Source organism: Sinosporangium album (genome assembly GCF_900100605.1).
In the GTDB taxonomy this organism is placed as follows: domain Bacteria; phylum Actinomycetota; class Actinomycetes; order Streptosporangiales; family Streptosporangiaceae; genus Sinosporangium; species Sinosporangium album.
Genome location: NZ_FNCN01000011.1, coordinates 55,963 through 171,305, shown reverse-complemented (window position 1 = coordinate 171,305; position 115,343 = coordinate 55,963). Strand labels below are relative to the sequence as shown.

The following is a 115,343-nucleotide window of genomic DNA, read 5'->3' as shown; positions in this document are numbered from 1 at the left end:
CCGCCGAGCGCGAAGAAGTCGCCGTCCCTGCCGACGTCGGTCAGCCCGAGGACGTCCTGGAACGCGGCGGCGACCGCCTCCTCGGCGGGGCCGCGGGGCCGTTCCGCGGGATTCTGCTCGGGCGTCGGCGCCTCGGGCAGCGCGCGGTGGTCGAGCTTGCCGTTGACCGTGAGCGGCAGCGCCGGCACCGCGACGACCGCCGCCGGCACCATGTAGCCGGGGAGCACCCGGCCGGCCGCCGCCCGCACCTCCTCGGCGGTGGTCTCGGACGCGCCGGCGTCCGGCACGACGTACGCGACGAGCTGTACGGCTCCCGCCGCGTCCTCGCGTGCCACCACCGCGGCCTGCGCCACGCCGGCGAGCCCCGCCAGCGCGTCCTCGATCTCGCCGGGTTCGATGCGGTAGCCGCGGATCTTGACCTGTCCGTCGGAGCGGCCGAGGAAGTCGATGAGCCCGTCGGAGCGCCACCGTGCGAGGTCTCCCGTGCGGTACATGCGCCCGCCCGGGCCACCGTACGGATCGGCCACGAACCGCTCCGCGGTCAGGCCGGTCCTGCCGTGGTAGCCGCGGGCCAGACCCGCTCCCGCGAGGTACAGCTCGCCGACCGTGCCGACGGGAACGGGCCGCAGGCCAGGGCCGAGGATGTGGGCGCGGGTGTTCCAGATGGGACGGCCGACGGTCGAGGTGCTGCTATCGGCCAGGTCCGCCCCGAGCGCGTTGATGGTGTATTCGGTGGGGCCGTACAGGTTGTACGAGTCCACTCCGGGCGTGTCGCGCAGCCGTGTCCAGAGGGCGGCGGGCACGGCCTCGCCGCCGAGGGAGACGAACACCAGGCCCGGCGCGTCGGGCGAGGTGTCGCCGTGGCAGCGCGGGCGGTCGAGCAGTCCGGCCTCGGCGAGGAACGTGCCGTAGGAGGGGGTGACGTCGAATCCGTCGATGCGCTGCTCGTCGAAGTAGCGCAGCAGCAGCCGGGGGTCGCGCCGGGTGTCCTCGTCGATCACGTGCACCTCGTGTCCGGCGAGCAGCCAGAAGAGCTGCTCCCAGGAGGCGTCGAAGGAGAACGAGGTCGTGTGCGCGATGCGGAGCCGGCGTCCGCCCTGCCGCGCGGTCACCTTCTCGAAGATGTTCTCCAGGTGGTTGAAGTACATGTTGGTGAGGCCGCGGTACGGCACGGTGACGGCCTTGGGCCGGCCCGTCGACCCCGAGGTGAAGATCATGTAGGCGGGGTGGTCGAGGCCGCCCGGCATGGCGCGTTCGGCGGCGGTGACGGGCGTCGGTGAGGCGGCGGCGAGCTCGTTGGCGAGGCCGGGGTCGTCGAGGACGAGCAGGCGCGGATCCTCCGGGAGCAGGGGGCGCAGGGCCTCGGTGGTGATGACGGCGACCGGCTCCGCCTCGTTGATCATGTAGGCGATGCGGTCGGGTGGATACTCCACATCGATCGGCACGTAGGCCGCGCCCGCGGCGAACACCGCGAACAGCGAGACCACCATGAGCTCCGACCGGGGCAGCACCAGCGCCACCGCGCTCTCGGCCCCCGCCCCGCGCCGCATCAGCACCCGCGCCAGCCGGGACGCCCGGGCCTCCAACTCGGCGAACGTCAGCGCCGCCCCCGTGCCGACCAGCGCCCGCTCCCCCGGGCAGGCCGTGGCCCGTTCATGGAACAGGTCGGCGATCGACACCTCGGGGACCTCGCGAGGCTCCGGGTTCCACCCCGCGACCTGGGCGCGCTCGGCCTCCGAGACCGCCTCGATCCGGCCCAGCGGCACGTCGGGGCCGCCGGTGAACGCGGTCAGGATGCGGACGTAGCGCGCCATGATCTCGTCGGCCGCTCGCGTGTCGAAGACGTCGGTGCGGAAGAGCATGCGGAGCCGTACGCCGCCGCCGTCGGGCGGGCTCACCACCATTGTGAGCGGATAGTGGGTGGCGTCCTTCAGATCGCGGCCTTCGACGCGCAGGTCGCCGCGCGGTCCGAAGCGCCGGCCGGGTGTGATCTTCGGCTGGTTCTGGAAGACGAACAGTGTGTCGAACAGGTTCGTGCGCCCCGCCAGCTCGTGAAGGCGGGCGAGACCGACATACGGATACCGCAGGGCGGTCAGGCGCTCGGTCCGCACCCGCGCCGCCACTTCGCGCAGCGTGGCGGACGGGTGCGTCCGCACCCGCATCGGCACGGTGTTGAACAGCAGCCCGACCGTCGTCTCGATGTCGTCGAGCTCCGGCGGCCTGCCGTACGTCAGCAGCCCGAACACCGCCTCGGAGGCGCCCGTGTGCTGGTGCAGCAGTACGGCCCAGGCGATCTCGAACACCGCGCCGGGGGTCAGGCCGAGTTCGCGGGCCAGACGCGCGACGGCGCCGCCCAGCTCGGCGGGGAGTTCCCGCTCCAGCTCGTCCATCGCCTGGAGGTCGGCGTCCATGTCCTGCGCGTGCGGTGCGATGAGCCCGGCTGCGGACACCCCGTCGAGGGCGGCGCGCCACGCCTCCTCCGCTGCCGACATGTCCTGCTCGGAAAGCCAGGCGAGGTACGTGCGGAAGTCGCAGACCGGACGCGCGGCCTCGGCGCCCGGATCGGTGTAGAAGGAGAGCACCGAGAGCAGGAACAGCGACATCGACCAGCCGTCCATGAGGATGTGCTCCGACCACACCGTGAACCGGTGCTCGTCCGGGGCGAGGCGCACGAGGCCGAACCTCATCAGCGGCGGACGGGTGATGTCGAACGGCCGGCCGGCCCGGGCCTCGCGGAACAGCTCATAACCCCTCTCCCGCTCCTCCCGTGTGGCCGCCGCCGTCAGGTCGGTCTCCGCCCAGTCGAACGCGGCCTCGGCCGGGATCGCCTGAACGGCGGTGTCGCCGACGGTGAAGAACCCCGCCTGGACGTTGGGGAACTTGTCCATGGCCCGGCGCACCGCCTCCGCGAGCCGCGGCGGGTCCAGCGGGCCCCGCAGGCGCAGGGTGTTCTCGGTCAGGTAGACGTCCGCGGTGTCCCTGGCGAGCAGCAGGTGGAACAGGAGGCCTTCCTGGAGCGGCGACAGGGGAAGCACGTCACGCAGCGGCCCGACTCTGCTCTCCAGCCGTTGCCGCTGGAAGGAGGTCAGGGCGACCAGGCTCGCCGGCGCGGCGGCGGTCTCCGGAACGGCCTCGGGGCGGGCGAGCAGGTCGGACAGGCGGATCCCGGGGTGCGCCGCCGCCTGGGCGAGCACGCCGCGCAGGCCGGTGAGCAGGTGTTCGGCGGTGCTCCTGTCGAACAGGGCGGTGGCGTAGACGAGGGAGACGTCGAGCGGCCGGCCGTGGCCCGGGTCGTACAGGTGGAAGACCAGGTCGAACTTGGTGGTCCGCGTGTCGAGGTGCCACGGGGAGGCGGTGAGCCCGTCGAACTCCAGCGGGACGGAGGGGGCGGCGCCGTACGACACCAGGACCTGGAACAGCGGGTTGACGCCTGACGCGCGGGGCGGGTTGATGTGCTCGACGACCTGTTCGAACGGCACATGCGCGTGTTCCATGGCGTCGAGGTTGTCGGCCCGCACCCGGTCCACCAGGTCCGCGAATGCGGGATCGCCAGCGAGGTCCGCGGTGAAGACCATGGTGTTGACGAAGAAGCCGATGAGGCGGCCGAGGCCCTCGTCGGCGCGTCCGTCGACGGGCGACCCCAGCGGCACCGATGTGCCCGCCCCCGCGGCGTGGAGCTGCGCCGCCACAGCCGCCTGGAACACCGTGAGCAGCCCGACGCGCCGCCGCAGCGCCAGGTCCCGCAGCGCCGCGGAGAGGTCGCCGGACAGGGTGTGCTGGAGCGTCTCGCCGCCGTCGCCCGCCTTCTGCGACCTCGGCCGGTCGAGCGGCAGCGGCAGCTCCCTCGGCGTGCCGGCGAGCCTCCGGGCCCAGAAGTCCAGCTCGCGCGCCGACTGCGACGCGGGGTCGTCGCGGTCGCCGAGCGTGCGGCGCTGCCACCGCGCGTAGTCGGCGTACTGCGATGCGAGCGGGGCGGGGTCCGGTTCGCGTCCTTCGCCGCGCGCGCGGTAGGCGGCGGTGAGCTCCTCGATCAGCAGCACCGCCGAGGAGCCGTCGAAGGCGATGTGGTGGGTGCCGATGTGCATCAGGTGTTCGCCGTCTGCGAGGCGGAAGAACGCCAGGCGCAGGGGCGGCTCCTCGGTGAGCGGGAAGGGCCGGGTGAGGTGGGCGCGGATGTGCTCGTGCCGTACGTCCTCCGGCACTCCGCGCAGGTCCACGACCTCCGTCTGGAGTAGGGCCTGGGCCGCGTCGACGGCGAGGACCCGCTGCACCGGCCCGTCACCGGTGTCGGGATAGAAGGTGCGGAGCACCTCGTGCCGGGCGGCCACGTCGAGCAGGCCGCGGCGGAACCGCTCGGGGTCGGGCGCGCCTCCGGTGAGGCGGATCATGACGCCGGAGTTGTAGGCGCTCGACTCCGGGTCGAGCCGGTGCAGGAACCAGAGGCGCTGCTGGGCGTGTGACAGGGGCGCCGCGGCCGTGCCGTCCTCGCGGGCCGGTACGGCGGACGCCACCTCGGCCCGCCGCGTCTCGGCCTGCCGCCCGGACCGTGCCTCACCCCGCCGCCCGGGCCCTGCCTCGGCCCGCCGCCCGGGCCGCGCGTCGACCTCCTCGCCGATGACGGCGGCCAGCTCGGCCACGGTCGGGGCGTCGAAGACGTGCCGCACCTCAAGGTCCGCCTCGAAGACGGAGGCGAGCCGGGTGACGAGCCGCATCGCGAGCAGGGAGTGGCCGCCGAGTTCGAAGAAGTTGTCGTCCCGGCCGATGGAGGGCCGGTCGAGGGCATGCGCGAAGGCGTCGGCGACGAGGCGTTCACGCTCGTCCATCCGGTCGGCGGCTCCCGGTTCCGCGGTGTGGAGCGGGGCCGGGAGGGCGGCACGGTCGATCTTCCCGTGCGGGGTTCGGGGCAGGGCGTCGAGAACGACGTAGGCGGCGGGGACCATGAAGTCGGGCAGCTCGCTGCGGGCCAGTGCGCGCAGGCCGCCCATGACCCGCTCTCCGGCGTCGCCGGGCGGGTCCGGGTCCTCGGGGCTCTCGTGGTTCGCGTGGTTCTCGGGGTTCTCGGGGTTCTCGGGGTTCTCGTCGTGGTCCTCGTGGTGAAACTGGTCGAGCACGACATAGGCGACGATCCGCTGCTCCCCCGGCCGATCCTCCCGTACGGCCACGGCGGTCTGGGCCACGCCGGGATGCCGGCTCAGCACTGACTCGATCTCGCCGGGTTCGACCCGGAATCCGCGGATCTTGACCTGGTCGTCCGCACGTCCCGCGTAGACGAGGACGCCGTCCCGCCTCCGGCGTACGAGGTCACCGGTCCGGTAGAGGCGCCGTCCCGCGGCGAACGGATGGGCCACGAAACGCGACGCGGTCAGCCCGGGCCTGCCGAGATAGCCCATGGCCAGGCCGCTGCCCGCGACGTACAGCTCGCCCAGGGCGCCGGGCGGGGCCGGCCGCAGCGCTCCGTCGAGCACGAACACCTCGGTGTCCAGCACCGGCAGGCCGATCGGCAGCATGCCCTCGGTGTCGTCGGGCGAACACCGCCACAAGGTGGCGTCGACCGTCGTCTCGGTCGGGCCGTAGGAGTTGAAGACGGGATGCCGGCGGGCCCACCGCGCGGCCAGCGCCGGCGGGCACGCCTCCCCTGCGACGACGACGGTCATCCCCTCGGGCACGTCCTCCTCCGCGATCTCCGCGAGCGCCGAGGGCGGCAGCGTGCAGTGGGTGATGCCCGCCTCGCCGAGGAAGGCTCCCAGCGGTGCCCCGAGCCGGCGCTCGGGCGGCACGAACACCAGCGCCGCGCCCGTCAGCAGGGCCATGCAGATCTCCCACACCGAGGTGTCGAAGCTGGTGGTGGCGAACTGCAGCACCCGCGAGCCGGGGCCCAGGTCGAAGGCGCGGCGCATGGTCTCGGCGAGCGCCGCGATGCCCGCGTGGGTGACGGCGACACCTTTGGGGCGGCCCGTCGATCCCGAAGTGAAGATCACATAGGCGGCGTCTCCGAGCCGCGCGGGGCGGGGCGTCTCCGCCACCCCGAGAGGGCCGCCGCCGAGGCCGCCGAGTTCGGCGGCGAACACGGGGTCGTCCAGAAGCAGCAGGGGCGCCGTGCCGCCCCCGGCCGTGCCCTCGGACGTGCCCCCGGCCGTGCCCCCGGCCGTGCCCTCGGCCGTGCCCTCGGCCGTGTCCCCGGACGTGTCCCCGGACGTGTCCCCGGACGTGTCCCCGGACGTGTCCCCGGCGGCCCCGCCGGGGTCGGCGAGGTCCCGCCAGATCGTCACGGTACTCACAACGGCGGCAGGGCGGGCGTCGCCCATCATGAAGCCGATCCGTTCGGCGGGGTAGCCGGGATCGATCGGAACGTGCGCCGCCCCGGCCTTCTGCGCCGCGAGCATCCCGACCAGGATCTCCACCGACCTGGGCAGGACCAGCGCCACCAGGTCGCCCGCCCCGACGCCGCGGGCGATCAGCGCCCTGGCCAGGCGGTCCGCCCGTTCGGCGAGCTCGCGGTAGGTGAGGCGGGCGGTGCCGTACTCCACGGCCAGGGCGTCGGGGGCGCGGGCCGCCTGCCGGTCGAACAGCTCGGGCCACGTGCCGGGGTCGGTCCCGCCGTCGGTGGCGTTCCACTCCAGCAGTGTCCTGTGCCGCGTCCGCGCGTCGAGCAGGTCGAATCGCGCCAGCGGACGCTCGGGGTCGTCCACCAGCTCGCCGAGGAGCTTTACCAGGGCCGGGCCGATCGAGGCGGCGCGTTCGGCGTCGACGAGGTCGGCGCGGTGGCGCAGGACGAGACGCAACCGATCGCCGGGCAGGGCGGTGACGCCGAGGGGGTAGTGCGTGGCGTCGAACCCGTCCACCGCGTCGACCCGCAGGCCGGCCGCCTCGGCGACGCCGTTCAGATGCCGCTGGTCGAAGGGGAAGTTGTCGAACACCGCGAACGTGTCGCCCGGCTCACCCAGCCCGGACACGCGCCCGATGTCGGCGAGCCCGAGGTGCCCGTGGGCGATGACGGCGGCCTGTGCCGCCTGTAGGTCGCGCAGAGCGGCGAGGGCGCTCCTCCCCGGGTCGAGCCGCACCCGGACGGGCACCGTGTCGACCATCATGCCCACCATGCGCGCCGATCCGGGCACCTCGGGCGAGCGGCCCGAGGTCATGCCCAGGAAGACGACATCGTCCTTGCCTGTCCAGTGGCCGAGCAGCATGCCCCACGCCCACTGCACGACGGTGTTCAGCGTCAGACCGCTGCGCCGGGCGAACCTCCCCAGCTCGGACGTCAGGGCGGCGGGCAGGTCGATGCCGGTCTTCTCCGGCAGCGCCGCCACACCGCCCGAGCCCGCCTGCGGCGGCCCCAGGACGGTGCCCTCGGACAATCCGGCGAAGTAGTCGCGCCAGGCGGCCCGCGCGGCCTCCCTGTCCTGGGCGGCGAGCCACGCCAGGTGGTCGCGGTACGGCGGAGCCGCCGCCACCGCCTCCTCCCCGCCGGCGGTGTACAGGCCGAGGAGCTCCTCCACCAGCAGCGACACCGACCAGCCGTCCAGGGCCGCGTGGTGGGTGGTGACGACCAGCCGCCACCGGTCGACGCCCGCGGCGACCAGCACGAACCGCAGCGGCGACGGCTCGCGCAGGTCGAACCGCGCGAGCCGCTCGGCCCGCGTCACGGCCTCCGCGGGGGCGTCCACGAGCCGCCAGCGGAGAGGGGCGTCGCGAACCACGACCTGGACGGTGCCGCCGGACGGCACTCGTGCGAAGGCGCTGCGCAGGGCGGGGTGGCGGCGCAGCAGGCGTTCCGCGGCGGCGCTCAGCCGGGCCGGCGCGAGAGGGCCGCTGAGGTCGACGGTCCACTGGACGACGTACGGGTCGAGCCCGCCGCGGGCGGTCTCGGCGTGGTAGAGGACTCCTTCCTGGAGGGAGGTGATCGGCCACACCTCCTCGACCTGGCCGTACCGCGCGGTGATGTGGTCCAGGTCGGCCGGATCGGCGGCGGGAAGGGAGGCCGCGGGGGCGGGCAGGGAGGCCCGCGCGGCCAGCGCGGCGAGTCCCGCGACGGTGGGGCGGGCGAAGACGTCGGCGGGGGTGAGGCCGAGGCCCTCGGCGCGGGCCGAGGCGACGAGCCGTACGGCCAGCACGCTGTCGCCGCCGAGTTCGAAGAATCCGTCGTCGATTCCCGTGATGGGCGTTCCCAGCACCTGGCCGAACAGCCGGAGGAGGTGCTCTTCCACGGGGGTGCTCGCGGGCCTGGCCTCCGCCGAGGCCACGCGGGGCCGGGGAAGGGCCTTCCTGTCGATCTTGCGGTTGGGGGTGAGGGGCAGCGCGGCCAGCGGCACGCACTGGGCCGGCACCATCGACGCGGGGAGCCGCTCGGCGAGGAATCTCCGCAGTGCGGCGGGCTCCGGGCCGTCCCCGGGCGGACGCCCGCCGCCCGCGGGCCCGTACGGCACGCCGGGCACGCCGGGCACGTAGTACGCGAGGAGCCGCGGGTGGCCGTCCTCTCCCGTGTCGACGATCGCGACCGCCTCGGCGACCCCCGGGTGGGCCGTCGCCGCGGCGGCGACCTCGCCGAGTTCGATGCGGAACCCCCTGAGTTTCACCTGGTCGTCGCTGCGACCGAGGAACACGAGCTCCCCCGAGGAGTTCCACTTCACGCGGTCGCCCGTGCGGTAGAGGCGGGCGCCGGCGGCCGACGCGCCGACGGCGAACGGGTCGGCGACGAACCGCGACGCGGTGAGACCGGGCCGTCCGAGGTAGCCGCGGGCGACCCCGTCACCCCCCAGGTACAGTTCGCCGGCCACCCCGACCGGCACCGGGCGCAGGTGCTCGTCGAGCACGTGGGCGACGGTGTTCTGGAGCGGGGTCCCGATCGGAGGCTCCGCCTCGCCGGCGCGGCCCCGCCGGTCCTCGGCGCCGACCGGCGCGGCGGGGGTGACGCGGCTGAACGTGGACCACACGGTCGTCTCGGTGGGGCCGTACAGATTGACCACGCCGGCGGTGTGCTCGCGCATGCGGTCGGCCAGCGCCCGGTCGAGCGCCTCCCCGCCGACCAGGGCCTTCACCGGGCGCAGCGCGCCCAGGCCGCCGCCTCTGGCCTCGGCCGTCAGCATCCGCCACAGCGTGGGGGTCGCCTGGAGTACGGTGGCCCGCGACTCGGCCACGGTGGCGAGGAGGCGGTCGGGGTCGCGGACGGCGTCCTCGGCGGCGATCACGACCCGGCCGCCCGTGACCAGCGGCACGAAGAGTTCGAGCACGGAGATGTCGAAGCCGACGGTGGTCACGGCGACCAGCCGGTCCCGCTCGCCGAGGTCCAGGGTGCCGGCCACCGCCTCCGTGAAGTTCACCACGGCGCTCATGGGCACGACCACACCCTTGGGCCGTCCCGTCGACCCCGAGGTGTAGATCACGTAGGCCGCCCGTTCCGGGGAGAGCCGCTCGGACTCGACAGGGTCAGAACTGTCCCGATCAGGACTGTGCGGGTCAGGCCGGTCGACACGCACCCGAGGGACCGGTGGGTCGGCCGGGAGCAGGTCCCACGTGTCGGCGGAGACGAGGACCGCGGCGGGGGCCGCATCGCCGAGCATGAACGCCAGCCGGTCTGCGGGGAACGCCGGGTCCAGCGGCAGGTAGGCGCCGCCGGCCCGCCACACCGCGAGGAGGGCCACCACCAGGTCGGCCGACCTGGGCAGGGCGACCGCGACCACCTTCTCCGGCCCTACGCCCAGGCGGCGCAGCGTCCGCGCGAGCCGCTCGACCCCGGCGTCCAGTCCGCCGTAGGTCAGGCTCTCCTCTCCGCAGGTCACCGCGGTCGCCTCCGGCCGCAGCGCGCACCGGCGTCCGACCAGCTCGTCGAGGGAGGCTGGCGGGACCGCGCGTACTTCGCCCCGCCCCAGGCCGCGCAGCGTCTCATGCTCGCCGTCGAGAAGAAGGTCGAGGTCGGCGACCGGCCGGTCGGGCTCCCGTGTGACCGCGTCGAGCAGCGCGACGAGACGCCGGGCGAGGCGGGCCGCGGTATCCGCGTCGAACATGTCCGAGGCGTACTCGATCTCGCCGCGCAGTGCCGTACCCCGTCCGCGTTCGCTCATCCGGAACGTGAGGTCGAACTTGGAGGTGCCGGTGTCGAGCAGCCGCACCCCCGCGACCGCGAGCGGCCCGGCGACCGCCTGGCCGCCGGGCAGGCTGTGATAGCTGACCAACACCTGGAACAGGGGGTGCCTGCTGGGGGAGCGCGCCGGGTTGAGGGCTTCGACGACCCGCTCGAACGGCACGTCCTGGTGGGCGTAGGCCGCGAGGTCGGCGTCGCGCACTCTGCCGAGCAGCTCGGCGAAGCCGGGCCGCCCGGACAGGTCGGTGCGCAGCACGAGCATGTTGACGAAGAAGCCGGCGAGCCGGTCGAGCGCGGGGTCGGTGCGGGCGGCGATGGGGGTGCCGAGGCAGAGGTCCTCTCCCCCGCCGAGCCTGCCGAGCAGGGCGGCCACGGCGGCGTGGAAGAGCATGAACGGCGTCGCGCCGCACCGGTCGGCGAGCCGCGCCATGCGTTCGCGCAGGGCGGGTTCCACGTCGAAGGCCACGGTCGCGCCGCGCTGGGTGCGGCGCGCGGGCCGCGGGCGGTCGGCGGGCAGGTCGAGCTCCTCGGGCGCCCCGGCGAGGGCGGCCTTCCAATGGCCGAGGGCGGGGTCCTGTCCGGCGTCCTCCTGCCGCCAGAGGGTCTCGTGCTGCCACAGGGCGTAGTCGGTGTACCGCAGCGGCAGCGGGGACCAGGTGGGCGGGTGGCCCGCGGCTCGCGCGCCGTAGGCGTGGGCGAGGTCCGACAGCAGCACCGTCGTCGACCACTCGTCCGCGGCGACGTGGTGGACGACAAGGAGGAGGACGTGCCGCCGCGGGGAGACGGTGCAGAGGCGGACCCGCAGCGGGGGTTCGACGGCCAGATCGAACGGGTAGCGGGCTGCGGACGCCAGCGCGGCGTCGAGCTCGTCCTCGGCGACCTCCACGACGGACAGGTGGGGCCGTCCGGCGTCCCCGTCGAGAACCCGCTGCCACGGGATGCCGTGCGTCTCCGGCAGCACGGTGCGGAGCGTCTCGTGCCGGGCCGCGAGGTCGGCGAGCGCGGCGCGCAGCGCGTCGGGCTCGACCGGCCCGTCGAGCTCCACCGCGAGCGGGATGTTGTAGGTCGGCCGGGGGCCGTCGGTCTTGTACAGCACCCAGAGCCGCTGCTGCGCCGGCGAGAGCGGGATCCGCGCGGGACGTTCCGCGCGCGGGGCGAGCAGCCGCGCCGCCCCGGCGCTCTCCAAGTGGCCGCACAGCCGCTCCACGGTCGGATGGTCGAAGATCGCCCGCATCGACACCTCGGCGCCGAGCTCGGCCTTGATGCGCCCGGCGGCCCGGACGGCGCTGAGCGAGTCGCCGCCCAGCCGGAAGAAGTCGTCGTCGAGGCCGACGGCGGCGCCGCCGAGCACCTCCGAGAAGATCTTGCACAGGCTCTCCTGCACGGCCGTCTGCGGCAGCCGTACGGCTCCCGCCTCCTCCGCCGGGTCCGGAAGGGCCGCCCGGTCGAGTTTGCCGTTGGCGTTGAGCGGCAGCGCCGGCAGGAGTGCGATGTGCGACGGCACCATGGAGGAGGGCAGGGTGCGCCGCATCCCGTCGAGCAGGGTCTCCCGGTCGAGCAGGGTCTCCCGGCCGGGCCGTGCGGACGGTTCGGCCACCGCCCAGGCGACGAGCCGCCGCGACCCGGCGGCGTCGGTGCGCACGTCGGCCGCGGCCTGCGCCACGCCGGGGAGAGCGCGCAGGGCGTGCTCGATCTCCCCGAGTTCGATGCGGAAACCGCGCACCTTCACCTGGGAGTCGGCCCGGCCGAGGTAGTCGATCCGGCCGGCCGCGTTCCACCGTACGAGGTCGCCCGTGCGGTACATGCGGGCCCCAGGCGCGGCGAACGGGCCGGGGAACAGGTCGGCGAACGGGTCGGCGACGAAGCGTTCGGCGGTGAGGCGCGGGCGGTTCAGGTAGCCGCGTGCCACGGACGGGCCTGCGACGTACAGCTCCCCGGCGGCGCCCGGCGGCACGGGCCGGAGCGCGCCGTCCAGCACGTAGACCCGCGTTCCGGGGACGGCCCTGCCGATGTCGGGCGCGGTGCCGCCGTACGGCGCCACGCCGGACGTCGCGATCACGGTGGTCTCGGTGGGGCCGTACATGTTCAGTACGGCACAGCCGGGTATACGCTGGCCGATCCTCGTGACCAGGTCCGCGGGGAGCGGCTCCCCCGCCGCCACCACGCATTCCGTCCGCACGTCGAGCGACGGGTCGGCCAGCACGGTGGCGAGCACCGACGGCACCCCGCTGACCAGGCTTCCGCTCCACCCGCGGTACTCCGGGTCGAGCAGCGCCAGCGCGTCCTCCACGACCTCGACGCACCCGCCGTTGAGCAGCGGCGCGAACATCTCCAGCACCGACACGTCGAAGGTGAGGGAGGTCGCGAACAGGACATGGCGCAGCAGACGCTCGCCGAGCAGCTCCATGGCCCACCGGGCGAGCCCGACCACGGAGCCGTGGCCGACGGTGACGCCCTTCGGGACGCCCGTCGAGCCCGAGGTGTAGATGACGTAGGCGGCGTTGCCGCCGCCGTGGCCGGCGTGGCCGGCCGGCCGCGGCGGCGCCGTGCGGCCGGCGTCCTCCAGCAGCAGCTCCGGCACGCCGAACCGGTCGCCGCGCAGCGGCGAGTCCCGCGAGCGCAGCAGCAGCACCGGTCCGGAGTCGCCGAACATCGCCGCGACGCGCTCCGCGGGGTGGCGGGCGTCGACGGGGAGGTAGGCCGCGCCGCTTTTCAGCACGGCGAGTACGGCGATGACGAGGTCGGGGGTGCGCGGGAGCGACAGGGCGACGAGCCGCTCCGGGCCCGCGCCGCGTGCCCGAAGCTCGGCGGCGAGGTCGGTGGAGCGCCGGTCGAGCTCGGCGTAGGTGAGGACGCGGGGGACGCCGGGGACGCCGGGAACCCCGGGAACGCTGCCGCGGTGGACGACGGCGGGCGCGTCCGGCATCCGGGCCGCCACTGCGGCGAAGCGCGCGTCGATCGTCTCAGGCTCTCCGCCCGCCGCCGGAGCGAGGGCCGCGCCGTTCCACTCCTCCAGCACGGTCGCGCGCTGCTCGGCCGTGGCGGTGTCGAGCCTGCCGAGCGGAAGGTCGACGTAGGTGGAGAAGTCATCGAGGAAGGCGAGGAACCTCTCGCGGTGGGCGGCGAGCTCCCCCCGGCTGTGCAGGGAGGGGTTGGCGTCGAATTCGAAGTACAGCTCGTCGCTGTCGTGCCGCGGGTAGACGGAGATCGTCAGCTCCTCCACGGGCCCCGCGGCCAGGTAGGTGGACCTTCCCGTGACTCCGCCGAACCGCAGCGGCACGTCGAACGGCTTCACGTTCACCCAGATCCGCGACGGCGCCACGTCCCCGCCGCGCAGCCTCATGTCGCGGCGGATGTCCTCGAACCTGTAGTCGCGGTGCGCCCGCACCTCGTCCAGCGCCGCCCGCAGCTGTTTGAGCAGGTCACGCGGCGGTGTGCCGGGCTCGACGCGCACCTCGGCGGGCAGCACGTTGACCCACGTGCCCGGGACGCGCGTGGAGACCGACCCCGGCCTGCCCATGAGGGGGACGCCGAGCACCACCTCACGCGCCCCCGTCATCCGGTGCGCGTAGGCGGCCACGGCCGCCATCACCGTCTCCACCCAGGTGGAGCCGAGGTTCGCGGCCCGCCGCGACAGCGTCCGGAAACGCTCTCCGCCCAGCGTGCCGTACTCCCTCAGGAACGACGTCGCGGTCTCGCCCTTCCGCTCGCTCAGCCCGGTCGCCGCCCGTCCGCGGGCGGCCCACTGTCCCCAGAAGCGCCGGTCCTCCTCGAAACGCCGGGACGCCCGGTAGGCGTCCTCCTCCTCCAATGCCTCCCGCAGCGGCGAGAAGGGCGCCGGCCCCGGCTCGCGCCCCTCGCTCAGCGCCGTGTAGATCGCGGCGGCCCTGCGCTGCACCTGCGCGTAGCCGTGGCCGTCGAGCAGGATGTGGTGGACGCGCTGGTACCAGTAGTGCAGCCCCGCCGCGAGCCGGAACACCACCTGCGCCGCCAAGGCGCCGCCCTCCATGTCCACCGGTGTGGCGAGGTCGCGCCGCATCCACGCCAGCGCCGCCTCGCTCGGATCCACCTCCGCGGTGAGATCGACGAGCCGCGGCGGGCCGGGCGGCGCGGGCAGCACCCTCTGGTGGACCTCGTCCTGCTCCGCCTCGAACCGCACCCTCAGCACATCGGTCTCGGCCACCGCACGCCCCACGGCCTCGACCAGGCGGGCCGTGTCGATCTCTCCTCGCAGTTCGACGTATTCCGCTGTGTTGAAGACGGCGTTGCGGGGGTCGAGCCGCTGGGCGAACCAGAGCCCGTGCTGCGCGCCCGACAGGGGAAGGCGGGTTCCTTCAGTGATCGTCACCGTGTGTGTCTCCCGACATGCTGGATGGGCGTGGCCGCCGAATGGCGTGAAGGTGGTCGAGCGGCTGATCAGACGGGTGGGTGCGCGGCCGGTCCGGCGTTCGCGGACACAGCGGCCAGGGCGCGCGGGGTGAGGCGTTCGAAGACGTCGGCGACCGAGAAGACGACCCCCTGCCGGCGGGCCCGGTTGACCAGGCGCATGGCGAGGATGCTGTCGCCGCCTCGGGCGAAGAAGTCGTCGTCGGCCCCGACCGGCCCGGTGCCGAGCACCGCCGAGTACAGCTCGCAGAGCCGCGCCTCCACCGGCCCTTCAGGCGGGCGGTAGGCGGTGGCGGCGCCCTGACCGGGGGCGGGGAGCGCCCGGCGGTCGACCTTGCCGCTGGACGTAAGCGGGAGGGCGTCGAGCGGCACATAGGCGGCCGGAAGCATCGCGGCGGGCAGCAGCCGCGCCAGGTGCTCGCGCACGTCGGCGAGATCGGCGAGGTCACCGCGGTCGGCCGCGCCGGCGCGGCCGACGACGTAGGCCACGAGCATGGGATCGCCGCCGCGCTGCGGAAGCGCCAGCACCGCGCTGCCGGCGACGGCGGGATGCCTGTTGAGCGCCGCCTCGACCTCGCCGGGCTCCACCCGCACGCCGCGGATCTTGACCTGCTGGTCGGCGCGCCCGAGGTATTCGACCACGCCGTCCTGCCGCCATCTGGCCAGGTCTCCGGTGCGGTAGAGCCTGCCGCCCGGCCTGAACGGGTCGGCGATGAAACGCTCCGCGGTCATTCCGGGGGCGCCGTGGTAGGCGCGGGCGACCTGTGCCCCGCCGAGGTACAGCTCCCCGGTCGCTCCCACGGGTGCGGGACGCAGCCACGTGTCCAGGACGTGGACGGTGGTGTTCCAGGCGGGGCGGCCTATGGGCACGTTGACGCCCCCGTTGGCACCCTCGCCGCCCTCGCCGCCGCCCTCGCCGCCGCCCTCGCCGCCGCCCTCGCCGCCGCCCTCGCCGCCGCCCTCGCCACCGCCACCGCCGTGGCCGTCTCCCTCGCCGCCGCCCCGGGAGGACATGAGCGTGACCTCGATGGTGGCCTCGGTCGGGCCGTACAGGTTCTCGACGGCGACCTCGCCGAGAAGCCGCCGCGCCTCGCGGGCGAGGTCGGCGGGCAGGGCTTCGCCGCTGCAGGCAACAAGCGTGAGGCAGTGGTCGTACGGCCGGCCGAGGGCGTCGAGGCAGCCGAGGAACTCGCGCAAGACGGAAGGCACGAAATGCACCCGGGTGATGCCGCGCCGCGAGATGAGTTCGGCGAGGTAGCGGGGGTCGCGGTGCCCTCCGGGCCGGGCGAGGACCAGCTCGGCCCCCTGCGTCAGCGGCCAGTAGAGCTCCCACCCCGACACGTCGAACGCGACCGATGTCTTCTGCAGCACTTTGTCGCCGGCCGTGAGGCGGTATTCCCCCTGCATCCACGCCATGCGGTTCGCGAGCGCCTCCCGCGTGACCTCCACGCCCTTCGGCGCCCCCGTGGAGCCCGACGTGTGCATCACGTAGGCGAGGTTGCCGGGGTGTACGGCGGAGCCGTGCTCGGGCGCGGCTCCGCCGTACACCGGCACCCGGTCCAGGCGTATCACCGGCACGCCCGCCGCGGCGCCCGTCTCGGGCGCCTGGAAGGTGGCGTCGGCGAGCACGCACGCCAGGTCGAGCGACGCCATGATGCCGTGGATGCGCTCCGCGGGGTGGTCGGTGTCGAACGGCACATAGGCCGCGCCCGCCTTCAGCACGCCGAGCAGCGCGGCCACCAGGTCGAAGGAGCGCGCGCAGGCGACGCCGATCAGCGACTCCGCGTCCGCTCCCCGCCGCCGGAGCATGCGGGCGATCCCGTCGGCCCGTGCGTCGAGCTCGGCGTAGGTCAGCGCGTCGCCGTCGAGCGACACCGCCACCCGGTCGGGCGTGCTCGCGGCCCTCCGCTCGAACTGCTCGGCCACGCCGAGCGGCGGCACCGGCCGTACGGTGTCGTTCCACACCGCTCCGGTGAGCCTGCGCTCCTCGGGCAGCGTGGCGGGCAGGCGGGAGACGGGCCGCCCGGGATCGGCGGCCATCGCGGCCAGCAGGCCGGCGAGCCGTTCGGGAAGTCCCGCGGCCACGCTTTCCGGGACGAGCCCCGGCCTGTGGTCGACGTTGAGGGCGAGGCGTTCGCTGGGCACCGCGATCAGCGTGAGCGGATAGCTGGTCGCATCGCGTCCCCGCACCGCGCCCAGACGCAGCCCGCCGAAGTCGCGCCCCAGGCCGAGCGCGCGGTCGACGGGATGGCTCTCGACCACGACGAGCGTGTCGAACAGCTCGCGCGCTCCACCGGCCCGCTGCACGTCGGCCAGGCCGACGTGCTGGAATCCGAACGTGCGGGCGTGGTCGCGCTGGATCCGCGTCAGCAGGTCGAGCACGGATCCGGCGGGGTCGAGCGCGACCCGCGCCACGACGGTGTTGATGAACAGGCCGATCATCGTGTCGATCCCCGGCACGTCGGCGTCGCGGCCCGACACGGTGAGGCCGAAGGCCACGTCGGTGCTTCCGGTCAGCGCGCGCAGCGCCAGCGCCCACGCCGCCTGCACGACCGTGCCCACGGTCACCTGCGCCCGGCGGCACAGCGCTCCCAGCGCCGCGGTCTCGGCGGGGGACAGTACGGCGCGAGCCCGCGTCACAGCCTCCCCCGGCGAACGCCGCCGTTCCGGCGAGACGAGCGTGGGCTCGTCCAGACCGGCGAGCGCCGTACGCCAGAAGGAGAGGGCGGCGTCGCGGTCCGCCGCACGCAGCCAGGCCAGGAAGTCGCGGTAGGGGCGCACCGCCCGCAGTGGGGCCGTGTCCCCGTCTGTTTCGTAGAGCCTCAGCAGTTCGGCGACCATCAGCGAACTCGACCAGCCGTCGAGCAGGATGTGGTGGTAGGTGATGGCGAGCCGATGCCGCCGGGGGGCCGTCGTGATCGCCGTGAGCCGTATGGAGGGCGCGTCCGCCAGGTCGAAGGGCTCCGCGCGGTCCGCCGCGAGGATCGCCTCCAGGTCGGACTCCCGCGTGCCGCCCGGCCCGGCCGGCAGGTCGTGCGCGCGCAGCGGCATCGCCGCCGACGCCGGGATCATCTGCACCGGCCGTCCGGACGCCCCCGTGCGGAACGCGGCACGCAGGTTGGCGTGCCTGAGCAGCAGCGCGTCGCCCGCGCGGCGCAGCCGCGCGAGGTCCAGGGCGCCGTCGAGCTCCAGGTCCACCTGCACTGTGTACGGGTCGCCCTGCCCCTGCTGGGCGTGGAAGAGGATCCCTTCCTGCAGCGGCGACAGCGGAAGGATCTCTTCGAGGGCCGCCCGGGGGGTCACGACGTCCTCCACTCGTGCTCGATCATGGCCAGTTCGTCGGCGTCGAGGTCGTCGAACAGGCTCGAATCCGGCACCGCCGGAGCCGCGCCCGTCCGAGCCGCGCCCGTCCGAGCCGGGTCCATCCGAGCCGCGTCCGTCCGAATCGGGTCCGTCCGAATCGGGTCGCCGGGCGCGGCGGTGTGCCGGGCGATGGCCTCCATGGCCCGCACCCACGTCCCGGCCAGGTCACGCACCTCCCGTTCCTCGAGGAGACCGGGGACCCACGTCCACTGGGCGTGGACCCGCCCGGCCCTGACCACGACGTTGACCTCCAGGGCGTGCGGCGCGGGAAGCGCCGGGTCCGCGCCGCCCAGCACCACGTCACCGGTCGGCACGACGCTCCACGGGCCGCCCCGCTCGTCGGGGCCCCTGCCCCAGTAGTTGAACCCGATCTGCGCACGCGGCAGCGCGGCGAGCACAGGCGCGGTGCGCGGGTTCAGATAGCGCAGCAGTCCGTAGCCGAGCCCGTGGTCAGGGATCGCGCGCAGGCGCCCGCCGATGCGGCTCACCGCCTCCGCCACGCCGGTGTCCGGGCGGCCGAGCGCCAGGCTCACCGGGTATTGGCTGGTGAACCACCCGGCGGTCTGCGACAGGTCGCTTCCGGGCACCGCCTGCTCCTCCCGCCCGTGCCCCTCCACCTCGACCAGCAGGGGCGGCCCGCCGGACGCCCCCCTCCGGCCGTGCCAGTCGGGGAGGGCGACGGCGAGCCCGGCGAGCAGCAGCTCGTGCGTCACTCCGCCCAGCAGCACCTGGGAGCAGTCCGGCGCCAGCGACACGACCAGCGAGCGGGCGGCGCCCACGGTGTCCCGCCGGGGATCGGCCGCACGGCCACCGATCGGCGCACCCGCGTCGCCGCACATCTCCCGCCAGAAGGCCAGCTCGGCCTCCCGCCTCGGCTCCACCGCCTCGACCGCCAGGCCCCGCGCCCACCCGCGCGGCGAGCTCGGCCCCCGGTCGAGGAGGCGTACGGCACCGCCGGCCGAGGCACGCCGCCAGGCGGCGGCGAGGTCGCCGATCAGGATCGGCCATGACACCGCATCGACCGCCACGTGGTGGACGGCGATCAGCAGCCGCCCGTCGCACCCGTCTCCGGCGTCGAACCACACCAGCCTGGCGATCGCCCCCAGCGCCGGATCCAGGTCGCGGACCGCGGAGGCCAGGCCGTCCAGAGCGCGCCGCGTCAGAGGGTCCAGCGGGCCGGAGGCCTCCAGGTTCCCCGGGTGGCCGCGCCGGCCCCCCGAAAGCACGTCCGGCCCCGGCACATCCACCCGTGTCAGCACCTCGTCCACATCGACGGCGCCCGGCGGGGCGATCTCGTGCCGCCACCTGTCGCCGTCGCGCCACACCCGTGAGCGCAGCGCGCCGTGCGTGTCCAGCAGAGCGCGGACGGCCGCCCGCAGGTCCGCGAGCGCCGTCCCGCCGGGCACGGCCACGACCCGGGCCTGGGCGAACCCGCGCAGCGGGCCGCCCCTGCCGCACAGTTCGGCCAGGATCGGCGTCAGCGGGAGCTCCCCCGACTCGCCGTCCCCAGCGCCCGTGAACACGGCGGACAGGCCGACGGAGGCCGCCTGCAGCAGGCCGTACACGCTCTTGCGTTCGAAGACGTCCCGTGCGGTGAACACGATCCCCCGGCCCCGAGCCAGCCCGACCAGCTTGATCGCGAGGATGCTGTCGCCGCCCAGCGCGAAGAACCCGTCGTGCACGCCCACCCTGTCCCGTCCCAGCACCTCGGCGAACAGCGCGCACAGCCGCTCCTCGTCGGGGGTGCGCGGCGCGGTGTACGGCGGGGTGCCCGGGGCCGCCGGATCGGGCAGCGCGGCCCGGTCGACCTTGCCCGCGGCGGTGAGCGGCAGGTCGTCGAGGACGACGATCGGGGCGGGCACCATGGACGGGGGCAGGACGCGCGAGGCGTGCCGCGTGATCCCGTCGACGTCCACCCCGGCTCCGCTCGGCACCACGTATCCGACGAGCCGGTCACCGCCGGGGGCGACCCGCCGTACGGCCACCGCCGCCCGTGCGACATCCGGATGCGAGGCCAGCACCGCCTCCACCTCGACCGGCTCGATCCGGTGCCCCAGCACCTTGACCTGGTCGTCCGACCGGCCGAGATACTCGATCGCCCCGTCCGGCCGCCGCCTGGCCACGTCCCCCGTCCGGTACACCCGCTCCCCCGGCGCGAACGGGCTCGCCACGAACCTCGACGCGGTGAGCGCCGCCCTGGCCGCGTAACCGCGGGCGACCTGGACCCCGCCCAGGTAGAGCTCCCCCGCGCCGCCGTCGTGCACGGGCCTCAGCGCGGAGTCCAGCACGTGGGCCTCGCAGCCGGTCGCGGGCACCCCGACCGGCACCCCGACCGGCACCCCGACCGGCACCGCGCCCTCGGCGCCCTCGGCGCCCTCGGCGCCCTCGGCCTCGTCCCCGGCGGCGACGCCGTGCTTCACGCAGCCGACGGTCGCCTCGGTCGGACCGTACTCGTTCACGACGGTCCCGCCTCCGCCGCACCCGCGCCAGGTGCGCAGGTGCCCCGCCGTCAGCGCCTCGCCGCCCAGCACCAGAGTGCGGACGCCGCCGATACGGCCCTGCGCCCCCTCGGCCAGCAGCCCGAGGTGGCTCGGAGTGCATTTGAGGAAGGTCACCGGCTCCCCCGGCTCCATCAGGCCCGAGAAGTCGTCCACCAGGATCCGTCCGCCCGCCATCAGCGGTCCGAGCGCGGACGTGACGGTGAGGTCGAAAGTGAGGGGCGAGTGCAGCAGCGTGATCCCGTCGAGCCCCGGGTAGGCGTCCACCGCCCAGTCGAGATATCCCGCCAGTGCGGCATGGCCGACCACGACGCCTTTGGGCAGTCCCGTCGACCCCGACGTGTACATCACGTAGGCGGGGTGGTCGGGCCGCAGCGCCGTGAGCCGGTCCGCGTCGGAGAGGTCGTGGCCGGGATATCCGGCGAGGTCCGCGTCCGCGGTCGCAGGGTCCAGGACCACCGGCCGCACCCCGACCGGCCCCGCGCCCGGGTCCGCGCCAGAACCCGGGTCCGCGCCAGAACCCGTGCCGGAATCTGTGCCGGAATCTGTGCTGAGCCCCGCGCCGGTGTCCGCACCCGAACCCGCACCGGGGCCCGTGACCGCCAGGAGCGGCCGGGCGTCCCTCAGCACGGTGGCGATCCGTTCGGCCGGGTGATCCGGGTCGATCGGCAGGAAGGCGGCGCCGGCCTTCAATGTCGCGAGCACCGCGACCAGCAGCGGAAGTCCCCGGGGCAGCAGCAGCGCCACCGCCGTCTCCGGTCCCGCGCCCTGCGCCACCAGGTGGCGCGCCAGCCTGTTCGCCCGGCGGTTCAACTCCCCGTAGGTCAGCTCCCGCGCGGCCGGCCACGCCCGGGCCCGCCCGCCTGCGGCCCCGGTGGGCCGCTCCGACACCGCGACCCGTCCGGGCCCCGCCGCCGCCACCCGCTCGAAGCGCGCCACGACGCACTCCGGCCGTGCCGTACGGCGTGGGCCCCGCGCCCGGCCGAGCGCCGCCGCGCGCTCGGCGGGGTCGAGCAGGTCGATGTGTCCGACGGGGGTGCCGGGAGCCGCGACCGCGCCCTCCAGGAACCGGACGAACCGGCGTGCGATCCCTTCGGCCGTGGCCCGGTCGAACAGGTCGGCGTCGTAGTTGACCACACCGCCGATCTCGTCCTCCCCCGCGTATTCGGTGAAGCCGAAGGTGAGGTCGAACTTGGCGGTGGAGGCGGGCACCGGCAGCACCTCGCCGCGGAGGTCGCCGACGCTCACCCCGCCTCGCGCCACCCGCTGGAAGACGGTCATCACCTGGAAGAGCGGATTATGGCCGGGCGACCGTACGGGGTTGAGGCGTTCCACGAGCCGGTCGAACGGCAGCCGGTGGTGGGCGTAGGCGGCGAGGCCGCACTCACGCACGCGGGCGGTCAGCTCACGCAGCCCCGGCGTGCCCGACAGGTCCACACGCAGCACGACGGGGTTGACGAACAGGCCGACGACGCGGTCCCACCTCGCCTCGCCGCGTCCGGAGACCGGCACGCCGAGCGGCACGTCGTCGCCTGCGCCGAGGCGGTGCAGCAGCGCCGCGACCGCCGCCTGCAGCACCATGAACACGCTGCCCTTGGTGTCCCGCGCCAGTGCGCGGATCCGGCGGGACAGCGCGGCGGGCAGAGTGAACGGCACGTCGCCGCCCCGGTGGCCGCTCACCGCCGGGCGCGGGCGGTCGGCGGGAAGCGCGATCCGTCCCGGCAGCCCGGCGAGGGCTCGGCTCCAGTGCTCGACCTCCCGGGCCGCGGCGCTGGTGGGATCGTGTTCGGCCGCGGCGAACCGCTGCTGTTCGGCGGCGAAGTCCGTGTACTCGGCCCGCCTCGGCTCCCACGCGGGTGCGCGTCCGGCCAGCCGGGCCCGGTAGGCGAGGTCCAGGTCGCCGATGAGCACGGCGAAGGACCACTCGTCGGCGATGGTGTGGTGCAGCACGAACAGCAGGACGCCACCGCCGTCCTCGGTGAAATACCACGCGTGCCAGGGCGGCTCGCGCTCGATGTCGAAGGTCTGCTCCAGTGCGGCCCTCAGGGCGTGGGCGCCGCCGGGGGCGGCGGTGAATCTGGGAGGGACCCGCGAGGTGTCCCATATCCGCTGTCCGGGCAGGTCTCCGGCCGCCGCCCGGCCGCCGAACACCGTGCGGAGCGCCTGATGGCGCTCGATGAGGTCCCCGATGGAGGCCCGGAGCGCGGCGAGGTCGACGGACCCGGTGAAGCGCAGCGCGTAGGGCATGTTGTAGGTGGCGGTCGGCCCGTTCCAGCGGTGCAGGAACCACAGGGATCGCTGTGCGTACGACATCGGTGGCGGATGGTGACCGCCGTCGGCCGTCTCATGTGCCATGTGCGCGTAAGCCCGCCTCTCTGAGCCGCGGAGAACGAGATCCGGACACCGCGCGGAGGAGGGGGCCGACACATAGATGTGCGGCCTGACGTGGCGGCGGTGCCGTCTCGAAGTCCGTCTTGCGTCGTGCGCGTTCGCCTGCTCGCAACCGGCGGGTCTCCCCGCCCCAACGCACTCGCCCCAGGCCATGAGCATTCCCGGGCAAGCCATCGTTTAGGTTAGGCTAACCTAATCAGCCTGACAACCCCTGTAAATCCCACCGACCATCACAAAAATGGCGAGGCGGGGACGCGATGATAAGCCGCGCATCGGGGGCAATGCAATGGACGACCGCTCTTGTTTCTTAGGTATGCCTAGCCTAACTTCACTGGTGATCGTAGGAGCGGAAAACCTGACGGGAGCGACCTATGTCGCACAACTCGCACGATCCCCACGAAGCACCACGCGACAGGTCCCCGCTGAGCAGACGGGCGCTCCTCGCCGGAGCCGTCACCGTCGGCGCGGCCGGCGGCTACCTCACCCACGCCTCCATCGCCGCCGCGGCGGCGCGCCCCCTCGGCGGCCATGCCACCGGCCATGCCACCGGCCATGCCGCCCGCCCCGCCGCAGGCGCCCCCGGAGGCCCTGCGGGAGGCGCGCTCCCGGTCGAGTTCGTCGCCCACGACGCCGAGGCCGCCGCCCAGATGATGCGGGCGTCCACCGCCGCCGCCGGCGTCCTCCAGCTGCGCCCCTACCGGGACCGCCTCCGCGTCCCCCCGCGCGCCCGCGTCACCCGGTCGCGCGACGTGTCCCGCGTCACCATCACCATGAGACCGGCGCTCATCCGCCTGCACGCCGACATGCCGCCCACCCCGCTGTGGACCTACGACGGCCACTTCCCCGGCCCGACCATCGAGGTACGGCGCGGCGAACGCCTCCGCGTGACCTGGCGCAACAGCCTTTCCGGCGCCTATCCCGTCACCGCCGTCCAGCTCCGCAACAGTCCCGGCCCCGTGGCCGCCTGGGACCTGCCGGGACGCGGAGGGGCGACCCCGAAACCGGAGGTCGCGGCCCTGCCCCCGTGGACGGTGGTCCACCTCCACGGCGCCCAGACCACCGGCTCCAACGACGGCTGGGCCGAGAACGCCGTCGGCCCCGGCCACGTCCAACTGGTCGAGTACGTCAACGACCAGCGCTCGGCCGCGCTCTGGTACCACGACCACGCGATGCACATCAGCCGGTTCAACACCATGACCGGGTTGACTGCGGGCATGTACCTCATCCGCGACGACGAGGAGGAGGCGCTGGACCTGCCGGGCGGCGAGTTCGAGATCCCGCTCGTGCTCTGCGACCGCAACTTCGACACCGGACCCGACGGCAAGGTCGACGGGCGGCTCCTGCACAAGGTGATCGAATACCCTCAGCAGGCCGAGAGCGTCATCCGGTCCTTCACCGGCCCCTACACGCTGGTCAACGGCACGGTCTGGCCGTACGCCGAGGTGCGGCCCCGGTGGTACAGGTTCCGCCTGCTCAACGCCTCCAGCATCCGCCCCTACCTGCTGCGGCTGGTGGACGAGCAGGGCGAGTCGGTGGCGGGGCGCGTCTTCCAGATCGGCTCGGACGCGGGGCTTCTCCCTGCACCCGTCCCCATCCAGGACTGGGTGCTGCTGGTGCCCGCCGAACGCGCCGACGTGCTGGTGGACTTCACCGGCCTCGAAGGGAGGTCGCTGCGCTGGGTGGACTCCTCGTCCGTCGCCTCTCCGGTGCCCGACGTCATCGACTTCCGGGTGCGCGGGCGTGCGCCCGGGCGCACGTTCGCGCCGCCCGCCACGGTGAGCAGAAGCTACGCGCGGGTCGAGCCGGACAAGCTCCCCGAGCCGACCGAGCGGATGGTGCTCATCACCCCCGCCTTCCCCATCAACGCGGAGATGTGGGAGATGGTCAAGGTGGAGGCGCCGTCCGGCGCGCTGCCCCTCGACGGCATCGTGCAGTTCCAGCAGCCCGACGGCACCGTCACCACCTACCAGCGGATCGCCCGCGACTACCAGGACCCGGTCGGGTTCCACATCGCCGAGGACTCCTGGGAGAGGTGGCAGTTCGTCAGCCTGGAGGGCAGCGGCGTGCCGCACCCCATGCACGTGCACGGCTTCACCTTCCAGGCCACGGCCCGCATGCGGCTCGACGGCAGCGGATTCCGCTACTTCACCACCGCGTCGGGCAGGCTCGGAGGCGGCACCGCCACACCGATCAAGATCACCGGAGCGATGCCGGTGCGCCCTGAGGAGCACGGCTGGAAAGACGTCATCGCCCTCGGTTTCCGACAGCTGGTCACCGTCGTCGGACGCTTCACCGGAACCACCGGCCGGCTGATGCACCACTGCCACGTCTACGAGCACGAAGACCACAAGATGATGCGGCCCATCGTCGTCCTGCCGGGGCCGATCATGGCTCTGGACCCCCACCGGGGAGGCCACTGAGCCGCTTGCGCCCGGGCGGCGGAACGCCCGCGGGTCACCCGCGTCCGGACCACCACTCGGCCATCAGCAGGTAGACGAGGTAGACCCCGCCGACGATCCCGGTCAAGATGCCCACCGGGAACTGCACGCCCGCGATCACCCGCTGCGCCACGACATCGCTGACCAGCAGCAGCAGCGCGCCCATCAGCGCCGACGCCGCGATGCCCTCCGACCCGGCCCGGCTGAGCCGCTTGGCGAGCTGCGGAGCGGCCAGCGCCACGAACGCGATCGGGCCCGCCACCGACGTCGACACGGCCACCATGCCCACCGCCACCAGCAGCAGCGCGACGCGCGACCGCTCCACCCGCAGGCCGAGCGCGTGAGCGGTGTCATCGCCGAGTTCCAGCAGACGCAGCGCCCTGCCCAGCAGCATCGCCGTCGGCAGCAGCACCGCGAGTACCACCGCCAGAGTCTGCACATCCGACCAGGAGCGGCCGTTCAGCGAACCGATCAGCCACCGCTGAGCGTGTGCCGCCACCTCGAAGTCCGCCCGTGTCAGCAGATAGGTGTTGACCGAAAGCAGCACCGAACTCATGCCGATGCCGATGAGGACCAGCCGGTACCCCTGCACACCCCTGCGGAAGGAGATGACGTAGACCAGCAGCGACACCACCCCTCCGCCCACCAGCGCCCCGGCCGCGACCGCCGCCGATCCGCCGGCCAGCACGATGATCGCGACGATCCCACCGGTGGCCGCACCCGTGGTGAAGCCGATGACGTCGGGGCTCGCCAGCGGATTGCGCGTGAAACTCTGGAACACCGCCCCCGACGCGCCGAGCGCCGCCCCCACCAGCAGCGCCGAGACGACCCTGGGCAGGCGCAGCCGGTTGACGACGAACCGGTCGCCGCCGTTCCCCTCCCCGGCCAGCGCCGCCACCACGTCGGCGAAGGGAATCGCGTAATCCCCCAGCGACAGCGCCACGACCGACACCGCGGCCGAGCACACCGCCAGCACGGCGCACACCACGACCGGCCGCACCGACACACGCACGGACAGGCCGCCCCCGAACAGGCGCAGCGGCCTGCCGTACCGGTCAAGGGTTCTGGCGCCGCCCTTCACGCCCCTCACAGCTTCACGATCCTGTGTTTGCGTACCAGCCACATGAAGACCGGCGCGCCGACACACGCCATCACAATGCCGACCTCCAGCTCGCTGGGGCGCGCGATCCCCCGCCCCGCCACGTCGGCGGCCAGCAGCAGAATCGGCGCCACGACCATGCTGTACGGCATGAGCCACCGCTGGTCGGGTCCCGTGAAGAACCGGACCATGTGCGGCACGGTCAGCCCGATGAACCCGATGGGTCCGGCCGCCGCCGTCGCGCCGCCGCACAGCAGCGTGATCGCCACCGCGCTGAGCAGGCGCGTACGGCCCACCCGGATCCCGAGCGAGCGCGCCGTGTCGTCTCCGAGGGCCATGGCGTTCAGCGACGGCGTCAGCAGCAGCGCGACGAGCAGCCCGATCCCGATGAACGGCAGCACCTCGCGCACCACCGACAGGTCCCGGCCCGCCAGCGCGCCCACCGCCCAGAAGCGGTAGCGCTCGAACGCGATCGGCTCCAGCATCAGCACCGCCTGGATGATCGACGTCAGCACCACGCCGATGGCCGTGCCCGCGAGCGCCAGCCGTACCGGGGTCGCGCCGCCCCTGCCCACGGAGCTGACGGCGTAGACCAGGACGGAGACCGCAAGGGCGCCGGCGAACGAGAACCACACGTAGGCGGTGAGGCTGGTCAGGTCGAGGAACGCCACCGCGAACACCACCGCGGTCGCCGCCCCGGCGTTCACCCCGAGCAGACCCGGGTCGGCCAGCGGGTTCCGGGTCAGAGTCTGCATCAAGGCCCCCGACGCCCCGAGCGCCGCCCCGACCAGAATGCCGATCAGGGTCCGCGGCACCCGCATGGACGTCACGATCAGGCTCTCGTACGACCCGTCCGAGCCGAGGAACGCCGAGATCACCGTGCCCGGGGACATCTCCATCGACCCGTACGCCACGCTGAACGCCGACAGGAGCAGCAAAACCCCCAGGGCGACGAGCAACCCCGCGGCGCGTCCTGCCGTCCGTACCACGGCCCGCCGCGGCGGCGTCTTCCCCTCAGGGTCCTCGGTACGGACGACCGTCATCGAATCGGTCACCAGGCGCCCCTAGGAGCCGGCCTTTTCCAGCGCGGGGCGCATGGCATCGAGGAGATAGGAGATGTTCCGCACGGTCGGTGTGCGCATGGCGCCGATCTTCTCGGCGTCCAGCACGTGATACGTCCCGTTCTTCACCGTCGGGATCTTCTTGAACAGCTCGGACTTCTCAAAGCCCGCCATTTCCGAGTCGCTGAAACCGCCGATGAACATCAGATCACCGTCGAGCGCGTTCAACTGCTCATAGCTCAGGAACCCGGTCTCGCCGCCCTTGGACTCCAGCTTCACCAGCCCCGGCGCCGCCCCGAGCCCCATGCTCTGGAAGAACCGGACCAGGTGGTCGTTCGGCCTGGCCCCCGCCTGCACCGTGCCGGGCTGCCGCAGCACCACGTAGGACACGGTCTTCCCCTTGAGGCCGGGATAGGTCGTCGCCACGCCCGCGAGCCGGCGCTCCCCCTCCTCGACCGCCTTCTGGGCCTCGGCGCTCTTCCCGAGGACCTTGCCCACCGTCGCCAGGATCTCCTGCCACGTGCCGTCCTGGTTGTCCGTCCCGATGATCCCGATCGTCGGCGCGATCTCACTCAGCGCGGTATACAGACCCTTGTTGCTCGTCACCTGGTACGACCCGAAGATGACATCCGGCCTCAGCCCGGCGATCTGCTCCACCGAGATGTCGGCCACCGTGTTGATCGCCGTCGTCGCCGGCTCCTTCAGCTCGGGGTTCCACGGCGCGAACACCGCTCCCGACGCGCTCCACTTGTTGCCCGCCACCGGCACCACACCCAGCGCCAGAGTCGCGTCGACCCAGCCGGTGCTCAACGCCACCACGCGCTTCGGGGCCCGCTCGATGACCGTCTCCCCCGCCGCATGCTTGATCGTGACCGGGAAGGCCGCGGAACCCGCCGACGGAGGGGCCTTCCCCTCCGCACCACCGCCCGTGTCCCCGCCGCACGCGGCGCCCCCCACCAGCAGCGCCGCAGCCGCCACCAACGCCGGCAGCCATCGCGCCCCGCCCACCTTCACACGCATGTCCTGGCGTAACAAATACCGCTCCTTCCGATGGCATGTCCGTCCGTCCTCGCCGCACAGGCGGCCACGAGGCGGGCCAAAGTAAGGTTAGGCTAGCCTAAATCTCCTCAAGATTCACTGATCCACCCAAAGAGTGCGACCGACTTCTCCCCTTTTTCCGGCCAGGCTTTTCCGGCCAGGCGCCGGCGGCTCGCTCGCGAGGTGGAATGCCAGCGCATTCAATGACATAGGAGACATTCATCCCCCGCCCTACCGGGCGAGGCCGCGCCGGGTCGCGACGGCTGATTGGTACGGAATTCACGCCTGATGTTGGTACTACAAGGTGGCCCATGACTGCGCGAGGATCGGAGACCCGTCCACCGCGCGCCAAGGAGAACTCTCTGCCATGCGTTTCCAGCACTCACCCGAAATCTGGGCCGCCCACCCCACGCTGGCAGCAGGAGTCATCCATGCCGACGGCATCACAGCCACTGCGAACGTCGAGGAGTTCCTGCCTCGCCACGTCGCGAACGCGCGGCGGCGACTGGCCCAGCGGCCCCTCAGCGAGTTCCCCGAGATCAAGGCGTGGCGGCAGGCGTTCGCCGCCATGGGGGTGAAGCCCACCCAGTACCGGTGCGCGTCCGAGTCGCTCCTGCGCCGCCTCGACAAGGGCCTCGAACTACCCCGCGTCCACCCTCTCGTCGACCTCTGCAACCACCTGTCCGCGAGCTATGCGATCCCCGTCGCCGCCCTCGACCTGGCCCGCATCACGGGCGACCTCGACGTGCGGCCCGCGAACGGCACCGAGCGGTATACGGCGTTCTCCGGTGATGTCGAACACCCCAAGCCCGGAGAGGTCATCTTCGCCGACGAGGCGGCCCACGCCCACGCCCGCCGCTGGACCAACCGGCAGAGCGCCACCTCGGCCATCCGCGACTCCAGCCGCGAGGTCCTCATCGTGATCGAAGCCCTCCACGACACGGCCCGCGACGACGTCGGCTCTCTCGTCGTGACACTGGCCGACGAGCTGCGGCGTATCTGGGACATCGAACCCAAGACCGCCATGCTGTCCGCCCAGCACCCCGACTTCTCATCCCCGACCGCCTAGCGTTCACCGGCGCCGGCGCCGGCGCCTTTACAAAGTATTGTGCAGGCGTAAAGCGCATCCTGGCGCCCCAGGGATACCGTCCCGAGTTCGGCGGTATCCCTGGGGCGCCATGCGCATGCCGTACCGGCGGCGGGTCCGCGGCGGTCATGGACCGCCCGGAGTCAGACCCCTGCCGGGACCGGGCCGAACAGCCAGTTGCCCTGGGCCTGCTCGTCGGCGCTGCGGAAGAACTGCTCGTTCGCCAGGTGCAGTTCCTCCCGGCTCAGCGAGCCGTTGGCGTCCAGGTCGAGGTGCTCGAACGCGATGAGACCGTTCGCCTCCGACATGCGGAAAGCGCTGCCGGTCATCCGGAGGTACTCCGTACGGGTGATCCGCCCGTCTCCGTCGGTGTCCATCAGGTCGTAGAAGGCGTTGGCGACCGGCGCGATATGCGCGTGGTAGCCGTCCTCAGGCTGGGTGACGAACCGGTCGAAGCCGGTCGTGAACTCCTCCAGATCGACCCGTCCGTCCCCGTTGATGTCCATCGGGAACGTCACCTCGTCCCACAGCCTCGCGTAGCGCTCGCGGACCCGCTGCGACTCGGCCGAGCCCGGCGCGAACCCGAAGGCGTTCACGAGCCGGTCGGCAGAGGCGGTGTAGTCCATCTTGTCGACGGTCCCATCGTCGTCTACGTCCAAGAGAGCGAAGAGATGGGCCATCTTGCGCTGCTGCAGGTCATTGAGCATGGAGCCTCCAGGGATGTGATTACTATAGGCGTTCGAGACTTTACTAGGTGTTACTGAGTTTTGGGGAGTCCTTTGTGCATGTTCAGGTCATCGATGGGGCGAACGGCTTCGTGGGCTCCCACCTGGCCGCCGCCCTGCTCGCCCGGGGCGATGACGTCATCGCCCTGGCGCGCGCGTCCACGGAGGTAGTGCGTCGCCGGGTCACCGACGCGCTGCTCTGCCTGGGCTTCGAGGAGTCCCTGGTGGACCGGCTCCGGGTGCGCGGGCTGGCATTGAACAAGCCGGACCTCGGCCTGCCCGCGGCCGAGGTCTTCGCCGAACGCTGCACCTATTGGCACACCGCCGCCCTCGTCACCTTCTTCCCACGCCGCGAGGAGGAGCTCCAGGACGTGAACGTGACAGGTTCGGCGAACGCGCTGGCCACCTTCGAGCGGCACGCCCGTCCGGAGTCGCGCTACATCCACATCGGGACGGCCTACCAGTGCGGGCTTGACAGCGACGGCCCCGTCCCCGAGGACTGGCCCGCGCAGGCGCCGCCGGACCGGTTCAGGAACTCCTACGAACACTCCAAACGCGAAGCCGAGATCGCGCTGAGCCGGTCGCGCTCCGTCCGCGAAGGGAACGTCCTGGTGCCGCGGCTGGGCGTGATGGTCGGCCACTCCCAGACCGGCCGGGCGCTGACCGACTACGGCCTCTACGACTTCCTCAGGGTGATGGCCTTCTTCGCCCGCCGTACACCGGGTGAACGGGTCCGCCTCCCCTGCCATCCCGACGCCAACCTCCACCTGACGCCCATCGACACCACGGTCTCCCGGTTGCTCTCACTCACCGCCGAGAACCGCGAGCAGCCGGTCTTCCATGTGGTGAACGGTGGAACGGTCCCGGTCCGCGACCTGTTCGCCGTGATCAACGCGTGGCTGCCGATCGAACTGGTCCCCGCCACGCCCGAAGAGATCCAAGAGAAGCCGTTCAACCGGTTCGAGGCCGTGGTCAACATGCGGGCCAAGTACACCGCGATCTACTTCCAGCACCACTACGACTTCGCGTGGCGCGACATGGCGGCCCCGCCCGCCGTCACTCTCCCTGTCCTCGACCGACTGGTCTCCTGGTACGTCCGCGAAGGGTTGCCGGAATGAGCGACTTCGTTAGCCACATGCGGAACCACCTCAGCGACGACCGGGAACTGGTCTTCGTGCGGGACAACGGCGAGACCACCCGGCTCACCTTCGCCGAACTGGACCGGCGGGCCCGCGCCGGAGCCGTATGGCTCACCGAGCGCGGCATGACCGACCACCCGGCGCTGCTGCTCTATCCGGCCGGGCTCGACTTCACCGTCGCGTTCCTCGCCTGCCTCTACGCCCGGGTGCCGGCGATCCCCGCGCCCCTACCCGAGACCGGCACATCTCACTCGGGCCGCGTACGGACACTCCTGGACGACGCCGGCGCCCGTATGGTCCTGACCGACTCCGCGCACGTGACCGCCCTGTCGGACCTCTCGGCATGCGTCATCGACACCGGTTCCGATCCGGACACCTGGACTCCGCCGGTCCTTTCCGCCGACACCATCGCCTACCTGCAGTACACCTCCGGCTCGACGAGCGAACCCCGCGGAGTCGAGATCTCGCACGGCAATCTGCTGCACAACCTGGAGCTGTTCCGCGCCCTGTCAGGAGCGGAACCCCCGCGGCGGCTCGCCGGATGGCTGCCTCACTACCACGACATGGGACTGGTCGGCCTCCAATTGCAGGCGCTCTACCTGGGCGCCGACCTGGTGTTCATGTCGCCCATCGCGTTCGTCGCACGGCCGGTGCGCTGGCTGCAACTGATCACCCGGTACGGCGCGGACTGGACCGTGTCCCCGGACTTCGGATACGCCTGGTGCACCCGCAGGATCACCGATGAGCAGCTCGCCGAGCTGGACCTGTCCACCTTGACCATGGCCCTCAGCGGAGCCGAACCGATCAAAGCCGCCACCTTCACCGACTTCGAGCGGAGATTCGCCCCCGCCGGCTTCCGCCCGACCACATGGAACCCCGGGTACGGCCTGGCCGAATGCACCCTGATGGTCACCTGCACACCACGGGGGCAGGGGGTCACCGTACGAAGCTTCGACCCCTCCGCGCTGGAACGCCACCAGGCCATCCCCGACCCCGACGGGGTCCCCCTGGTGGCCTGCGGCCCGGCCTTGGGCCTCGACCTGCGCATCGTCTCCCCGGAGAACTCCACCCCCGTCCCCGACGGCGGCATCGGGGAGATCTGGGTGTCGGGCCCGAGCGTCGCCCTCGGCTACCGGGGCCGGCCGGAGGAGACCCGCGCCACCTTCCGCGCGGGCGACGGCCACTGGCTGCGCACCGGCGACCTGGGCTTCCTCCTGGACGGCCGGCTGTACGTCACCGGGCGCATCAAAGACGTCATCATCGTCAACGGCCGCAACCTCTACCCGCAGGACCTGGAAGAAGCGGCTGCGCGGGCGAACCTCACCGCCGGGCGAAGCGCCGCCTTCGGCGTCCGCCGCCCGGACGGCGGCGAACACGTCGTCCTCATCCAAGAGGTACGCCGGGGGCATTCCGGCGCCCTCGGCGAAACCGCCGACCAGGTCATGGACGCCGTGGCGAGGGAGTTCGGCATCCCGCTGAGCCTCATGCTGGTCCCCCGCGGCGCCGTACGGCAGACCACCAGCGGCAAGCTCCGCCGCCGGCATATGAGAGAACTGTTCCTTGGCGGCGGCCTCACCCCCCTGCACACCGAACTCGAACCCGCCGTGAACACCCTGCTGGCGACCGTCCCGTGACCACCCCCCTCCCTCCCCTAGGAGCAGCCGTGCCCCCCCATGACCTGCGCCGATGGCTCACCGAAAAGGTGGCCGACCACCTCCGGATGCCGCCCGCCGACATCGACCCCGCCGTCAAACTCCGCACCTACGGCATGGAGTCGATCCACGCGATCACCCTGTGCGTCGACATCGAAGAGACCCTCGGCCTCCTCGTCGACCCCACCCTGGCCTACGACCACCCCACGATCGACGCCCTCACCGCCCACCTCTCAGAACTCCTCCCACCGCCCCAGACGAACACCCCCCGACCACTCCCGACGGGCACCCCCTAACCGAGACCGCGTGACCGTCCGGCGTCCTCGGTGAGCGCCGTGGACAAGGCCGAACTCATCGGCTGAGAGTCCCTCTCGCCTGGCCGCGCGCGGTGACCGTACGGCGGCCGCGACGATAGCAGAGGTCCCCCTGTGGTCGTTCTCGACCGCCGGGGGACCTCTGCCGTATCCATGATCGTCGAAATCAGACGGAGTTCATAAGCTGCCCTTATCATGCCTGCGGCAGACCTTCTTGGACGCGTCACAGCGGCATATGTAATGGTCGTTCCGACCGGCCCGAAATCCGGAAAAGAACCCGCAAAAGGCTGACGACCCATTGCCCTGACGCCGCCGTCTTCGGCCCGCGTGAACAGTGCAGACCAGTCGTTTCTTGATCCATCGAGAGGAGATGGGTTGTTTGTCCAAAACCCTTGATCACGGCGAGGGCGCGGCGCGCGGATCCGGCGGCGTCCATCGCCCCGCACTTCACCCGCTCGAACCGCTGACCCCGGACGAGATCAGCCGCGCGGCGGCCGTCCTCGTGCGCGACCGCGGCCTCGGAGACGACCACCGGTTCGTGTTCACCGAGTTGCACGAACCGCCCAAGGACATCGTCAACGCGTTCCGCGCGGGTGATACGTGGTCGAGGCAGGCGTTCATCGTGTTGCGCGACAGCGCCCACCACAGGACCCTTGAGGCCGTCGTCGACCTGTCCGCCGACCGCGTGGCCGGCTTCGAGGAGATCCCCGACGCCCAAGCCCCGATGACCAAGTACGAGCTGGCGAACTGCAAGGCCGTGATCGCCGCCGATCCCCGCTGGCAGGAGGCGATGCGCAAACGCGGCGTCACGGATCTGTCGCTGGTCACGATCGACAAGTGGGCCAGCGGATACACCGGCCCGCAGGACGCGCCCGACCGGCGCCGCATCGCCCGGCCGCTCACCTACGTCAAGGAGTCGCCGCTCGGCAACGCCTATGCCAGACCGGTGGAGAACCTCGTGGTCACGGTCGACCTGGACGCGATGGAGGTGCTCGACGTCACCGATACCGGCGTGGTCGCGCTCCCGCCCACCCGCGGCGACTACCGGCCGGACCAGATCGTCGATCCGCGGAACACCCCATCCTTCGAGTCGGTGCGCGAGCCGATGAAGCCGATCGTCATCGAGCAGCCCCAGGGGCGGTCGTTCACGATCGATGATCATGCGCTGAGCTGGGCGAACTGGCGGCTGCGGATCGGCTACACGCCCCGCGAGGGCCTCGTGCTGCACCAGATCTCCTACGTCGACCGCGGGCGCGAACGGCCGGTGATCTACCGGGCGTCGCTGTCGGAAATGTACGTGCCGTACGGCGACCCGGGCGACACGCACTGGAACAAGAACGTCTTCGACGAGGGCGAGTACGGGCTCGGCGGCATGGCCAACAGCCTCGTGCTGGGGTGCGACTGCCTGGGCGACATCGCCTACCTCGACGCCTACGTGAACGACCACCATGGGCAGCCGGTGCGGATCCCGAACGCCATCTGCATCCACGAGGAGGACGCCGGCATCGGCTGGAAGCACACCGACACCGACGGTACCGGCCTGGTGCGCCGCAACCGCCGCCTCGTGATCTCGGTGTTCACGACGGTCGGCAACTACGACTACGGGTTCTACTGGTATCTGTACCTCGACGGGACGATCGAGTTCGAATCCAAGCTCACCGGCGTCCTGTCGACCGGAGCCGTGGAGGCCGGCGTCACGCCCGAGTACGGCGCCCTGGTGGCGCCGGGTCTGTACGGCCCGAACCACCAGCACTTCTTCGGCCTGCGCCTCGACATGGCCGTCGACGGCGAGCGCAACGACTTCTACTCCGTGCACAGCGAGGCCGCCCCCGACGAGGCTAACCCCTGGGGCAACGCGTGGCGGCAGGTCGTGACCCACCTCGACAGCGAGCACGCGGCCCGCCAGCTCGCGGACCCGGCCGCGGGCAAGGCGTGGCTCGTCGCGAACGCCGACAGGCGCAACGCGCTGGGATCCCTGATCGCCTACAAGGTCGAACTGGGAGGCTCGCTCACGATGCCCTTCGCCCGGCCCGGTTCCCAGCAGGCCAACCGCGGAGGGTTCACGACCCGGCACATCTGGGCCACCGCCTACGACCCGCGCGAACGGTACGCCGCGGGCGAGTACGTGGCGCAGAACCCCGGCGGCGACGGGCTTCCCGCCTACACCGGCGGCGACCGCCCGCTGGCCGGCGCCGACCTGGTCATCTGGCCGGTGCTCTGCGCGCACCACGTCGTACGCCCCGAGGACTGGCCCGTCATGCCGGTCGCCACCGTGGGACTGCACCTCAAGCCGGTCGGCTTCTTCGACGGGAACCCGATGCTCGACCTGCCCGCCGAGGGCGGCCACACCGGCCACGGCGAGGGGGCCGCCTGCCACGGCGACTGCGGCTGCTGTTCCACCGGCTGAGCGGCGTGGGTTCCATGATTCGACGGCCGCATCGGCCCACGGGGCCGGCCCTGGCCGCGGCGGCCTTCGCCGTACCCCAGGCAGGGCTGCACCTGCTGCTCATCGGCTCGCTCGCGGGGCCGGCGGGCGCCGCGATGGCGGTGCTCGCGCTCGCGTGCGCGCTGTGCGCGATCGACCTGTGGCGGCGACCCCGCCTGCGCGCGTGGGCGATGATGCTCGTGCTCAGCGTCGCGATGATCGCCGTGCACCTTTTCCCAGGGTTCCTCGGGCATGGCGCCGAGACGGCGCACGGGCCCCACGAGGCGGGCGTGGGCCACCATGCGGGCCACTCCGTCGCAGAGGGCTCCTTGTCACTGTCGGGCTTTGCGATGAACGCGGCGCTGTGGTTCTCCTTCGCCGAGACGATCCTGGCCGCCGCGGTGCTGCTCGGCGCCGCCCGGCACCGGATCCCCTGGTTCGCTCCGCGAAGGAGTGGGACCTGTCCGTGACAGGACGACGATGAACCGCCGGGCGGCGTTCGCGGCGTCCGCGCGGAGAACGCCACCCGCCGGATGGGTGAAGACCGTCCCCCACGCGGAGGAGCAGTTGAGTGAAGACTGGCTGGATTTATCGTGATGAGTACGACTGGTATGACATGGGAAGAAGTCCGGGGCTGATCCCTCCCGGGCGGTTCGTCGAGCCGGGCGAGCACCTGGATCAGCCCTCCACGCGCCGACGCGCCGCGTCGCTGGTCCGCGCCAGCGGACTGGCCGAGCATCTCACACCGCTGCCGGTGACCGCGGCGGGCGACACCGAGCTCCTGCGCGTCCACACCCGCGACTACCTGGACTTCCTGATCTCCCAGGACGCCCTCCCCAAGGGCGGCCACGCGGACCGGGGAACATGGCGCACGCCGTTCGGCCCGGGCGGTCTGGAGATCGCGCGGTTGAGCGCCGGCGGAGTCACCGCCGCCGCCAGAGCCGTGGTGGAGGGGGCGGTGTCGAACGCCTACGCGCTGGTGCGCCCGCCCGGGCACCACGCCCTCCCCGACCGGGGCATGGCCCTGTGCGTGTTCGCGAACGTCGCCGTCGCGATCAAGGCGGTGCGCCACGAGTACGGCGTGGGCCGCGTCGCGGTGATCGATTGGGATGTCCACCACGGCAACGGGACCCAGGAGATCTTCTGGGACGACCCCGACGTGCTGACCGTGTCGATCCACCAAGACCGGCTCCTGCAGCTCAGCACGGGCGACGTCGAAGAGATGGGGGGGCCGGACGCGCTCGGCGCGTGCCTGAACGTCCCCCTGCCGCCGGGGTCGGGATCACAGGCCTACCGGGAGGCGCTCGGGAGGATCGTGCTGCCGAGGGTGCGGGACTTCGCCCCCGAGCTGATCGTCGTGGCCAGTGGCTATGACGCGTCGTTCTTCGACCCGAACGGCCACATGCTGCTCGGGGTGGAGGATTACCGGTGGATGACCCAGCAGGTCGTGGACCTGGCCGGGGACATCTGCCAGGGACGCCTCGTCGTGGCTCACGAAGGCGGCTACTCGCCCTGGTATGTGCCCTACTGCATGCTCGCCGTCGTCGAGACCCTCGCCGGTGAGCGGACGGAGGTCGCCGACCCCGTGGCCTTCATCGTCGAGGGCAACCCCTTCCAGGCCCTCTCGGCGGACCAGGCACGCGCCCTCGACAGGGTCGAGGCGGCGCTGAACGCCGCGCCACCCCGGCGGACGTTATGAGGGCCCCGTGGCGGCGCGGACTCGTCGGGGTCGGCGTCTTCGTGGCGCTCCTCGAAGTGGTTCCGCGCACGGGCCTCGTCGATCCGGGGTATCTCCCGACCGCCGGCACCATCGCCGGCGCTCTCGGCGAGCAGCTCTCCCGCGAGGCCTTCTGGTCCGCACTCCTCGACACGCTGCGCGGCTGGTCGATCGGCCTGGGCATCGCGGTCGTCGCCGGTGTCGCCGCCGGCATCGTGATCGGCGTCGTCCCCGCGCTCCGGGCGTTCACGGCCTCGACCGTCGAGTTCCTGCGCCCCATCCCCTCGGTGGCGCTGATCCCCCTCGCCGTCTTGATGTTCGGCACCAGCATGCAGTCGACGCTGGTGCTGATCGTCTACGCGAGTTTCTGGCAAGTGCTCGTGCAGGTGCTCGACGGTGTGCGCGACGTCGACCCGGTCACCCAGGAAACCGCGCGCAGCTACGGCTTCGCCGTACCGACCCGGATCCGGGTCGTCGTGTGGCCCGCGGCGCTGCCCAACGTGATCACCGGAATACGCCTGGCGGCGACGGTCGCGCTCGTGCTCGCCATCACCGGCGAGCTGGTCATCGGATCCCCCGGCCTCGGCCGCCAGATCGCTCTGGCGCAGTCCGCGGGGGCGGTCGAGGCGATGTACGGACTCGTCGTCGTGGCCGGGCTGCTGGGGGTCGCGGTGAACCTGTCGATCCGAGCCGCCGAACGCCGCCTCCTGCGCTGGCACGTCTCCGTGCGCCGGGAGAACGCCGTGTGACGCTCGTCCACACGACGAGAACACCCGGCGAGAACACGCGACACGAGAACACCCCGGCGAGAACACCTGACGAGACACCCGGTGAGAGCACCGCGATCGCCGTCCTCATGCCGAGAGAACGACTATGAGATTCATCCGTTCCATCGCCACCGCCACCGTCCTGCCCGTACTCCTCGTCGCCGCGTGGTGGTTCACCTCCCTGGGCAGCGACGACTTCTTCTGGCCGCCCCTGCGCGACATCCTGACCGAGGTGCCCTCGACATGGTTCGAGGGACGCCTGGGGGCCGATGTCGCGCCCTCCCTCCTGCGACTGTCGGCGGGATACTCCCTCGCGCTGGCCATCGGAATCTCGGCGGGCCTGGCCATCGGCCTGTCGGCGCCGCTGCGCCAGTACTGCGAACCGGTCTTCGAGTTCCTGCGCTCGATCCCGCCGCCGGTGCTGGTCCCGATCATCATGCTGTTCGCCGGCATCGGCGACAGCATGAAGATCGTCGTCATCGCCTTCGGCTGCGTATGGCCGATCCTGCTCAACTCCGTCGAAGGGGCCCGTTCCATCGACGAGGTGCTCCACGACACGGCCCGCGTGTACGGCCTCGGCCCGGCGGCGCGCTTCCGCCATCTGCTGCTGCGCGGCGCGAGCCCGCACATCGTCACCGGAGCGCGCCAGGCCCTGTCGATCGCCATCATCCTCGTGGTCATCAGCGAGATGTTCGCCGCGAGCAACGGGCTGGGCTTCACGATCGTGCAGTTCCAGCGGTCGTTCGCGATCCCGCAGATGTGGTCCGGGATCCTGCTGCTCGGGGCCATCGGGGTGATCCTCGCGTTGGTCTTCAAGCTCGTCGAGAACCGCGTCCTGGCCTGGTATTTCGGCCTTCGCCGCAAGCAATAGGCCGCAAGGCGGCGGTAGGCCGCAAGCAAGAGAAGGGACACCCCATGACCCTCCCACCCGTGCTCACCGTGGACCACGTCAAGAAGGTCTACGTGACCGGCGACCGCAGCGTGGAGGCGGTCCGCGACCTGCACTTCGAAGTGGCGACGGGCGAGCTCGTCTGCGTCGTCGGCCCTTCGGGCGCGGGGAAGACGACATTGCTGCGCTGCATCGCGGGGCTGATGGACGTCACGTCCGGCGAGGTGCGGCTGGAGGGCTCCGCCATCTCCGGACCGCCTCGCGGCATGGCCGTCGTCTTCCAGGAATACGGGCGCAGCCTGTTCCCGTGGATGACGGTCCGCCGCAACGTCGAACTGCCGCTCAAGGAGAAGAAGGTCCCCCGTGAGCGCCGCGCCGCGCTTGTCGACGAGGCGCTCGCCACCGTAGGGCTCGACCACGTCCACGACGCCTACCCCTGGCAGCTCTCCGGCGGCATGCAGCAGCGGGTCGCCATCGCGCGGGCCGTCGCCTACGAGCCGCAGATCCTCTTGATGGACGAGCCGTTCGCCGCCGTCGACGCTCAGACCCGCGCCGATCTGGAAGACCTGATCCGCCGGCTGTGGTCGCGGCTGGGGGTCACGGTCCTTTTCGTCACCCACGACATCGACGAGGCCGTGTACCTCGGCGAACGCGTGCTCGTGCTGTCGAACTCGCCCACGGTCGTCCTTGAGGACGTGCCGATCGATCTGCCCGCCGACCGCGACCAGCTCGCCACGCGGGCGCTGCCGCGGTTCGCCGAGCTGCGCGCCCACGTCTACGGGCTCGTCCAGCAGGCCAAGCGGGGTGTGCGCGCGGTTCCGGCCGACTCAGGCGCCGCCGCCTCCCACTCCACCGCCCACACCACCCCCCACTCCGCGCACCGCGAAAGGAAGTCGTTATGAACCGCGTGGGAAGAACGCTCTCGGTCCTTGTGGCACTCACCCTTGTGGCGGGCTGCGGCGGAGGGGGTGAGAGCGCCGACGGGTTACGCGAGGTGACCATCGGCCTCGTGCCCGCGGCCGTCACCGCCGCCATCCACGTGGGGATCGACCAGAAGTTCTTCGAACAGGAGGGCTTGAAACCGTCTATCGAGACGGGACAGGGCGGCGCCGCCCTCCTGCCGGCCGTCGCCTCGGGCCAGATGGAGTTCGCCTCCAGCACGCCGGTCTCGCTGCTGATGGCCAGGGACCGGGGTCTGAAGGTCCGCGCCATCACCCCGTGGACGGGTGACGGCACCTCGGCCGACGGCACGGTGAAGTCGTCGAACGTCGTGCTCGCCAAAGATCCGTCCATCCGGTCCGCCCGCGATCTGGAAGGCCGGACCGTCGCCATCAACGCCCTCCGCAGCGTCGGGGACCTGACCATCCGCGAAGCCGTACGCCACGCCGGAGGCAACCCGGACAAGGTCACCTTCGTCGAGATGGGATTCGCCGACATGCCGGGCGCCCTCGCCCAAGGGCACGTCGACGGCATCTGGACGGCTGAGCCGTTCATCACCACCCTGGTGGCCAAGGGGCACCACGCCGTCAAGCAGACCGACAACTCCGACGCGGTGCCCGACATGGCGACTCAGCTCATCTTCACGTCCCAGAAGCTGATCGACGATGATCCCGACCTTGTGGCGGCCATGACGCGCGCGCTGGGGAAGACCCTGGCCTATGTGAAGGACAATCCCGACAAGGTGCGGGCCCGTATCCCCACCGTCTTCGCCGAACTCGACCCCGCCATCGTCAAGCGGCTCGACCTCGACGTGTACGAGACCCAGCTGCGCCGCGAACCGCTGGAGCGCATCGGCCGGCTTCTGGAACTCGAGAAGTGGATCAAGCCTCCCGCCGACATCGCCGGGCTTCTTCCGTGACCCTGCCGGCAGGGGCCCGCCGGCAGGGCTCCTGCCGGCGGGAGCCCGGCCCACGGCCCGCGCCGTGCCCTGGGCGCCGCCCCTAGCGGGTGCCGCCGGCGGGAGCCGTACGGCCTGGCCCGTGTCCCGGCCCGTGTCCCGGCCCGTACCGCTCGCCCCGGGACGCGACGGCGGTGGCGAACGTGGACCGGATCAGACCGACCAGGGGGCGCGCGAAGGGATGCGGCGCGTCGCGGTGCTCGGCGACCACGATGTCCAGCACCTCATCCTCGATCGGGACGAAAGCCAAGTCGTCCCATCCGGGGGGCTGGTTGGGCACCACGGTGACACCGAGACCCGCGCGGACGAGGCCGAGCATCGTCTCGGCGTTCGCCGCCGAGACGACGACGTTCGGGGTGAAGCCGTGCTTGGCGCACAGGGCGACGAAGTTCTCCGCGTAGAGGCCGGTGGCTGCGACCCACGCCTCGTCGGCGAGCTCGGTGAGCGTCACCGACTCCCTGCCGCTGAGCCGGTGGCCGGCGAGCACGGCGACGAACCGCTGCGTGCTCCCGACGCGCATAAGGTGAAGCGCGGACGTGTCGAGGTCGAGCACGTCCGGCAGATGGAAGATCGCGAGATCGATGGCCTGGTTCCTGATCGCCTGGAGCAGGTCGTCGAACACATAGGACTCGAGCACGACCTTCAGGTCGGGTGAATCGCGCTCGACCATGGCCATCAGGCTGGGGATCTCCGTGCGAGCCCAGGTGGTGATGTAGCCGATCCTGATCCGGTGCTCGCTCGGGCGGAGAGCCATCTGGATCGGTCTCAGGGTGTCGCGCAGGTCGCCCAGCGCACGCTCGGCGGCGCGGAGCAGCGCCGCGCCCTCCGGGGTCAGGCGGACGCCGGAGGAGGACCGATCCAGCAAGGTGAATCCGAGTTGCCTCTCCAGCTTCTTGATCTGCTGGCTCACCGCGGGCTGCGAGACGTACAGGATCTCGGCTGCGCGCCGGTAGCTCAGCTCGCGCCCGACCACGACGAATGTTTCGAGAATGCGCAGGTCAAAGCCCAGCCTCGTTGCCGAGAAGGTCATAACCGGAGCTTATCGGCGCATCTCCACTGCGTCTTGGACGGATTGGCTACAACTTTCAATCATTTTCACGAGCAGCTTTTTCGTGAGCAGGTCTTCATAAGCAGGTTTCCATAAGCAGGTCATCATGAGCAGGCGCTGAAAGGAGTCCCATGACGCAGAGCAGGCGCTCGATCGCCGTCAGGTCCGTACGGGACATCCCGGAGGACAGCGAGTTCGACGTCGTGGTGCTCGGCGCCGGCGCGGCGGGGCTCGCCGCCGCGGTGTTCGCCGGGCTGCGGGGCGCGCGGGCTCTGATCGTCGAGAGCAGCGAGTACATCGGCGGGACGAGCGCGCTCACCGCGGGCACGCTCTGGCTGCCGGGCGCCCATCCCACAGACGGCAGATCGGCCGACGAGGATCGGCGGCTCGCGAGCCGATACCTCGAATCCGCTCTCGGCCGCGACCGGCCGGGCAGCGGCCCCCTCGGCGCCGCCCGGCCGGACGGCGGCCCGCCCGGCGGCGGCAGGCTCGACGCCACCAAGTCGCCGGACGGCGGCGATCCCCTGGCGCCGCTGCGGGAGCGCTTCCTGGGCGAGGCGGCCGAGGCCATCGCCCTTCTCGCCAGGCACACGGCGGTCTCCTTCGCCCGGCGTGACCGCCACCCCGACTATCTGGGCTCCGTCGAGGGCGCGGCCGTCTCCGGGCGGGCGATCGAGGCCGTCGACTTCGACGGCAGGCTCCTCGGCCCCGACCTCAGGCTCGTGCGCCCGCCGCTCCGCGACTTCACCATCTTCGGCGGCCTGGCACCCAACCGGGACGAGGCGCAGCGCTACTCGGTGATCGCGGCGCGGCCGGCGAGCCCGGAGGCGCTGGTGAACGCCGTCGCCGCGATCCCCCGCGTCTCACGGCACCTGCTCGACCGGCTGATCCACCGGCGCTCCTCCCACCTGACCCTGGGGAACGCGCTGATCGGCCGCCTCCTCGCCTCACTCAGGCGACTCGGCACGGCCCGCGTCGTCCTCAACGCGGAACCGGTGGCGCTGACGCGCGGCCCCGCGGGAGTCGAGGCCGTCAAGATCACCGACGGGCACGCGACCCGCACCGTCCGCGTCGCGCGGGCCGTCATCAGCGCCACCGGCGGCTTCTCGCGAGGGGCGCGCAGGGCCGAGGTCCTGGCGGGTCTTCCCCTGACGTGGAGCGCCGTGGTGGACAGCGCGAAGGCCTCCGCGCACTCCCTGCTCGAAGGCGCCGGGGCCGTCTTCGAGCGGCAGGGCACCGACGCGTTCTGGGCACCGATCTCGCTGGTGCCGGGCCGTCGCGGCGGCCGGCCGGAACCCTATCCGCATTTCGCCCTCGACCGCGGCAAACCCGGTTTCATCCTCGTCGACCGGCTCGGCAGGCGATACCTGAACGAGTCATCTCCCTATCACGTGCTGGGCGAACACATGCTCGCGCACGGCGAGCGGGACGGAGAACCCAGCTTCCTGATCGCCGATCACCGCGCCGTCAAACGGTACGGCATAGGCGCGGTCAGGCCGGGAGGGTGGGGCACGAGACGCCGCCTGCGCGACGGCTATCTCACGACCGGACGCGACCTGGACGAACTCGGCCGGCGGCTGGACATGCCTCCGGGCCGGCTGCGCGGTACCGTCCACCGGTTCAACACCTTCGCCGGGCGCGGGGACGATCCGGACTTCGGGCGAGGGGGCGACCCCTACCAGCGCGGCCTCGGCGACGCCCGCCACCGGCCGAACCCCTCCCTGGGCGCCGTCGAGCGACCGCCGTTCTACGCCGTGCGCGTCTACCCGGGCGACATCGGCTCCGCCTCGGGATTCGTCACCGACGAGAACGCCCAGGCCCTCGACGCCGAGGGCCGGCCCATCGGCGGGCTCTACGTGCTCGGCAGCGACATGCGCTCGATCATGGGGGGACGCTACCCCGGCCCCGGCATCACCCTCGGTCCCGCGATCGTGTTCGCCTCCCTGGCGGTCGGACACGCGCTGGAGCGGCGCGGGTGACGCGACGACCCGCCGATAACCACCGCTTATGGAGCCTGTCGCGGTCGATATTGGACGCGCGGAGGCCGACTGGAGAGGGTTCAGACATGCCAAATCTCGATGCGGAGACGCCGGGCACCGCGGTCGTCACCGGAGGGGCGCGCGGCATCGGCGCCTCCTGCGCCGCGCGGCTCGCCGCGCAGGGGCGGCCCGTGGTCGTCTGGGACCGCGAGGCCCCCGAGGACCCGGTCAACGGTGTCGACTATGTGCGTGTCGACGTCGGCAGGGCCGACGACGTCGCCCGCGCGGCGTCGGCGTCGGCGCTCGGCCGGGTCGGCCTCCTGGTGAACGCGGCGGGTGTCACCGGTTTCGGCCGCGCCGAGGAGATCGCCCCGGACCTGTGGCGGGAGGTGCTGGAGAGCAATCTGTACGGACCGTTTCACACGGCCCACGCTCTTTTCCCGGCGCTCCGCCGGGCGAAGGGGCAGATCATCAATATCGCCTCCATCACCGCGGGTGTTCCGGGAGCGGGAAGAGTCGCCTATTGCACGTCGAAGAGCGGCGTGGTGACGATGACGAAGGTTCTCGCGCTGGAATGGGCCGCCCATGGAATCCGGGTGAACTGCGTCAGCCCCGGCTACACCAGAACTCGGATGGTGCAGGACGCCATGGACGCCGGGCACCTTGACGAGCAGGCGGTTCTCGGCCGCATCCCTCAAGGGCGCACCGCCGAGCCCGGCGAGATCGCCGACGTCATCCTCCTGCTCACCGACGAGCGGTTCGCCCACGTCACCGGCGACAACCTCGTGGTCGACGGCGGTTGGTCCGTCAACGGCGCGTACTGACGAGCCGGGCCGCCCCCTCTCATCCCCCACCCCCACCCCCCACCGCCATCAACCAGCACCACGGTTCGTCGCAACAGGCCGCGCCGCCACAGAGTGCGACGCGGCAAGGTAAGGAGCCTCAATGGGCAACAGCACCGTTGCACCAGAAGGCAAGGAGAAGCCGGCCCGCCTCTCCGGCTCGCTCGGGGTCGTCTCCATCGTGTTCATGGTCGTCGCGGCGGCGTCGCCGCTCGTCGTCGTCGGCAGCGTCTCCCCTCTCGGCATCGTGATCGGCAACGGCGTCGGTTTCCCGGCGCTGTTCGCGATCAGCGCCGTCATTCTCATCCTTTTCGCCGTCGGCCTCACGACGATGGCGCGCCACGTGCCCAAACCGGGCGCGTTCTTCACCTTCGTCGGCTACGGCCTCGGCCCCACCGCCGGTATCGTCGCCGCGTGGCTCGCCATCCTGGCCTACACCTCCGTGCAGCTCGCCGTACACGCCTACATGGGGTTCGTCCTCAGCGACACGGTGAGTTCGCTCGGCGGCCCGGCTCTGCCCTGGTGGGCTTGGTCGCTGCTGGTCATCGCCGCGGTCGGCTGTCTCGGCTACCGCAACATCGACCTGTCGAGCAAGGTGCTCGGTTTCATGCTCGTGCTCGAAGTCGGCATCGTCCTCGCGCTCGTGGTCGCCGTCCTGTTCACCGGCGGTGACTCCGGGCTGGACCTCTCGCCGTTCGCACCGGCCAACATCGTGAGCGGCTCCCCGGGCATCGGCCTGATGTTCGCGATCGGTTCGTTCATCGGTTTCGAGGCGACCGTCGTCTTCCGCGACGAGGCACGCGACCCCGGCCGCACCATCCCCCGCTCGACCTACGCGGCCGTGATCGGCATCGGGGTCTTCTACACGCTCGCCGCGTGGTCGATCGTCATGGCCTGGGGCGCCGACAAGGTGGTGGCCAAGGCCGCGGAGGACCCCGGAACGATGATCTTCGCGACCATGCACCGCTACCTCGGCGAGTTCGGCGAGAAGGGCGTGAACCTCCTGCTGATCACCGCGATGCTGGCGTGCGTGCTGGCGTTCCACAACGTGCTCGCCCGCTACCAGCACTCGATGGCGAACGCCGGCGTCCTGCCCCGCGCCCTCTCCGGCATCCACCCGAGGCACCGGTCCCCGCACGTGTCGTCGCTGGTGCAGACCATCACCGCGGCCTCGTTCACCGCACTGTTCGCGATCATGGATCTCGACCCGGTCTTCGCGGTCTTCACACCGCTCGGCGGCGTCACCAACCTGGCGATCGCGCTGCTGATCGCGCTGACATCCATCGCGATCCTGGTCTACTTCGCCAGGACGAAGGCCGACCGGCGGCTGTGGAACACCGTGATCGCCCCCGTGCTCGGGCTCGTCGGCATACTCGCCGCAGCCGCCTTGATCATCGCGTACTTCCCGCTGCTGGTCGGCGATGTCGACGCCAATGGCGACCAGGTGGTCGGCGGGGTGACGATCCTGCTGCTCGGGCTGATCGCGGCCGTCCCGATCCTCGCCCTGATCCAGGCCGCCGTGATCAAGAAGCGGAACCCCGCCGCCTTCGAGGCGACGATCGACCGCGTCGGCGTCTGAGCGCAGCTCCAGACGCCCAGACACCCGGACACCCGGACACCCGGACACCCGGACACCCGGATGAAGGAAAGGATATTGATGAACATCACGGAGACCGCGGCGCCTCCCGCGCGTGCGCCGCTGCCAGCGCCCGCCTGCCTGCCGCCCCCGTCGTCGTCCACCACCGCCGGCTTCGAGGGCCGGCGGCCGGAAACGCGGGTGAGGTAGGCCGTGGCGGAGAACATCGCACTGCCGCAGCCGAGCGTGCGCGAGCTGCGCCGGCGGCTCCGCGCCGGCCGCACGACGGCGCTGGAGTCGGTCGAGCGGGCGCTCGCCGCGATCGACGCCGTCGACGCCGACCTGCGGTCGTTCATCTGGGTCGACCGTGACGGGGCGCGCGCGCAGGCCCGGCGGGTCGACGCCGCGCTCGCCGCCGGGCGGGATCTGCCGCTCGCGGGCGTGACGGTGGGGGTGAAGGACAACATCGACGTCGGCGGGCGGGTAACGCAGGCCGGCAGCCGCGTGCTGGCGGGTCGGGTGCCCACCGACGACGCGACGGTCGTCGCCCGGTTGAGGGCGGCCGGAGCCGTGATCGTCGGCAGCACCAACATGCACGAGTTCGCCATGGGCGGCACCAGCGAGAACCCGCATTTCGGTACGGTCGGCAACCCTCTCGGGGCGGGCCTGTCGGCTGGCGGCTCCTCGGGAGGCTCGGCCGCCGCCGTCGCGGCCGGTCTCACCATGGTGGCTCTGGGCACCGACACATGCGGCTCGATCCGGATGCCCGCAGCGCTCACCGGAACGGTCGGGCTGCGCCCCACGGCGTGGAGCGTGCCGCTGCACGGGGTCTTCCCCCTCGCCCTCAGCATGGACACGGTCGGCCCCATCACCCGCACGGTCGACGACAACGCGGAGGTGTTCAGGGTCATCTCCGGCCGGGACCCGCGGGTGCGGAGGCGGCCGGAACCCGATCGCCTCCGCCTGCTCCCGCTCCCCCTCGACGACGTCGCCGAACCCGTACACGAGACGCTGGCGGCGGTCGTCGAGAGGCTTCGGGGCCGGGGGCGGATCGACCGGACCACCGACACCGGGTGGGTGCTCGACAGCATCGACGTCGCGACCACCACCTACCTGCGCGAGGGGGCCGACCTGCACGAGACATGGCTGCCGGAACGCGCGGACGAATACGGCTCCGACGTCCGCGGCGCCTTTGAGCAAGGCGCCCTCATCCCGCGCGAGGACTACCTGAGCGCGGCGGCACAGCGGTTCGAACTCACGCGCCGCGCACTGCACGCGCTCGGCACGGACGGCGTGCTCGTGCTTCCGACCTTCCCCTTCACCCGGCTGCCCCAGTACGCCGACTCCGTGGAGACGGCTCCAGGGAACCTCGTGGAGCGCGACGCCGCCCTTGTCCGCTACATCTCCGCGGCCGCCGTCACCGGGCTGCCCTCGGTGAGCGTCACCGGCGGGCGCGACCCGGACGGGCTGCCCATCGGGATCCAGCTGATCGGCGCTCCCGGCACCGAGTCCGCGCTGTACGGCCTGGCGAGGTCGATCCACGACGCCGGCGGAGACGGCCGTGACGATGCGGACTACGAGGACGACGCGGACGCCGAGGACCTTCCGTGACGTCGAGCGAACCGGGCGATCGCGACCGCCGCGGCCCCGCCGTACGAGCCGTACGAGCCGGGCGACACGGCGACGCCGTCCTTGAGGACGCGGGCACGGTCCCCGTCGCGGCGACGTTCGACGTCGTCGTCGTGGGAGGTGGGCCGGCCGGCGTGTGCGCCGCGATCGCCGCGGCCCGCGAGGGCGCGCGCACCGCGCTCGTCGAGCGGGCGGCCTTCCTCGGGGGCACGGCCACCGGCGCGATGGTCGCGAGCTTCATGGGCTTCTTCTGGAAGGACCTGCGCGTCGTCGGAGGCATCCCGCTGGAGGTGACCGAGCGTCTCGTCGCACGGGACGCCTCCCCCGGCTTCGGGCGCTATGTGCTGGCCGAGGCCAGTGACAACCCCATCGATGTGATCACTTTCCCGTTCGACCCCGAAGTGCTCAAGATCGTGCTCGACGGGATGCTGGTCGACGCCGGCGTCACGCCGTACCTCCACGCGCAGGCCGTCGAGCCCGTGATGGACGGTTCCGCGTGCGTGGGCGTGGTCTACCAGGGCCCCGTGGAGCGCAGGGCGCTGCTCGCCACGACCGTGGTCGACGCGAGCGCGCACGGTTCGATCGCGGTCAGGGCGGGCGCGGAGCGGGAAGCCGCGCGTGAGGACCCCCGCAAGCGCCAGCCGATGACGCAGATCGCCCGCGTGGTCGGGGTCGACGTGGCACGGTTCAGGGCGCTGCCGCGCGAGGAGAAGCGGCGGATAGCCGAGGAAGGGCTGCGCCGGGGTGTGCTGGCGCAGAAGCTGCTGCCGGTGCTCAGCTCGCCGCACGGCGACGACGCCATCGTCCTGATGACGAGGGTCACCGGCCGGGACGGCACCGACGAGTCCGAGTTGGCGCTCGCCGAGATCGAGGGTCGGCGGATGATCGACGGGCTGATCCCGTTCCTGCGCGGCTCGCTCCCCGGATTCGAGAACGCGCGACTCGGCACGCTGGCGTCCTGGATCGGGGTGCGGGAGACCTGGCGGGTCGTCGGCCACTACGTCGTGGACGAGCACGACGTCCTGTACGGCACGGCCTTCGAGGACGTGATCGCGCTGGGGGCGGGCCCGCTCGACGTCCACCACGCCGCGGGCGGCGGCATCTCGCTCGCCGTGCCCGACCGGCCCTTCCCCATCCCTTACCGCGCCCTCGTCCCCCGCGGGGTCGACGGCATGCTCGTCGCGGGCCGGTGCGTGTCGGCCACCCGCAAGGGGATGGCCGGTCTCCGGCATATGGGCACCGCCATGGCGCTCGGGCAGGCGGCCGGTTCGGCCGCGGCCCTCAGCGCCGCCGCGTCGGCCACGCCGCTCGCGCTCGACACCGCCGCGCTGACGGCCGCGCTGGCGCGCGGCGGGGCGGTCCTCGACGCCGCGGCGGCTGTGCCGTACGACGACCGGTGATCAGGCCGCCGAGGAGAGGGCAATGACAGCACGGACAGGCACGGAGAGGAACGCGGAGATGAAAGACCGGGACGAGTTCGACTATGTCGTTGTCGGATCGGGGTCGGCGGGAAGCGTGATCGCGCGGCGTCTGGTGGACTCCGACGTCGGCGACGTCCTCGTCGTGGAGGCCGGGGGCAGCGACCGCGGCGTCGAACCGCTCGGCGATCCGAGCTCCTGGCGCACGCTGTGGGGCGGTCCGTACGACTGGGCCTACACGACCACGCCGCAACGCGGTCTGTACGACCGCGTGCTGGCCTGGCCGCGGGGCAAGGTGCTGGGCGGAAGCAGCTCCATCAACGGAATGATCTACGTCCGGGGCCACCGGCGCGACTATGACGCCTGGGAGTACGACGGCTGCCGCGGCTGGGGGTGGGACTCGGTCTTCCCGCTGTTCCTCCGCAGCGAACGGCACGCCCTCGGCGAGACGCCCTGGCACGGCGCCTCCGGGCCGATGGCCGTCACGCCCGTCCCCCGCGACAATCCCGTCAGCCGGGCCTTCATCGAAGGCGCCAAGGCCATCGGCATCCCCGAGAACCACGACTTCAACGGCGAGACGCTGGAGGGCGCGGGGACGGTGGACCTCACCGTCGGCGCGGGGCGGCGCGCCTCGACCTCGCAAGCCTTCCTCCGGCCGGTCGCGGGCAGCCCCCGCCTCACGCTCCTCACCGGGACGAGGGTCGAAAGGCTCGTGATCGAGAACGGCCGGTGCACCGGTGTCCGGCTCGTCGACGACTCGGGCCGGGCGCGCACGGTGCGCGCGCGCCGGGAGGTCGTCCTGTCGGCCGGTGTCGTCGAGTCGCCCGCCATCCTGCTCCGCTCCGGGATCGGCCCCGAGCGGGACCTGGCGCGCCTCGGGGTCGGCGTCGAGGTCGACTCCCCCGGCGTGGGAGAGAACCTCCAGGACCACGCCCTCGCTCCGGTGCTGTTCGGCGTCCCCGAACCCCTGCCGTCGCCCGGCGACAACTTCATGGACACGGCCCTGTTCTGGCGGAGCCACGAGCGGATCGCCGTCCCCGACCTCCAGCCGCTCCTCCTGCACTTCGTCAAGCCGGTCGACGGCTACCCGGTGCCGGACTTCGGGTTCACCATCGGTGCGGGAATCATGCGCCCCAAGTCCCGCGGGCGCCTCACCCTGCGTTCGGCGGACCTGTCCGACACCCCGGTCATCGACCCCGCCTACCTGACCCAGCGCTACGACGTCGACGCCATGATCTCCGCCGTCGAGATCGCGCTCGCGATCGCCGCCGGCGGCGCCTTCACCCACCTGAAGGCCTCCCTGCTCGCCCCCGCGCACCCGCACCCGACGCGGGCCGAGCTGGAGACATACGTACGGCGGACCTGCATCACCTACCACCACCAGGTCGGCACCTGCCGCATGGGCATCGACGACGGGGCGGTCGTCGACCCGGAGCTGCGGGTGCGCGGCGTCGAGGGCGTCCGCGTCGCCGACGCCTCGATCATGCCGACGGTGCCGAGCGTCAACACCCACGCCCCCACCGTGATGATCGGCGAGAAGGCCGCCGAGCTGATACTCGGCGACCGGCTCCGGATCGACACCCTCCCGGAGGCCGCCTCATGACCCGGCACACCGAACGCGCGGTCGTCTCGGGCCGCCGGGCGCTGGCCGCCGTCGAGGCGGCGCTGCGGCACGCCGAGAGCATCGCCACCAAGGTCGCCGTCGTCGTCGTGGACCGGACCGGCGCCCCCGCCGCCGGATGCCGCGACGAGGACGCGCTCCCCGCCACCTCCGACCTCGCGCTGGCGAAGGCCCGCGCGGCGGCCGGCTTCGGCAGGCCCTCCGAGTCGCTCGCCGCCGCCGTGCAGCCCGGCGCGCCGTACTTCGGCCTGCCGGCCGCCGTCGCCGCACCGATCGCGACCTTCGCCGGCGGGCTGCCGCTGCTCGTCGGCGGCTACTGCTTCGGCGCCGTCGGAGTCAGCGGCGGCACCGGCGAGCAGGACGCCGAGATCGCGGAGGCGGCCGTCTCGGCGTATCTCACCGCCGCGGCCGATGCGCCGCCGGTCCCGCACACCACCTCCCCCAACGCATGACATGGAGACCCACGTGCAAGCAAGACAACGGTTCGACGTCGCCGTGTACGGCGGAGGCCTCGGCGGCGTCGCCGCCGCCCTCGCCGCCGTGAAAACCGGCGCCACCGTCCTGCTCGTCGTCCCCGGCGAGTGGATCGGCGGGCAGGTGTCGGCGCAAGCCGTACCGCCGGACGAGCACCCCTGGATCGAGTCGTTCGGATGCTCCGCGAGCTATCGCGGCTTCCGCGACGCGGTGCGCCGCTTCTACTTCGACAGGTATCCGGTCTCCGCCCGAGGCCGGAGCCGGCCCGCCTTCAACCCCGGGCTGGGCAACGTCGGGCCGCTCACGCACGAGCCGTACGTCGCCCAACTGGTGCTGGAAAGCGAGCTGTACCCGTGGATGAGCCGCGGCAGGCTGCGTGTGCTCAAACATTCCACGCTGGCCGAGGCGCACGTCGAGGGCGACCGCATCCGCTCGATCGGCGTGCGCGGGCGCAGCGGCGCCGTGCAGGAGTACGAGGCGCGCTACTACCTCGACGCCAGCGAACTCGGCGACCTCATCGACAAGGCGTCGGCCGAGCATGTCATCGGAGCCGAGAGCCGCGGCGAGACGGGCGAGCCGCACGCGCCCGACGTCGCCGACCCCCTCGACCAGCAGGCCGTGACCTGGGCGATGGTCCTGGGCTACGTCCCGGAGGGCGACTACACGATCGACCGCCCCGAGCAGTACGACTACTGGCGTTCCTACCGGCCGGAGTTCTGGCCGGGGCCCTTCCTCGGGTGGCAGATCTCCGACTACGTGACCCACAAGCCGCGTCCGCGCCCGCTCTTCACGGACGAGGTGCAGGAGTCGGGGCTCCGCTACGACCTGTGGTCCTCCCGGCGCATCCTGGCGTCCCACCAGTTCGACGACGAGTGGGAGTCCGACCTGTCGGCCGCGGTGTGGCCGATGATGGACTACTTCGACCGTCCGCTGCTCGGAGTCGACGAGGAGCAGAGGGCCCTGGCCCTTGAGGGCGCCCGCCAGCTCTCGCTCTCGCTGATCTACTGGATCCAGACCGAGGCTCCGCGCCACGACGGCGGATTCGGCTACCCGGGCTTGCGCCCCCGCCCCGACCTCACCGGCACGGAGGACGGACTGGCGATGGAGCCGTACATCCGGGAGGCACGCCGTATCCGCGCCCGCTTCACGGTCACGGAGTCCCACCTCGGCGTGGAGGCGCGGGAGGGGCGGACGGGCGCGGAGCCGTTCGCCGACACCGTCGGCATCGGCGCCTACCGGATGGACCTCCACCCGTCGACCTCCGGCCGCAACAGCGTCGACATCGACACCTGGCCCTTCCAGATCCCGCTCGGCGCGCTCCTTCCCGTGCGCGTGTCGAACCTGATAGCCGCCGCCAAGAACATCGGCACGACGCACATCACCAACGGCGCCTACCGGGTGCATCCCGTGGAGTGGGCCGTCGGAGAGGCGGCCGGCGCGCTCGCCGCGTTCTGCGTGCGCGAAGGGTCGGCACCGGCGCGGGTACACGAGGACGAACGCATACTCGCCGACTTCCAGCGCCTGCTGCGGACACAGCTCGACATCCCGCTGGAGTGGCCCGAGATCGGCGCGCTGACCCCCATGAGCCGGTTCGGCTACGTCAAGCCCGCCGCCTCTGCAGAGTTCGCCCGGCAGACGTGACAGGGCGACGTGAAAGAGCGACGTGCCGGGCAGACGTGACAGGCCGACGTGGCAGGACCGGGAAGGAGACCGGATGACTCTGTACGCGGTGCGCTATGAGTACGCCGAAGGCAGCGCGGTCGAACGCGACCGCCACCGGCCGGCCCACGTCGCCTTCCTCCGCGGGCTCTTCGAGGCCGACACGCTCGTCCTCAGCGGACGTCTGGAACACGACGACCGCCCCGGGGCGCTGATCGTCGTCCGCGCGGACGACCCGGCCGCGGTCGAGCGGTCCCTCGATCACGACCCGTTCTGGTCGGCCGGCGTCATCCGAGAAAGGGATATCAGAACATGGAACGTGGCGTTCGCGAAGGCAGCGCTCGAATAATGAAGGCCGCCACCACGGTGGCCGCCGGCACCCTGGAGTATCAGGAGCGGCCGATCCCCACCCCCACGGCCGGCACCGCGCTCGTCCGCGTCGAGCACGTCACGCTGTGCGGAACCGACCTGCACATCTGGCAGGGCGAATACCTCAACCCCTTCCCGATCGTCCAGGGGCACGAGGTCGTCGGCCGGGTCGAACAGGTGGCGGACTCCGACACCTCTGACACCTCGGACGCTTCGGGTGCCTCGATCGCGTGCGGTGACACCGTCGTGCTGTCCCCCGTCCGCTCGTGCGGGGCCTGCTACGCCTGCCGCGTCGGCCGCCCCAACGTATGCGAGCGCGTCTCGGTGCTCGGCTGCTACGAGGACGGCGCACTGGCCCAGTACATCCTGGCTCCGGTCGAGACACTGCGGAAGGTGCCACCCGGGCTGCCGAGCGAGCTCGCGCCGCTCGGCGAGCCCGCAAGCATCGCCATGCAGGCCGTACGCCGCAGCCGCGCCCACGCGGGCGAACTCGCTCTCGTCATCGGGTGCGGGCCCATCGGGCTGATCTCCACGCTCTACTTGAGAGAGCTCGGCGTCGACGTCGTCGCCGCCGACACCCTGCCCGAGCGCGCGGAGACGGCCAAGGAATTCGGCGCGGTCGAAGCCATCGTGGTCGACCCCGCGGCGGCGTTCCCCACAGGCCCGCAGATATCCGCGCTGACCGCCACCGACTCGACAAGGCCTGTGACCGTAGTGATCGAGGCGACAGGGTCGCCCTCGGCCTTCGCCGCGGCGCTGGACGTCGCCGCGCCCACAGGCAGGGTCGTCGCGGTCGGCATCTCCGACCGCGACGCACGCCTCCCCCTGCGGACGATCCCGCTGAAGGAACTCGACATCCTCGGCAGCCGCAACAGCCTCGACCTGATCGGTGACGGCCTGCGGCTCATCGCGCGGCACCAAGAACGGTTCGCCCGCCTCATCACCCACCGCTTCGGCTTCCACCAGATCGAGCGCGCATTCGACGTCATGCACACCCAAGCGGAACACGTGCGCAAGGTCCTCGTCACGGTCGACGGCCCCGGCCGGTAGTCGGGGCCCGATCGGCGGCACCGCCCGGCCGGGGGCGGGCGGCGGGTGGGAGCGACAGGTCTACCCGGCATGTGCAGGTCGTCCGTACGGTGACACCATCACGCCCTCCAAGGGGCACACCGGAAGGAACCTTTCGTGACCGACGCTCCCACCCCGGCCCCGGCGAGCGAGACGCTGACCGCCCTGACCGCCCTCGCCGACAAGGAGGCCATCCGCGGCCACTACCTGCTCAACACGCATTTCGAGATCGTCGTCCGCACCGGCGAAGGCTGGAAAGTCGCCAAGCAGCACCTGACCACGGCCTGGAGCCTGGGCGTCGACACCCTAGGCTCTTCCTCATGACCGGCAACCGTCTCGGAGAGTTCCTGCGCGCCCGCCGCGCCGCGGCCGACCCCGCGCATCACGGACTGCCCGCCGGTAAGCGCCGCACACCGGGTCTGCGCCGCGAAGAGGTCGCGATCCTGGCCGGAGTGTCCACCGACTACTACATCCGGCTGGAACAAGGCCGCGACAAACACCCCTCGTCCCAGGTCGTCGAAGCCCTCGCGACGGCTCTGGGCCTGAGCGCCGACGCGGCCGACCACCTGCGCACCCTGGCACGCCCCGCACCGCCGCGCAAACGATCCACCCGCACCGCGTATGCCGACGCCTCCCTGATCCGCCTCATGGACGGTTGGCACACCACCCCCGCGCTCATCTTCGACCGCTACCTCACCCAGTTGGCCGCCAATCCTCTCGGCGAAGCGCTGTTCGACTGGATGGGCGAGGAGACGAATCTGATCGCCTCGGTGTTCCTCCGTCCGGCCGCCCGGACCTTCTACCGCGACTGGAATGTCATCGCCGAGAACTGCGTGGCGGCACTGCGCGCCGGGGCCGGCGCGGACCTGGACGACCCGGCCCTGATCAGGCTGGTCGGCGGGCTGTCCCTGAAGAGCGCCGACTTCGCCCACCTGTGGTCACGGCACGACGTGCGCAGCAAGACCGCTGAGACCAAGCGGTTCCACCACCACCTCGTCGGCGACATCGAGCTGAGCTATCAATCGCTGACCGTCAACTCCAGCCCCGGCCAGCAGTTGGTCGTCTACCAGGCCGAACCGGGGAGCCCCTCCTCCGACGCCCTGGCCATACTCGGCGGTTACCGGCTCGGTACGGCTCACGCCGTACAGGAACGGCCTGTGTGAGCGCTTAGCTCGCCGCCGAAGCCTCCGAGGCTTCGGACGTGGATCGCCGCTTCCGCCCAGAAGACATGCCGTCGGGTCGGGGCCGCGCACCGTGCGCCGCCCCTGACAGGAGCCCCCTCCCATGACCATGCGCAGACGCGCCATCACCGCCACCGCCGCTCTCACCTTTGCCCTCACCCTCGCCGCCTGTTCCACGAACGAGGCCTCCGACCAGGGCGCAGCCCTCCCCTCGGCCACCCCCCTCCCCCCTTCGCCCACCACCTCCGACAGCCGGGAGCCCTCCGTGACATCCACCAGCACCGCCCGCCACCCGTACGTCGGCATGTGGGTCACCGCAGACGGACACATCCGCCAGGAGCTCACCGCCGACGGCCGCTACGACGAGGCGCGCGGTACCCGCAAGAGCGCCTACACCGGCAGCTACACCATCACCGGCAACCAGATCGACTACGTCGACGACACCGGTTTCACCGCCGACGGCACCTTCGTCGACGCCGACACACTGCACCACGGCGGCATGATCTTCCACCGCGAGCGCTGACCGGGCCGCCCGCGACGACCTCCGCTTCCGGTGGTGACGGCCCGTGGCGGGCAGCCCCGGCATGGCGACATCCAGCTTGAGCGCCTGCCCGAAGGCGTCAGGTGGGGGGACCTGGAAACGGTGACCGGGGAAGTCCACGTCCCCGGTCACCGGTCCCCGTCCGTTCGAACGCGGGCACCTCACCCGTGGTTGGCGATACGCCAGTGCCGCGCCCGCTCGTACTGCCGGTTGAGGCGCGCGAACGCCCCGCCCGTACGCAGCAGCTCATCGGGCGTGCCCGACTCGATGACCACTCCGCCGTCGAGCGAGACCACGTGATCCGCCGCGGCCAAAGTGGCGGGACGGTGGGCGATCACGACCACCGTACGGTCGGGGTCGTCACCGAGATTGGCGATGGCCTGCGTGATCGCGGCCTCGTTCTCCGGGTCGAGCGCGGAGCTGGCCTCGTCGACGAGCACGATGCGCGCCTGCTTGAGGATCGCCCGGGCGATCGCGACGCGTTGACGTTCACCGCCCGACAGCTGGGCTCCGGCCTCACCCACGCGGGTCTGCCAACCGTGCGGCAGGCGCTCGATCACCTCATCGAGCCGCGCCGCGCCGGCGGCCTTCTCCAGCTCGTCCCACGTCGCCTCCGGCCGGGCCAGACGCAGATTGTTCTCGATGGTGTCGTCGAACAGGTAGACGTCCTGGAAGACGATGGCGATCTCGTCGAGCAAGGCGGCCGGATCGAGTTCGCGGACGTCGACGCCACCGATGCGCACCTGCCCCGAGTCGACGTCGAAGAACCGGGCGATGAGACGGGTCACCGTCGTCTTCCCCGAGCCCGACGACCCGACCAGCGCGGTGGTGGTGCCCGGCCGGCAGCGCAGCGACACGTCGCGCAGCGCCGGGCTGTCACCACCTGGATAGGTGAAGCTGACATGCGAGAACTCGACGTCGGCCGCGTCGATCCCGCGCACCGGATCGGCCGCCGTCGGCAGCGCGGGAGCGGCCAGCAGCTCCTCGACACGCCCGATCTTGTTGGTCATCGCGCGCAGGGCCCCGATGAGCTCGATGAGGTTGCCGAGCGGCTCCAGGAAGCGGGCGGCCAGCACGAGCAGTGCGATCGCCCCCGCGAGCTCGATGCGGCCGCTCAGCAGGAGCTCCCCGGCCAGCGCCAGCGCCGCCACGAAGCCGCCCGCGATGACCGCGGTGTAGACGAAGAACGGCCGCCGCGCGCGGCGCATGCCCTCCCGGTAGACCTCGCGGTGCTCCTCCAGCGCGGCATGCATCCGGGGCGTGCCTTCGGCATGGCCGGCGGCCCGCAGGACCGGCTGGGCCTGGCCCAGTTCGATCGCCCGACCCGCGACTCCCACGGCCGCCCGTTCCAGCTCGATCTCGGCGATCTCGGAGATCCGCGCGGCCCGCTGCAGCGCCCAATAAGCGACCAGCGCGGTCACACAGAACAGCAGCGCCATCCGCCAGTCGACCGTGAACGTCACCACGACGACGGTGGCGGGCAGCAGCGTCGAGGTGATCGCTGGGCCGGCGACCGTCACGGCGAGGTGCGCGGCGTCGCCCACGTCCGCGGTCACCCCCCGCGCGAGCCGCGCCTTGTTCTCAGCGGTGAACCAGCCCAGCGGCAGCGTGCTCACATGGCGCATCAGCCGCCGCCGCAGCTGCGCCGCGAGCGTGCCGGCCGCTTTGAAACCCACCGGGGTGGCGATGATGCTCAGCACCGCATACGCGACCGCGCCGATCCCGCCCAGAACAAGCCACGGAGTGGCCGCGGCCAGGTCGGGCTCGGGTCGGATGACGGCGGCGAGGACGGGGACGAGCACGGCCAGCAGCAGGCCTTGCAGTACGGCCTGAGCCCCCGTGAGCAGCCATAGGCGGGCCAGCAGCTTGGGCTCCGGCCACAGGCGGTACAACCGGCGGATCACGCGAGCACTCCTTCCTGTGCGGCCCACATCCGGGCGTACAGCCCTTCGCGCGCGAGCAGTTCATCGTGGGGACCCCGCTCGACCAACCGCCCGTTGTCGAAGACGAGGATCTGGTCGGCGCCGACGATCGTGTGCAGCCGGTGGGCGATCACGATCACCGTCTTGCCGACCGCCAAAGTCGCGAGCGCCTCCTGGACCGCCGACTCACTGTCGGCGTCCAGCGCGGCCGTCGCCTCGTCCAGGACCACGACCGGCGCCCCGGACAGGATCGCCCGCGCGATCGTCAGCCGCTGGCGCTCACCGCCGGACAGGCTGCCTCCGCCCCCGTCGAGCAGCGTGTCATACCCGCCGGGCAGACGCTCGATCACATCGTGGATGTGCGCCGCGACCGCCGCCCGCCGGACCTCGGCGTCGTCGGCGTCGGGCCGGCCGATCCGGATGTTCTCCGCGACGCTGTCGCGCAGCAGGGCGACATCCTGGAACACCAGCGACATCGACCCCAGCAGGTCGGCCGACGGGATCGAGCGCACATCGACCCCGCCGATCCGGATCGCCCCGGCCGTCACGTCGTAGAACCGCGGCAGCAGACTCGTGAGCGTGGTCTTGCCGGCTCCCGACGGCCCCACGATCGCGGTCACCGTACCCGGCGGGCAGACGGCGCTGACATCCTCGACGGCGTTGGTCACCCCGTCGTAGGAGAACGACACCTGATCGAACTCAACACCATGCCCCTGCGGCTTCTGCGGGCGTTCGGGCTCCGGCAGCGGCGGGCGGGACAGCAGCCGCTCGATGTTGGCCGCGCCCATCCGGCCCTTCCGCACCCCTTGGGAGGCGGTCACGGCCGGCAGGATCGAGTTCGGCATCCCGACCGCGACCACCAGGAACGGCACGAGATCCGCGACCGCGAGCGACCCTTGGGAGACGAAGGCCAGCCCGGCGGCCATCACGGCGGTCAGAACCGCCATCTCCGAGCCGAACAGCCGCGATGCCGCCGAACTGTGGCGCACCTCGGCGACCCATGCCGCGAACGCCTGCGTGTGCTCGTCCACAGCGTCGTCGAAGCGGCGCAGGACGCGGCCCCCGGTGCCGAACGTCTTCACCACCTGGATCCCGTCGGCGTACTCGACACTGGCGGCGCTGATCCGCGTGTCGGCGACGATCAGACGGTTCACATGGGCCGTCATGGACCGCATGGAGATGCGGTAGAAGATCCCCATCACGACGAGGACCCCCAGCGCGATCAGCGCCATGGGCACGTCAACGGAGAACAGGTAGCCCGCCCCCACGAGCACCACCGTGACCGCCCCGGTCAGCTGCCCCAAAGCGTGCGCGATGACCTCGTGCATCTCCTCAAGGTCGCCCGTCATCGCCCGCTTCACCCTGCCCGAACCCGACGCGCGGAACCAACCGATCGGCAGCGCGCCGAGGTGCCGCACAATCCGCGTGCGCAGCTCGTGCAGAATCTTCGCGTCCGCATAATGCCCCACACGAGAGGACTGCACCATCAGCACCAGCCACACCGTGGCACCCGCAGCACCGATGCCGACCCAGGTCCAGATGGCCGCGCCCGCCCCGGCGGGATCATTGAGCATGGCCCGCGCGATCTCGGCGACCGCGATGTACGGCACGATCCCCGCCGCCGCGCTCAGGGTCGACAGGACCGCGCAGACCACGAGGTGCGTCCGGATCGGAGCGAAAAGTCGCGCCAGCGCCCCGGCCTTCGCGAGTCCGACCGACTGGTCGGAGTCCGCGTGGGACCCCGACCCGGCGGCCACGCGTGTGTCTGTAGCCGTGCTCATGTCTGTGTTCCTCCTGGGGCCGGCACCGCATACTGGATCCACGGCCCCGTAGTCCTCGAAGCAGCCTCCACACTCGGAAGCAAGGTATGCCTAACCTCACCTGCTATCCTCGATCTTCAAGGTGACTTGATGTCAAATAGGCATATGAGCAATCCACCGGGTGTCTCGATCGGCCAAGCGGCGGCCCTCTACCGCCTCGCCCCCTCCACGCTGCGATGGTGGGAATCCCAACGCGTGCTTCCCGAGCCACCACGCACGAACGGGCGCCGCGTCTACACCGAAACCGGCCTCCGCCACATCGGCCTCGCCTACCTGTGCTGCGTCACCGCCGCGATGCCCCTCGAACACGCATCCGTCGTAACCTCGGGAAACAGGAACCACGACTGGCAAGGCACCGTCAGGCGCCACGCCGACGCGGTCGAGGAAAAGATCAAGCAGATGCAGAGCGCGCATGCGTATCTGCTGCACCTGCTGCAATGCCCAGACGATGACATCGTCACCGAATGCCCGGACCTCGACGATGAACTCATGAACCACACACCGCGCGGACTCGTCACCGCCCAGAGTCTCGTCACCGCAGCGCAATCGATCCCCCCTCGGGGAGCAACCCACCAGAAGCGTGACGAAACAGACTCCCAGCGTGACGAAAAAGCCCCAACGCCGGACCGCTGCACCGTCTGCACGAAACCCTTCACCCAACGAGCACGCGGCCGACGCCGCAAATACTGCTCACGCGCATGCCAACAACGCCACTACCGGCAGGGTACGAATCGCCACCGCCGGTCCCCCAAACCGCCGGCCGCCGCACACCAGCGAAAGCAACCCTGAACGGCGACCGCCCCCCGCCCACGCTTCCCTCAAAGCCGGAACACCATGCCTTTCTCCTCCCCCACCAACACAGGCGTGGTGCCGGACCTCGTGCCCGCCGAGCGGATCCGCAACGCTACAGCGCTCGTCACGCTCAACCGCAGCGTCGCCTCCATCAGAGGCCCCGCCGCGGCCAGCGGACTCCTGCTCGTCGGAACCCCGGCTACGTCATCCTCGGAGACGCGCTGCTCAAACCACCTCCGCCTGCGCGGGGAAAACACGCGGTCGAGCGCCTGTCGATCAGTCCCTGGCGGACCACCCCCGCCTGCGCGGGGAAAACCGCTCTTGGCGCGGGGAGTCCACGGTGGATTGCGGACCACCCCCGCCTGCGCGGGGAAAACTTCATCCACCGCGCCCTCCGGGCCGTAAATTCCGGACCACCCCCGCCTGCGCGGGGAAAACGCGCTGTCGCCCGACGCACCATTCAACCGCCTCGGACCACCCCCGCCTGCGCGGGGAAAACCTCGCCTTGTTGGCCGAATCCTCGGGCCACCGCGGACCACCCCCGCCTGCGCGGGGAAAACCACGCCGATGGAACAAGCTCACGCGGCCCTACCGGACCACCCCCGCCTGCGCGGGGAAAACTAGAGGATGTTGGCGGGTTGCTTGTGGTACTGCGGACCACCCCCGCCTGCGCGGGGAAAACACTTACTGACCTGGGGCGATGTCAGGGGTTTACTGATTCGTTATCTGGCTCGGCTGGGTTGAGGGCGATGAGGGTCAGGCCGTCGAGGTCTATGGGAGTGCGGCGGCGATGACCTGCGGTGTGGAGGGTGAACCCCTGTTCGTTGGCGTCGGGGTGGAGGAGTACGGCAGCGCCGTCGCCGACGGAAGCGGCGACGGCGGCCCAGAGTTCGGTGCGGACTCGGGCGGAGAGAGTGCCGACGTAGAGCCCTGGCATGGGTTCGATCATCCAGCGGGTGAGGGCTCCGCGTAGGTGGTCGGGAATGGCTGTGGTGGCGATGACGGTCATGGAGGCCATGTCAGTCGTGCCCGTAGTTGGTGCCGCCGGCCAGGCGGCCGAAGTCCGGGTCCCAGAGGTCGACAAGTTCCTCTGCGGCTTCTTCGGCGTCTTCCCGGCGGGTGCCGTCGTCGGGGTCCAGGAGGGTTTGGATGTCGGCGACGATGCGTGGGAGGAGACGAAAGAGACGCAGGCCGTCGCGGAAGGAACGGCGGGCTTGGCCATCGGGGTCGACGGCGGCGTGGAGGGAGAAGGCGAGTGGGACGGTGAGTTCGGCTTTGTAGAGGTCGGCGATGTCGTACACGAAGGAGTGAGATGTGCCGGTGTGGACGAAGCCGAGGCCGGGTGAGCAGCCGATGGCGTTGATGGCGGCGTGGACGATGCCGTAGAGGCACGTGTTGGCGGCCGAGAGAGCCCTGTTGACAGGGTCCTGGCCGTCCCAGTCGTCGGGGGCGTAGGAGCGTTTGAAGGGCCGCAGCCCATGCTGCTGGGCGCACAGACGGTAGAGCGCCTTCATGCGCTGGCCTTCCAGGCCGCGTAGTTGGGCGATGGTGGCGTTGGCGGGGGCCGTCTCGCCGAACCGCCGCAGGTACATGCGGCGGGCGACGGCAGCGCGTTCGGTGTCGTCGGCCCAGGCGCGGGCCTGCAGTTCCAGCCAGCGTGTGGGGAGGGAGTCCGGGACGTTGGCCGCGTAGCAGCATATACCGGCGCTTCCCACACAGATGACGGTGGTGCCGTGCCTGGCGAGCGTGGACAGGGCACGGCTGGTGATGGAGACCCCCGGCCCGAGCAGGAGGCAGCCCAGCGCGGCGGTGGGCAGAGCGACACGGCGTTGTTCGTCGTCCAGTTGGAAGAAGGCCTTGACGCCGGTGTCGTCCTGCACGATGCGGGCTATGTCGATGTACAGGAACGACAACGAGTCGCCGATGCGCGGGAGCATGGCCGCGGTGGGCGCGGCCAGGCGCTGGCGGGCGTTGCGTGCCGAGGTGGAGCTCATGACGCCGGAGCGGCCGGGGCGATGGTGAGCAGCCCGCACCCGAAGGACTTGCCCCGGCCGATACCCGCGTGGATCCGGTGGAGGAGAGCCTTGGGCTCGGAGACGGTGGCGGTGCCGTCGAACTGGGTGCGGGCGTGGGTGACACGGCTGTCGTCGCCCCGTTCGCCGATTCCGCTGTCGAGCTGCCTGCTGTGCGAACTGCGCAGGATGAGGCCGGCGGCATCGGCTTGGCGCTGCCACCACTCGTCGGCTTCGGCACCGTGGAGCGGAACGACCTGCTTGGGACGGCCGGCGGTGGTGTTCATGCCGAGCTTACGGGTGGCGTTGGCGATGATCCGGTAGTGGATGTTCACCCCTTCGCGCACCCCGTCGAGCAGCGGCGTCAAGGATTTGCAGCGAGCGGTTCCATAGGAGGCGGAAAGCCGTTCCAGCGCAGGTCTGACGGCGCTCTGCACCAAGATGGCGGATCCGCGGGTCTGTTCTTCCAGGCGGAAGAGGGCGGCGGCCTGCCGCCGGGCGTCAGGTCCGAGCCCGTCCGGGAACAGGCTCATGACGCGCCGGTGCAGCCGGACGACGTCCCGCAGATCGCCGAGGACGGCGCGGTTGCTGGTGTCGAGGATGATCTGGGTGATCCACAGTTCGGTGTTCATGGCGTCGTCGGAGTGCTTCCGTTGGACTGCTCGGGGTTCAGATGCTTGGTGATCTCGGTGAGATAGTCGATGCCTCGTCCTGCGCACTGTCGCGCGGGAAGGCTCAGATGCCTGCGGTACACGGGACGGGTCTGGTAGCGCCGGTTGTGAGACTCGAAAGAGACCGGTTCGTCCTGGGCCTCGCTGTAGACCTGCTCGGTCTGCGGGGCGGCGGGGTCGTCCGGCCACGCGGCGGCGTCGAACGGCGTGTCGCTGCGGAACTCGACCAGGACACTGCCCTGGTCGCGAGGTTTCCGCCGGGCGAGGGGGAAATCGATCAGCGCGGTGATCGGGTCTCCGCCCAGAACGTCGAGCAGGAACGGGGCGTCCGGCGGGCATGACCGGCGGCCCAGATAGGGCGGCCACATCGGGGCACGCACGGCCTGGGCGCAGCGGTCCAGCAGGGCCGGGTCGTCCGCCGTGACGGCGACGATGAACGCGGCGTCCTGAAGGTAGTAGCGGTCTGAGGTGACCGTGGCCTTGTCCTCGGCGCGCCGCTTGCCCTCGGCAGTGATCACGGTGAGGGGACGGGGCATTCCTCCGCCGACCGTGTGAAAGTCTCGCAGCAACGTGCCAGGGCGATCTATCCGTACGGTGAACCGCAAGGTCCTCAGTTCGGTGATGGGTCCGCCGGCGCGCTGCCCGAGCTCGTCGCGACGCAGCCCCAAGGCGGCGGCGATCAAGCCGATGAGCCCGGAGCGCGTGGGAGCGGTGGCGGTGTCCCGCTGGTTGAAGCGGGAGCGCTCCCCCCACGACTGCAGCGGCCCGCTCAGGTGCAGCAGGAAGCCCGTGGTGGGAGGCGCGTTCACTTGGTCTCCCGCGCGGCCAGGGCGTCGGCCAGTGCCTTGTCGATCAGCTCCTCGAAGGATTCGACTCGCTTACCGAGTTTGTCGATCTTCTCCTCCGACAGCGTCGCATGGGCAGCATAGCGGCATCCCTCCTTGCCCAGCAGTTTCTGCACGGCGCCGGCGTACTCGTCCATCTTGATGACCGAAAGGTCGCCGTGCCCGCCGAGCCGGTCGGCGCGCACCGGCTTCTCGAAAGCGCCCGCGTAGGAGACGGGCCGGTCGGTCCGTACGGTCAGGTGCGCCAGATGCGGGATGGTGTTGGGGGCAGTGGAGTTCCTCTTGGCATGGGGAAGCGACAACAACGCCGCCTTGAGGAGACCGGCCGCCAAGTCCCGGGTGTCGGCGAGGTCTCCGCCCAGGTTGGCGTGCAGGTCGTTCAGGTCGAGAACGACGTAGCGGTAGAGCACTCCGGCGCTGTGCTCGGCCTGCCCCATGTGGGCGCTGCCGGTGGTGTCGCCCCAGATGTCGGTGACGTCGTCCACCGCGCTGAAGTAGTCGATCTCGGTGTCGGTGGCGTGCGTGGTGAAGGAATGGGCGACCTGGACGGCTCCGTCGACCTTGGCATCGTCTACCTGGGCGAGCATCCGCCCGAACAGGTTGATGACGCCATTGCGGCTACGCAGGATCGCGTCGACTTCGGCGGTCGGGATGACGCTGTGACTGCGCTCGAACTGGGTCGGGGGCTTGGGCTCCTTGGCCTTCTCCAGCGCTTCGCGGTAGCGGATGGCGAGTTCGGCGAGCTCGCCGATGGCGGAGGCCGGCACGTAGACCATCGCGGCTGTGGACCAGTGCTCGTTGGTGCCGTTCGACGCCCCCTCGGCCTGCTTCGACGCCTTATCGGTCTTTTTCTTCGACGCTTCGTCGGTCTTTTTCTTCGGCGCTTCGCCACCGACACTGCTGGCGACCACTGTGTGCCGCCCCGCGCGCTCGGCCAGCTCAGCGGGCCAGTCGTGCTTTTCCCGCAAGTGCCGGGCGAGGTACTCGGCCAAGCGGCGGGTACGCAGGGCGGCCTCCTGGCCGAGGGAGGTCTGCAGGTACAGGCGCATGGCCCGCTTCCAGCACTGGCTGCTGACCCGAGTGCGCTCCCTATCGCCCCATTTGACGGTCTTGACCGCGTTGGTGTCGTCCCGGTTGAGATTGGCGAACGGGATGGCCTGGATGATGTGCGCTTCAATGTAGCGGCCGGGGATCGTGGTCACGGAAGGCTCCAGCTTCAGGGTTTCGAGATGGACTACTGGGAGTCGTGGTCGTCGTCGTCCGCCGCGCGGGCGGCCTCAAGATCCGCCTCGAAGCGTGTCCGGTAGAACGACTGCAACCAGCGGCGCGCTATCTGGTCGCGGTGCTCCTCCCACCGCTGCAGGTCCAGCAGGAGCTGTCCCCAATCGACCGCCGAGGACCGGTCCGCCACGGCGCGGACCATCGCCGGCAGGTGACGGTGCAGGCCGTCCACGCTCTGCCGAGTGAGCAGGTCCAGGTGGCTCTCGGCCGTGGACTCACGGAGAACTCCATGGGCCACGCCTTCGGCGAGGCACTGGCCGAAGCCGCGGCCCACGGGATTATCGGCGGACGATCTTCCCCTGGCCTGCGGCGGAAGTGATGCGATCATGGCGGCGATCGCGTAGTAGGCGCGCTGAATGTTCTCCTGCTTGTTGGGCACCCGCCCCGCGATCACCTTGTGCATGCGGTGACACTCATCGAGAGGACGGCCCAGGCCACTACGCAAGGCAGAACGCTTTCCTGGATCTTCACACAGCTCGAAGACCCCAGTGACGAACTGGCGAGCCTGCTCCAGAGCGGGGTGGATGGTGGGTGTCTGCTGGCCGGCCATGCTTCCCTGCCGATCGTTCGATGACGGTGACGTGGAGCGCCGTTTCGTACGGCTGATCTTGCGGACGCCGCCATAGAGCTCCAAGCGGGCTCTCTCGATGGCACGGGCGGTCCGGGCACTGCGGACATGCCCCTGGGTGACCTGCTCGAACGCGGAGATCGCCGCGCCGAGAAACGAACGCCAAGGGCGGTCGAAGTCCTGGTCGCGCATCCGCCTCCAGAAGGTCTCCTCCGCCATCGGCCAGTACGCGGCGGCGGCGTGCTCGGACCACGCGCACTTCTTCGGCTTATCGCTGACGATGGAGGCCCACGCCAGTTTGACGGCGAAATCGAGGCGACTGCCGTACAGCTCACCGGCCGTCCGCAGGTCGCCGATGCGCCGGGAGGTGCCGGGATCCGTCTCGTTGATCCGGAAGAGCAGCGGCGGGGTGACGGCCGACACGAACTGGATGTCCTTGGTCTTCCCGTCCTGCTCGAAACCCAATGCCCTGACCTTGAACGAGCCGAGGTCGTCGATGTCGCCGCCGAACACCGCGGGGCGCCGGGGCTGCGCCGTGGTGGTGTTGGGCAGGTCCAGCAGGCCGTCCAGGTCGCGCCACAGTGCGCGTCCCGAATCGGCAGGCCGTGCGTAGATGTTGCCCTGTTTGCTGACCTGGAAGATCACGTAGGCGTCTCCGGTCGGCGGCTGCTTGTTGCGGCGGCCCCAGGTGATATGGGCGTCGACGACGTTCTGCCCCGTCTCGTCGGGCGTCAGGAGCAGCGCGTGCTGCCAGCCGCCGGTCAGCCGGGCGCACGGGCCCGGATAGGGGTCGGGCTCCCGTGGCGGGGCCAGCGGGTCGGGCAGGTCGGGCAGTTCCCAGGGGCATGGGTCGTCCCCTTGCCGGAACTCATCGGTTGGCGAGGGCAGCCCCGCCAGGAGGGTCTCCAACAGGGTGTTGCCCTCGGGATGGTAGGAGAGGCTCGACCGCAGGGGGCCGGCGGACACGTCCGCAGCGGTGACATCGGCGTGGGTTCGTGTCGCGCACCGGCCGGAAGGTCCGTAGTAGAGCCAGCACAGCAACGCGAGGAAGGCCTCAGGCGTCGGCACGGGGACGGGCGAGGCGTCCCAGTGGTGCCCGAACCACACCGAGTTGTTACCCGCGGGACGCCCTAGAGCCAGCTTGTTCACCCCAGCGCCCTTGGGACACACCTTCGGGTCCGCCAGCCTGGGGTCCTGGAGGAACGGCCGTTCGGGGTGGAAGAGGTCGAACTTGCCCGAGTACTTGTTGAAGTAGTCGTCGACGCGTTCTGGGTTCAAAGGCTTGCCGAAGATCTCGCTCCGCCGGTCCAGCCAGTCATCGAACCCCTCGGTGTTCTTGTCCAGGTCCGTGATCCGTGCCGTGATCGCGTACAGCAAGCGGTACACCGCCGACAACGCAGGCGGAGGGGTGATGGCCAACGCCTCGATCTCATGGGCATGCACGAGCAGATCCCGCAGGCCGAGCTTCGAGGGGCGATCCGGCCGGGCCTGCTTCCAGCGGACCTCCGCCCACTGGCATACGGCCAGATCGAAACTGGCTTTCGGTACCACGCCCCCTCCTTCCTGTGTCTGGACACCCACCGGGTAGATTGTGCGAAGGACCTTCGGCCGTGCGAGCAAAGCCTGTCTCGCGCGCACTGCTTGACCCCTCAGCTACTTGAGGTCGAGCTGTTGGTGGAACCGGATTCTGCGTTCATGTGCGGCGCGTATGCAGCCGCCACCCGATGGCAGAGGTAGCGCCACCGGCCGAGACCTCGAACTCCCCGCGCGGCGGGGGTGGTCCGAGCGTGAGGGGCAGAAGCCCACGCAGCTCCGACTAGTCCCTGCGAAAGCGGGGGGCAGGGCTGAGACGACCCGGCGTGATGAGGCTAGGCCGTCTTAGCCTTTCCAACCTTAATCAAGAGCGTAAGGGGTAGCAACCAGCTCAAGCCCCGGCTCCGCCTCATAGCGCACCGGGCCCGGCCGCATCCGGCCGTACCACCGCTCGCCCGCACGCCGCATCGGCAGCAGCTTCCAGTCGCGCAGCACGGCGTTCTTCGCCCAGGCGGGCGGCAGCTCCAGCAGCTCGGCATCCTCACCGAAGTACCGCCCAGGCGCCGGGATCACGTACTCCGCGATCAGGCGCGCCTGGTCGCGGGTGACCCGCGACCGCCCCTTCCAACCGGGCACGGCCACCTGCCCGGACTCGTCCAACGTCCACACGCCCGGTTCCTGCTCATAGACGCACACCAGTCGTTCGGAGTCGGCCCCCAGGCGCGTCGTGAGCCATGCGGAGTCCACGCCGGGCCATGACTCGCTGAGCTTGTGAAGATCGTGGAGCTGCCCGTCGTGGGGCGAGTAGATCCTGACCAGGCTCGCGGTCTGCCGTTGGACAGCCTCTCTCGCGAGACGTTCACCATCCGCTAGGACGATCTCTCGCGCGGCGGCGTCGCTCAACGTGGCCACCGCCGCGAAGTCCTCGGCATAGACCGCGTCGACAAGGCTCTGCACATCGCCCGGGACCTCGACAGGATCGGTGCCGCGTTCGTGCAGAAGCCTGCTCGTACGGCGCAGCAGGGACTCGTCGTAGACCTCACCCCACTCCTTCGGCACCGCGAACACGCCCTCTTCGTTCACTGGCTCCAGCACGACCACGCGGGGCTCGGCGCCGATCCAATCCGGTCGGCGAGCCTGGTGCAGGTCGCTGTGCTTGTCGCGGCGGCGCTGGCATCGACCTGAGCGCTGGAGGAGCAGCGCCATAGATGCCAGGTCGGTGATGAGCAGATCGAAGTCCAGGTCCAGGGACTGTTCGATGATCTGCGTGGAGACCAGGACCGTGCGGGGGCGCTGCCCCGTCTTGCCGAAGTCGCGCTCACACGCGTCGATGATCTTGGACCGGTCGCGGGCGCGGTACCGGGAATGCAGCAGCCTCAACTCAGGGGGCTGTCCGCCGTTCTCCTTGAGTTCACGGAACCAGTCGGCGATATGACGGTAGGTGTGCTGGGCTTCGGCGACTGTAGTGCAGCACACCAGGACACATCCACGGTCACTGTCGACCACCTGCTCCAGCAGCCTCTTGACGACCGCGAGCCGATGCCCCGGCCGCGCGACGTCCTTGCCCCGCCGTACCGGCACCATCTCGAACCTCACGCTGCGCTCCCGTTCGCTGGCCACTTCCCGGGGAGAGCGAACGGTCCCACTGACCGCGTCGGCGAACAGCCACCCCGGATAGCAGGGCCGCAGCTCCCGCGGCACCCCGTGCCCGGCCCCACGCATATACGCCTCGACCAGCGACCGCGCCGTGTCGCCGGTGAGCGTGGCCGACAACAGGATCACGGGCGCCCGAAACGCTCCGAGCCATTCCAGCCACCGCAGCAGCAGGGCGTGCATCCACGCGTCATAGGAGTGGGCCTCATCGATGACCACGACCTTGCCCGCCATCGCCATCAAGCGCAGGACGTTGTATCTCACAGGCAGCACACCGGTCAGGCCCTGGTCGATGGTGAACGTGCTCAACGGCGCCATCAGGCCACGCCGACCGGCGCGCAGCCATTGCGTCGCCTCGATCGAAGCCTCCGCGTCCGTGATCACGACATCGCCGATAGACGCGTCGGCCGCCGCATCGCCGGCTGCGTCCGAAGACAACCAGGCCATGCTGTGGACCTTGGCCAAAGCGGCGTCCCCCAGCAGCGCCCGCTTGGCGAACAGCGAAACCCGCCTGTGCATCGCGTCCGTCGTCGCCATCGTCGGCAGGCAGAACCCCAGCCCATTGGCCCGGCAGGCCCGCGCCAGCACCCCCGCCGCGTACAGGGCCATCTCCGTCTTACCCTCGCCCGGCGGAGCCGTGGCCAGCAGCAGGCCCGGACCGTCGACCAGCCCGGGTAGCTCCTTCATCACCGAGGCCTGCAGCGGATTAGGCTCGTCGAAGCCGAACAGCTCCTTGAAGGTCCGGTCCTCGAACAGGCCACGGCCCAACCCCGCATCCCGCACCACCCGCGGCGCGTCGGCCACCGCCACTTCCCAATGGGCACGCAGCTCGCCCGGCGAAGCCTCCCAGCCGGATTTCGGCATCCGCGCGATAATGAACGACTCCTGGCTCGCGAGCCAGTCCGCCACAATCACAATGCCGAGCACCACAACCGCCGCCGGCACCGGCAACCGCTCACGCAGCGCCTCATCCGCGCCCGTCAGTTCTCGGAGCACATCCGCGTGCGCGCGGCACTGCTCCTCCCAAACACCCTCGCCGATGCCGGGACGGGAGCGGGGATCGCTCAACTCCTGGCGCCTCATCGCACGGCAGAACTGCCCGTGATGCCCTCCGAGCAACTGGGCGATCTGATGCCCAACGTCCCGGCGCGCACGGTCGGCAGCGGGGTAACCCAGCGCCTTGAAGATCTCGACCAGGACCCACTGCGTCACCTCGTTATGACGCAAGCCGACCACCGCGTCGTCCTCGCCGTACTCCGACGCCTCCGCGAGCAGCGTCTGATAGCAGTCTCCAACCAGCGCCTGGAATGACGGCGATACCTTGCCTATATCGTGCAGGCCCGCCCAGAAGCACACGAAATTTCTCATGCGGGCACCAACATGCTCACCGAGCACATCCACAGACAGGACGTTCAGCCCGACGGCCCACGCGTCCCAGAGCGCCCCGGCAATCGCCGCCGTGTCGATGAGATGGCAGACCACCGGATAAGGCCCCGGCAGCTTGTCGCGCTTCCCCCACAAACGCGCGTCAACCGACCACAGAGACTCTCCACCAAGATTCTCTACAGGCATAGGCTCGGCTCCACACATCGCGACTCGGCCTTCGAGGCAACTGCACCACACACCACCGACAAAATCGCACGAGCGCGTAAGCTCTCCCCATGCCAAGCCAGCCACCGCCCCAGCCCCCAAGGTCACAAATCAGCAACGCCCCCCTTTAAGCCCAGGTCAGCAAGTGTTCTCCCCGCGCAGGCGGGGGTGGTCCGACCTTGGCGCTTCTGCCGGACAACATGCACGCGTTCTCCCCGCGCAGGCGGGGGTGGTCCGTCGCAGCTCGTCAGCCTCGTCAGGCGTGGGCAGTTCTCCCCGCGCAGGCGGGGGTGGTCCGGCTCCCACCGTGAAGCTGCGCGTCACCTCGGCGTTCTCCCCGCGCAGGCGGGGGTGGTCCGAGCCCGGCGTCCGAGCGGCGTACGACCAGATGGTTCTCCCCGCGCAGGCGGGGGTGGTCCGGATGACGGCGATGGCCGGTCCTGGCGGCTGGCGTTCTCCCCGCGCAGGCGGGGGTGGTCCGCCGCGCCGCAGCCCAGCACCACGCCAACACCTGTTCTCCCCGCGCAGGCGGGGGTGGTCCGACTTTGCCGACGTCTTGGATTTTCTGCACGTCGTTCTCCCCGCGCAGGCGGGGGTGGTCCGTCCCTCATTACACCCACGTCGCCCCAGCCCTCGTTCTCCCCGCGCAGGCGGGGGTGGTCCGACTTTGCCGACGTCTTGGATTTTCTGCACGTCGTTCTCCCCGCGCAGGCGGGGGTGGTCCGTCCCTCATTACACCCACGTCGCCCCAGCCCTCGTTCTCCCCGCGCAGGCGGGGGTGGTCCGTCCCTCATTACACCCACGTCGCCCCAGCCCTCGTTCTCCCCGCGCAGGCGGGGGTGGTCCGTTTGATGTCCCACCGGGTGGTGCCGGTGCCTCGTTCTCCCCGCGCAGGCGGGGGTGGTCCGCCCTCGCCCTGCGCCTCGCCGAGCTCGTCGTCGTTCTCCCCGCGCAGGCGGGGGTGGTCCGACCTGGGAAGGCGGCAATCGCCGCGCGCCTAGGTTCTCCCCGCGCAGGCGGGGGTGGCCCGGCCAACGGGATCGTGAGTGCTTTGGGCGAGATGTTCTTATGTGTTCCAGTACGACTTCGACGCCTGATCTGAGGGCGTGAAGCGACGCAACGACCGGGGTGACCTGCTGCCCGCCCCCTCTGCCTAGGCGCTGGCAAGTCGCTGGACTGGAGGTTGAAGTAGCTTCAGGCAAGGTGCCGTTCGATGTCGTGCACCAGGTCGCGGACTGCGGTGGTGCGCGGCGCGTGCGGCACCAGGTCGTCGCGGAGGTCGCCGAGTAGGGCCACGCACTGCGCCGACGTCACCGACAGCAGCCGCCGCAGCGCGGATCGGCCCGCTGCGACGGCCTCGTCCAGGTCGCCGGCGCGGGTGTGGGCGAGGCTGAGCCAGATGCCGTGCCGCAGCGCCGACCGCTGGTTCGCTCGGTGTGACATGGCTCGCCCACCCCGGCGGCTGCTCGCCCTCTTCGGCCGCCCTGGTGATGAGCTCCATGGCGCCGTCACGGGATCGATGGAAGCCAGCGGAGTCGCCGACGTCAGCGTAGGCCAGGCAGCTGCGGGCACTGACAATCGCCCGCACGCTACGCGAGCAGCCACGGGCCGCTTCCTGCGCGGCTGCGGCCAGCTGGATCGCCTCAGCGGATTTGCCGATCGTGGTGGCCTGATTGCTCATCAACGCGATGATGCCCGCGGCCAGCGCGGGGTCACCGGCCGAGTGAGCGGCGCGCAGCCCGGTCAGAAACCAGCGCTGGGCCTGTCCGTCGCGAGCCGCCTCGTGCGCCATCCAGCCGGAGGTCTGGGCGAGCTGGCCGAGGGCGGTGCACAGCCGCTGCCCGGTCTTGGCGTCGTAGCTACTGCGGCGCAGCAGCCGGGCCACGGCGTTGAACTGGCTTGCGACGAAATCGGCGGCGCCGCTGCCGTGCTTTTCGTCCAGGCTCTGGGCGCCGGCCACGATGGTATCGATCAGCGACAGCGTCTCGGGAGTGATCTGGTCGCCTTCACCGCGCAGCGCGGGGATCGGGGCGGGCGCGTCCAGCCATTGCCAGGCGGCTCCGGTGAGGGCGGCCCCGCCGAGCACGAGGCACCTGCGTCGGGTCAGCATGGTGTGCGACCACTCTCCCAGGAGTTGCAGCAGTCCTTGGTGATCCCACGGTATGTCGCGGCCGTCGTCGGCCCAAGCCCACGTCGCGCAGGGACGGGTGCCGGGCGGCCACACCTGGTCGAAGGCGACGGGTTCGCCGATCGCCCGTGACAGCAGGTAGGCGACCACGTCCGGCACCGGCGCGTGCGGCACCTCGCCCCGGTTCAGCCATCGGTACGGCGTCTTCTCATGCACGCGGCGTTTCTCACGCGTTCCAGCCAGTACGAGGTTGACTTTCCGGGCGAGGGTCTCCGGGCGCCATCCGGCCCTCTCCATCAGCAGCTGAAGGTTCTCGTTTCGCGCTAGCCGTTCGTTCGCGGGGGGTGCCATGGCGAGGCCCTTCCGGACAGGAGGTGACGGTCCGATCACAGGCGAGCTAGATCTTCGAATTTAGCGGGTCCCGCGCCCAGACGCCCCTGAGCGCACCAACCACACCAAAGCGGCGCCGTTCCGCACCTGCCTCACCGCGCCGACCTCTACCGAAGGTGCCGGTGCAGGAGTCATCGTGTGACAAGTTGCGACCGCAGCAGGGGGATCGCAGTCCCGGAAGCAGCGGTCACGACAACCACAAGGGGGCGGCGCGTGCGTGCCGACCCGAAACGTTGCCCGGCAGGGCACGAGCAAAGGAGTGACGTGATGGCGAAGACGACCCGCGAGTCCCTGGTGGCTTCCCTGGCCCGCGTGACCGGCACCGCTGCGGCGATGCCGACCACCACCGGTCGCGTCTGCTAGTTCCGCCCCACTGGGCCGGCCCGCTAGACGTCCGCGGGCCGGCCCTTACAGCCCCCGGGAGGACTAGGACGTGAAGAACACCGAGATCTTTGAGCGACTGTCCGGCACCCAGCACGTGGTCGGCCTGAGCCTGTGCGGCTCCCACCGACTGGGCGTCGAAGACCGCTACTCCGACGTCGACGTCTGGGTGTTCGTCGAACCCGAGACTCCGCTGTCGGACAGCTACTGCCTGGACAACATCATCCCCACCGGGCTGGGCATCGAGCTGCTGTCGGAAGGCCGCGACGACACCCTGGTGCCGTTCTCGGTCTACAACACGCTGACCGCAGACGGCATCCTCAACCTCAAGATCTTGTCTTTGCAGGTGCTCACTGAATTCGTCCAAGCCGCCCCTTCCTTTGACCGCGGCTACCTGGACGACCTGGAGAACTACCACACCATGCACGTGATGTGGGAGCACGAGGACTTCATCACCCTGCACCAGCGGGTCCTACGGGAACGAATCGTCGAGCCGTTCACTCCGCAGCTGGCGAGCGAGTGGGTGAGCCGCTACGCCTCCACCTACTGGCGTTCCGCCTTCCAGGGGTACCTGCGGCAGGACCCGCATTCGTGGCGCCTGCTCACCACCGACATGATCAAGTATTTGGTGGATCTGTGCCACCTGGCCGCCGGACGGCTGCCCGCCCCCCGCAAATGGGCGCTCGCCGACACCTACCTCACAGCGCTGCCGCAGCACCGCACGCTGCGGCGCTGCCTTGACGCCGCAGCGTCATGCGACGTCACCGACCGCCGCCAGGTCCTCGGTGTCTACCAGGAGCTCGCCGCCGCCGAAGTCGACATTCTCACCCTCGACCACCGGGAATTCTGGTGGCGGTCGGTGTTCCACGAGCGGATGCGGAACCTCGCAGTGCCGGGCCCGATCGCCGATCTGGCCATGACCGCGCCGCTGCCGCTGCGGCTGCAACCGGTCCGGTGAACGACCGGCTTCCGCGCCGCCGGGTCCTGCTCGGCGTCTGTGGCTCCTCCTCCGCGACCGGCGTGCACGGGCTGGTCGAGCTGCTGCGCGAGCACATCGCCCCGCAGGTCATCGTCGTCGCCACCCCCGCCGCGGTCCCGTTCCTGACCGGCTTTCCCGGGCCCGTCACCGGCGACGCCGACTGGCACTCCGGACAGTCACCCCTGCACGTCGAGCTGGCCCGTTCCGCCGATGAGTTCATCGTGTGCCCGGCGACGGCCAACACCCTGGCCAAAGCGGCACTCGGCCTCGCCGACACCCTGCTCACCGCGTGCATCCTCGCCTACCCCGCACCGGTGTGGTTCGCGCCGGCCACCAACCGCGCCATGTGGTCCAACCCGGTGGTGCAGCAGCACGTCGCGGTCCTGGCTGCGCGCCAGCACCGCGTCCTGGAACCGGCCCCTAACCCCAGCCTCACAGACGGCGTCAACCGCCAGGGCGGCGGCAATCCGGCCGGTGTGGCGTGCGCATGGCCGGACGTCGTCGCCGCGCTGCTTCGCCACTACATCGACGACCTTGACGAGAAGGGACACCCCGAGTGACGGTGCAGATCGAGCGCCCGCAGGCCGGCGACCGCGAACGCTTCCGCACGTGCAACTACTACGACGGAACCGGCCACATTGACACCGACCCAGCGCGCGGGCGGATCAGCGTTGAATCCCATCTGCGGGTCCGTAGCGACGTCCAGCTCGCCTGGCAGGTGTTCGACCCTGAGTGCAGCGCCCTCGCCGACATCTACAGTTCTCTCGGCCGCTGTACGGCAGTGATCGACGAGGAGGTTCACCGGCTGCACGGCCAGCGCATCACCGCATACTTCGCGGGCCACGGCATCGCCCTGCACGTGATGACGTGCCGGGCGCGTGAAGCGGACAAGACCTTTGGCATGGTGCAGCGCATCGCCGCCTTCCTCGGATCTCTGGAGGTGAACCGCAGCGAGCCGGTCCTGGTCGTCGGTGGAGGCGTCCTGACCGACACGGCGGGGCTGGCGTGCTCGCTGCTGCACCGTCGTACCCCATACGTCATGGTGGCCACCAGCCTGGTCGCCGCGATCGACGCCGGCCCCTCCCCGCGCACCTGCGTCAACGTCGGCACCCACAAGAACTTCCTGGGCACCTACCACCCCCCGGTGCTCACCCTGGTGGACCGGTCGCTGTTCGCCACCCTCGCAGAGCCGGACTTCCGGCACGGCCTGGCCGAAGTGCTGAAGATGGCGATCGTCGACGACTTCGAGCTGTTCGACCTTCTGGACTCCCACGGCGGCGATCTTGTCGCCGCCCGCCTTGCCCGCCCCGGCAGCGTCGATGATGCGATCGTGTTCCGGACGCTGCGCTCCTACCTGCGGCACGAGGGCCCCAATCTGTTCGAGGTGTTCCAGGATCGGCCACATGCCTACGGCCACACCTGGTCGCCTGGGTTCGAGCTGGCGGCCGGGCTGCGGCACGGCCATGCCGTGTCGGTGGAGATAGCGTTCAGCGCCACCCTGGCCGCTCTGCTCGGCTGGCTCACCTCGGCCGAGCGCGATCGTATCCTGGACGTGTGCCAGAAGCTCGGGCTGGCGATCCACCACCCGGCGATCACCGACGTGGACATGCTGGTCCGGGCCCAGCAGGCGATGCTGGCCAAGCGCGGCGGTGGTGGCCTGTGGGCGCCGCTGCCGCGCGGTATCGGCGGCTGCGGCTACGTTCCCGACGTCAGCCTCAGCCTGCTGCGCTCGGCGATAGGGGCTCACTCCGCTCTGTGTGAGACGCGCTCCGGCTGCGACGGTCAGGACATGTACACGCGCTGACCCGGAGCTTGCCGAACGCCCCCTCCGGCCTGTGAGATGGTAGCCCTTCGGAATGGCCGGCTAGGAGGGGCAGGAGTGGCTGCTGCCGAAGACAGTCTCATCGTGGCGATCGCTGGCATCCCCGGGTCGGGGAAGTCGACGGTCGCCACACGCGTTGGGGCCGACTTGGAGGCACCGGTTATCGCGATGGACACCCACTACCATCCGCCCGCCATGCCTGGCGCCGGAGTGGACTTCAGCGATCCGGACACCATGGACGTCGCTGCGGTGCTCGGCGAGATCGACCGGCACACCGCCGGGGGCGCTCCTTTGGTGGTCGTCGAAGGGATCTTCGCACTCACGTTGCCGGAGGTGCGCTCGCGCGCCGGGCTGGCGGTGTGGATGGACGTCCCGTGGGACATCGGCCTGGCCCGCAAGCTGTTGCGCAAACTCGCCGAAGGCGCCGACGTCGAAGCGAGTATCCGTGGTTACCTAGAGCGCGGCCGAAGCGGCTACGAGCGGCACGTCGAAGTCGCCGCCGCCACCGCCGATCTGTGTCTCGACGGGCAGCAGCCAGCCGAAGCGACCGCCGCAGCGATACGGGAGACGATCGTCAACTCGACCGAAGTCGGGGCCCTGCCCCGCGCTCGCTAATGCCACTGGCCGTTACATTGCTGCTCGGCCCTCCTCACCCGGCACTTCTCAGCACCCCCGACGGCTCCCTCGTCATGGCGCAGGCTCCACGGGCCTGCGCCACCGCTGGGCCTTCGCGAACATTGCTCTCCGGCTCGAGCGTGAGCTCGCTCCTCCAGTACCTGGAGGCCAGGGTGCGGTCTCAGCGCTTGCCTCTTATTCGCTCGCGCCAGGCCCTACGGCCTTTGGCCACACGTCTGATCTCGACCTCTAAGGCGCTGACCGCTGCCTCCGCCACAACTGGATGCTGGAATCGTAAAGGCCCTCCCTGCGCAGCAGCGCGCCCTTCTCACCTTGCGCGGCCGTGTCGTATTCCTCGACCATCCGCAGTTCGTAGGCGGCCGTGAAGTGCCGGCGTTTCGGTCGGCCGGCCCGCGGTCCATCGCTGCTGTGGAGGTCATGGTTGCTCATCGTCACGTGCAGTACCCGATCTCGCCCTGCTCATATCATCCTGTGATCTTTGACCCCTTCCGTCTCACTTGAGCCTGACGCAGAGGGGAGCGCCCCGGCAATCGCCGCGGTGTCGATGAGATGACAGACCACCGGATAGGCCCGGCAGCTTGTCGCGCTTCCCCCACAAACGCGCGTCAACCGACCACAGAGACTCTCCACCAAGATTCTCTACAGGCATAGGCTCGGCTCCACACATCGCGACTCGGCCTTCGAGGCAACTGCACCACACACCACCGACAAAATCGCACGAGCGCGTAAGCTCTCCCCATGCCAAGCCATCCACCACCCCAGCCCTCAAGGTCACAAATCAGCAACGCCCCCCTTTAAGCCCAGGTCAGCAAGTGTTCTCCCCGCGCAGGCGGGGGTGGTCCGATGAGGCACGACTCCCCGCTGGACTTTGGCAGGTTCTCCCCGCGCAGGCGGGGGTGGTCCGGGTGGTAAAGCCGGTAGGTGTTATGTAAAGTCGTTCTCCCCGCGCAGGCGGGGGTGGTCCGGCGTTGATCGAGGCGAGCCACACAGCGCGCGAGTTCTCCCCGCGCAGGCGGGGGTGGTCCGCCGGTGATCCAGCGGTGAACGTGTTGGACTGCGTTCTCCCCGCGCAGGCGGGGGTGGTCCGAACTTCTTGACGGAGATCCTCTTGAGGTGGACGTTCTCCCCGCGCAGGCGGGGGTGGTCCGATGTACAGCAGAATGCTGCCGTCCTCGCTGGCGTTCTCCCCGCGCAGGCGGGGGTGGTCCTCAGTGCGTAGATCTCGCGGATCTCGGGATCGAGTTCTCCCCGCGCAGGCGGGGGTGGTCCGAACGCCTCGGGGATGAGGGCGAGCTCGTCGACGTTCTCCCCGCGCAGGCGGGGGTGGTCCGCGCTTTGGGAGACGGCGGTCTCCCAGCGGTTCGTTCTCCCCGCGTAGGCGGGGGTGGTCCGATGATGCCGCTCGGCTTGCGTACTCGGGCCCAGTTTTCCCCGCGCAGGCGGGGGGTGGTCCTCCGTGCTGGTGAGCGAGCGTGATCCTTTGCCCGTTCTCCCCGCGCAGGCGGAGGTGACCCGGCGGCGGCACTCGCCGCCGCTCCCGATTCCCGGTTCTCCCCGCGCAGGCGGGGTGATCCGACTGCGAAACGCGATCGTCCAGCCCTCGGCACTGTCGACGGCACGTGAAAACCGACCCCGTACTCAGAATGGACTGATACAAGCCCATTTGCCGAGCTTTCCGAGTTACCGCGATACGGCTTGGCGCCCGGAGATGGTTGTAGAGGTACCGACGCTGACGCCGAGAACCATGGCGAATGACGGGGTGGGTGAGGTTAGGGAGCATGTCGGTGTCGACAACGGCGGGCACTCCCCTCACGCGGCCCCAGGCTCTGGAGGTGGCCAGCTCTTCTCGGGCCCCTTCACGTCCCCGAATGAACGCGGCCAAGGGTTCACGCCCCTGCCCAAGGGGCGACAGCCCCAACGAGGCCAAAGGATCAGAAGGCCACCAACAGGGAACATGGCCGAGGGGCGCGAGCCACGGGGGTGCGGGTGGCGGAGCCCCCGCAAGCGAGCGAAGCGAGCACTACACGGCGAGGGCGACGCGGCCAGCGCATGTTGCGCGGCACACGTCGCCCTCGACCCGAGTGGGCGATACTGGGATCGAACCAGTGACCTCTTCGGTGTGAACGAAGCGCTCTCCCGCTGAGCTAATCGCCCGGGTGGTGTTGGCTCCTCGCGGCGCCGACGGGGAAAACCATACCGCACTTCGGGGATCGTGGCGAAGCGGCGAGCGGGGCGGAAGAGGGGGGAGGGTTTCGTGAGTGGATGCCATCGTTGTGGGGGCTCGGTGGCATAGCATCATCTAAACCCGCAGTGGGAGCATGAGAACTGATCCATGAGCATTGACCCGTACATACCCCTCTTCGTGGCGTCCGCGGAGGGGGCGAACGACACGCAAAACCCTTGTAAATTCGGGCCTCTTGGCAACGTTTGACCAGGTAAGAGGCTAAATGTCGGGCTGTGATGTGCGTTACAGAAGGCCGTGGGAGCGGAATCTTTCCTACAGGTTTCTTCGTTCCCGCGTCATAGCTCCGAACGAAGTCCGTCTCAGAGCAGTGCAAGCCCCGATGAGGGGACCGTACGACGAAAAGGTTTGGCTGACGATGAACAGCACCACCGTCTCTGCCGAGCTGGGCCTTCGGCTCGTGGTCCCTGACCGTACCACCGTCCCCCTGCTCGCCGGACTGAGCTACACGGCCGACGATCCGTATGCGATCCGGATGGCCTTCCATGTGGGGAACGACGAACCGGTCGAGTGGATCTTCGCCCGCGAGTTGCTGACCGTGGGGATCGTGAGACGTGTCGGCGACGGCGACGTGCAGGTGTGGCCGGCACGCGCCGAGGGCGAGCGCACGCTTCACATCAGTTTGACGTCCCCGTTCGGGCAGGCGTTGTTCGAGGTGCCGCTGGCGCCTTTGACGGAGTTCCTGCATCGCACGTACGAGCTGGTGCCGGCCGGGAGGGAGACCGATTTCATGGATCTCGACTCCGAGCTGAGCAACATGCTCTGGAGTTCTTGACCGGCTCATGAGCGATGTCCGGTTGACGCGTATCTACCGATACACCGTCAGCCGGACAGGTTCTTCATCCGGGCGATCTCGATGTTCTGCCCGTGGTACACGTCCTTGGCGATACGCCGCATCCCCTGGTCGGTGCCGTTCTTCATCTCATCGGCGGCCATGCCGAGTGCGCCTTGATGGTGTGTGATCATCAGTTCGAGGAAGTACCGGTTGAATTCCGCTCCTCTGAGCCCCCGCAGCCGGTTCATCTCCTCCAGGGCGGCCATTCCCGGCATATCCCCCTTATGGCCATGGGCGGGTACGGCACGGCCGAGCCGGGTCAGCCAGTCGGACATGACGGCGATCTCCGGCCCCTGGGAGGTGGCGATCCGGTCGGCCAGCGCCCGGATTGAGGGGGTTTGGGTACGGTCGGCGACCAAGGCCGACATCTCCAGCGCCTGGCGGTGGTGAGGGATCATGGACTCGGCGAATCTGACGTCGGCCGCCGAGGGCCCCGCCGCGGCGGGGCCGGGCGTTTCGCCCGGCTGTGCCGTACGGCTTTCGCCTCCGGGGCCGCCAGGCACGATCACCGGGGCGGTCTGCTCCGGGGCGGCGGGGGCGGTGGAGGCGCTGTCCGTGCACCCGGCCAGGGCGAACGCCGCAAGAACAGCGGCCGAAAACCCTCTCGCTTTGGACCGATTCCGCATAGCTTCCATACTGGGGCACGGTCGCGACGATGGGTCCGAGGGGGCAATGTGATCAACAGAAGGCTCTGGGCGGGTATGGGCGTGGGTGCGCTCTTGCTGGTGACGGCGTGTTCCACGCAGCCGACCGAGGCCCAGGGGACGGGCCAGAGGTCCGCGTCGCCCGCGGCGCCGGCCGCCGACCCGACGCGGAAGGGCCCGACGGGCGTCGATGAGAAGGCGGCGAGCCCCAACATGAAGCTGGTCGCCAACGTGCCGCCCTCGGGGGCCCTGAACGGCCCCGAGGCATGGGGCACAGATCTGGCGTTCCAGGGCGACTACGCCTTTGTAGGCAACTACGAGGGATTCACGATCTTCGATATCTCCACGCCCGCCAAACCCTCCATGGTGAGCCAGGTGGTGTGCCCCGGCGGCCAGAACGACGTGTCGATCAGCGGAGACCTTCTGTTCGTCTCGGTGGACGACGTGCGGTCCGACGAGACGTGCGAGGCGGGATTGGGCGGTGTGCCGTCCGCGGACGACTGGGAGGGCGTGCGCATCTTCGACGTGAGCGACAAGGCCCGTCCGAAGTATCTCAAGTCCATCGCCACGTCGTGCGGGTCGCACACGCACTCCCTCGTGCCCGGGAAGTCGGCCGACACGCTCTACGTGTACGTCTCCTCGCCGGGTCCCGATAGGGGCTCGACGACCTGCGAGGCGCCCCACCCGGACGTCTCGATCATCGAGGTGCCGGTGAAGGATCCCGAGCGCGCCTCGGTGGTGGCCGCGCCGGACCTCTTCCCGAACGCCAAGGATGAGGGGGTGGAGGTCTCCGGCTGCCACGACATCACGGCCTACCCGGAGAAGAAGCTCGCCGCGGCGGCGTGCTTCGGCGACGGGGTGCTGCTGGACATCTCCGACCCGGTGAAGCCGAAGGTGCTCCAGCAGCTCAGGGACACCGAGAACTTCTCGGTGTGGCACTCGGCCACCTTCAACAACGACGCCACCAAGATCGTGTTCTCCGATGAGCTGGGCGGCGGCGCCACGGCGACCTGCACGTCCCAGACGCCGAAGACCAAGGGCGCGAACGCGATCTACGATCTGAAGGACGGGAAGCTGACTCGGCGGGGCTACTTCAAGATGCCGCGCGAGCAGACCTCGACGGAGAACTGCGTGGCCCACAACGGCTCGCTGCTGCCGATCCCCGGCAAGGACATCATGGTGCAGGCGTGGTATCAGGGCGGCGTGTCGGTCTGGGACTTCACCGACTCCGACGGCCCTAAGGAGATCGCCTACTTCGAGCGCGGCCCGCTGGGCCGCAGCGAGGGCATGCTGGGCGGCTCCTGGTCGGCGTACTACTACAACGGCTACATCTATTCGAGCGACATCACCAAGGGCCTGGACGTCCTTGAGATCAACGATCCGCTGACCGATCCCGCGAAGAAGGCGCGGATGGAGGAGTTCAACGTCCAGACCCAGGTGGGTTACTGATCAAGGCCGGGGCGGCCGTCAGGGGCGCGGGTCGGTGTCGGCCTCGGCGCGCTCGGCGAAGACGCGCATCGCCTTGGCGGTCACCGGCCCCGGGGCGGCCGGGATGGCGGTGCCGTCGACCATGCGGACCGGCTGGATGTCGCGGGTCGTGGAGGTCAGGAACACCTCGTCGGCCTCGGTCAGCGCCGCGAGCGGCGCCGTGGCCTCCTCGCCGCCGCACCACTCCAGCACCAGCCCGCGTGTCACGCCGGCCAGGCATCCGGAGGAGAGGGGCGGGGTGGTGAGGCGGCCGTGCCGTACGAGGAACACGTTGCTGCCGGTGCCTTCGCACAGGTCGCCGGCAGTGTTTCCGAAGAGGGCCTCGCTGCCGCCCTTCGCCTTGGCGTAGGCGAGGGCTCGGGCGTTCTCGCCGTATGAGGTGGTCTTGACCCCGGTCATCGCGCCGTGCTCGTTGCGTGCCCAGGGGACCACGACGACGGCCGCGGTGTCGGCGGGGGGCGCCTGCTCCCCCACGATCACGACGGATGTGGTGCCGGAGTCGCCCCGCTCCGAGCCGAGCGGTCCGGCGCCGCTGGTGTAGGTCACGCGGATCTTGCCGAGTGGCCGCGGCGGGGCCGCTGCCAGGCAGGCGCGTATGCCGTCGGCGAAGGCGTCGAGGTCGGGTTCGGGCAGGTCCATGGCCGCGGCCGAGGCTCTGAGGCGGTGGAGGTGGCGGGTGAGGGCGAACGGCGTGCCGTTGACGATCTTGATGGTTTCGAAGACGCCGTCGCCGACCACCAGACCGTGGTCGAAGACGGACACGACCGCGTTTTCGGGGGCGACCAGCCGGCCGTCCAGCCAGACCGTCGTATTCGCCCACGCCATGGTGTTCACGGTGTTTCCTCTCCAGATGAAGCCAAGCTGATGAGTCGGTTGGCTTTCAACTCCGTCTCCAGCCATTCGCGCCGCGGATCACTGCCCCAGGTGATGCCCGCGCCCGTGCCGAAGCGGACGGTGCCCTCGGTGATCCAGAAGGTGCGGATGCCGACCGCCAGCGACGCGCGCCGCCGGTCGGCGTCGACCCAACCCACGGCCCCACAGTAGGGCCCCCGGGCGTCGGGTTCGAGTTCCGCGATGATCCGCAACGCGGATGATTTCGGCGCGCCCGTCACAGACCCGGGCGGGAAACTCGCCGCGAACAGGTCCGCCCAGCCGCGTCCCTCCGCGAGTCTGGCGCGTACGGTCGAAACCAGGTGGACGAGCCCCGGATGCTCTTCCACCTCGCACAACGCGGGAACCGATACCGATCCAATCTCCGCCACGCGCCCCAGATCATTGCGGACAAGGTCCACGATCATCACGTTCTCGGCGTAGTCCTTCTCCAGGAGATCGTCCTTGACGACCCCGGTGCCCTTGATAGGGCGGGATTCGATGACATCGCCCTCCCTGGACAGGTACAGCTCGGGCGAGGCGGACACCACGCTCAGACCGGGCAGGACCACCGTCGCCGCGTAAGGCGCGGGGTTGCCTTCGGCGAGCCGTACGGCGAGAGCCGCCGGATCCGCCCGCTCCGTGAGCGGAGCCGACAGCACCCGGCAGAGGTTCGCCTGGTAGACCTCGCCGCGCTCGATGTAGTCGCGGATGCGCTGGACGCCCTGTTCGTAGGCCGACTGATCGAGGGAGCTGCGCCACGCCGAGCGGCGGGGGCCGCGCCACGGCCCTGTGGGCCGTGGCAGCGGGGCGGGGCGGACCTCATCGAACCGGGCACAGATGACTTCGCCCCCGTAGTCAGCCACAACCGCCCACCAGCCTGCGCTGTCCAACGCGGACACGTCCGTGGTGATGTCACGGAGGCAGGTGGCGAGAATCCCTCCAAAGTAGGCAAAGCTCTCGTACACTCCCCCATTGTCGGGCACGTGCCGTACTCCCGGTCAGGCCAGTGGGCCGGTCACCGTCTCGGCCGCGGCGACGGCCGCGCCCGAGGCGACCAGCCGTACCGCCGACTCGATCTCGGGTGCGAGGAAGCGGTCCGGCCCTGGGCCCTTCACCGACTCCCGCAGCGCGGCCACCACCGCGCCGGTCGCCGGGGCCGCGAGCAGCGGGGCGCGCAGGTCGATCGCCCGCGCGGCCGTGAGCAGCTCCACCGCGAGCACCCGCGCCAGCCCGTCGAGCGCCCGGCGCAGCTTGCGCGCGGCCGACCAGCCCATCGAGACGTGGTCCTCCTGCATCGCGGAGCTCGGGATCGAGTCCACGCTGGCCGGTACGGCGAGGCGCTTCAACTCGGACACGATCGCGGCCTGGGTGTACTGCGCGATCATGTGGCCGGAGTCGACGCCGGGATCGTCGGCGAGGAACGCCGGCAGCCCGTGGTTGCGGGCGACGTCGAGGAAGCGGTCGGTGCGGCGTTCGGACATCGACGCGACGTCGGCCACGGCGATGGCGAGGAAGTCCAAGACGTAGCCCACGGGCGCGCCGTGGAAGTTGCCGTTCGACTCGACCCGGCCGTCTGCGAGCACCACCGGGTTGTCGACCGCGCTCGCGAGCTCCCGCTCGGCGACCGTGGCGGCGTGGTCGGCGGTGTCGCGGGCGGCGCCGGCGACCTGGGGGGCGCAGCGCAGGGAGTAGGCGTCCTGGACGCGGGTGCAGCTGCCGTCGCGGTGGCTGGCCATGATGCCCGAACCGCGGAGGATGGCGCGGAGGTTCGCCGCGCTCGCGGCCTGGCCGGGGTGCGGTCTGAGCGCCTGCAGCGCGGGGTCGAACACGGCGTCGGTGCCGAGCAGCGCCTCCACGCTCATCGCCGCCGTCACATCGGCGGTCTTGAGCAGCAGCCGGAGATCGGCCAGGGCCAGCACCAGCATGCCGAGCATGCCGTCGGTGCCGTTGATCAGCGCCAGTCCCTCCTTGGGGGCCAGCTCCACCGGCTCGACGCCGGCCTGCTTCATCGCCTCGGCGGCGTCGCGCAGCTCGCCGTCCGCGTCGCGGACCACACCCTCCCCCATGATCGCCAGTGCGACGTGGGACAGCGGGGCGAGGTCACCCGAACAGCCCAGGCTTCCGTACTCATGCACCACAGGCGTCAGCCGGGCGTTCAGCAGCCCCTCCAGCACCTTCGCCGTCGTCGGCCGCACACCCGTGTGCCCCGTGGCCAGCGTGTTCAGCCGCAGCAGCATGAGTGCCCGTACGACCTCGGCCTCGACCTCCGGCCCCGACCCCGCCGCGTGCGACCGGACCAGCGACTTCTGGAGTTTCGCCCGAAGCGCCGGATCGATGTGGCGTGTCGCGAGCGCCCCGAACCCGGTGGAGATGCCATATGCGGGCGTCGGGCTCTCCGCGAGCTCCTCGACCCGGCCGCGCGAAGCCGCCATCGCCGCCACCGCATCGTCTGTCAACCGTACGGCGGCGCCATGTCTCGCGACCCTGACCACCTCGTCGAAGCCGAGCGGCCCGGTGCCGATGTCCACGACCTCGTTGTCGTAATCGGGCATGAGTGTCACTTTCCTCCATGGTCACTTCCGTAAGGCATGTTAGCTCCTTACTTTCGCCTTCTCCAGAGCCACCCACCCGCTCCGGTTTGGGTAGTGGCCCCAGATTCGCTAGAGTTCACTGCGTGAGGCCGGGCAACCGGCAGACACGCGGACGTGGCTCAGTTGGTAGAGCATCACCTTGCCAAGGTGAGGGTCGCGGGTTCGAATCCCGTCGTCCGCTCGGAGAGGCCTTGCAGAGGTGAGGCCTCGCCCGGTGGAGTGGCCGAGAGGCGAGGCAGCGGCCTGCAAAGCCGTCTACACGGGTTCAAATCCCGTCTCCACCTCTGATGTTGTTCAACAAGGGCGATTAGCTCAGTGGGAGAGCGCTACCTTGACACGGTAGAGGCCACTGGTTCAATCCCAGTATCGCCCACCAGGTTCCATAGCAGACCTGGGCTGACCTGGTCAAACAGGCGGCATAGCCCCAGCTCACGGCAGCAGCCGGGAGTCTGGGGCTTCTCGTTGTTTGTGGTTGTTTGCGGTACTTCTCCGCCCCGGTGCTGACTTTGTGCTGACCCCTAGCGAGGTTGATCTACAAAGCTCGGTGCGTTCACTCCAGTCGGCGAGCACGCCTGCAAGGGCAGAAGAGCGAGTGCCTTGCCTGCCAGATGGCGGACATGCGCCAATGATCAGCACCGTCCTGCGAGAAGACCCCTGCACATGTGCAGGGGTCCTCCTTCATCCACCGGGATGAGACTTAGAAGTCGAACTCTCCGCGCTTGGCCCCGTCGATGAAGGCGTCCCAGACGCCGGCGCTGACCACGAAGGGCGCCCTCTCCGGAGCCTCAGTGTCCCGAATGCCGACCCTGCCGCCGGACAAGGGGGCGACTTCGAGGCAGTTCCCGCCGTTCGAGCCGGACTTGGCGGCCTTGCGCCATACGGCTTTGGCCAGCTCGTCATCGATTTTCATACTTCACCAACATCTCGCGTATCACGTTCTCTGAGACGTGCAGGGGGTGTGCCCACGCGCGGATCGCGTCGTACCTGAGACTAACGGCATCGACATCGTCCATGCGATCGGTCACCTGCCCGTTGTTGGCGGTCTCCAGGTATACGGCGTCATGCGCGCCGCCGAGCTGCGCGATGACGAATCCGCCGAGCAGACCGGTGGTCGACCCCACGGCCAAAGGTACGACCTGGATCGTGATCCGGGGATGCGCCATCTGCTTCAGCAGGTGTTCGAGCTGCTGCCGCATCACCTCCGCGCCGCCTATGGGGCGGTGGAGCACACTCTCGTCTATCAGTGCCTGGAACATGGGAGGGGTCTGGCGCTGGAACAGGATCTGCCGCTGCAAGCGGGCCTCCAGCATCTCCTCCACCCGCTCCATAGACACACCGGGTTCGCCGCTGAGGACCGCACGGGCGTAGCCGGGGGTCTGGAGCAGGCCGGGGACCAGCAGGGGCTCCCAGGTCCGAAGCGTACGGGCCTCCTGCTCGATCCTCGTCCATGATCGGAACCACTTCGGGCTGGACTCCTTTGAGATCAGCGGCCACAGGCGTATCAACTCACCTGACAGTCCCAGCTCCTCCTCGCAGCGCTCGACGAAGTCGCGGCCGGGACGGCGGGTGGCCCGCTCGATCGCCCCCACCAGACTCGGGCTGAACATGATCCTCTCGGCGAGCTGCTCCAGTGTGAGGTTCTGGGCGGACCGGATTCTGCGCAGCTCGGCCCCGAACAGGGCGAGCGGGCTTGAGGCCGGGTCCAGCTCGTTTGACGCCATCCACGCATCTCCGTCACATCTGCGCTACGTGACAACACAGCTACTACACACACTTGTGTTGTAGATCTGTCGCGTGAGTGTACAGCCGCTCTTCTGTAGAAAGTACTACTCAGAAGGCACTCTGGGCACTAGCTCCGGAGGAACGGGAGCATGCCACTGGAGGAACCACACAGCACTTGAGAGATCTTGTGGTGATCTCGTCCAGGGCAAAGTGGATGAGCGAGGTGAGAGCCATCAAAAGCGGGCATACCTGCTGGAGCGAGAAGCTCCTGGGAGAAGTCGTCTTGGCGAAGTTGCCAGCATCGGTCGGTGCGGCACGACAGGTCGCGCTGGACATCGTCGGCCGCGACCATCCCCGCAAGGACGACATCCTGCTGATCGTCTCCGAGCTGGTGACCAACTCCGTGCTCCACGCAAACAGAGGCACATCGCGTGCCTCTGTGACGCTGCGGCTCCTTGCCTCGGACGATCTGCTCATCGTGGAGGTTCGCGACCCCGGCTCGTTCTCGGATATGCCACGGCTCGGCGTCGAGCCAGGGGACTTCGATGAAGGCGGAAGGGGCCTGCATCTCATCTCGCTGCTATGCGGCGGCAGATGGTCAACCAGGTCGCTCGGTGCTGGACACGAACGCCTCGTGTGGGCGGCCCTGCCGATCAACGAGCAGGCTCCTTCGGCGAGTGAAGTTGTTGACGCGCGAAGGATGATGATCGCGCACTGACCTCCGTGAGCCGATCCGGCTCGCAGTCCTTGACTCCTACGCTCTACGCGCGCAAGCTTCGTGTGCGCAAGGAGTCGCAAACCCCAAACATGGGAGACGACCATGGCGATAGCGTTCTACGGCAAGGACCCCCAGAATCCAGGCAACAACTGCCCTGCGGTCTTCAGGGACCCCGTGACAGGTGACTTCTACTTCCAAGGAGAGACCGTGACGGACCCGGAGATACTGGCAATGGTCGAGGCGAAGAGCCCGATCCTGGACACCGAGTCGGTCGTGCGCCTTCCGGAGCGCATGGTTGAGATCATCATGGAGGCATGCCGTGGCGGACTTCAGCGAACTCCTGGCCTCATGTGAGCGCACGGCCTTCAAGTTGGAGATGCGCGATCAATACATGACCGCTGATCCCGGATACCTGGCTTGGGAGGCAGGGGACCTTGCCGAGGCGGCTCGGCTGTATGCCGACTGGACGAACATCGCCAAGACCGCAGTGGAGCGCGGAGTGCTCATGAGGCGGGTCCGCATCATCTCAGAGCCGGTCAGCACCTACATCTCCTTTGAGCATGCGGTGACCCCGACGGTCAACTTGGCTGCCGGAGAAGCGATCAAGTGGCTCCCAAGGCGCGCGGTCTCTGATCTCGCTCTGCCCGGAAACGACGTATGGATCTTCGATGATCGAATGGTCCAGTTCTGCCACTTCGCCGGGGATGGAACTTGGGTCTCAAACGACGAGAGCGAAGATCCGGCGACTGTGAAGCTCTGCGCCACGGCCTTCGCATCTGCTTGGGATCGGGCCGTCGATCATTCGGAGTACCGGATCTGATTGCACACCTGACCCAGTGAATGCAGATCCATGTCCACCTCACATTCGGCTAGCTCCAGCGCTCAGGCAGCCAGGTTCGCGCTTGCTTCCAAACTGCGCGAGCTGCGGCTTGACGCGGGCCTGACCGCTCGGGCGCTGGCGGCCAAAGCGGGGTGGCACGAGGCCAAGACCTCCCGTATCGAGCATGGTAAGAAGCAGCCGTCGGAACCCGACCTTGCCGCCTGGGTGCAGGCATGCGGTGTTCCTGGTCAACTGGCCGAGTTAATCGCTGAACTGCGAGCGGTGGATTCTGCCTGGCTGGATTGGCGGAGGGCGGAGAAGGCCGGCCTGACCCGCCTCAACGTGGCAGTTCGGGAGCTGTATGAGCGGACAACGCTCTATCGCTCCTACTGCCAAGACGTCATTCCCGGGCTGCTGCAAACGACCGGCTACACCACGGCCACGCTAGAGGCCATCCGCAGCACTAGGCGCGTGGCTGTCGATGACGTTGCAGATGCCGTTGCCGAACGCATGGCCCGCCAGCACATCCTGTATGAGGGCAACCACCGTTTCGTGTTCATCTTGGAAGCAGCGGCCCTGAAGTACCGCCGTGGCGGCCAAGAAGTCATGATCGGCCAGCTTGGCCACCTTTTGGAGGCGATGTCGCTCCCATCGGTCTCCTTGGGGGTGATTCCACCAGATGTCGAACGTGCAGGCCGCTGGCCGGTGGAGAGCTTCTACGTCTTTGACAATGCTCAGGCCAATGTGGAGCTGGTCTCCGGGTTTCTGACAATTACGCAGCCGCGAGAGATCGCAATGTATGTCGAGGCATTCATGCGGCTCCACGAGATAGCGGTTTTCGGACGGTCGGCGAGGGTCCTAATCAAGGCAGCGATGGACGCACTTGAGTGAGTGGCTGCAAGTATCCGCAAGTTTGTAGAGCCCTGTAGTCGCCCGCTTCTACCGTCGTCTGCATGACCTCAGCACACACCGCGAACCCCCGCGAGGTCCCCGCCCAACGGCAGACCACCGAGGGGGAGGCCGGTCAGCACGCCAGCCCGCTGGAACCGGTCCGTGCCCTCCTGCACGCCGAAGGGTTCACCGCGACCCCGACCCGGCCGAATCCTTCCCCCAACGGCCGCCCCCTGCCCGAGGAGCTGGACGTCACCGACGGTCACGGGTGGGAGCTGGCCAAGGTCGCGGTCGGGGCGCACAGCCGCCACTACCTGGTCACACTGCCGCCCCAGGGCAACAAGCTGTTCATGGTGCGCCCCGAGGACATCGGGGACATCCCCCGCCTGATCCGCTCGTCGATGATCGCGGGGCCGGCGTGAGTCCCGCCCGCGAGATCCCCGAGTTCCACGTCAGCGGACAGGAGTCCGGCACGTGGGAGGCCCGCTGGCAGGGCGACTCGGCCGACGCGCCGCCCGCTGCGGCCTCCGACACCTTCCGAGGACTGGAGTTGGCCTGCATCGCCGCGCGGATCGCCCGGACCTGGCGATCCTCATGACCGCCGCCGTGCAAACCGCCCTGCGGGTTCCCCATGTGATCGCCTACTCCGAAGAGGCCGTTCCCCAGCACCTAGCCTTCCGGCGCAGCGCCATGCAGGAGCCGTACCTGTCCTATCCCAACCCGCGCGGCACCGACTGGGCGCTCGGTGTGCTGCGCGCCCGTGTGCGGGGAAACCGCAGGGGGCAGCCGCAGTGGCGCTTCATGAACACCGCGAGGCAGTGGCGTTGCATGGTCAAAGGCTTGTGCCAGGTGTGCGGCCAACCGGCAATCGATCCGGACGGCCGCCTCCCCTGGATCATCACCGAGACCGCCTACCGGCAGTTGGGCGACGGGCACCACACCAGCGCTCCGGCCACCTGCCGACACTGCATTCCGGAGTCGCTGGCCTCCTGCCCGCAGCTCCGCAAGTCCGGGGAGGTCTACACAGCGGCCTCTGCCGAGCCCTCGGCCGTGCTGGCCGACATGTTCGCGCCCGGCCCCGGTGGGCGGGCGGTCCACACCGGGGAGCACAACGTGTTCGTCTCGCTGGAGTGGACCGACCTGGTGCGCTCGGCGCTGGCCACCCAGCTCATAGTCCGGCTGCACGACCTGCGGCCTGCGTAGAGAGTCCCTTTTTCATCAGAGGCCCCTCGGCCTCGTATGTCCCGTGACCGGCGGGGAAGCACGTTGTCCGGTCACCTGCATCCGGTAGGCGGATCAGATCCGCCTACCGGATGAGAACACTGCCTGCGGCGTGACCCGTGCTCGCCAGGCATGGGAGGCCAGGTCTCCTGCCCCGGTTCAGGGACCTGGGCAGGTGCCTGCGAAGCGATTACCGGAAGCCTTTGCACCGGGAAGGGGGGAGCGCATGCACATCGGGGACGAGGGAGAGGACGACGGCGGCAAGTTCAGAGCCCGGATCTGCTCCGGTTGTCAGACCATCGTGAAGATCTACAAGCACGAGATGGCCACGAACTGCCCGACCTGCGTGCAAGCCCTCAGCTACTGAGTTGAGCCCCGGCGAGGGGGGCTCACCCACCAGGGCCCTGCCAGGCGCAAGGAAGGGGATGTATGCCGGCACCGCGTTGACGCTTCGCCTTGTTGAACGGCGGAGCCCTCGGCGGCCTCCGGGGGCTCCGCGACCCACCCGTCGAGCGCCGCCCAAAGGCCGTGCACCCCCCGCGTGGCGACGGCGCCGCCCCACCACACCACAGGACTGAAAGGACTGGGCACCTATGCAGATCACGGTCATGAGCTTGAACACTCTCCACGGCTCCCATCTGGACGGGAGATGGGCTGGCCTGTCCAGGATCATCCAGGGCGTCGCCCCCGACCTGCTGCTCTTGCAGGAGTGCAGCGGGTGGTTGGACGGGGACCAGCGCCACATCGCGCAGGCCGAGCGCGAGCTGGGGCTCCGGTTGAAGGTCGGCAGGTCCCGGACCAAGATCTACACCGCTGTCGGATGGCGCCAGGACAAGGCACGCTGGATCGCTTACGAGAGCAACAGGTACACACTCGCCAACGGGTACACCGGCATGTGGTTCGAGATGGAGGGACTGCCCGCCCCGCTGACGGTCGTCTCAACGCAGTTGTCCTGCTACAGCGCAGTGCAGGCCACCATCGAGGCCCAGACCGTCCTGGCCAGGACGCACAAACCGCAGGGCCTGGGGCTGCTGGGCGGGGACTTCAACCACGTCCCCATGGGGGATGACGAGATCGACTGGTCCCAGGTGCGCCCCTACAACCGGACCTCGCGCTGCCTGCTGCCCGACCCGGACGCCCCGGACGCGCCGCCGAAGGGCAACGACGTCGTCGGGCGGGTGCTGAAGGCGGCCGACATGACCGACGTCGGAGCCTACGTGGCCGACCAGCGGGGCGACCCGAAGCTGCGGGCCCACACAGGCGTCAACGGAAAGGTCCGGGTCGACCAGATCCACGTGACCGGTGCTCTGCGCCCGGCGATCGAGGACTACTGGCTCGTCGACACCGAGGGGTACAGCGACCACCACGCGGTCGCCGCCCGCTTGGACCTGTCGAAGCTGGATGAGACCAAACTGCATACATTCACGTAGCGGTTCAGGCGAGATGGCGTCCGAGTGACCAGGTGCCCCCTCAGGAGTAGCCGTGCGAGCCGATCCTCATGCATCGCCAGATCAGGCCGCCGGAGCAAGGTTCCGCCATTCCCATCCTTCGACATCAGGGAGGAAGCTTGCCATCGGGCTTATGTCCCCACGTGTTCCCCAGCTTCCATGACGCCTACCTCGCCGTGCTCAAAGCCGTCACCGAGCACCCGACAGGCAAGATCTCCACGCGCGGCAACACCTCGCTGGAGCTGCTCGACGTCTCCTTCCGGATCGCCGACCCACGCGACAGGCTCCCCTACTTCGGTCGGCGGCCCATCAACCTCCCCTACAACTGGGGCGAGCTGCTGTGGTTCCTCGCCGGCCGCGACGACCTGGAGATGATCTCCTACTACGCCCCCCGCATCAGGGCTCACAGCGGTGACGGCATCAGGCTGGCGGGCACCGCCTACGGCCGCCCTCTGTTCCAGCCGGGCGGCGACAGCCGCTCGCAGTGGGACCGGGTCCTGGACCTGCTCGCCCACGACCCTGACAGCAAACGCGCGGTGATCTCCATCTTCGGCTCGGACGAACTCGCCGCAGACCCCAATCCCGACGTCTCCTGCACGATCGCCGCGCAATTCCTCCTGCGTGAGGGGGCCTTGCACCTTTCGGTCTACATGCGGGGCAACGACGCCTACCGGGGCATGGTGAGCGATGTCTTCGCATTCACCGTCCTCCAAGAGCTGGCCGCTCTCCGGCTGGGTGCCCGGCTCGGGCACTACTCCCACCACGTCGGGTCCATGCACGTCAACGCGCCCGACCTGGGAGCGGTTGAACATCTGATCGAGGAGGCGACCGCCCCAGGCCGCAGACCTCCTGTCTCCAAGCCGCCGACAATGCCGGTCACCACAGCAGCGGACATCACATTCGTCCTGCTCGCCGAGGAGTCCTTGCGCACGAACGCCGCCCGCCACACTCCGGCGAGCGTCGCCGAGACGGGGCTGCCCCGCTACTGGCAGCAGGTGCTGCTCGTGCTCGAAGCCTTCCGCCAGATCAAGCACACCATCGGCGAGGTCGGCGCCTCGGTGCTGGCCGCACTTGATCCGGGGTACCGATGGCACCTGGAGCGGCGCTGGCCCTCCCGCATGCCGCAGGCCGCCTCGTGACGCCGGAAGGCGGATGGGACCGCTGGACGGTCGTCCTGTGCAAGCCGGACGCCGTCCGCCGCGCTCTTGTCGAGCCGATCCTGGACTGGGTCGGCCGCCGCATCCGCATCGTCCTCACCCGCCAGGTCGTGGTGGCCGAGCAGCAGATCCTCACCCACTACGCCGACATGGTCGCCCTGGACCACCGCTTCCCCTTCGACGTCACCGGCGAACTGCGCCGCAACTACGTCGGCCAGGCGGTCACAGTCGCCGTAGGCCACGGAACCGGCGAGGACACGGCTCGGCGGGTCCGGGACCTGCTCGGCCACTACGACCCCGCCCGCGCTCGCCCCGACACGATCCGCGGCCACTTCGGCGCGGACAGCGCCGCCGTCGCGGCGGCCGAAGGCCGGTTCATCGACAACCTCGTCCACACCAGCGACGACGCCGCAGGCGCCGAACGCGAGTTCGCAGTGTGGTTCGGGCCGGCACACCTGCCCGCACTCCGCCTCCAGGAGATCCGATGAAGCAGCCCGTCCACCTCGGCGACACCATCTCCCTGTCCCGACGCCCGCTGAAGCGGATGCCCGCCCAGCAGCAGGCCGGACTGGACCCCTACATGGCGCAGATCATCACCAACCGCAAATCTGGGCTCTCGCTCAACCACATCATCGGCTGCCCGCTGGACTGCGGCTACTGCGTCCGGCACTTCTGGGGGAACTTCGAGCAGAAGATCCCCCAGCTCCTCATCTCCACCGAGGACGCCGTCGAGCTACTCCTCACCCACCGCGAGTTCCGGCCGCACACCACCCCTGTCCAGCTCTTCAACAAGGCCACGGACCCGATGCTGCCGGGGGTCAAACCGCACACGTTCGCCGTGCTGGAGGAGATGGACCGGCGCGGCCTGAGCAATCTGGTGCTCGTCATCACCCGCTTCCACGTCTCCACCGAGGACATGGCCCGCCTGGAGCGGCTGCGGCATGTGCGGCCGACGCTGCTGTTCACCTACTCGGGCATCCAGGACTCTAGGATCGAGCCGATCGCCAAGTCCACCACGACGGTGGACTCGATCCTCAACGCGGCACGCCACCGCAACCGGTCACGCGTCGTCCTCTACTGGAGGCCGATCGTGCCCGGATGGAACGACGCGCCCGAGACCATGGCAGGCGTGCTGGAGGTCGGCCGCCACGTGGACGCCATCGTCTTCACCGGCTACTACCACAAGGAGGAGAACGCCGGCCATCTGCGCGACCTGGGTGTGGAGGTCCCGTACGGCACCGACTGGGAGCGGCGCAAGGTCCTGCCCGCCGAGCTGGACGCCCGCGTCGTCCAAGCGTGGAAGGACTCCGGCATCGCCACGCCCCTATTCCGCAAGACTAGTTGCGGGGTGACCTACGCGCACCGGGAAGCCGACTACAACGGGCACCTGGGCGTACCTGAGCTGTGCGACATCTGCCCCGCCGCCCAACTCGCCCGCTGCGCGGACGCGCACCGCGCACCGACCCGCGCCGAATTCCGGGCAGCTCTGGAGTCGTTCGGCTACGACGAGGCCACACCGTTCCTCGTGGAGGACGGCCATGTCCTCACCCACGCACTGGGAGAGCAGCGCCGATATGCCCTCCAGCATGCTCTGGGCTACCAGATCTGGGAGGTCGACCACCCGCACCTTCACACCGCGCACGGCCGTGCCCTGCAAGGATACGAGCCAGACGAAAACGATCTCCGTGTGCTGGCCGAGGCCCGCACCAGGCTGACCGAAAGCACACGCTACGACGACGACTGAGGGGTGCCATGCTGGATCGGCCCTGGACAGCGGCTCCGCTCGTGGTCGTGGATCTGGAGGGCACCGGAGCCCAGGACCGCGAGCAGGAGGCCATCCTTGAGGTCGCACTCATCCCGCTGTCCGGCGGTCGGCTCGACATGAGCACCGCCTTCACCAGCCTGATCAACCCCGGACGGCCCGTCCCCCGCCGCCCGTGGATCTCCCCGGGAATCAACGACGCCGTTCTGAGGGATGCCCCGGCACCCTCTGAGATCGACCCGGAGCTGGTCGCCCGTCTGGACGGGGTATGGCTGGTGGGCCACAACGTCGGCGTCGACTGGCGGCTGCTGCACCTCCGCCACCCATCGGTCGATCCGGCGGGGCTGATCGACACGCTTAGGATCGCCCGCTCCGGCCACGGCCGACGAGTCTCCCTGACCTCGCTGGTCGATGAGTACTCGCTACGAGACGATATCGACCGGCTCGTTCCAGATGGCCGACCACATCGTGCGCTGTGGGATGCAGCCGCCACAGGGCTGCTGCTGGCAAAACTCGTGACCGGACGCTGGAACGTGGAGCCGACGCTCGGAGAGCTGCTGGCAGCGGGAGGCCCATCCACCGGTCCCGCTGCCGGCGAAGGGGTGCAGGAACAACTCTGGTGACCTGACAGCAGCCCCACAGATGGATGCACCCGCCTTCCTACCAGTAGGCGGGAACTCCCCAACCCTGGAATGGTTTGACGGTCGCATCCGGTTCGGCGATCAGCGCGATGGCCGCGATACGGCCTGCCGCGTCGTAGGCACCGACACCGCTGGATGTGATCGTGGGGCCGGTGCCCGCGCCGAGCTGGTCGAGGACGATGACGGCCGGGGTGGCGGTGGCGTCGGTGCTGACGAGGTTGACCCGTTCGGCCCAGGCCCCGCCTGGGCCGGCCAGGGTGTAGTCGCGACCGGCCCACGAGCTGAGGGCCGTACCGCATGAGTGGATCGCCAGATCGGTCGGCATAAAGCCGGACAGGGCCGGACCGGTGTACGGTCCGCCGCGCCGCATGATGGCGTTTCCCGTGGTCCGGATCGGGGAGCCGGAGACGGCCACCCCCTTGTAGCGGCTGATGGCCGCCACCGACTCCACTCCGTAGGTGGACCCCTTGGTGATCGTGTGGGAGGCGGATTCGCCGCTCGCGCGCCGCCAGTAGAGGCGGGAGAGCACGTCGATGGTGCCGTCGCCCACGGTGACGGCCAGGTTCCATCCGGCGAGGGTGGGAGTGGATGCCGACTGGTTGTTGACGTAGGACAGCACCAGGAAATCCCCGTCAACGGTGTCGGCCGGGACCGGCACCGTGATGCTCGGCCCGGTGTTGGAGAAGGCCGTGGTGGAGTTGTGGAAGGTGATGGCCATCTACGCCGCCGTGATCTGGACGACCAGGTCGGAGCCCTTGGCGGTGGACCCGGTCTGGTCGACGTCGACCGTGATGTAGTCGCCTGTGGCGATGCTCGCGATGGTCATGCCGGTGGTCCTGGCGGTGCTGGTACCGGCGGCGATCGTGGGCTCTATGCCGATCTTGCAGATGCTCGCTTTGCCGTGCGGGTCGACGTGGAAGAGCCTACGAGAACGGGCTCGTCGCTCGCCACGAATTCCACCCTGACGGGCGGTACCGGGTTCACCCCTTCGGGTGAGGCCGGACCGATTCCGCCCGGCCTAGCTTCGAGGTTGTGCGTTTCCTACGTCTCATACTTCTCAGCGTCGTCATGCTCTTCGGCTGGACAGCCCCGGCCTATGCCGGTGACCAGGAGCTGATCGACGACTACCGCTCCGTCTACGGCACGCCGGGCATCGCAGCTGCCGTGATCGACGGGTCGTCCGTCGAGACGATCGTCCGCGGCCGGGATGGGGACGACAATGCGGTGGCGCCCCGGACGCCGTTCCGTATCGCGTCCTTGGGCAAGTCGATGACGGCTACGGCGATCGTGCTGCTGACGGGCCGATTCTCCGGGGACGACCCGGTCGTCAAGGTGCTCCCCGAGTTCAAGGTGGCCGATCCGCGCTACACCAAGATCACCGTACGTTCATCGAGCTAGCTCCTCGCGCCCGCACGAAACGAGGTCATTATGACTGCGTCCCCCACGCGCTCCAGTTCTGCCAGATCAACTATTACCGATGTCACGTGGTTCTTCGCGATCGCCGTCCTGCTGTGTTTCACGCTGTCCGTTCCGATGGTCTTCCGGCTCGTCCCGACGGACTTCAACAACCTGATCACTCCGATCTTGCAACAGACCCCGCTGCTCGCAGCGATCATCATGTGGCTTGCCCGACGACCCGGAACGTTCCGAGAGACGTTCGCCACCAGGTGGCGCGGCACGCCCAAGTGGGCCGGCATCGGCATCGGCCTCATCGCGGCGATCGCCGCGATCCAAACCGCCATCGCACTGGCATTGGGGATCTGGCAGCTCAACCCGCTTGACCAGATCTTCGTGGCGACCATCTGGATTGTCCCGGTCTTCCTCATGCAGTCACTCTTCTCCATCGGCGAAGAGTTCGGCTGGCGCGGCTGGCTGGCGACGCGCGCCGCGTCATGGGGATTCTGGCCGCTGGCCCTTGTCAGCGGTCTGGTCTGGATCGTCTGGCACCTGCCGGTCCTCGCCGTCATCGGTGATCGCCCACTCTGGGACATCGTTATCTACTACGCGGGCATGCTGCCATGGGCGCCGCTGTTGCTCGCGCTTCGCTGGCGGTCGGGGAGCGTCTGGCCCGCGGTTTTGACGCACGGAGCGATCAACAGCGTCCGGGTGTACCTGCTGCAATCCGTCCCCAACGCAACGGATCACCTGCTCATCGAAGTGATCGGCTGGGTGCTCACGCTCGCCGCTGCCGCGTGGCTGATGCGCCCGAGCCGCGCGCAGCTCGTCCGCGGGTCTATTGAAGGTTAGGTTGATTCCTTGCTCGAGTTTGGCCGTTATCCCGTTGCGTAAGCCCAAGCCAGAGCCTCGTCCTCGATTTTCGCGAGGTCGGGCTGCGCGGGCCGGGTAGCGGAAAATCGTGAGGCGATGACCTGGCGGCGGAGCAGGGCGGGCATGCCGTCGAAGCTGGGCTGGCTCTTGGTGCGGTACCAGGGAGCGCATCGGCGGTGCTCGGCGACGACGTCGGCGGTGCTCGGCGACGACGTCGGCGGCGTGATGAGCATGCAGGCGTAGCAGATGATGACCAGGCTGTAGGCGATCATCCCCAGGGGCAGAGCCCGCTCGACGGCCGCGGTGGTCCGGTTGCGGGCCTGACCGACCCCGAGCAGATGGCGCGACTCGGGGAACGCCTGCTCATGGCGCTGGTGAGCCTGGTCCGCAGGCTTGAAGCAACCCCCGTGGCAGGCATCACCAAGCCATGCGACCCCTTAGTGCCAGTCGGGGACGAGGACCACGCCGTGCTGTCCCTGCCGCCGAGGTGGCCGACCATACGGCTGCGGCCTGGTCAGCCTCGCCCCCGCCCGCCCCCGCTGACCGCCTGCACTACCCGGCCGCCGAGTGCGAGGGCCGCCGCCGTACGGTCCGGCGGTGGTGTCCGCCCGGCGGTAGCCCGCAACGTACTCCGCCAGTGCGGAGGTCGCATGCAACCGATCGACTCGGACGCGGGCATACACGCCTGTGGCGGCCAGCAACCCGAGGCGTGGACCGAGGACTTCAACGCGGGCCGCGCGCGGTTGAGATTGAATTCGAGCTGCCGTGCATGGTGCGCTCCGGTGCCTATCTGGCATCGGGAAGACGGCGAGTCACCCCCGCGGGCGTGGGGAGGACTCCATTGCAAGGTCGGCTCCACCCCGTCCGACTCGCGATCGCGGCGTTCGGTATTGAGGTGACGCGCCTGCATTGGGGTATGACCTCGATCTCCCCGCACGGCGGCTGCGGGCAGGCCGAGCAGGGAGATCGCGCGGCCGAGATTCGGCCGTCGCAAGGACCGCAGGCCGGATCTGAAGCAGATCCAGGCCGGGATCGCCGTCACTGCCGTACGGGGAACGGTCAGCTGTCGACGATCACACCTCCAATCGCGGTGCGGCCGGCAGGGGTGGCGACGAGCTCGACGGTGATGGTGTCGCGCAAGTGCGCTCCGAGGACGTCGGCGACGGCGTCGGTGACGGTCTGCACGAGTTTGGCAACGAGTTCGCCGCTGTCGGGACGGGTGAACGCCGCCTCGCGGATACCGAACGTGATCGCGGGTGGGGCCTCGTCGACCGGCTTGCCCCGCAGGCCCCACCGTCCGGCGGGTACGCCGTCGAGGTGGATAACCGCGACGTCGCGCGCCCACTCACCGTATACGTCGACCACCGCTTCGGTCAGCGCGGCGATGAGGGCCGATTCGTTGCCCTGGAGCTGTGACTCCAGGACTCGGGCCGTCAGATGTGGCATTGTAGACTCCTGTTTGTTCTCAAATTAGCTTTGATGTCAAACATAGTTGGCGAGGTGCCAGATGGTCAACAACGCGGACGGCATGACCACCGACCAGGCGGTGCGGTCCATGCTGCTGCTCATGCCCAGGATCGTCGGGCGGGCCAAGCGGCTACCCGTCCCGGAGGCGCTGCGGACGCTCGATCTCGCGCCCCGCCACCTGTCACTGCTGGCCTACCTGCAGTACGACGGTTCTCTCACGGTGAGCCGGCTGGCGGAGCGGCTGGAGATCGCTCCGACGACCGTCAGCCTCATGGTGGGCGACCTGTCTCGCCGCGGTGCCCTGACACGGGAAGAGGATGGCCTCGACCGGCGACGGAGGGTCGTCGCGATCGCACCGCAGTACGTCGAGCCGATCCGCGAGTGGCTGGAGGGCAGCGCGCTGGCGTGGGCCGAGGTCCTAGCCGACCTCACGCCGGCCGAACGCGCCACGGTCGTGCGGACGATGCGTGCCTACGAGACCGCTTTGGGCAAGCGGATGCACGGCTGAGCTGAAGATCACACATGTACGGAAAGCGGGGCTGGCCGAACGCTTCGTCGAAGCGGCGGGTACTGCCCTGGAAGACCATTCATGTCGCCCTAGCAGGAGGACCGACGGCCGCGTCGTGGCGCGGATCCGGATGACCTTCCGGGATCGCCGGCGGTGACGTGGGGGGTGAGCGGTAGGCGCGGAGGAACGCGTCGACCCCGGCGGCGATGATCGAGCGGATTTCCGCCTTGTTCACCGTGTTCGCCAGGTCGCCCCCGAGCGTGTCCAGGGCGAGGAGGACGGTCAGGGCGGTGAAGTGCTGCGTGGCGCGGCGGGGGGCGACCGCCCGCATCTCGCCGCCTGCGGTGAGCTTCGCGAAACACTCCTCGATCATCCGGTCGGGGTGGTTGCGAGCGGTCTCGGGCGACCGTGACGCGGGTCCGCCCTGCGAGGTCAGTCTGCGGTATGTCACGTAGTCCGACGACGGGAATGTCCCCGTCACCACCCTCAAAGCGAAGGCCGTGAGCGCGTCGCACAGGTCGCGCCCCTCTGTGAGCTCTTGGTCTATCGCCGTGCGTACGGTCGCCACCAGTGCGTCGTTGGCTCGCTCGAAAACCGCCTGGAAGAGGGCCTGCTTGTCGCCGAAATGGTTGTAAAGGGTGCGTTTGGACACTTCGGCCCGTGCCGCTATGGCGTCGACGCTCGTGTATTCATACCCGTCGGCGACGAACAACGCCTCAGCCGCATTCATGATGGCCGCCCGTTTACTCGCCGATCGTGGCCGACGTCCGGGGATCTGAGCCGCCGTTCTCGTCTTCGCCATGTTCTCAGCGTATCCGTACTACACCGTGTAGTGTAGTTCAAAAGGAAGGGAGAACAAGTGCTACCTACGGAGTCCGCAACGCGCTCCGCATACGCCGTCGGCATTCGAGCAGAAGGGCTGACGAAGCAATATGGCGACAAGGCCGCGGTGAGCGATCTGTCCTTCAGTGCAGAGCCGGGCGTCATCACCGGGTTCCTCGGGCCCAATGGATCCGGCAAGAGCACAACGCTGCGCATGCTGCTCGGCCTTGTCCGACCCACTCAGGGCAAGATCACGATCGGCGGCCACCACATCGCCGAACTCGACGACCCGGCACGCACCATCGGCACCCTCCTGGATGCCCGCGCGATCCATCCGCACCGCACCGCACAAGATCATTTGCTTGCCTTCGCACACGCCGCCGGCCTCGGCAGGGAACGCGTCGACGAGGTCCTGGAGATCGTGGGGCTGACGGATGCGGCCACTCGCCGCGCGGGCGAGTACTCGTTGGGCATGAAGCAGCGGCTCGGCATCGCGACGGCCCTGCTCGGCGACCCGGGAGTGCTGGTGTTCGACGAGCCGCTCAACGGTCTGGATCCGGAAGGGATCCGATGGATACGCACATTGATGCGGAAGATGGCCGCCGAGGGCCGCACCATCCTGTTCTCCAGTCACCTGATGTCGGAGATGGAACTCACCGCGGACAACCTCATCGTCATCGGACAGGGCCGGCTCATCGCCGAGTCAACGCTCGACGAGTTCGTCCGAGCCCATACCACGCAGGGGGTCACAGTCCGGACCGCGTCACGGGTGGAGCTCGTTCGGGCGCTGAACCGGGCCGGTATCAAGCTCGAGGAGACACCGGACTCCGGCCTCCTCGTCCACGGAGTCGACTCGGCCACGGTCGGCAGAATCGCCGCGGCCGAGGGAATCGCCCTTGAGGAGCTCACCAAGGTCCGCGAGTCGCTGGAAGACATCTTCCTCCGACTCACCCACGATGTCACCGACTACGGAAGCCAGCCAGCATGAACGTCATCCGGTCCGAATGGACCAAGCTCCGCAGTGTCCGGAGCACCTGGATCGCGGTCCTGAGCACCATTTCCTCCGCCGTCGCGCTGAGCGTGCTCGGGTCGTCCGATCTCAGCGACGTGTCGCCGACGAATCTGCCCGCCGACTGGGATCCGACCGCGGCGAGCCTGGACGGCTTCCTCTTCGCACAGCTCGTCATCGGGATGCTGGGCGCGCTCAGCATCACACCTGAATTCCACAACGGCATGATCGGCACCAGTCTCGCCACCGTTCCGGCCCGCTCTCGCCTGCTCGCGGCGAAGGCCATCGTCGTGACGGCGATCGCGCTCGTCACGAGCCTCGTCACGACGCTCCTCACCTTCACCGGGGGGCAGATCATGGTCAGCAGGGCGGGCCTCCCCGCGGCCGGCATCGGCGATCCCGGCGTCGCAGGGGCTCTCATCGGCGCCACGCTCTACCTGACCTTCATCGCTCTCATCGGCGCCGGGATCGGCACGGTGACCCGGTCGACCGCCAGCAGTCTCGCCGTGCTCGTCGGCGCCCTCCTTCTCGTTCCCGCTCTCGGTCCGAGCCTGCCCGGGTTCGTCGGCGAGTGGTTCGCTCGATACTGGCCGATCACCGCCGGCCAAGCCGCCTACAAGGTCGTCCCCATGAGCGACATGGTCACCCCCGTGCTGGGGATCGTCATCCTGGCGCTGGCCGCCGCGGCGACCACCGTTGCCGGCCATGCCGCATTCCGTGTCCGTGATGTCTGAGACTCCAGGCCCCGGCCTCGCAAGTTCCATCGCGCCATCCGTGACCTCCGCCGCGGCCAGGTGATCCGCAGCGTCCGCAGCCCCGTCCACGATCCTGATGCGGGTCACGCCGACAGCCGCTCTCGCGCCCCTTCCACCGCGATCGGTGAGGATGACGCCGGTCCCCCATCGGACCAAGCACATGCGGGCCGACCCGGTGAATGTCAGTGGGAAGCTCATCGCCCAGGTCGAGGCCCGGGTCAAGGGCTCGGCCCCGGTGGACTGCGCGACTCCTCACGCAGCGAACGCCACCCGGCCACCTGCACTCGGCCGACGAGGCGGTCACCGCCAACGCCCGGGTGCGGGCGCAGCCGTCGGAATCGAGGAGGTCAACCCACCGCCTCGCCGCGTTGAATATCGGAGGTGAGCAAGCTGGCCCGGGACGGTTCCCCGTCCCGGGCCAGCCGGATCGCCTGCCCTGATGCAGGGAAATACGGGTAGTCCTTGTGCCTGGTTATGGCCTGGTCGGCGTCCCGCTTTCGAAGGAACGATGGTGGCGCCAGTCATGTCGAAAGCAACTGCCAGGAGGCATCATCATGCACGCCGGTCTTTACTTCAAAGGCTTCAAAGCGACCGGCCGCGCGGCCGTACCCGACGGCCCGGCGAGCTGTTCTTTGACGGCTGACCGTCCTTTCGAATCGACGGTGCTCCTGCCGTGAGACGCCGTATTGGGGATGGCGTTCCTGTTTCTTGCCGCACAGCCCTCTTTCATGCTTCCGGAGGCGCCGCAATTCGAGTGGGGGTTGATGTGCGGTGAACCGTCACGGCTCGGACATCGCCCGTGTCGAAGGCCGCAGAGTGGCGCTCCCCACCGGCCTCCAGGATATCCGTCTACCGAACGGGCAGCGCGTTCGCGCAGACCTGAACGTGCTGCTCATACGCCTTACCGATGAGGACGGCGCCCATGGCCACTCGATGCTCTGGGCTCAGCAGGAAGGGCAGCTGAGCCTGTTTGAATGCGGGCTCCGCCATCTCGCTCCCCACGTGCGCGGAAAGCGCCCGCAGGAAGGCGCCACCTTACAGCATTTGCTCCGCCGGCAGCTTGCTTTCGTTGGTTCGGAGGGAATTGCTGCATTCGCTCTCTCCGGCTTGGAGATGGCCGTTGAGGATCTTCGGTGCAGGCGTCAAGGCGTCAGTCTTGGACAGGCCTTCGGCAAGGCGTCTGATCGGATCCGGGCCTATCAAACGGGTTTGATGCTCGAAAGCTCGGAGGACGAACTCGTCGGGGAAGCGAAGGCCATCTACGCGAGCGGTATCAAAGCCGTGAAAATGATCGTCGGGAAACCGCGCCTCGCGGAGGATGCCGCACGAGTCAGGCTCGTCAAGGAGAGCCTGCCGTCCGATGCGACCCTCATGGTGGACGCGCTCCAGAGATGGGACTACCGCACGGCCCTCCAGGCCGTCGAGCACTTCGCGGAATTCGAGCTCGCGTGGGTGGAGGATCCGCTCGACCACCGCGACCTCGCAGGCTACCGACGCCTGGTCGCCAGGTCGCACGTCCCGATCGCGACCGGGGAGTCTCTGTACCGCGCGGACGACTTCCGCGCACTCATGGATGCGGGAGTGCCGTACATCGTCGGGGAGCTCGAGCGGGTCGGTGGTTTCCGGCCGTGGATGCGCCTGGCTGAGCTCGCGGCGAGTGCGTCCTCGGTGTTCCTGCCGCACATCTATCCGCATGTCTCGGCACAACTGGCGGCCGCCCTCGATCAGCGCGAGGTGTGGTGGGAGTACGTGCCGTGGTTCGACGGATTGGTCCAGCAGAAGTTCGACATCCACGACGGATACCTCACCGTCTCTGATCTCCCAGGCTCGGGCTTCGAGCCTCACCCGGAGGCGATCGAACGGTTCTCCCGATCGGACTGGATGAACCTCGCCGGGGACCACTAGCCACCCGATCCGACGCGCGGCAGCCGCAGGGGGGCCTGCTCTCGCCCGATCCTCCACTACGCGTTCCACCAGCAAGACCGATTTCTTACCGCGGAGAGCACGATGTCCCACCCTCCCCATGCCCAGTCCGGCGGCGCCGGTCTCAGTGACCGAATGGATCGCATTCCTGTTCTGACGCGGCAGCATCGCGTCTGGCTGGGCGTGCTCGCTGCTCTGCTCTTCTTCGACATGGCCGACCTCAACAGCTTCGCTCTGGTCGCCCCGGCGATCCGTGATCAATGGGACCTGACGTTGGGCGAGGTGGGATTGATCACCTCCGCGTCCTTCCTCGGCATGTTCTTCGGCTCGATCGTCGGCGGCAGAGTCGCGGACCGGCTGGGTCGCAAGCCCGTCATCATCGGGTCTGTCGCGATCTACTCGGCATTCTCGCTGGCCTCGGCATTCGCCACCGGCATCGTCGATCTGTCGATCTATCGGGTGATGGTCGGGTTCGGTGTACAGGCCATGACGGTCGTCCTCCTCACCTACATCTCCGAGATGTATCCGAAGCAGATCCGCGGGCGCATCCAAGCGCTTGTCCTCGCCGTCGGCCTCCTCGGGATCCCGGTGATGGCCGGCTTCGCGAGCTTCGCCGTCCCTCGTGATCCGTCCGGCTGGAAGTGGGTCTTCGTCCTCGGAGCCGCAGGCGTAGTGGCCGCGCTCATCGCCCTGCGCGTCCTTCCGGAGTCCGTGCGTTGGGCCGCGGCCAACGGGCGAAGTGCCGATGCCGAGGCACTCGTCACCCGGCTTGAGGAGGATGCGCGGCGCCGCACCGGCGAGGAACTGCCTCCGGTCGAACCGCGAGCGGTCCTCGTCAGCGGCTCTCCTCGCGAGCTCCTCCGCCAGCCGCTTCTCAAGCGCCTCCTGGTCCTGTCCACCTACATGGTGATCGCGACGTCGACCGGCTACGGCTTCAACGCCTGGCTGCCCACATTGCTGGTCGAGAACGGCTACAGCACGGCGCAGAGCCTTTCCTTCACCTCGACGATCGCCATCGCGGCCTGCCCAGGGGCGCTCCTCGCGACCCTGTTCATCGACAGGATCGAACGCCGGACCTCGCTGATGCTGATCAACGCCTCCTTCGGCGTGCTGCTGCTGGTGTTCGCCTTCGTCACCGACTACACGGTCCTGCTCATCGCCGGGATACTCCTCATCCTCGTGACCTATGCCGGAACCGCCTGCACCTACACCTATCTTCCGGAGGTCTTCCCGACCCGCCTTCGCGCCCTTGGCGCGGGCATCGGGAACGGCGCCGGTCGGATCGCGACAGTCGTGACCATGTTCGTCATCGCGTGGGCTCTCACAGAACTCGGCAGCGAGACGGTCTTCCTGGTCCTGGGAGGAGCAGCGTGCGTGGCCGCACTCGTCATCGGCCTTTTGGGCGAGCGCACCCGGAACCGCTCCTTGGAGACCATCTCGGAGACGGTTGCCGGAGTCGACGGCGCCCCGAACGTCGAGATGCGGGACAGGTAGCCCGGACATAGGCCTCGATGGACCCGCCGTGGGAGCTCCATCGTCAAGCACCTAAGGATCCGGCACTCGGCGATCGCCGAGTGCCGGATCTGCGCGTGTACGGGGTGCCCTGCCCGGAGCCCGTCGCGGGGCCGACCAGAAACGCCCCCCATGCGTTCCGCGGCGGATTGCGCGGCGACGCCGAAGGGGGGCCGGGGCTGGGCCGGACTATACCGACATGAGCCGGCGGAACCGGCTGCCGTGGAACACCAGCGGTGGCCTACCGGGTTCCGACCACAACTGGTGGATTTCGAGCAGCACGATCGAGTGGTCACCCGCGGGATGCTCCGCATACAGCGAGCAGTCCAGCCAGGCACTGGCGCCGGAGAGGAAGACTCCTCCCTCCCGTTCCGCCTCCCAGCTCACTCCCCCGAAGCGATCGCCGTCCTTGCGTGAGAGCCGCCGGCAGGCCTCTTCGTGCTCCTCCGCCAGGACGCTCAGCCCGAGCCTCGCCAGGCCCCGCAGCCGCGGCCAGGTCTCGGATGTGTCCTGCATGCACACGGACACGAGCGGCGGCCGTATCGAGACCGAGGTGAACGAGCTCGCCACCATCCCGACGGGTTCTCCATCGGATAAGCCGCAAATGGCGGTCACTCCGGACGGGAAGCATCCGAAGGCCTGCTTGAGCAGACGAACGTCGGCGTTCACCGGCTCCATTTCGATCATCTGAACACTCCTCGTGCACAGGGCCACGGCTGCGCCGCCCAGCGAATCGGGGTCGAGAGGACGACAAAGACGGCGTCGGGAGGCCCCGGCGCCGAGCGGGTCGAGTCCGGGAATACGCGAGAGCGATTGCGCCGCAAGCGCCGTCCAGACGAAACACGAACAGTCTGTGGGACGCCGTCACCGGCGGGAGAGGTGATATCCGATCTCGGCCCGTCGTCGGTCATCGCTCGGCGACCTCGCCGTCCCAGAGGTCGAGCAGCGCCCGCCTCCGTTCGGGCCGGTCGAGTCCCCGCAGGTCGGCGATTCCCCGGTCGGTGACGACGATGTCGACGTCGTGGGAGCCTGTTGTCACCGGTCGCGACAGACGGTTCACCAACGTGGAGCGGCCGTTGTGCGCAGAGGCGATGGCGATCAACGACAGGCCGCGGCCCCGCACTCCGGCGACGGCGAAGTCGGGGTGGCCGCCGATCATGCCGACCGCCGCGGGGCCCACGCCTTCGACGTTCACCTGCCCCTCCACATCGATTTCGAGCGCGGAGTTGAGCGCGATCAACGGCGGAAGGTCGGGTGACGAGAGCCGGCTTGTGTCGTGGATCGTCTCGACGGGATGCAGGATCGGCCGCGTGTCGGCCCATTCGTAGAGCCGACGCGTGCCGCTCAGGTAGGCGGCGACGGGCTCGCCCACGAGAAGGCCCTTCTCGTCGAGGTCGACGACGGGGTCCGGCAGCAGACCGGAGTCGATCCGTACCGGCACCTCGAGTGCCGACACCATCGCCTGCGCGAGCCGCCCCGGGCCGATCTGCACCCGGCTGTACTCCGGCACGAGCCGGGCGACCCGCGTGGCGATCGCCACGTCCGCGTCGGTCGGCGCCGGGGTGCCCACTTCTCCCGGCGTGTCGCCGGTCTCACCGATGACGGTGACCAGTTCGTCGGGCAGTGCGCGGCCGGCGTCAGCGCAGGGCGAGCCGGAGGAGACGACGGCCCCCACCGGCACACCGGCGTCTACGAGGCCGCGCAGATAGCCGACCTCCGTGCCGAAATGCAGTCCGTCCGGCCGCTGGACAACGGTCGCGATCAGCAGGTCCGGGCGGAGCGGCCCGCTCAGGAGCGCGGGCACGGCGGAGATACGGGCGGGTACGGCGTGCGCTTGGCCCGCCTCCACCATCGCGCGCGTGCCGGGGCCTCCTACGACGATGCGCACGTCGGCGAACGCGCTCGCGTCCAGGTCGGGGGCGGGCATAGGCAGCCAGCCGAGCACCAGCCGTACCGCCCTGCCCTCTGCGGCGCGGCTCAGCGGACCGTGCAGCACACGCGGGGTCCCCAAGCCGTCCGCGAGTGCGATCCGTGCCCCGGGCTTCACGAGGCGGGCCAATCGGTCGTCGAAGTCGGCCGTCATGGTCTGTGCTCCCCGGCCGCCGCGGGCAGTCCGGCCAGCTCCAGCAGGCGCTCGACGTGGTCGTCCGGGTGCCGCAGCAGCATGCGGCTGACTGTGGCCCGCTTCAGGAAGAGATGAGCGGGATGCTCCCATGTCATCCCGATGCCGCCATGCACCTGGACGTTATCGCCCGCCGCGCGTAGCGCGGCCTCCGAGCAGATGATGCCGGCGATGGCCGCGGCCTCGGCGCGCTCTTCGTCCAGGGAGCGGTCGGCCGCGTACGCGGCGTAGAGTGCGGCCGACCGGGCCGCTTCCACCTCAAGGAGGGCATCGGCCAACTTGTGCTTGACCGCTTGGAATGAACCGATGGAACGGCCGAACTGGGTTCGTTGGCGGGCATACTCCGCGGCCATGTCGAGACAGCGCTCAGCGACGCCGACCTGTTCGGCCGCGAGCAGGATCACCGCGGTGTCGAGAAGCGACGGGATCGGGGCCGCCCCGTCAAGCCCGAGCAGGGTGGCGGGGGCGGCGTCGAACGTCACCTGAGCGACCCGGCGAGTGGGGTCGACGGTCTCGACCGCCTCGGCCTTGACACCGCCGCCTCCGGATTCAACGAGGAACAGCGAGGTTCCGGCCGGCGTGATCGCGCTCGCCACGAACAGGTCCGCGGAGTGCCCGTCCAGCACCCAGTTCTTCGTGCCGGTGAGCCGCCAGCCGTTCGAGTCGGCCGCTGCCCGGGTGTACGGCACCGCGTCCCAGCCGCGCCCCGGCTCTCGAAGTGCGAGCGTTCCGGTGCGCCGGCCGGTCGCCAGCTCGGCGACCTCGTCGCCTGGCGATGTCAGGAGCAGTGCCTGCGTCGCGAGGGTGGTCGACAGCAGCGGCGCGCAGAGCAGGCTGCGGCCCGCCTCTTGGAGGACGACGCCGAGCTCGACCAGGCCGGCGTCGGCACCGCCGTACGCCTCGGGCACTGCCAGTGCGGGGAGCTCGAGCTCTCCGCAGAGCCGGCTCCACGCGTGCGGCGACCATCCGCGGTCGGTCTCCATGTCCTGCCGTACCGCATCCTCGGAGGCGACGTCGGCGAGGAAGGCACGCACGCTCTCGCGTAGGTCTTCGTGCTCGGGCTCGTAGCTGAACCGCATTACGGCCTGCCTCTCGAAGGTGTCATCGGGTCGGGATTCGCGCGGCGGCGGGATTCTCGGAACCGGCTCACCTGCCCGGTTGCGGCTCTCGGGGAAGGCCTAGGACGCGTTCGGCCAGGATGTTGCGCTGGATCTCCGACGTCCCCGCGTAGATCGTCCCGGCTCGCGCGTTCAGCGAGACTGTCCACCAGCTCCGTGACGAGGACGGGTCCGCACCGGGGTCGTCCGTTCGCAGTGGGCGCGTGGCCGCCTTCCCCGTCGGTGCCAGACCGTCGAGCCCCTGGATGTCCAGGGCCAGATCGGTGACTTCGCGGTGGTACTCGCTCCAGTACAGCTTGGAGATCGAGGAGGCGTGTCCCAGCTCGCCGCCGGCCATCACGTCCGACAGGATGCGAAAGCCCAGATACCGCATCACCTCCACTCGTGCGCGGGCCCGTCCGAGCCGCTGCCGGATCACCGGGTCCTGGTCCCTGCCCGTACGGCGGGCGAGCTCGAAGAGGCGGTCCAGCTCCGCCCGGAAGTAGATCGGGTTGGTCGCGGCCTCCTCTCCGCGCTCGAAGGTGAGCAGCATCGAGGCGACCTTCCATCCGTCACCCGGCTTGCCGACGATCATGTCGGCCGGGGTGCGGGCGCCGTCGAAGAACACCTCGCAGAAGTCCGTGCCGCCGGTGGCGTGCCGGATCGGGCGGACGTCGACGCCCGGCTGGTCCAGTGGAATCAACAGGAAGGACAGGCCGCTGTGCTTGCGCGCCGCCGAGTCGGTGCGGACCAGCGTGAAGATCCCGGTGGCCGTGTGCGCTCCAGATGTCCAGGTCTTCTGTCCGTCGACGACCCACTCCTCCCCCTCCAGGCGCGCCCGTGTGTTCACCGACGCCAGGTCGGACCCCGCGCCGGGCTCCGAGAAACCCTGGCACCAGCGTTGCTCGCCGGATAGCAGTGCGGGCAGGATCGTGCGCTTCTGCTCTTCCGTGCCGAAGCGCAGGAGCGTATTGCCGAGCATCTTCACGCCCGTCGCGTCCGCGGGCTGCTCCCCGAAGGGAAGGCCGGCCTTGGTAAGCTCCTCGACCAACGCCACCTGGTGGATCATGGTCAGGCCACGTCCTCCGTACTCCGCGGGCCAGGCCACTCCGAGCAGGCCGCGGCGGTACATCGTTCGGCGCCACGCACGGACGAAAGCCCGGGTTTCATCAGCGGAGGGAATGGCACCCGTCCCCTCCCAGCCGTCAGGCAACTCCTCCGCCAGCACGGCTCTCACTTCGGCCCGGAATTCCTGGACCTGCGGCGGATAGTCCAGATCCATCGTGGCACCTCCCTATATTTCAGCTACACGCAAGATCAGGAAGACGCCGGCGCTGCCCGGTGTGCCGGGCCGCGGTCACGCCGGGCCGCAGGGGGCCGAGCGATCACGCGAGGCTCGCTTAGCGGTGGCGCCAGAGCGGTTCTCGGCGCTCGGCGAAGGCTCGCGCGCCTTCGGCCGCGTCCCCTGACCAGAAAACGGTCTGGACCAGCTCTCGCTGGCGCAGCCAGAAGTCGTCGGCCGTCGCGCACTGGGAGCCGCGGAGCAGGTCCTTGCTCGCGGCCACTCCGAGCGGGGCGCAGCGCGCGATCAGCCTTGCCATCTTGAGCGCCTCGTCCAAGGCGGCCCCGGGAGGGGTCACCCGCGAGATGAGGCCGAAGTGGTGAGCCCGCTCGGCACTGATGGGCTCCCCCGTGAATGCCAGCTCAGCGATCAGCGGCTTGGGCAGTATGCCCGGTAGCCGGTACAGCGCACCACCGCTGGGGAACAGGCCGACCCGGGTTTCCGGCAGGCCCAAACGGGCGTCGGAGGCCGCGATCAGAAGGTCGGCGACGAGAGCCAATTCAAGGCCGCCTCCGAGCGCGACACCTTCGATGGCGGCGACCAGCGGCTTCTTGGTTCCTTCCCGGAGGAGCACTTGCGCGCCCTGCGGCTTTCCGACTCGGGCGAATTCCTTGAGGTCCATGCCCGAGCAGAACGCCCCACCGGCTCCGGTGAGCACTCCGACCCGGAGCGCATCGTCTTTGTCCAGGTCCTCGAAGACGGCACGCAGCCCCAGCGAGATATCTGAATTGATGGCGTTTTTTACGCTAGGCCGATTGAGCGTGATCACAAGGATGTTCTCGTCCAGCACCTCGGCCAGCACCGCGTCCGTCATCGGATGCTCACTCGCACGTCCGTGCGACGATCCGGCGTGTGACGACCTGGGCGATCGAGTCTTTCAGACCTCACATGCGTGGCGCTGCCCGGCTCACCGGCCATGCGCATTGCCGAAGCGACATCGAGGCACATCCGTCGCTTTCCTCCTTCTACCTGGATAGTGAAAGCGACTCGGCTGTCCCGGCCAATGGCGGAGCCATTGTGGATACGCCCGGCTCGGTATCGAGATCCCGGCAGGGGAAAATACTTTCCCCGGATACGTCAGACCCGTTTCGGAACGCCTGAGCCGCTCTCTGAATTGTGTCTCGGCAGGAGAACGAGTTCAACGGGACCCTTACTGCTAGTGGCGCCGCTACCCGCAAACGCCTGGCCCGCTTCAGGAGGTCGAGTTCATCGAGGGGCGAATCCTCCGGCGAGATGGACCCTCTCGTGCATCGAAGGCCTGGTCGTTGAAGGGAACGTGCAATATCTCAGCCCATATGCAGGATCGCCCTACCGTGACAACAGTCAGAACAAGACCGTCGGGGAACAGGAATTCCATGGAGATCGAGAGCGCGGCAGCTCTGCGGGTACACAACGTCAAGCTCATCGACGGTGTCAACCCGACAGCCGTGGCCGACGCCGTACTGGAGGCGGACGCAGGCGGCCGGATCACCTACGCCGGCCCGGCAAGCGACGCACCTCCGGCACCGCACGGCGTCCACACCATCGATGGCAGGGGCGGAACCCTCCTGCCGGGGTTCTTCGACTGCCACGTGCACCTCGGAATGCCTTCCAACCGGTCGGTGGTGGAAGAGGCGCTCATGACGAATCCCGTCATGCGCATGTTCCACTCGACCGAGCGACTGAAACGAACCCTCGAATCCGGCATCACCTCCGCACGTGATCTGGGAGCGCTGCCGGCGGGATTCCGCGACGCCGTCCGCGCCGGACTCATCACAGGCCCGCGACTGCAGGTCTCCGTCGGCATCATCAGCCACACCGGCGGACACGCCGACACCACGGTGCCCGGCGGCATGCACCTCGGCTTCGACTTCTGCGAACTCGCCGACGACGTGCGCGAGGTGCGCAAGGCGGCACGCCGGATGCTGCGCGCGGGTGCCGACCTCGTCAAAATCTGCACATCCGGCGGGATGACCAGCGCGGGGGACGACCCCGACGATGAAGACCTGCTCGACGAGGAGATCGCCGCGGTCGTCGACGAAGCACGCCGGCACCGCGGGCGCTGGGTAGCCGCACACGCCCAGGGCCGAGCCGGTGTCCTCGCCGCGATCCGCGGCGGAGTCCGCTCGGTCGAACACGGCTTCGGCATCGACCAGGAGGGATGCGATCTGCTCGGCGAGCGCGGCGCGTTCCTCGTGCCGACCCTGTCGGCCATCTTCATGCCGCTGGACCCGGCCAAGACTCCGCCATGGCGTTACGAGAAGAAGATGCGCTGGAATGAACGCACCAAGGAGAACATCGCCGCCGCCATCGAACGGAAGGTGAACATCGCCGCGGGCACCGACGCCGGCATCTCCGCCCACGGACAGAATCTCGCTGAGTTGTCCTACCTCGTGGAACTGGGCATGAGCCCGATGGAGGCGATCAAGGCCGCGACGGTGAACAGCGCGCGCCTGATGGGCGTGGACGACCGGCTGGGCACTCTCCGCCCGGGCATGCTCGCCGACCTCGTCATCTGCGCGGGCGACCCGCTGCGGGACATCGACGTCCTGTCGGCACCGGAGAACATCGTCCTGGTCGCACAGCAGGGGGTCATCCGCAAGTCACTGCTCCCAGCACCCGGCACCGGCGCTCCGCGATGACCGCCCCGCACCCCCACAGCTTTCCCGCCATCAGCCGACACGCACTTCTCGCTATCGTGCACCGCCCTTGGGAAGGACCCCATGACTGAAGAATTCGATACTGATGTCCTCATTGTCGGAGCCGGGCCCACCGGCCTGACGCTGGCCTGCGACATCGCCCGCCGCGGTATCGACCACCGCGTCGTCGAGCGCGATCCGGCGCCGAACCGCGCCACCAGGGCCAAGACCATCCAGCCCCGTTCTCTCGAAGTGCTCGACGACCTCGGCGCCGTCGACCACGTCCTGCAGCGCGGCGTCGCGTACCTCGACATGAGATTCCACGAAGCCGACGGCGCAATCGTAGACCGGCCGTCGATCTCGGTCCGAGCGAACGACTCGTACCATACGCCGTACCCCGACCCCTTGTGGATCGGCCAGTTCGAGATCGAGCACGCGTTGCGGCATCGACACGGCGAACTCGGGGGAAAGGTCGAGTTCGGCACCGAGGTGGTGGGCATCGAGCAGGATGACGCCGGCGTCACCGTCACCCTGCTGACGCAGGAGGGCGAGCAGACCGTGCGCGCCCGCTTCGTCGTGGGAGCGGACGGCGGCAAGAGCACCACCCGGAAGCTCATCGGGCTTCCCCTGGTCGGCGAGACCTACGGGTGGCAGCGCTGGTATCTCGGCGACGTCACCGTGCCGGACCTCGACCGCGCCTACATGCACATCTGGCCGTCCGAACGAGGATTCCTCGGCCTCACCCCGCTCGGCGATGAACTGTGGCAGTTCCAGAGTCCGATCCTTCCCGACGACGAGCCGGAAACCCCGTCGCCGGCGTTCTACCAGCGGCTGTTCGACGAACGCGCCGGCGCGGCCAAGGTGGTGCTGACCAGCGCCTCGTGGCTGTCGGTGTACCAGATCCAGGCCCGGATGGCGCAGGAGTACCGCAAGGGCCGCGTCCTCCTCGCCGGGGACGCCGCCCACGTGCACTCCGCCGCCGGGGGCCAGGGCATGAACACCGGCATTCAGGACGCCTACAATCTCGGTTGGAAACTCGACAGTGTCCTCTCGGGCGCCTACATGAGCCTGCTGGACACCTACGGCACCGAACGCGTCCCGGTCGCCCGCACCGTCCTGGAAATGAGCTCGGACAAGATGAACAAGGCCCTCGAGCAGGCGGGCAGCGGCAGCGAACAGGGGCTGGGCCCGGCACTCAAGAACATCGGCGAGGGTTCGCTGAACAGCGGACTGGGAATCCGCTACCGGGACAGTCCCATGGTCTACCACCGCGGCGAGGAGACCGTTTCCGGCCCCGTGGCCGGCGACAGGGCGCCGAACGCGGGCGGGCTGGAAGGCGCGGGCTTCAGCGGCGACCTGTTCGACCTGCTGCGGGGCCCGCACTGGTCCCTGGTCGCCTACGACCACACCGACCCCGTCATCTTCGATAACGCCAAACCCACCCATATGCATGTG

At 70.0% G+C, this 115,343-nt stretch carries 88 protein-coding genes, 4 tRNA genes and 3 CRISPR repeat arrays (2 of these 95 only partly in view); of the genes, 57 read left to right on the top strand and 35 right to left on the bottom strand.

Annotated elements, in window-relative coordinates; all coding sequences use genetic code 11:
- From BLQ73_RS13970 to BLQ73_RS13960, 3 genes are all read right to left on the bottom strand, one after another.
- Positions 1-14,426 carry the 5' portion of a non-ribosomal peptide synthetase gene (locus BLQ73_RS13970; protein WP_093170863.1) on the bottom strand. It extends 1,033 nt beyond the left edge of the window, so 14,426 of the gene's 15,459 nt are visible here — the first part of the coding sequence; the start codon lies at positions 14,424-14,426; its stop codon lies off the left edge, out of view.
- 68 nt (positions 14,427-14,494) lie between these two features.
- Positions 14,495-17,767: an AMP-binding protein gene (locus BLQ73_RS13965; protein WP_176955433.1), complete on the bottom strand. Its 3,273-nt coding sequence runs from the start codon at positions 17,765-17,767 to the stop codon at positions 14,495-14,497.
- Positions 17,764-22,638: a non-ribosomal peptide synthetase gene (locus BLQ73_RS13960; RefSeq protein ID WP_176955432.1), complete on the bottom strand. Its 4,875-nt coding sequence runs from the start codon at positions 22,636-22,638 to the stop codon at positions 17,764-17,766. The genes BLQ73_RS13965 and BLQ73_RS13960 overlap by 4 nt, the downstream gene beginning before the upstream one ends.
- A gap of 449 nt (positions 22,639-23,087) precedes the next feature.
- Between BLQ73_RS13960 and BLQ73_RS13955 the strand changes: the two genes are divergently transcribed.
- On the top strand, positions 23,088-25,136 hold the full coding sequence (locus BLQ73_RS13955; RefSeq protein ID WP_093170860.1) for a multicopper oxidase family protein: 2,049 nt from the start codon (positions 23,088-23,090) through the stop codon (positions 25,134-25,136).
- A 34-nt stretch (positions 25,137-25,170) separates the two neighbouring features.
- Here the strand turns inward: BLQ73_RS13955 and BLQ73_RS13950 are convergent, their stop codons facing one another.
- Genes BLQ73_RS13950 through BLQ73_RS13940 form a run of 3 tightly spaced genes read right to left on the bottom strand, consistent with a single transcriptional unit; the run spans position 25,171 to position 28,349 of the window.
- Entirely contained in the window at positions 25,171-26,244 is a 1,074-nt protein-coding gene (locus BLQ73_RS13950; RefSeq protein WP_245691069.1) for a FecCD family ABC transporter permease, read from the bottom strand.
- The gene (locus BLQ73_RS13945; protein ID WP_245691068.1) at positions 26,241-27,308 is read right to left on the bottom strand and encodes a FecCD family ABC transporter permease; all 1,068 of its coding nucleotides are present in this window, start codon (positions 27,306-27,308) and stop codon (positions 26,241-26,243) included. The genes BLQ73_RS13950 and BLQ73_RS13945 overlap by 4 nt, the downstream gene beginning before the upstream one ends.
- Before the next feature lie 9 nt (positions 27,309-27,317).
- A complete protein-coding gene (locus BLQ73_RS13940; RefSeq protein ID WP_143020254.1) occupies positions 27,318-28,349 on the bottom strand; it encodes an iron-siderophore ABC transporter substrate-binding protein in 1,032 nt (343 codons plus the stop codon).
- A 370-nt stretch (positions 28,350-28,719) separates the two neighbouring features.
- Here BLQ73_RS13940 and BLQ73_RS13935 point away from each other — a divergent pair, with 370 nt between their 5' ends.
- On the top strand, positions 28,720-29,421 hold the full coding sequence (locus BLQ73_RS13935; protein ID WP_093170858.1) for a B3/B4 domain-containing protein: 702 nt from the start codon (positions 28,720-28,722) through the stop codon (positions 29,419-29,421).
- 161 nt (positions 29,422-29,582) lie between these two features.
- On the opposite strand, the gene BLQ73_RS13930 is transcribed toward BLQ73_RS13935, so the two are convergent.
- Positions 29,583-30,146 carry an EF-hand domain-containing protein gene (locus BLQ73_RS13930; RefSeq protein ID WP_093170857.1) on the bottom strand — a complete coding sequence of 188 codons (564 nt, stop codon included), beginning with the start codon at positions 30,144-30,146 and terminating at the stop codon, positions 29,583-29,585.
- Between the two features lie 74 nt (positions 30,147-30,220).
- On the opposite strand from BLQ73_RS13930, the gene BLQ73_RS13925 reads away from it, so the two are divergent.
- From BLQ73_RS13925 to BLQ73_RS13880, 10 genes are all read left to right on the top strand, one after another.
- Positions 30,221-31,282 carry an SDR family oxidoreductase gene (locus BLQ73_RS13925; protein WP_176955431.1) on the top strand — a complete coding sequence of 354 codons (1,062 nt, stop codon included), beginning with the start codon at positions 30,221-30,223 and terminating at the stop codon, positions 31,280-31,282.
- Positions 31,279-32,937 (top strand): fatty acyl-AMP ligase, encoded by a 1,659-nt coding sequence (locus BLQ73_RS13920; protein ID WP_093170855.1) that lies wholly within the window; start codon positions 31,279-31,281, stop codon positions 32,935-32,937. The genes BLQ73_RS13925 and BLQ73_RS13920 overlap by 4 nt, the downstream gene beginning before the upstream one ends.
- A 29-nt stretch (positions 32,938-32,966) precedes the next feature.
- Positions 32,967-33,251: an acyl carrier protein gene (locus tag BLQ73_RS13915; protein ID WP_218125845.1), complete on the top strand. Its 285-nt coding sequence runs from the start codon at positions 32,967-32,969 to the stop codon at positions 33,249-33,251.
- Between the two features lie 397 nt (positions 33,252-33,648).
- On the top strand, positions 33,649-35,676 hold the full coding sequence (locus tag BLQ73_RS13910) for a primary-amine oxidase (RefSeq protein WP_218125844.1): 2,028 nt from the start codon (positions 33,649-33,651) through the stop codon (positions 35,674-35,676).
- 14 nt (positions 35,677-35,690) lie between these two features.
- Complete coding sequence (locus BLQ73_RS13905; RefSeq protein WP_093170853.1) at positions 35,691-36,164, top strand: hypothetical protein; 474 nt, start codon at positions 35,691-35,693, stop codon at positions 36,162-36,164.
- A gap of 101 nt (positions 36,165-36,265) precedes the next feature.
- Positions 36,266-37,393: a class II histone deacetylase gene (locus BLQ73_RS13900; RefSeq protein ID WP_143020253.1), complete on the top strand. Its 1,128-nt coding sequence runs from the start codon at positions 36,266-36,268 to the stop codon at positions 37,391-37,393.
- Entirely contained in the window at positions 37,390-38,160 is a 771-nt protein-coding gene (locus BLQ73_RS13895; RefSeq protein WP_093170851.1) for an ABC transporter permease, read from the top strand. Before BLQ73_RS13900 ends, BLQ73_RS13895 begins: the two co-directional genes overlap by 4 nt.
- A 124-nt stretch (positions 38,161-38,284) precedes the next feature.
- On the top strand, positions 38,285-39,049 hold the full coding sequence (locus BLQ73_RS13890) for an ABC transporter permease (protein WP_093170850.1): 765 nt from the start codon (positions 38,285-38,287) through the stop codon (positions 39,047-39,049).
- Positions 39,050-39,093: 44 nt separating this feature from the next.
- Positions 39,094-39,969: an ABC transporter ATP-binding protein gene (locus tag BLQ73_RS13885; protein ID WP_093170849.1), complete on the top strand. Its 876-nt coding sequence runs from the start codon at positions 39,094-39,096 to the stop codon at positions 39,967-39,969.
- The gene (locus tag BLQ73_RS13880; protein ID WP_093170848.1) at positions 39,966-40,925 is read left to right on the top strand and encodes an ABC transporter substrate-binding protein; all 960 of its coding nucleotides are present in this window, start codon (positions 39,966-39,968) and stop codon (positions 40,923-40,925) included. Before BLQ73_RS13885 ends, BLQ73_RS13880 begins: the two co-directional genes overlap by 4 nt.
- An 82-nt stretch (positions 40,926-41,007) precedes the next feature.
- Here the strand turns inward: BLQ73_RS13880 and BLQ73_RS13875 are convergent, their stop codons facing one another.
- A complete protein-coding gene (locus BLQ73_RS13875) occupies positions 41,008-41,994 on the bottom strand; it encodes a LysR family transcriptional regulator (RefSeq protein ID WP_093170847.1) in 987 nt (328 codons plus the stop codon).
- Positions 41,995-42,143: 149 nt separating this feature from the next.
- Here BLQ73_RS13875 and BLQ73_RS13870 point away from each other — a divergent pair, with 149 nt between their 5' ends.
- The 13 genes from BLQ73_RS13870 to BLQ73_RS34615 all read left to right on the top strand — a co-directional run bounded on the left by BLQ73_RS13870 (position 42,144) and on the right by BLQ73_RS34615 (position 56,351).
- Complete coding sequence (locus BLQ73_RS13870; protein WP_093170846.1) at positions 42,144-43,991, top strand: FAD-binding protein; 1,848 nt, start codon at positions 42,144-42,146, stop codon at positions 43,989-43,991.
- 86 nt (positions 43,992-44,077) lie between these two features.
- A complete protein-coding gene (locus BLQ73_RS13865; protein ID WP_093170845.1) occupies positions 44,078-44,815 on the top strand; it encodes an SDR family NAD(P)-dependent oxidoreductase in 738 nt (245 codons plus the stop codon).
- A gap of 121 nt (positions 44,816-44,936) precedes the next feature.
- A complete protein-coding gene (locus BLQ73_RS13860; RefSeq protein WP_093170844.1) occupies positions 44,937-46,412 on the top strand; it encodes an APC family permease in 1,476 nt (491 codons plus the stop codon).
- A 210-nt stretch (positions 46,413-46,622) separates the two neighbouring features.
- Positions 46,623-48,020, top strand: a complete 1,398-nt coding sequence (locus BLQ73_RS13855) for an amidase (RefSeq protein ID WP_093170843.1) — start codon at positions 46,623-46,625, stop codon at positions 48,018-48,020.
- Positions 48,017-49,438: an FAD-dependent oxidoreductase gene (locus BLQ73_RS13850; protein ID WP_093170842.1), complete on the top strand. Its 1,422-nt coding sequence runs from the start codon at positions 48,017-48,019 to the stop codon at positions 49,436-49,438. Before BLQ73_RS13855 ends, BLQ73_RS13850 begins: the two co-directional genes overlap by 4 nt.
- Before the next feature lie 22 nt (positions 49,439-49,460).
- Positions 49,461-51,059, top strand: a complete 1,599-nt coding sequence (locus BLQ73_RS13845; protein WP_218125843.1) for a GMC family oxidoreductase — start codon at positions 49,461-49,463, stop codon at positions 51,057-51,059.
- On the top strand, positions 51,056-51,529 hold the full coding sequence (locus BLQ73_RS13840) for a GlcG/HbpS family heme-binding protein (protein ID WP_093170841.1): 474 nt from the start codon (positions 51,056-51,058) through the stop codon (positions 51,527-51,529). Before BLQ73_RS13845 ends, BLQ73_RS13840 begins: the two co-directional genes overlap by 4 nt.
- 13 nt (positions 51,530-51,542) lie before the next feature.
- Positions 51,543-53,192, top strand: a complete 1,650-nt coding sequence (locus tag BLQ73_RS13835) for an FAD-dependent oxidoreductase (protein ID WP_245691067.1) — start codon at positions 51,543-51,545, stop codon at positions 53,190-53,192.
- Between the two features lie 73 nt (positions 53,193-53,265).
- Positions 53,266-53,559 carry a YciI family protein gene (locus tag BLQ73_RS13830; RefSeq protein ID WP_093170839.1) on the top strand — a complete coding sequence of 98 codons (294 nt, stop codon included), beginning with the start codon at positions 53,266-53,268 and terminating at the stop codon, positions 53,557-53,559.
- Positions 53,559-54,629, top strand: a complete 1,071-nt coding sequence (locus BLQ73_RS13825) for an alcohol dehydrogenase catalytic domain-containing protein (protein ID WP_176955430.1) — start codon at positions 53,559-53,561, stop codon at positions 54,627-54,629. Before BLQ73_RS13830 ends, BLQ73_RS13825 begins: the two co-directional genes overlap by 1 nt.
- A gap of 135 nt (positions 54,630-54,764) precedes the next feature.
- Entirely contained in the window at positions 54,765-54,971 is a 207-nt protein-coding gene (locus BLQ73_RS13820) for a hypothetical protein (RefSeq protein ID WP_093170837.1), read from the top strand.
- Positions 54,968-55,810 (top strand): helix-turn-helix transcriptional regulator, encoded by an 843-nt coding sequence (locus BLQ73_RS13815; RefSeq protein WP_093170836.1) that lies wholly within the window; start codon positions 54,968-54,970, stop codon positions 55,808-55,810. Before BLQ73_RS13820 ends, BLQ73_RS13815 begins: the two co-directional genes overlap by 4 nt.
- A 121-nt stretch (positions 55,811-55,931) precedes the next feature.
- Entirely contained in the window at positions 55,932-56,351 is a 420-nt protein-coding gene (locus BLQ73_RS34615; RefSeq protein ID WP_218125842.1) for an Atu4866 domain-containing protein, read from the top strand.
- Between the two features lie 179 nt (positions 56,352-56,530).
- Here the strand turns inward: BLQ73_RS34615 and BLQ73_RS13805 are convergent, their stop codons facing one another.
- The gene (locus BLQ73_RS13805) at positions 56,531-58,273 is read right to left on the bottom strand and encodes an ABC transporter ATP-binding protein (protein ID WP_093170835.1); all 1,743 of its coding nucleotides are present in this window, start codon (positions 58,271-58,273) and stop codon (positions 56,531-56,533) included.
- Complete coding sequence (locus BLQ73_RS13800; protein ID WP_093170834.1) at positions 58,270-60,072, bottom strand: ABC transporter ATP-binding protein; 1,803 nt, start codon at positions 60,070-60,072, stop codon at positions 58,270-58,272. The genes BLQ73_RS13805 and BLQ73_RS13800 overlap by 4 nt, the downstream gene beginning before the upstream one ends.
- A gap of 144 nt (positions 60,073-60,216) precedes the next feature.
- On the opposite strand from BLQ73_RS13800, the gene BLQ73_RS13795 reads away from it, so the two are divergent.
- Positions 60,217-60,900 carry a MerR family DNA-binding transcriptional regulator gene (locus tag BLQ73_RS13795; protein ID WP_093170833.1) on the top strand — a complete coding sequence of 228 codons (684 nt, stop codon included), beginning with the start codon at positions 60,217-60,219 and terminating at the stop codon, positions 60,898-60,900.
- A 229-nt stretch (positions 60,901-61,129) separates the two neighbouring features.
- Positions 61,130-61,585: direct repeats of the CRISPR family, unit length 29 nt; unit sequence CGGACCACCCCCGCCTGCGCGGGGAAAAC.
- A 21-nt stretch (positions 61,586-61,606) separates the two neighbouring features.
- On the opposite strand, the gene cas2e is transcribed toward BLQ73_RS13795, so the two are convergent.
- The 8 genes from cas2e to BLQ73_RS13755 all read right to left on the bottom strand — a co-directional run bounded on the left by cas2e (position 61,607) and on the right by BLQ73_RS13755 (position 73,535).
- Positions 61,607-61,912 (bottom strand): type I-E CRISPR-associated endoribonuclease Cas2e, encoded by a 306-nt coding sequence (gene cas2e / locus BLQ73_RS13790; RefSeq protein WP_245691066.1) that lies wholly within the window; start codon positions 61,910-61,912, stop codon positions 61,607-61,609.
- Between the two features lie 10 nt (positions 61,913-61,922).
- Positions 61,923-62,897 (bottom strand): type I-E CRISPR-associated endonuclease Cas1e, encoded by a 975-nt coding sequence (cas1e, locus tag BLQ73_RS13785; protein ID WP_093170931.1) that lies wholly within the window; start codon positions 62,895-62,897, stop codon positions 61,923-61,925.
- Positions 62,894-63,547, bottom strand: a complete 654-nt coding sequence (cas6e, locus tag BLQ73_RS13780; protein WP_093170831.1) for a type I-E CRISPR-associated protein Cas6/Cse3/CasE — start codon at positions 63,545-63,547, stop codon at positions 62,894-62,896. The genes cas1e and cas6e overlap by 4 nt, the downstream gene beginning before the upstream one ends.
- Entirely contained in the window at positions 63,544-64,395 is an 852-nt protein-coding gene (cas5e, locus tag BLQ73_RS13775) for a type I-E CRISPR-associated protein Cas5/CasD (protein ID WP_093170830.1), read from the bottom strand. Before cas5e ends, cas6e begins: the two co-directional genes overlap by 4 nt.
- Entirely contained in the window at positions 64,392-65,633 is a 1,242-nt protein-coding gene (cas7e, locus tag BLQ73_RS13770) for a type I-E CRISPR-associated protein Cas7/Cse4/CasC (protein ID WP_093170829.1), read from the bottom strand. Before cas7e ends, cas5e begins: the two co-directional genes overlap by 4 nt.
- Before the next feature lie 32 nt (positions 65,634-65,665).
- The gene (gene casA, locus BLQ73_RS13765) at positions 65,666-67,831 is read right to left on the bottom strand and encodes a type I-E CRISPR-associated protein Cse1/CasA (RefSeq protein WP_093170828.1); all 2,166 of its coding nucleotides are present in this window, start codon (positions 67,829-67,831) and stop codon (positions 65,666-65,668) included.
- A gap of 342 nt (positions 67,832-68,173) precedes the next feature.
- Positions 68,174-71,038 carry a CRISPR-associated helicase Cas3' gene (cas3, locus tag BLQ73_RS13760; protein WP_176955429.1) on the bottom strand — a complete coding sequence of 955 codons (2,865 nt, stop codon included), beginning with the start codon at positions 71,036-71,038 and terminating at the stop codon, positions 68,174-68,176.
- 165 nt (positions 71,039-71,203) lie between these two features.
- A CRISPR array of direct repeats spans positions 71,204-72,086; the repeat unit is 29 nt; unit sequence GTTCTCCCCGCGCAGGCGGGGGTGGTCCG.
- Positions 72,087-72,209: 123 nt separating this feature from the next.
- The gene (locus BLQ73_RS13755; protein ID WP_093170826.1) at positions 72,210-73,535 is read right to left on the bottom strand and encodes an NsdA family TPR-like regulatory protein; all 1,326 of its coding nucleotides are present in this window, start codon (positions 73,533-73,535) and stop codon (positions 72,210-72,212) included.
- Positions 73,536-74,007: 472 nt separating this feature from the next.
- On the opposite strand from BLQ73_RS13755, the gene BLQ73_RS32390 reads away from it, so the two are divergent.
- The 4 genes from BLQ73_RS32390 (at position 74,008) to BLQ73_RS13740 (ending at position 77,371) form a co-directional block, all read left to right on the top strand.
- Complete coding sequence (locus BLQ73_RS32390) at positions 74,008-74,913, top strand: hypothetical protein (protein ID WP_176955428.1); 906 nt, start codon at positions 74,008-74,010, stop codon at positions 74,911-74,913.
- Positions 74,910-75,494, top strand: a complete 585-nt coding sequence (locus BLQ73_RS13750) for a flavoprotein (RefSeq protein ID WP_176955427.1) — start codon at positions 74,910-74,912, stop codon at positions 75,492-75,494. The genes BLQ73_RS32390 and BLQ73_RS13750 overlap by 4 nt, the downstream gene beginning before the upstream one ends.
- Positions 75,491-76,738 (top strand): sedoheptulose 7-phosphate cyclase, encoded by a 1,248-nt coding sequence (locus BLQ73_RS13745; protein ID WP_093170824.1) that lies wholly within the window; start codon positions 75,491-75,493, stop codon positions 76,736-76,738. The genes BLQ73_RS13750 and BLQ73_RS13745 overlap by 4 nt, the downstream gene beginning before the upstream one ends.
- A gap of 75 nt (positions 76,739-76,813) precedes the next feature.
- On the top strand, positions 76,814-77,371 hold the full coding sequence (locus tag BLQ73_RS13740; RefSeq protein WP_176955426.1) for a uridine kinase family protein: 558 nt from the start codon (positions 76,814-76,816) through the stop codon (positions 77,369-77,371).
- 249 nt (positions 77,372-77,620) lie between these two features.
- Here the strand turns inward: BLQ73_RS13740 and BLQ73_RS13735 are convergent, their stop codons facing one another.
- Positions 77,621-77,821 carry a hypothetical protein gene (locus tag BLQ73_RS13735; RefSeq protein ID WP_093170930.1) on the bottom strand — a complete coding sequence of 67 codons (201 nt, stop codon included), beginning with the start codon at positions 77,819-77,821 and terminating at the stop codon, positions 77,621-77,623.
- A 385-nt stretch (positions 77,822-78,206) separates the two neighbouring features.
- Positions 78,207-78,784: a CRISPR direct-repeat array (repeat unit 29 nt; unit sequence GTTCTCCCCGCGCAGGCGGGGGTGGTCCG).
- A gap of 690 nt (positions 78,785-79,474) precedes the next feature.
- Positions 79,475-79,546 (bottom strand) — tRNA-Val (locus BLQ73_RS13730).
- Positions 79,547-79,992: 446 nt separating this feature from the next.
- On the opposite strand from BLQ73_RS13730, the gene BLQ73_RS13725 reads away from it, so the two are divergent.
- Entirely contained in the window at positions 79,993-80,409 is a 417-nt protein-coding gene (locus BLQ73_RS13725) for an SsgA family sporulation/cell division regulator (protein ID WP_093170822.1), read from the top strand.
- Positions 80,410-80,456: 47 nt separating this feature from the next.
- Here the strand turns inward: BLQ73_RS13725 and BLQ73_RS13720 are convergent, their stop codons facing one another.
- Positions 80,457-81,095 (bottom strand): DUF305 domain-containing protein, encoded by a 639-nt coding sequence (locus tag BLQ73_RS13720; protein ID WP_176955425.1) that lies wholly within the window; start codon positions 81,093-81,095, stop codon positions 80,457-80,459.
- 48 nt (positions 81,096-81,143) lie between these two features.
- Between BLQ73_RS13720 and BLQ73_RS13715 the strand changes: the two genes are divergently transcribed.
- On the top strand, positions 81,144-82,562 hold the full coding sequence (locus tag BLQ73_RS13715; protein WP_245691065.1) for an LVIVD repeat-containing protein: 1,419 nt from the start codon (positions 81,144-81,146) through the stop codon (positions 82,560-82,562).
- Positions 82,563-82,580: 18 nt separating this feature from the next.
- Here the strand turns inward: BLQ73_RS13715 and BLQ73_RS13710 are convergent, their stop codons facing one another.
- From BLQ73_RS13710 to hutH, 3 genes are read right to left on the bottom strand one after another with little or no spacing between them, the layout of a single operon-like run.
- A complete protein-coding gene (locus BLQ73_RS13710; protein WP_093170929.1) occupies positions 82,581-83,426 on the bottom strand; it encodes an aminotransferase class IV in 846 nt (281 codons plus the stop codon).
- A gap of 5 nt (positions 83,427-83,431) precedes the next feature.
- Complete coding sequence (locus tag BLQ73_RS13705) at positions 83,432-84,439, bottom strand: chorismate-binding protein (protein ID WP_093170819.1); 1,008 nt, start codon at positions 84,437-84,439, stop codon at positions 83,432-83,434.
- Positions 84,440-84,472: 33 nt separating this feature from the next.
- Entirely contained in the window at positions 84,473-86,026 is a 1,554-nt protein-coding gene (gene hutH / locus BLQ73_RS13700) for a histidine ammonia-lyase (protein WP_093170818.1), read from the bottom strand.
- Positions 86,027-86,173: 147 nt separating this feature from the next.
- On the opposite strand from hutH, the gene BLQ73_RS13695 reads away from it, so the two are divergent.
- The 3 genes from BLQ73_RS13695 to BLQ73_RS13685 all read left to right on the top strand — a co-directional run bounded on the left by BLQ73_RS13695 (position 86,174) and on the right by BLQ73_RS13685 (position 86,441).
- Positions 86,174-86,246 (top strand) — tRNA-Gly (locus tag BLQ73_RS13695).
- 32 nt (positions 86,247-86,278) lie between these two features.
- Positions 86,279-86,349: transfer RNA gene (locus tag BLQ73_RS13690), tRNA-Cys, on the top strand.
- A 17-nt stretch (positions 86,350-86,366) separates the two neighbouring features.
- Positions 86,367-86,441: transfer RNA gene (locus tag BLQ73_RS13685), tRNA-Val, on the top strand.
- A gap of 321 nt (positions 86,442-86,762) precedes the next feature.
- Here BLQ73_RS13685 and BLQ73_RS13680 read toward each other — a convergent pair.
- Positions 86,763-86,975: a DUF397 domain-containing protein gene (locus BLQ73_RS13680; protein WP_093170817.1), complete on the bottom strand. Its 213-nt coding sequence runs from the start codon at positions 86,973-86,975 to the stop codon at positions 86,763-86,765.
- A complete protein-coding gene (locus BLQ73_RS13675) occupies positions 86,962-87,786 on the bottom strand; it encodes a helix-turn-helix domain-containing protein (protein WP_093170816.1) in 825 nt (274 codons plus the stop codon). The genes BLQ73_RS13680 and BLQ73_RS13675 overlap by 14 nt, the downstream gene beginning before the upstream one ends.
- 176 nt (positions 87,787-87,962) lie before the next feature.
- On the opposite strand from BLQ73_RS13675, the gene BLQ73_RS13670 reads away from it, so the two are divergent.
- From BLQ73_RS13670 to BLQ73_RS13615, 13 genes are all read left to right on the top strand, one after another.
- Positions 87,963-88,505 (top strand): ATP-binding protein, encoded by a 543-nt coding sequence (locus BLQ73_RS13670; RefSeq protein ID WP_143020252.1) that lies wholly within the window; start codon positions 87,963-87,965, stop codon positions 88,503-88,505.
- A gap of 102 nt (positions 88,506-88,607) precedes the next feature.
- A complete protein-coding gene (locus tag BLQ73_RS13665; protein ID WP_093170814.1) occupies positions 88,608-88,859 on the top strand; it encodes a hypothetical protein in 252 nt (83 codons plus the stop codon).
- Positions 88,825-89,325 carry a DUF6879 family protein gene (locus BLQ73_RS13660; protein WP_245691064.1) on the top strand — a complete coding sequence of 167 codons (501 nt, stop codon included), beginning with the start codon at positions 88,825-88,827 and terminating at the stop codon, positions 89,323-89,325. Before BLQ73_RS13665 ends, BLQ73_RS13660 begins: the two co-directional genes overlap by 35 nt.
- Before the next feature lie 30 nt (positions 89,326-89,355).
- Positions 89,356-90,216, top strand: a complete 861-nt coding sequence (locus BLQ73_RS13655) for a helix-turn-helix domain-containing protein (protein WP_093170812.1) — start codon at positions 89,356-89,358, stop codon at positions 90,214-90,216.
- 62 nt (positions 90,217-90,278) lie between these two features.
- Positions 90,279-90,638: a hypothetical protein gene (locus BLQ73_RS13650; RefSeq protein WP_093170811.1), complete on the top strand. Its 360-nt coding sequence runs from the start codon at positions 90,279-90,281 to the stop codon at positions 90,636-90,638.
- Complete coding sequence (locus tag BLQ73_RS13645) at positions 90,635-90,814, top strand: hypothetical protein (RefSeq protein WP_093170810.1); 180 nt, start codon at positions 90,635-90,637, stop codon at positions 90,812-90,814. The genes BLQ73_RS13650 and BLQ73_RS13645 overlap by 4 nt, the downstream gene beginning before the upstream one ends.
- Positions 90,811-91,419: a hypothetical protein gene (locus BLQ73_RS13640; protein ID WP_093170809.1), complete on the top strand. Its 609-nt coding sequence runs from the start codon at positions 90,811-90,813 to the stop codon at positions 91,417-91,419. The genes BLQ73_RS13645 and BLQ73_RS13640 overlap by 4 nt, the downstream gene beginning before the upstream one ends.
- 244 nt (positions 91,420-91,663) lie before the next feature.
- The gene (locus BLQ73_RS32385; RefSeq protein WP_176955424.1) at positions 91,664-91,804 is read left to right on the top strand and encodes a hypothetical protein; all 141 of its coding nucleotides are present in this window, start codon (positions 91,664-91,666) and stop codon (positions 91,802-91,804) included.
- A gap of 247 nt (positions 91,805-92,051) precedes the next feature.
- The gene (locus BLQ73_RS13635; protein WP_143020251.1) at positions 92,052-92,867 is read left to right on the top strand and encodes an exonuclease/endonuclease/phosphatase family protein; all 816 of its coding nucleotides are present in this window, start codon (positions 92,052-92,054) and stop codon (positions 92,865-92,867) included.
- A gap of 161 nt (positions 92,868-93,028) precedes the next feature.
- Positions 93,029-94,024, top strand: coding sequence for a thymidylate synthase (locus tag BLQ73_RS13630; protein WP_245691063.1), 996 nt, complete (start codon positions 93,029-93,031; stop codon positions 94,022-94,024).
- Positions 93,973-94,530, top strand: coding sequence for a nucleoside-diphosphate kinase (locus BLQ73_RS13625; RefSeq protein ID WP_093170806.1), 558 nt, complete (start codon positions 93,973-93,975; stop codon positions 94,528-94,530). The genes BLQ73_RS13630 and BLQ73_RS13625 overlap by 52 nt, the downstream gene beginning before the upstream one ends.
- On the top strand, positions 94,527-95,786 hold the full coding sequence (locus BLQ73_RS13620) for a hypothetical protein (protein WP_093170805.1): 1,260 nt from the start codon (positions 94,527-94,529) through the stop codon (positions 95,784-95,786). The genes BLQ73_RS13625 and BLQ73_RS13620 overlap by 4 nt, the downstream gene beginning before the upstream one ends.
- A gap of 8 nt (positions 95,787-95,794) precedes the next feature.
- Positions 95,795-96,427 (top strand): 3'-5' exonuclease, encoded by a 633-nt coding sequence (locus tag BLQ73_RS13615; RefSeq protein WP_093170804.1) that lies wholly within the window; start codon positions 95,795-95,797, stop codon positions 96,425-96,427.
- 37 nt (positions 96,428-96,464) lie between these two features.
- Here BLQ73_RS13615 and BLQ73_RS13610 read toward each other — a convergent pair whose 3' ends face one another.
- A complete protein-coding gene (locus BLQ73_RS13610; RefSeq protein ID WP_093170803.1) occupies positions 96,465-97,163 on the bottom strand; it encodes a hypothetical protein in 699 nt (232 codons plus the stop codon).
- Between the two features lie 314 nt (positions 97,164-97,477).
- Here BLQ73_RS13610 and BLQ73_RS13605 point away from each other — a divergent pair, with 314 nt between their 5' ends.
- Positions 97,478-97,843, top strand: a complete 366-nt coding sequence (locus tag BLQ73_RS13605) for a serine hydrolase (protein ID WP_245691062.1) — start codon at positions 97,478-97,480, stop codon at positions 97,841-97,843.
- A gap of 30 nt (positions 97,844-97,873) precedes the next feature.
- Positions 97,874-98,692, top strand: a complete 819-nt coding sequence (locus tag BLQ73_RS13600; RefSeq protein ID WP_093170802.1) for a CPBP family intramembrane glutamic endopeptidase — start codon at positions 97,874-97,876, stop codon at positions 98,690-98,692.
- A gap of 26 nt (positions 98,693-98,718) precedes the next feature.
- Here the strand turns inward: BLQ73_RS13600 and BLQ73_RS13595 are convergent, their stop codons facing one another.
- On the bottom strand, positions 98,719-98,985 hold the full coding sequence (locus BLQ73_RS13595) for a hypothetical protein (RefSeq protein ID WP_093170801.1): 267 nt from the start codon (positions 98,983-98,985) through the stop codon (positions 98,719-98,721).
- Positions 98,986-99,772: 787 nt separating this feature from the next.
- Positions 99,773-100,159 (bottom strand): tautomerase family protein, encoded by a 387-nt coding sequence (locus BLQ73_RS13590; RefSeq protein WP_093170800.1) that lies wholly within the window; start codon positions 100,157-100,159, stop codon positions 99,773-99,775.
- 61 nt (positions 100,160-100,220) lie between these two features.
- Here BLQ73_RS13590 and BLQ73_RS13585 point away from each other — a divergent pair, with 61 nt between their 5' ends.
- Positions 100,221-100,688: a MarR family winged helix-turn-helix transcriptional regulator gene (locus BLQ73_RS13585; protein WP_176955423.1), complete on the top strand. Its 468-nt coding sequence runs from the start codon at positions 100,221-100,223 to the stop codon at positions 100,686-100,688.
- Positions 100,689-100,767: 79 nt separating this feature from the next.
- Here BLQ73_RS13585 and BLQ73_RS13580 read toward each other — a convergent pair whose 3' ends face one another.
- Positions 100,768-101,490 carry a TetR/AcrR family transcriptional regulator gene (locus BLQ73_RS13580; protein ID WP_093170799.1) on the bottom strand — a complete coding sequence of 241 codons (723 nt, stop codon included), beginning with the start codon at positions 101,488-101,490 and terminating at the stop codon, positions 100,768-100,770.
- Between the two features lie 57 nt (positions 101,491-101,547).
- Here BLQ73_RS13580 and BLQ73_RS13575 point away from each other — a divergent pair, with 57 nt between their 5' ends.
- From BLQ73_RS13575 to BLQ73_RS13560, 4 genes are all read left to right on the top strand, one after another.
- Positions 101,548-102,498 carry an ABC transporter ATP-binding protein gene (locus BLQ73_RS13575; RefSeq protein ID WP_245691061.1) on the top strand — a complete coding sequence of 317 codons (951 nt, stop codon included), beginning with the start codon at positions 101,548-101,550 and terminating at the stop codon, positions 102,496-102,498.
- Entirely contained in the window at positions 102,495-103,253 is a 759-nt protein-coding gene (locus tag BLQ73_RS13570; protein ID WP_093170798.1) for an ABC transporter permease, read from the top strand. Before BLQ73_RS13575 ends, BLQ73_RS13570 begins: the two co-directional genes overlap by 4 nt.
- Positions 103,254-104,045: 792 nt before the next feature.
- Positions 104,046-105,179 carry a mandelate racemase/muconate lactonizing enzyme family protein gene (locus tag BLQ73_RS13565; protein ID WP_093170797.1) on the top strand — a complete coding sequence of 378 codons (1,134 nt, stop codon included), beginning with the start codon at positions 104,046-104,048 and terminating at the stop codon, positions 105,177-105,179.
- Positions 105,180-105,332: 153 nt separating this feature from the next.
- The gene (locus tag BLQ73_RS13560) at positions 105,333-106,691 is read left to right on the top strand and encodes an MFS transporter (protein ID WP_093170925.1); all 1,359 of its coding nucleotides are present in this window, start codon (positions 105,333-105,335) and stop codon (positions 106,689-106,691) included.
- A gap of 207 nt (positions 106,692-106,898) precedes the next feature.
- Here the strand turns inward: BLQ73_RS13560 and BLQ73_RS13555 are convergent, their stop codons facing one another.
- The 5 genes from BLQ73_RS13555 to BLQ73_RS13535 form a co-directional block, all read right to left on the bottom strand.
- The gene (locus tag BLQ73_RS13555; RefSeq protein WP_093170796.1) at positions 106,899-107,396 is read right to left on the bottom strand and encodes a flavin reductase family protein; all 498 of its coding nucleotides are present in this window, start codon (positions 107,394-107,396) and stop codon (positions 106,899-106,901) included.
- 220 nt (positions 107,397-107,616) lie between these two features.
- The gene (locus BLQ73_RS13550; RefSeq protein ID WP_093170795.1) at positions 107,617-108,792 is read right to left on the bottom strand and encodes an acetyl-CoA hydrolase/transferase C-terminal domain-containing protein; all 1,176 of its coding nucleotides are present in this window, start codon (positions 108,790-108,792) and stop codon (positions 107,617-107,619) included.
- The gene (locus BLQ73_RS13545) at positions 108,789-109,910 is read right to left on the bottom strand and encodes an acyl-CoA dehydrogenase family protein (RefSeq protein ID WP_093170794.1); all 1,122 of its coding nucleotides are present in this window, start codon (positions 109,908-109,910) and stop codon (positions 108,789-108,791) included. The genes BLQ73_RS13550 and BLQ73_RS13545 overlap by 4 nt, the downstream gene beginning before the upstream one ends.
- Before the next feature lie 67 nt (positions 109,911-109,977).
- The gene (locus tag BLQ73_RS13540; protein ID WP_093170793.1) at positions 109,978-111,210 is read right to left on the bottom strand and encodes an acyl-CoA dehydrogenase family protein; all 1,233 of its coding nucleotides are present in this window, start codon (positions 111,208-111,210) and stop codon (positions 109,978-109,980) included.
- Between the two features lie 118 nt (positions 111,211-111,328).
- A complete protein-coding gene (locus tag BLQ73_RS13535) occupies positions 111,329-112,084 on the bottom strand; it encodes an enoyl-CoA hydratase-related protein (protein WP_093170792.1) in 756 nt (251 codons plus the stop codon).
- A gap of 541 nt (positions 112,085-112,625) precedes the next feature.
- On the opposite strand from BLQ73_RS13535, the gene BLQ73_RS13530 reads away from it, so the two are divergent.
- Positions 112,626-113,891, top strand: coding sequence for a metal-dependent hydrolase family protein (locus tag BLQ73_RS13530; protein ID WP_176955422.1), 1,266 nt, complete (start codon positions 112,626-112,628; stop codon positions 113,889-113,891).
- A gap of 81 nt (positions 113,892-113,972) precedes the next feature.
- On the top strand, positions 113,973-115,343 hold the 5' portion of the coding sequence (locus BLQ73_RS13525) for an FAD-dependent monooxygenase (protein ID WP_093170791.1). Its footprint extends 204 nt past the window's final position; only the first 1,371 of its 1,575 coding nucleotides appear in the window; its start codon is at positions 113,973-113,975; its stop codon lies off the right edge, out of view.

What these genes read in the sequence shown, in the direction of transcription:
- BLQ73_RS13620 (WP_093170805.1), top strand. Translation starts at nt 94,527, where the DNA reads ATGAAGCAGCCCGTCCACCTCGGCGACACCATCTCCCTGTCCCGACGC.
- BLQ73_RS13595 (WP_093170801.1), bottom strand. Translation starts at nt 98,985, where the DNA reads ATGATCGCCTACAGCCTGGTCATCATCTGCTACGCCTGCATGCTCATC.
- BLQ73_RS13845 (WP_218125843.1), top strand. Translation starts at nt 49,461, where the DNA reads ATGACAGCACGGACAGGCACGGAGAGGAACGCGGAGATGAAAGACCGG.
- cas6e (WP_093170831.1), bottom strand. Translation starts at nt 63,547, where the DNA reads ATGAACACCGAACTGTGGATCACCCAGATCATCCTCGACACCAGCAAC.
- BLQ73_RS13530 (WP_176955422.1), top strand. Translation starts at nt 112,626, where the DNA reads ATGGAGATCGAGAGCGCGGCAGCTCTGCGGGTACACAACGTCAAGCTC.
- BLQ73_RS13890 (WP_093170850.1), top strand. Translation starts at nt 38,285, where the DNA reads ATGAGATTCATCCGTTCCATCGCCACCGCCACCGTCCTGCCCGTACTC.
- BLQ73_RS13880 (WP_093170848.1), top strand. Translation starts at nt 39,966, where the DNA reads ATGAACCGCGTGGGAAGAACGCTCTCGGTCCTTGTGGCACTCACCCTT.
- BLQ73_RS13540 (WP_093170793.1), bottom strand. Translation starts at nt 111,210, where the DNA reads ATGGATCTGGACTATCCGCCGCAGGTCCAGGAATTCCGGGCCGAAGTG.
- BLQ73_RS13725 (WP_093170822.1), top strand. Translation starts at nt 79,993, where the DNA reads ATGAACAGCACCACCGTCTCTGCCGAGCTGGGCCTTCGGCTCGTGGTC.
- BLQ73_RS13875 (WP_093170847.1), bottom strand. Translation starts at nt 41,994, where the DNA reads ATGACCTTCTCGGCAACGAGGCTGGGCTTTGACCTGCGCATTCTCGAA.
- BLQ73_RS13720 (WP_176955425.1), bottom strand. Translation starts at nt 81,095, where the DNA reads ATGCGGAATCGGTCCAAAGCGAGAGGGTTTTCGGCCGCTGTTCTTGCG.
- BLQ73_RS13795 (WP_093170833.1), top strand. Translation starts at nt 60,217, where the DNA reads ATGAGCAATCCACCGGGTGTCTCGATCGGCCAAGCGGCGGCCCTCTAC.
- BLQ73_RS13610 (WP_093170803.1), bottom strand. Translation starts at nt 97,163, where the DNA reads ATGGCCATCACCTTCCACAACTCCACCACGGCCTTCTCCAACACCGGG.
- BLQ73_RS13675 (WP_093170816.1), bottom strand. Translation starts at nt 87,786, where the DNA reads ATGGCGTCAAACGAGCTGGACCCGGCCTCAAGCCCGCTCGCCCTGTTC.
- cas3 (WP_176955429.1), bottom strand. Translation starts at nt 71,038, where the DNA reads ATGCCTGTAGAGAATCTTGGTGGAGAGTCTCTGTGGTCGGTTGACGCG.
- BLQ73_RS13655 (WP_093170812.1), top strand. Translation starts at nt 89,356, where the DNA reads ATGTCCACCTCACATTCGGCTAGCTCCAGCGCTCAGGCAGCCAGGTTC.
- BLQ73_RS13580 (WP_093170799.1), bottom strand. Translation starts at nt 101,490, where the DNA reads ATGGCGAAGACGAGAACGGCGGCTCAGATCCCCGGACGTCGGCCACGA.
- BLQ73_RS13590 (WP_093170800.1), bottom strand. Translation starts at nt 100,159, where the DNA reads ATGCCACATCTGACGGCCCGAGTCCTGGAGTCACAGCTCCAGGGCAAC.
- BLQ73_RS13585 (WP_176955423.1), top strand. Translation starts at nt 100,221, where the DNA reads ATGGTCAACAACGCGGACGGCATGACCACCGACCAGGCGGTGCGGTCC.
- BLQ73_RS32385 (WP_176955424.1), top strand. Translation starts at nt 91,664, where the DNA reads ATGCACATCGGGGACGAGGGAGAGGACGACGGCGGCAAGTTCAGAGCC.
- BLQ73_RS13840 (WP_093170841.1), top strand. Translation starts at nt 51,056, where the DNA reads ATGACCCGGCACACCGAACGCGCGGTCGTCTCGGGCCGCCGGGCGCTG.
- BLQ73_RS34615 (WP_218125842.1), top strand. Translation starts at nt 55,932, where the DNA reads ATGACCATGCGCAGACGCGCCATCACCGCCACCGCCGCTCTCACCTTT.
- BLQ73_RS13935 (WP_093170858.1), top strand. Translation starts at nt 28,720, where the DNA reads ATGCGTTTCCAGCACTCACCCGAAATCTGGGCCGCCCACCCCACGCTG.
- BLQ73_RS13830 (WP_093170839.1), top strand. Translation starts at nt 53,266, where the DNA reads ATGACTCTGTACGCGGTGCGCTATGAGTACGCCGAAGGCAGCGCGGTC.
- BLQ73_RS13570 (WP_093170798.1), top strand. Translation starts at nt 102,495, where the DNA reads ATGAACGTCATCCGGTCCGAATGGACCAAGCTCCGCAGTGTCCGGAGC.
- BLQ73_RS13815 (WP_093170836.1), top strand. Translation starts at nt 54,968, where the DNA reads ATGACCGGCAACCGTCTCGGAGAGTTCCTGCGCGCCCGCCGCGCCGCG.
- BLQ73_RS13895 (WP_093170851.1), top strand. Translation starts at nt 37,390, where the DNA reads ATGAGGGCCCCGTGGCGGCGCGGACTCGTCGGGGTCGGCGTCTTCGTG.
- BLQ73_RS13555 (WP_093170796.1), bottom strand. Translation starts at nt 107,396, where the DNA reads ATGATCGAAATGGAGCCGGTGAACGCCGACGTTCGTCTGCTCAAGCAG.
- hutH (WP_093170818.1), bottom strand. Translation starts at nt 86,026, where the DNA reads ATGCCCGATTACGACAACGAGGTCGTGGACATCGGCACCGGGCCGCTC.
- BLQ73_RS13865 (WP_093170845.1), top strand. Translation starts at nt 44,078, where the DNA reads ATGCCAAATCTCGATGCGGAGACGCCGGGCACCGCGGTCGTCACCGGA.
- BLQ73_RS13615 (WP_093170804.1), top strand. Translation starts at nt 95,795, where the DNA reads ATGCTGGATCGGCCCTGGACAGCGGCTCCGCTCGTGGTCGTGGATCTG.
- BLQ73_RS13625 (WP_093170806.1), top strand. Translation starts at nt 93,973, where the DNA reads ATGGCACCTGGAGCGGCGCTGGCCCTCCCGCATGCCGCAGGCCGCCTC.
- cas1e (WP_093170931.1), bottom strand. Translation starts at nt 62,897, where the DNA reads ATGAGCTCCACCTCGGCACGCAACGCCCGCCAGCGCCTGGCCGCGCCC.
- BLQ73_RS13930 (WP_093170857.1), bottom strand. Translation starts at nt 30,146, where the DNA reads ATGCTCAATGACCTGCAGCAGCGCAAGATGGCCCATCTCTTCGCTCTC.
- BLQ73_RS13870 (WP_093170846.1), top strand. Translation starts at nt 42,144, where the DNA reads ATGACGCAGAGCAGGCGCTCGATCGCCGTCAGGTCCGTACGGGACATC.
- BLQ73_RS13650 (WP_093170811.1), top strand. Translation starts at nt 90,279, where the DNA reads ATGACCTCAGCACACACCGCGAACCCCCGCGAGGTCCCCGCCCAACGG.
- BLQ73_RS13905 (WP_093170853.1), top strand. Translation starts at nt 35,691, where the DNA reads ATGATTCGACGGCCGCATCGGCCCACGGGGCCGGCCCTGGCCGCGGCG.
- BLQ73_RS13735 (WP_093170930.1), bottom strand. Translation starts at nt 77,821, where the DNA reads ATGAGCAACCATGACCTCCACAGCAGCGATGGACCGCGGGCCGGCCGA.
- BLQ73_RS13960 (WP_176955432.1), bottom strand. Translation starts at nt 22,638, where the DNA reads ATGTCGTACGCACAGCGATCCCTGTGGTTCCTGCACCGCTGGAACGGG.
- BLQ73_RS13755 (WP_093170826.1), bottom strand. Translation starts at nt 73,535, where the DNA reads ATGGCACCCCCCGCGAACGAACGGCTAGCGCGAAACGAGAACCTTCAG.
- BLQ73_RS13545 (WP_093170794.1), bottom strand. Translation starts at nt 109,910, where the DNA reads ATGCGGTTCAGCTACGAGCCCGAGCACGAAGACCTACGCGAGAGCGTG.
- BLQ73_RS13535 (WP_093170792.1), bottom strand. Translation starts at nt 112,084, where the DNA reads ATGACGGACGCGGTGCTGGCCGAGGTGCTGGACGAGAACATCCTTGTG.
- BLQ73_RS13710 (WP_093170929.1), bottom strand. Translation starts at nt 83,426, where the DNA reads ATGGCGTGGGCGAATACGACGGTCTGGCTGGACGGCCGGCTGGTCGCC.
- BLQ73_RS13640 (WP_093170809.1), top strand. Translation starts at nt 90,811, where the DNA reads ATGACCGCCGCCGTGCAAACCGCCCTGCGGGTTCCCCATGTGATCGCC.
- BLQ73_RS13885 (WP_093170849.1), top strand. Translation starts at nt 39,094, where the DNA reads ATGACCCTCCCACCCGTGCTCACCGTGGACCACGTCAAGAAGGTCTAC.
- BLQ73_RS13680 (WP_093170817.1), bottom strand. Translation starts at nt 86,975, where the DNA reads ATGAAAATCGATGACGAGCTGGCCAAAGCCGTATGGCGCAAGGCCGCC.
- BLQ73_RS13600 (WP_093170802.1), top strand. Translation starts at nt 97,874, where the DNA reads ATGACTGCGTCCCCCACGCGCTCCAGTTCTGCCAGATCAACTATTACC.
- BLQ73_RS13860 (WP_093170844.1), top strand. Translation starts at nt 44,937, where the DNA reads ATGGGCAACAGCACCGTTGCACCAGAAGGCAAGGAGAAGCCGGCCCGC.
- BLQ73_RS13665 (WP_093170814.1), top strand. Translation starts at nt 88,608, where the DNA reads ATGGCGATAGCGTTCTACGGCAAGGACCCCCAGAATCCAGGCAACAAC.
- BLQ73_RS13920 (WP_093170855.1), top strand. Translation starts at nt 31,279, where the DNA reads ATGAGCGACTTCGTTAGCCACATGCGGAACCACCTCAGCGACGACCGG.
- BLQ73_RS13550 (WP_093170795.1), bottom strand. Translation starts at nt 108,792, where the DNA reads ATGACGGCCGACTTCGACGACCGATTGGCCCGCCTCGTGAAGCCCGGG.
- BLQ73_RS13825 (WP_176955430.1), top strand. Translation starts at nt 53,559, where the DNA reads ATGAAGGCCGCCACCACGGTGGCCGCCGGCACCCTGGAGTATCAGGAG.
- cas2e (WP_245691066.1), bottom strand. Translation starts at nt 61,912, where the DNA reads ATGACCGTCATCGCCACCACAGCCATTCCCGACCACCTACGCGGAGCC.
- BLQ73_RS13800 (WP_093170834.1), bottom strand. Translation starts at nt 60,072, where the DNA reads ATGAGCACGGCTACAGACACACGCGTGGCCGCCGGGTCGGGGTCCCAC.
- BLQ73_RS13955 (WP_093170860.1), top strand. Translation starts at nt 23,088, where the DNA reads ATGTCGCACAACTCGCACGATCCCCACGAAGCACCACGCGACAGGTCC.
- BLQ73_RS13560 (WP_093170925.1), top strand. Translation starts at nt 105,333, where the DNA reads ATGGATCGCATTCCTGTTCTGACGCGGCAGCATCGCGTCTGGCTGGGC.